116 protein-coding genes, 1 other RNA gene and 1 pseudogene (2 of these 118 cut by a window edge) are annotated in these 109,685 nt (G+C 63.4%); 75 read left to right on the top strand and 43 right to left on the bottom strand.

Going from position 1 to position 109,685, the window contains the following annotated elements:
- Both ABSY17_RS05525 and ABSY17_RS05520 read right to left on the bottom strand, forming a co-directional pair.
- Window positions 1-324 carry the 5' portion of a cell division protein ZapA gene (locus ABSY17_RS05525; protein ID WP_378947715.1) on the bottom strand. The gene continues 39 nt to the left of window position 1, outside the view, so the window shows 324 of its 363 coding nt (coding positions 1-324); it begins with the start codon at window positions 322-324; its stop codon lies off the left edge, out of view.
- Between the two features lie 7 nt (window positions 325-331).
- A complete protein-coding gene (locus tag ABSY17_RS05520; RefSeq protein WP_378947713.1) occupies window positions 332-604 on the bottom strand; it encodes a DUF4164 domain-containing protein in 273 nt (90 codons plus the stop codon).
- 262 nt (window positions 605-866) lie between these two features.
- Here ABSY17_RS05520 and tkt point away from each other — a divergent pair, with 262 nt between their 5' ends.
- The 3 genes from tkt to ABSY17_RS05505 all read left to right on the top strand — a co-directional run bounded on the left by tkt (window position 867) and on the right by ABSY17_RS05505 (window position 6,050).
- Window positions 867-2,855 carry a transketolase gene (gene tkt / locus ABSY17_RS05515; protein ID WP_378947710.1) on the top strand — a complete coding sequence of 663 codons (1,989 nt, stop codon included), beginning with the start codon at window positions 867-869 and terminating at the stop codon, window positions 2,853-2,855.
- A 22-nt stretch (window positions 2,856-2,877) separates the two neighbouring features.
- Window positions 2,878-3,888 carry a type I glyceraldehyde-3-phosphate dehydrogenase gene (gene gap / locus ABSY17_RS05510; RefSeq protein WP_378947708.1) on the top strand — a complete coding sequence of 337 codons (1,011 nt, stop codon included), beginning with the start codon at window positions 2,878-2,880 and terminating at the stop codon, window positions 3,886-3,888.
- Between the two features lie 296 nt (window positions 3,889-4,184).
- Window positions 4,185-6,050 carry a potassium/proton antiporter gene (locus ABSY17_RS05505; RefSeq protein ID WP_378947705.1) on the top strand — a complete coding sequence of 622 codons (1,866 nt, stop codon included), beginning with the start codon at window positions 4,185-4,187 and terminating at the stop codon, window positions 6,048-6,050.
- Window positions 6,051-6,150: 100 nt separating this feature from the next.
- On the opposite strand, the gene ABSY17_RS05500 is transcribed toward ABSY17_RS05505, so the two are convergent.
- Complete coding sequence (locus ABSY17_RS05500) at window positions 6,151-6,939, bottom strand: putative phage abortive infection protein (protein ID WP_378947702.1); 789 nt, start codon at window positions 6,937-6,939, stop codon at window positions 6,151-6,153.
- Between the two features lie 296 nt (window positions 6,940-7,235).
- Here ABSY17_RS05500 and ABSY17_RS05495 point away from each other — a divergent pair, with 296 nt between their 5' ends.
- Window positions 7,236-8,432 carry a phosphoglycerate kinase gene (locus ABSY17_RS05495; RefSeq protein ID WP_378947699.1) on the top strand — a complete coding sequence of 399 codons (1,197 nt, stop codon included), beginning with the start codon at window positions 7,236-7,238 and terminating at the stop codon, window positions 8,430-8,432.
- A gap of 366 nt (window positions 8,433-8,798) precedes the next feature.
- A complete protein-coding gene (locus ABSY17_RS05490; protein WP_378947696.1) occupies window positions 8,799-9,824 on the top strand; it encodes a class I fructose-bisphosphate aldolase in 1,026 nt (341 codons plus the stop codon).
- A 185-nt stretch (window positions 9,825-10,009) separates the two neighbouring features.
- On the opposite strand, the gene ABSY17_RS05485 is transcribed toward ABSY17_RS05490, so the two are convergent.
- The 4 genes from ABSY17_RS05485 to ABSY17_RS05470 all read right to left on the bottom strand — a co-directional run bounded on the left by ABSY17_RS05485 (window position 10,010) and on the right by ABSY17_RS05470 (window position 13,019).
- Window positions 10,010-10,960, bottom strand: a complete 951-nt coding sequence (locus ABSY17_RS05485) for a diguanylate cyclase domain-containing protein (RefSeq protein ID WP_378947693.1) — start codon at window positions 10,958-10,960, stop codon at window positions 10,010-10,012.
- A 280-nt stretch (window positions 10,961-11,240) separates the two neighbouring features.
- Complete coding sequence (locus ABSY17_RS05480; protein ID WP_378947690.1) at window positions 11,241-11,927, bottom strand: outer membrane protein; 687 nt, start codon at window positions 11,925-11,927, stop codon at window positions 11,241-11,243.
- 249 nt (window positions 11,928-12,176) lie between these two features.
- Window positions 12,177-12,590: a hypothetical protein gene (locus tag ABSY17_RS05475; RefSeq protein WP_378947687.1), complete on the bottom strand. Its 414-nt coding sequence runs from the start codon at window positions 12,588-12,590 to the stop codon at window positions 12,177-12,179.
- 69 nt (window positions 12,591-12,659) lie between these two features.
- Window positions 12,660-13,019 (bottom strand): DUF4189 domain-containing protein, encoded by a 360-nt coding sequence (locus ABSY17_RS05470; RefSeq protein ID WP_378947684.1) that lies wholly within the window; start codon window positions 13,017-13,019, stop codon window positions 12,660-12,662.
- Window positions 13,020-13,294: 275 nt separating this feature from the next.
- Between ABSY17_RS05470 and ABSY17_RS05465 the strand changes: the two genes are divergently transcribed.
- On the top strand, window positions 13,295-13,546 hold the full coding sequence (locus tag ABSY17_RS05465; protein WP_378947681.1) for a DUF982 domain-containing protein: 252 nt from the start codon (window positions 13,295-13,297) through the stop codon (window positions 13,544-13,546).
- Window positions 13,547-13,654: 108 nt separating this feature from the next.
- Here the strand turns inward: ABSY17_RS05465 and ABSY17_RS05460 are convergent, their stop codons facing one another.
- Window positions 13,655-13,810: a hypothetical protein gene (locus ABSY17_RS05460; protein ID WP_378947679.1), complete on the bottom strand. Its 156-nt coding sequence runs from the start codon at window positions 13,808-13,810 to the stop codon at window positions 13,655-13,657.
- A 322-nt stretch (window positions 13,811-14,132) separates the two neighbouring features.
- Window positions 14,133-14,291, bottom strand: a complete 159-nt coding sequence (locus ABSY17_RS05455; RefSeq protein ID WP_378947676.1) for a hypothetical protein — start codon at window positions 14,289-14,291, stop codon at window positions 14,133-14,135.
- A gap of 238 nt (window positions 14,292-14,529) precedes the next feature.
- Between ABSY17_RS05455 and ABSY17_RS05450 the strand changes: the two genes are divergently transcribed.
- Together ABSY17_RS05450 and ABSY17_RS05445 are read left to right on the top strand one after the other, a co-directional pair.
- Window positions 14,530-16,437 (top strand): propionyl-CoA synthetase, encoded by a 1,908-nt coding sequence (locus tag ABSY17_RS05450; RefSeq protein ID WP_378947673.1) that lies wholly within the window; start codon window positions 14,530-14,532, stop codon window positions 16,435-16,437.
- Between the two features lie 83 nt (window positions 16,438-16,520).
- A complete protein-coding gene (locus tag ABSY17_RS05445; protein ID WP_378947671.1) occupies window positions 16,521-18,191 on the top strand; it encodes an alpha/beta hydrolase in 1,671 nt (556 codons plus the stop codon).
- A gap of 119 nt (window positions 18,192-18,310) precedes the next feature.
- Here ABSY17_RS05445 and ybaK read toward each other — a convergent pair whose 3' ends face one another.
- The 3 genes from ybaK to ABSY17_RS05430 all read right to left on the bottom strand — a co-directional run bounded on the left by ybaK (window position 18,311) and on the right by ABSY17_RS05430 (window position 20,328).
- Complete coding sequence (gene ybaK, locus ABSY17_RS05440) at window positions 18,311-18,784, bottom strand: Cys-tRNA(Pro) deacylase (protein ID WP_378947668.1); 474 nt, start codon at window positions 18,782-18,784, stop codon at window positions 18,311-18,313.
- A 73-nt stretch (window positions 18,785-18,857) separates the two neighbouring features.
- Window positions 18,858-19,601, bottom strand: a complete 744-nt coding sequence (locus tag ABSY17_RS05435; RefSeq protein ID WP_378947666.1) for a DUF4118 domain-containing protein — start codon at window positions 19,599-19,601, stop codon at window positions 18,858-18,860.
- A 247-nt stretch (window positions 19,602-19,848) separates the two neighbouring features.
- Entirely contained in the window at window positions 19,849-20,328 is a 480-nt protein-coding gene (locus ABSY17_RS05430; protein WP_378947663.1) for a VOC family protein, read from the bottom strand.
- A gap of 241 nt (window positions 20,329-20,569) precedes the next feature.
- Here ABSY17_RS05430 and ABSY17_RS05425 point away from each other — a divergent pair, with 241 nt between their 5' ends.
- The 5 genes from ABSY17_RS05425 (at window position 20,570) to ABSY17_RS05405 (ending at window position 22,979) form a co-directional block, all read left to right on the top strand.
- Entirely contained in the window at window positions 20,570-20,893 is a 324-nt protein-coding gene (locus ABSY17_RS05425; RefSeq protein WP_378947661.1) for an ArsR/SmtB family transcription factor, read from the top strand.
- The gene (locus tag ABSY17_RS05420) at window positions 20,890-21,300 is read left to right on the top strand and encodes an SRPBCC domain-containing protein (protein ID WP_378947658.1); all 411 of its coding nucleotides are present in this window, start codon (window positions 20,890-20,892) and stop codon (window positions 21,298-21,300) included. The genes ABSY17_RS05425 and ABSY17_RS05420 overlap by 4 nt, the downstream gene beginning before the upstream one ends.
- A gap of 44 nt (window positions 21,301-21,344) precedes the next feature.
- Window positions 21,345-21,569 (top strand): hypothetical protein, encoded by a 225-nt coding sequence (locus tag ABSY17_RS05415; protein WP_378947655.1) that lies wholly within the window; start codon window positions 21,345-21,347, stop codon window positions 21,567-21,569.
- Complete coding sequence (locus ABSY17_RS05410) at window positions 21,569-21,991, top strand: DUF1801 domain-containing protein (protein ID WP_378947652.1); 423 nt, start codon at window positions 21,569-21,571, stop codon at window positions 21,989-21,991. The genes ABSY17_RS05415 and ABSY17_RS05410 overlap by 1 nt, the downstream gene beginning before the upstream one ends.
- Before the next feature lie 238 nt (window positions 21,992-22,229).
- On the top strand, window positions 22,230-22,979 hold the full coding sequence (locus ABSY17_RS05405) for a hypothetical protein (RefSeq protein WP_378947648.1): 750 nt from the start codon (window positions 22,230-22,232) through the stop codon (window positions 22,977-22,979).
- A 182-nt stretch (window positions 22,980-23,161) separates the two neighbouring features.
- Here the strand turns inward: ABSY17_RS05405 and ABSY17_RS05400 are convergent, their stop codons facing one another.
- Together ABSY17_RS05400 and ABSY17_RS05395 are read right to left on the bottom strand one after the other, a co-directional pair.
- Window positions 23,162-25,096 (bottom strand): autotransporter domain-containing protein, encoded by a 1,935-nt coding sequence (locus ABSY17_RS05400; RefSeq protein WP_378947646.1) that lies wholly within the window; start codon window positions 25,094-25,096, stop codon window positions 23,162-23,164.
- Between the two features lie 104 nt (window positions 25,097-25,200).
- On the bottom strand, window positions 25,201-25,458 hold the full coding sequence (locus ABSY17_RS05395; protein ID WP_378947643.1) for a hypothetical protein: 258 nt from the start codon (window positions 25,456-25,458) through the stop codon (window positions 25,201-25,203).
- A gap of 29 nt (window positions 25,459-25,487) precedes the next feature.
- On the opposite strand from ABSY17_RS05395, the gene ABSY17_RS05390 reads away from it, so the two are divergent.
- Both ABSY17_RS05390 and ABSY17_RS05385 read left to right on the top strand, forming a co-directional pair.
- On the top strand, window positions 25,488-25,829 hold the full coding sequence (locus tag ABSY17_RS05390; protein WP_378947640.1) for an ArsR/SmtB family transcription factor: 342 nt from the start codon (window positions 25,488-25,490) through the stop codon (window positions 25,827-25,829).
- Complete coding sequence (locus tag ABSY17_RS05385) at window positions 25,826-26,317, top strand: SRPBCC domain-containing protein (protein ID WP_378947638.1); 492 nt, start codon at window positions 25,826-25,828, stop codon at window positions 26,315-26,317. Before ABSY17_RS05390 ends, ABSY17_RS05385 begins: the two co-directional genes overlap by 4 nt.
- Before the next feature lie 123 nt (window positions 26,318-26,440).
- On the opposite strand, the gene dmeF is transcribed toward ABSY17_RS05385, so the two are convergent.
- Both dmeF and ABSY17_RS05375 read right to left on the bottom strand, forming a co-directional pair.
- Window positions 26,441-27,406, bottom strand: a complete 966-nt coding sequence (gene dmeF, locus ABSY17_RS05380; protein WP_378952441.1) for a CDF family Co(II)/Ni(II) efflux transporter DmeF — start codon at window positions 27,404-27,406, stop codon at window positions 26,441-26,443.
- An 11-nt stretch (window positions 27,407-27,417) separates the two neighbouring features.
- On the bottom strand, window positions 27,418-27,690 hold the full coding sequence (locus ABSY17_RS05375; protein ID WP_378947635.1) for a metal/formaldehyde-sensitive transcriptional repressor: 273 nt from the start codon (window positions 27,688-27,690) through the stop codon (window positions 27,418-27,420).
- A gap of 218 nt (window positions 27,691-27,908) precedes the next feature.
- Between ABSY17_RS05375 and ABSY17_RS05370 the strand changes: the two genes are divergently transcribed.
- The 4 genes from ABSY17_RS05370 to ABSY17_RS05355 all read left to right on the top strand — a co-directional run bounded on the left by ABSY17_RS05370 (window position 27,909) and on the right by ABSY17_RS05355 (window position 30,351).
- Window positions 27,909-28,694, top strand: coding sequence for an SDR family NAD(P)-dependent oxidoreductase (locus tag ABSY17_RS05370; protein WP_378947632.1), 786 nt, complete (start codon window positions 27,909-27,911; stop codon window positions 28,692-28,694).
- 85 nt (window positions 28,695-28,779) lie between these two features.
- Window positions 28,780-28,953: a hypothetical protein gene (locus ABSY17_RS05365; protein ID WP_378947629.1), complete on the top strand. Its 174-nt coding sequence runs from the start codon at window positions 28,780-28,782 to the stop codon at window positions 28,951-28,953.
- 137 nt (window positions 28,954-29,090) lie between these two features.
- The gene (locus tag ABSY17_RS05360; protein WP_378947626.1) at window positions 29,091-29,807 is read left to right on the top strand and encodes a helix-turn-helix transcriptional regulator; all 717 of its coding nucleotides are present in this window, start codon (window positions 29,091-29,093) and stop codon (window positions 29,805-29,807) included.
- Between the two features lie 118 nt (window positions 29,808-29,925).
- Window positions 29,926-30,351, top strand: coding sequence for a GFA family protein (locus tag ABSY17_RS05355; protein WP_378947623.1), 426 nt, complete (start codon window positions 29,926-29,928; stop codon window positions 30,349-30,351).
- A gap of 79 nt (window positions 30,352-30,430) precedes the next feature.
- Here ABSY17_RS05355 and ABSY17_RS05350 read toward each other — a convergent pair whose 3' ends face one another.
- The gene (locus tag ABSY17_RS05350) at window positions 30,431-31,123 is read right to left on the bottom strand and encodes a DUF1013 domain-containing protein (RefSeq protein ID WP_378947620.1); all 693 of its coding nucleotides are present in this window, start codon (window positions 31,121-31,123) and stop codon (window positions 30,431-30,433) included.
- Window positions 31,124-31,687: 564 nt separating this feature from the next.
- On the opposite strand from ABSY17_RS05350, the gene ABSY17_RS05345 reads away from it, so the two are divergent.
- The 6 genes from ABSY17_RS05345 (at window position 31,688) to ABSY17_RS05320 (ending at window position 36,578) form a co-directional block, all read left to right on the top strand.
- Window positions 31,688-32,212 (top strand): TIR domain-containing protein, encoded by a 525-nt coding sequence (locus tag ABSY17_RS05345; RefSeq protein WP_378947617.1) that lies wholly within the window; start codon window positions 31,688-31,690, stop codon window positions 32,210-32,212.
- Window positions 32,213-32,902 carry a hypothetical protein gene (locus ABSY17_RS05340; protein ID WP_378947614.1) on the top strand — a complete coding sequence of 230 codons (690 nt, stop codon included), beginning with the start codon at window positions 32,213-32,215 and terminating at the stop codon, window positions 32,900-32,902.
- A 2-nt stretch (window positions 32,903-32,904) separates the two neighbouring features.
- A complete protein-coding gene (locus ABSY17_RS05335) occupies window positions 32,905-33,510 on the top strand; it encodes a TIR domain-containing protein (RefSeq protein WP_378947612.1) in 606 nt (201 codons plus the stop codon).
- A 753-nt stretch (window positions 33,511-34,263) separates the two neighbouring features.
- A complete protein-coding gene (locus tag ABSY17_RS05330; protein ID WP_378947609.1) occupies window positions 34,264-34,563 on the top strand; it encodes a hypothetical protein in 300 nt (99 codons plus the stop codon).
- A 299-nt stretch (window positions 34,564-34,862) separates the two neighbouring features.
- Entirely contained in the window at window positions 34,863-35,345 is a 483-nt protein-coding gene (locus ABSY17_RS05325) for a hypothetical protein (RefSeq protein ID WP_378952438.1), read from the top strand.
- 3 nt (window positions 35,346-35,348) lie between these two features.
- Window positions 35,349-36,578: an HlyD family secretion protein gene (locus tag ABSY17_RS05320; protein ID WP_378947607.1), complete on the top strand. Its 1,230-nt coding sequence runs from the start codon at window positions 35,349-35,351 to the stop codon at window positions 36,576-36,578.
- Between the two features lie 184 nt (window positions 36,579-36,762).
- On the opposite strand, the gene ABSY17_RS05315 is transcribed toward ABSY17_RS05320, so the two are convergent.
- The gene (locus tag ABSY17_RS05315) at window positions 36,763-37,230 is read right to left on the bottom strand and encodes a histidine kinase (protein ID WP_378947604.1); all 468 of its coding nucleotides are present in this window, start codon (window positions 37,228-37,230) and stop codon (window positions 36,763-36,765) included.
- Between the two features lie 392 nt (window positions 37,231-37,622).
- Window positions 37,623-38,633, bottom strand: a complete 1,011-nt coding sequence (locus tag ABSY17_RS05310; protein WP_378947601.1) for an NAD(P)H-quinone oxidoreductase — start codon at window positions 38,631-38,633, stop codon at window positions 37,623-37,625.
- Window positions 38,634-38,747: 114 nt separating this feature from the next.
- Here ABSY17_RS05310 and ABSY17_RS05305 point away from each other — a divergent pair, with 114 nt between their 5' ends.
- The 3 genes from ABSY17_RS05305 to ABSY17_RS05295 all read left to right on the top strand — a co-directional run bounded on the left by ABSY17_RS05305 (window position 38,748) and on the right by ABSY17_RS05295 (window position 40,628).
- Entirely contained in the window at window positions 38,748-38,942 is a 195-nt protein-coding gene (locus ABSY17_RS05305) for a DUF1192 domain-containing protein (protein ID WP_378947598.1), read from the top strand.
- Window positions 38,943-39,029: 87 nt separating this feature from the next.
- Window positions 39,030-40,274 carry an MFS transporter gene (locus tag ABSY17_RS05300; protein ID WP_378947595.1) on the top strand — a complete coding sequence of 415 codons (1,245 nt, stop codon included), beginning with the start codon at window positions 39,030-39,032 and terminating at the stop codon, window positions 40,272-40,274.
- A 90-nt stretch (window positions 40,275-40,364) separates the two neighbouring features.
- Entirely contained in the window at window positions 40,365-40,628 is a 264-nt protein-coding gene (locus ABSY17_RS05295) for an ArsR/SmtB family transcription factor (RefSeq protein ID WP_378947592.1), read from the top strand.
- Between the two features lie 179 nt (window positions 40,629-40,807).
- Here the strand turns inward: ABSY17_RS05295 and ABSY17_RS05290 are convergent, their stop codons facing one another.
- On the bottom strand, window positions 40,808-40,987 hold the full coding sequence (locus tag ABSY17_RS05290) for a YdcH family protein (protein ID WP_378947589.1): 180 nt from the start codon (window positions 40,985-40,987) through the stop codon (window positions 40,808-40,810).
- A 227-nt stretch (window positions 40,988-41,214) separates the two neighbouring features.
- On the opposite strand from ABSY17_RS05290, the gene ABSY17_RS05285 reads away from it, so the two are divergent.
- The 6 genes from ABSY17_RS05285 to ABSY17_RS05260 all read left to right on the top strand — a co-directional run bounded on the left by ABSY17_RS05285 (window position 41,215) and on the right by ABSY17_RS05260 (window position 45,256).
- Window positions 41,215-41,418, top strand: coding sequence for a YdcH family protein (locus tag ABSY17_RS05285; protein ID WP_378952435.1), 204 nt, complete (start codon window positions 41,215-41,217; stop codon window positions 41,416-41,418).
- A gap of 120 nt (window positions 41,419-41,538) precedes the next feature.
- Entirely contained in the window at window positions 41,539-42,045 is a 507-nt protein-coding gene (gene purE / locus ABSY17_RS05280; protein WP_378947586.1) for a 5-(carboxyamino)imidazole ribonucleotide mutase, read from the top strand.
- A 59-nt stretch (window positions 42,046-42,104) separates the two neighbouring features.
- The gene (locus tag ABSY17_RS05275; protein ID WP_378952432.1) at window positions 42,105-43,124 is read left to right on the top strand and encodes a 5-(carboxyamino)imidazole ribonucleotide synthase; all 1,020 of its coding nucleotides are present in this window, start codon (window positions 42,105-42,107) and stop codon (window positions 43,122-43,124) included.
- Window positions 43,125-43,304: 180 nt separating this feature from the next.
- Window positions 43,305-43,430 (top strand): type B 50S ribosomal protein L36, encoded by a 126-nt coding sequence (gene ykgO / locus ABSY17_RS05270; protein ID WP_108606572.1) that lies wholly within the window; start codon window positions 43,305-43,307, stop codon window positions 43,428-43,430.
- A gap of 79 nt (window positions 43,431-43,509) precedes the next feature.
- Window positions 43,510-44,091 carry a hypothetical protein gene (locus ABSY17_RS05265; protein ID WP_378947583.1) on the top strand — a complete coding sequence of 194 codons (582 nt, stop codon included), beginning with the start codon at window positions 43,510-43,512 and terminating at the stop codon, window positions 44,089-44,091.
- Between the two features lie 139 nt (window positions 44,092-44,230).
- Window positions 44,231-45,256, top strand: coding sequence for an alpha/beta fold hydrolase (locus tag ABSY17_RS05260; RefSeq protein ID WP_378947580.1), 1,026 nt, complete (start codon window positions 44,231-44,233; stop codon window positions 45,254-45,256).
- Between the two features lie 155 nt (window positions 45,257-45,411).
- Here the strand turns inward: ABSY17_RS05260 and pyk are convergent, their stop codons facing one another.
- Together pyk and ABSY17_RS05250 are read right to left on the bottom strand one after the other, a co-directional pair.
- Complete coding sequence (gene pyk, locus ABSY17_RS05255; protein ID WP_378947577.1) at window positions 45,412-46,848, bottom strand: pyruvate kinase; 1,437 nt, start codon at window positions 46,846-46,848, stop codon at window positions 45,412-45,414.
- A complete protein-coding gene (locus tag ABSY17_RS05250) occupies window positions 46,845-47,336 on the bottom strand; it encodes a DUF1036 domain-containing protein (RefSeq protein WP_378947575.1) in 492 nt (163 codons plus the stop codon). The genes pyk and ABSY17_RS05250 overlap by 4 nt, the downstream gene beginning before the upstream one ends.
- A gap of 242 nt (window positions 47,337-47,578) precedes the next feature.
- Here ABSY17_RS05250 and ABSY17_RS05245 point away from each other — a divergent pair, with 242 nt between their 5' ends.
- The 3 genes from ABSY17_RS05245 to ABSY17_RS05235 all read left to right on the top strand — a co-directional run bounded on the left by ABSY17_RS05245 (window position 47,579) and on the right by ABSY17_RS05235 (window position 49,092).
- Window positions 47,579-48,376, top strand: a complete 798-nt coding sequence (locus ABSY17_RS05245) for an N-formylglutamate amidohydrolase (protein ID WP_378947572.1) — start codon at window positions 47,579-47,581, stop codon at window positions 48,374-48,376.
- An 11-nt stretch (window positions 48,377-48,387) separates the two neighbouring features.
- Window positions 48,388-48,696 carry a DUF1244 domain-containing protein gene (locus ABSY17_RS05240; protein ID WP_378947570.1) on the top strand — a complete coding sequence of 103 codons (309 nt, stop codon included), beginning with the start codon at window positions 48,388-48,390 and terminating at the stop codon, window positions 48,694-48,696.
- Window positions 48,697-48,831: 135 nt separating this feature from the next.
- The gene (locus tag ABSY17_RS05235; RefSeq protein WP_055974410.1) at window positions 48,832-49,092 is read left to right on the top strand and encodes a DUF2312 domain-containing protein; all 261 of its coding nucleotides are present in this window, start codon (window positions 48,832-48,834) and stop codon (window positions 49,090-49,092) included.
- Between the two features lie 124 nt (window positions 49,093-49,216).
- Here ABSY17_RS05235 and ABSY17_RS05230 read toward each other — a convergent pair whose 3' ends face one another.
- Complete coding sequence (locus ABSY17_RS05230; protein ID WP_378947567.1) at window positions 49,217-50,815, bottom strand: arylsulfatase; 1,599 nt, start codon at window positions 50,813-50,815, stop codon at window positions 49,217-49,219.
- Window positions 50,816-51,097: 282 nt separating this feature from the next.
- Window positions 51,098-52,573 carry an aminotransferase class V-fold PLP-dependent enzyme gene (locus tag ABSY17_RS05225; RefSeq protein ID WP_378947565.1) on the bottom strand — a complete coding sequence of 492 codons (1,476 nt, stop codon included), beginning with the start codon at window positions 52,571-52,573 and terminating at the stop codon, window positions 51,098-51,100.
- Between the two features lie 109 nt (window positions 52,574-52,682).
- Between ABSY17_RS05225 and ABSY17_RS05220 the strand changes: the two genes are divergently transcribed.
- The 3 genes from ABSY17_RS05220 (at window position 52,683) to ABSY17_RS05210 (ending at window position 54,584) form a co-directional block, all read left to right on the top strand.
- Entirely contained in the window at window positions 52,683-53,153 is a 471-nt protein-coding gene (locus ABSY17_RS05220) for an Lrp/AsnC family transcriptional regulator (RefSeq protein WP_378947562.1), read from the top strand.
- A 98-nt stretch (window positions 53,154-53,251) separates the two neighbouring features.
- Window positions 53,252-54,079, top strand: a complete 828-nt coding sequence (locus tag ABSY17_RS05215) for a sugar phosphate isomerase/epimerase family protein (protein WP_378947560.1) — start codon at window positions 53,252-53,254, stop codon at window positions 54,077-54,079.
- A 145-nt stretch (window positions 54,080-54,224) separates the two neighbouring features.
- Complete coding sequence (locus tag ABSY17_RS05210) at window positions 54,225-54,584, top strand: hypothetical protein (RefSeq protein ID WP_378947557.1); 360 nt, start codon at window positions 54,225-54,227, stop codon at window positions 54,582-54,584.
- Window positions 54,585-54,593: 9 nt separating this feature from the next.
- Here the strand turns inward: ABSY17_RS05210 and msrB are convergent, their stop codons facing one another.
- Complete coding sequence (gene msrB / locus ABSY17_RS05205) at window positions 54,594-54,998, bottom strand: peptide-methionine (R)-S-oxide reductase MsrB (protein WP_378947554.1); 405 nt, start codon at window positions 54,996-54,998, stop codon at window positions 54,594-54,596.
- A gap of 96 nt (window positions 54,999-55,094) precedes the next feature.
- Window positions 55,095-56,285, bottom strand: a complete 1,191-nt coding sequence (locus ABSY17_RS05200) for a VWA domain-containing protein (RefSeq protein WP_378947551.1) — start codon at window positions 56,283-56,285, stop codon at window positions 55,095-55,097.
- A 189-nt stretch (window positions 56,286-56,474) separates the two neighbouring features.
- Here ABSY17_RS05200 and ABSY17_RS05195 point away from each other — a divergent pair, with 189 nt between their 5' ends.
- Window positions 56,475-57,563 (top strand): GH25 family lysozyme, encoded by a 1,089-nt coding sequence (locus tag ABSY17_RS05195; protein WP_378947549.1) that lies wholly within the window; start codon window positions 56,475-56,477, stop codon window positions 57,561-57,563.
- 48 nt (window positions 57,564-57,611) lie between these two features.
- On the opposite strand, the gene ABSY17_RS05190 is transcribed toward ABSY17_RS05195, so the two are convergent.
- A complete protein-coding gene (locus tag ABSY17_RS05190; RefSeq protein WP_378947546.1) occupies window positions 57,612-58,058 on the bottom strand; it encodes a GNAT family N-acetyltransferase in 447 nt (148 codons plus the stop codon).
- 313 nt (window positions 58,059-58,371) lie between these two features.
- Window positions 58,372-59,211, bottom strand: coding sequence for an AAA family ATPase (locus ABSY17_RS05185; RefSeq protein ID WP_378947543.1), 840 nt, complete (start codon window positions 59,209-59,211; stop codon window positions 58,372-58,374).
- A gap of 181 nt (window positions 59,212-59,392) precedes the next feature.
- Between ABSY17_RS05185 and ssrS the strand changes: the two genes are divergently transcribed.
- The 8 genes from ssrS (at window position 59,393) to ABSY17_RS05145 (ending at window position 66,159) form a co-directional block, all read left to right on the top strand.
- Window positions 59,393-59,548, top strand: a non-coding RNA gene (ssrS, locus tag ABSY17_RS05180) — 6S RNA.
- Between the two features lie 89 nt (window positions 59,549-59,637).
- Window positions 59,638-60,225 (top strand): 5-formyltetrahydrofolate cyclo-ligase, encoded by a 588-nt coding sequence (locus tag ABSY17_RS05175; RefSeq protein ID WP_378947540.1) that lies wholly within the window; start codon window positions 59,638-59,640, stop codon window positions 60,223-60,225.
- An 8-nt stretch (window positions 60,226-60,233) separates the two neighbouring features.
- Window positions 60,234-61,058: a YmdB family metallophosphoesterase gene (locus tag ABSY17_RS05170; RefSeq protein ID WP_378947537.1), complete on the top strand. Its 825-nt coding sequence runs from the start codon at window positions 60,234-60,236 to the stop codon at window positions 61,056-61,058.
- 103 nt (window positions 61,059-61,161) lie between these two features.
- Window positions 61,162-61,932 carry a TerC family protein gene (locus ABSY17_RS05165; RefSeq protein ID WP_378947534.1) on the top strand — a complete coding sequence of 257 codons (771 nt, stop codon included), beginning with the start codon at window positions 61,162-61,164 and terminating at the stop codon, window positions 61,930-61,932.
- 192 nt (window positions 61,933-62,124) lie between these two features.
- Window positions 62,125-63,576, top strand: a complete 1,452-nt coding sequence (locus ABSY17_RS05160; RefSeq protein WP_378947531.1) for a diguanylate cyclase — start codon at window positions 62,125-62,127, stop codon at window positions 63,574-63,576.
- A gap of 147 nt (window positions 63,577-63,723) precedes the next feature.
- The gene (locus ABSY17_RS05155) at window positions 63,724-64,473 is read left to right on the top strand and encodes a YebC/PmpR family DNA-binding transcriptional regulator (RefSeq protein WP_378947528.1); all 750 of its coding nucleotides are present in this window, start codon (window positions 63,724-63,726) and stop codon (window positions 64,471-64,473) included.
- Window positions 64,474-64,688: 215 nt separating this feature from the next.
- Window positions 64,689-64,958 (top strand): SelT/SelW/SelH family protein, encoded by a 270-nt coding sequence (locus ABSY17_RS05150; RefSeq protein WP_378952429.1) that lies wholly within the window; start codon window positions 64,689-64,691, stop codon window positions 64,956-64,958.
- A gap of 121 nt (window positions 64,959-65,079) precedes the next feature.
- Window positions 65,080-66,159 (top strand): D-alanine--D-alanine ligase family protein, encoded by a 1,080-nt coding sequence (locus ABSY17_RS05145; RefSeq protein ID WP_378947525.1) that lies wholly within the window; start codon window positions 65,080-65,082, stop codon window positions 66,157-66,159.
- 110 nt (window positions 66,160-66,269) lie between these two features.
- On the opposite strand, the gene rpmE is transcribed toward ABSY17_RS05145, so the two are convergent.
- Window positions 66,270-66,491 carry a 50S ribosomal protein L31 gene (gene rpmE / locus ABSY17_RS05140; protein ID WP_108609677.1) on the bottom strand — a complete coding sequence of 74 codons (222 nt, stop codon included), beginning with the start codon at window positions 66,489-66,491 and terminating at the stop codon, window positions 66,270-66,272.
- A gap of 208 nt (window positions 66,492-66,699) precedes the next feature.
- Here rpmE and ABSY17_RS05135 point away from each other — a divergent pair, with 208 nt between their 5' ends.
- Entirely contained in the window at window positions 66,700-68,505 is a 1,806-nt protein-coding gene (locus tag ABSY17_RS05135; RefSeq protein ID WP_378947523.1) for an ABC transporter transmembrane domain-containing protein, read from the top strand.
- Window positions 68,506-68,509: 4 nt separating this feature from the next.
- Here ABSY17_RS05135 and ABSY17_RS05130 read toward each other — a convergent pair whose 3' ends face one another.
- The 11 genes from ABSY17_RS05130 to ABSY17_RS05080 form a co-directional block, all read right to left on the bottom strand.
- On the bottom strand, window positions 68,510-69,199 hold the full coding sequence (locus ABSY17_RS05130) for a nitroreductase family protein (RefSeq protein ID WP_378947520.1): 690 nt from the start codon (window positions 69,197-69,199) through the stop codon (window positions 68,510-68,512).
- 166 nt (window positions 69,200-69,365) lie between these two features.
- Window positions 69,366-72,308: an autotransporter domain-containing protein gene (locus ABSY17_RS05125; RefSeq protein WP_378947517.1), complete on the bottom strand. Its 2,943-nt coding sequence runs from the start codon at window positions 72,306-72,308 to the stop codon at window positions 69,366-69,368.
- A gap of 495 nt (window positions 72,309-72,803) precedes the next feature.
- On the bottom strand, window positions 72,804-74,288 hold the full coding sequence (locus tag ABSY17_RS05120) for a carboxypeptidase M32 (protein ID WP_378947515.1): 1,485 nt from the start codon (window positions 74,286-74,288) through the stop codon (window positions 72,804-72,806).
- A 213-nt stretch (window positions 74,289-74,501) separates the two neighbouring features.
- Entirely contained in the window at window positions 74,502-74,876 is a 375-nt protein-coding gene (locus ABSY17_RS05115) for a hypothetical protein (RefSeq protein ID WP_378947512.1), read from the bottom strand.
- Window positions 74,877-75,124: 248 nt separating this feature from the next.
- Window positions 75,125-76,156 carry a peptidoglycan -binding protein gene (locus tag ABSY17_RS05110; RefSeq protein WP_378947509.1) on the bottom strand — a complete coding sequence of 344 codons (1,032 nt, stop codon included), beginning with the start codon at window positions 76,154-76,156 and terminating at the stop codon, window positions 75,125-75,127.
- Window position 76,157: 1 nt separating this feature from the next.
- A complete protein-coding gene (locus tag ABSY17_RS05105) occupies window positions 76,158-77,177 on the bottom strand; it encodes a MotA/TolQ/ExbB proton channel family protein (protein WP_378947506.1) in 1,020 nt (339 codons plus the stop codon).
- A 116-nt stretch (window positions 77,178-77,293) separates the two neighbouring features.
- Window positions 77,294-77,983 (bottom strand): hemolysin III family protein, encoded by a 690-nt coding sequence (locus tag ABSY17_RS05100; RefSeq protein WP_378947503.1) that lies wholly within the window; start codon window positions 77,981-77,983, stop codon window positions 77,294-77,296.
- A 69-nt stretch (window positions 77,984-78,052) separates the two neighbouring features.
- Complete coding sequence (locus ABSY17_RS05095) at window positions 78,053-78,853, bottom strand: inositol monophosphatase family protein (protein ID WP_378947500.1); 801 nt, start codon at window positions 78,851-78,853, stop codon at window positions 78,053-78,055.
- Window positions 78,854-79,014: 161 nt separating this feature from the next.
- Complete coding sequence (gene efp, locus ABSY17_RS05090; RefSeq protein ID WP_018429990.1) at window positions 79,015-79,581, bottom strand: elongation factor P; 567 nt, start codon at window positions 79,579-79,581, stop codon at window positions 79,015-79,017.
- A gap of 103 nt (window positions 79,582-79,684) precedes the next feature.
- Window positions 79,685-80,806, bottom strand: coding sequence for a tetratricopeptide repeat protein (locus tag ABSY17_RS05085; RefSeq protein ID WP_378947496.1), 1,122 nt, complete (start codon window positions 80,804-80,806; stop codon window positions 79,685-79,687).
- Between the two features lie 2 nt (window positions 80,807-80,808).
- Complete coding sequence (locus ABSY17_RS05080; protein ID WP_378947493.1) at window positions 80,809-81,456, bottom strand: thiamine phosphate synthase; 648 nt, start codon at window positions 81,454-81,456, stop codon at window positions 80,809-80,811.
- Window positions 81,457-81,634: 178 nt separating this feature from the next.
- Between ABSY17_RS05080 and ABSY17_RS05075 the strand changes: the two genes are divergently transcribed.
- Together ABSY17_RS05075 and ABSY17_RS05070 are read left to right on the top strand one after the other, a co-directional pair.
- On the top strand, window positions 81,635-82,405 hold the full coding sequence (locus tag ABSY17_RS05075) for a sulfite exporter TauE/SafE family protein (RefSeq protein ID WP_378947490.1): 771 nt from the start codon (window positions 81,635-81,637) through the stop codon (window positions 82,403-82,405).
- Between the two features lie 54 nt (window positions 82,406-82,459).
- Window positions 82,460-84,094, top strand: a complete 1,635-nt coding sequence (locus tag ABSY17_RS05070; RefSeq protein ID WP_378947487.1) for an acyl-CoA synthetase — start codon at window positions 82,460-82,462, stop codon at window positions 84,092-84,094.
- A 42-nt stretch (window positions 84,095-84,136) separates the two neighbouring features.
- Here ABSY17_RS05070 and ABSY17_RS05065 read toward each other — a convergent pair whose 3' ends face one another.
- Window positions 84,137-84,688 (bottom strand): DUF2269 family protein, encoded by a 552-nt coding sequence (locus tag ABSY17_RS05065; protein WP_378947484.1) that lies wholly within the window; start codon window positions 84,686-84,688, stop codon window positions 84,137-84,139.
- 553 nt (window positions 84,689-85,241) lie between these two features.
- Between ABSY17_RS05065 and ABSY17_RS05060 the strand changes: the two genes are divergently transcribed.
- The 19 genes and pseudogenes from ABSY17_RS05060 to ftsH all read left to right on the top strand — a co-directional run bounded on the left by ABSY17_RS05060 (window position 85,242) and on the right by ftsH (window position 100,684).
- Window positions 85,242-85,622, top strand: a complete 381-nt coding sequence (locus ABSY17_RS05060) for a hypothetical protein (protein ID WP_378947481.1) — start codon at window positions 85,242-85,244, stop codon at window positions 85,620-85,622.
- A 398-nt stretch (window positions 85,623-86,020) separates the two neighbouring features.
- Window positions 86,021-86,554 (top strand): DUF1465 family protein, encoded by a 534-nt coding sequence (locus ABSY17_RS05055; protein WP_378947479.1) that lies wholly within the window; start codon window positions 86,021-86,023, stop codon window positions 86,552-86,554.
- 74 nt (window positions 86,555-86,628) lie between these two features.
- A complete protein-coding gene (ruvC, locus tag ABSY17_RS05050) occupies window positions 86,629-87,150 on the top strand; it encodes a crossover junction endodeoxyribonuclease RuvC (RefSeq protein ID WP_378947476.1) in 522 nt (173 codons plus the stop codon).
- Window positions 87,151-87,219: 69 nt separating this feature from the next.
- A complete protein-coding gene (locus ABSY17_RS05045; protein WP_378947473.1) occupies window positions 87,220-87,471 on the top strand; it encodes an AbrB/MazE/SpoVT family DNA-binding domain-containing protein in 252 nt (83 codons plus the stop codon).
- Between the two features lie 116 nt (window positions 87,472-87,587).
- Window positions 87,588-87,857 (top strand): AbrB/MazE/SpoVT family DNA-binding domain-containing protein, encoded by a 270-nt coding sequence (locus tag ABSY17_RS05040; RefSeq protein WP_378947470.1) that lies wholly within the window; start codon window positions 87,588-87,590, stop codon window positions 87,855-87,857.
- Entirely contained in the window at window positions 87,838-88,254 is a 417-nt protein-coding gene (locus ABSY17_RS05035; RefSeq protein ID WP_378947467.1) for a type II toxin-antitoxin system VapC family toxin, read from the top strand. Before ABSY17_RS05040 ends, ABSY17_RS05035 begins: the two co-directional genes overlap by 20 nt.
- A gap of 13 nt (window positions 88,255-88,267) precedes the next feature.
- Window positions 88,268-88,888, top strand: a complete 621-nt coding sequence (ruvA, locus tag ABSY17_RS05030; RefSeq protein ID WP_378947464.1) for a Holliday junction branch migration protein RuvA — start codon at window positions 88,268-88,270, stop codon at window positions 88,886-88,888.
- Window positions 88,889-88,928: 40 nt separating this feature from the next.
- Window positions 88,929-89,969, top strand: a complete 1,041-nt coding sequence (ruvB, locus tag ABSY17_RS05025) for a Holliday junction branch migration DNA helicase RuvB (RefSeq protein ID WP_378947461.1) — start codon at window positions 88,929-88,931, stop codon at window positions 89,967-89,969.
- 3 nt (window positions 89,970-89,972) lie between these two features.
- Window positions 89,973-90,464, top strand: coding sequence for a GNAT family N-acetyltransferase (locus ABSY17_RS05020; protein WP_378947458.1), 492 nt, complete (start codon window positions 89,973-89,975; stop codon window positions 90,462-90,464).
- Window positions 90,465-90,577: 113 nt separating this feature from the next.
- Window positions 90,578-90,751, top strand: a pseudogene (locus ABSY17_RS05015) (metallophosphoesterase); the annotation flags it as partial.
- A gap of 63 nt (window positions 90,752-90,814) precedes the next feature.
- Entirely contained in the window at window positions 90,815-91,282 is a 468-nt protein-coding gene (gene ybgC / locus ABSY17_RS05010; protein WP_378947455.1) for a tol-pal system-associated acyl-CoA thioesterase, read from the top strand.
- 350 nt (window positions 91,283-91,632) lie between these two features.
- A complete protein-coding gene (gene tolQ, locus ABSY17_RS05005) occupies window positions 91,633-92,349 on the top strand; it encodes a protein TolQ (RefSeq protein WP_378947453.1) in 717 nt (238 codons plus the stop codon).
- A 12-nt stretch (window positions 92,350-92,361) separates the two neighbouring features.
- Window positions 92,362-92,814, top strand: coding sequence for a protein TolR (gene tolR, locus ABSY17_RS05000; protein WP_378947450.1), 453 nt, complete (start codon window positions 92,362-92,364; stop codon window positions 92,812-92,814).
- A gap of 8 nt (window positions 92,815-92,822) precedes the next feature.
- Window positions 92,823-93,890, top strand: coding sequence for a hypothetical protein (locus tag ABSY17_RS04995; RefSeq protein WP_378947447.1), 1,068 nt, complete (start codon window positions 92,823-92,825; stop codon window positions 93,888-93,890).
- Between the two features lie 74 nt (window positions 93,891-93,964).
- Window positions 93,965-95,242, top strand: a complete 1,278-nt coding sequence (gene tolB, locus ABSY17_RS04990; RefSeq protein WP_378947445.1) for a Tol-Pal system beta propeller repeat protein TolB — start codon at window positions 93,965-93,967, stop codon at window positions 95,240-95,242.
- Between the two features lie 314 nt (window positions 95,243-95,556).
- On the top strand, window positions 95,557-96,066 hold the full coding sequence (pal, locus tag ABSY17_RS04985; protein WP_378947442.1) for a peptidoglycan-associated lipoprotein Pal: 510 nt from the start codon (window positions 95,557-95,559) through the stop codon (window positions 96,064-96,066).
- A gap of 159 nt (window positions 96,067-96,225) precedes the next feature.
- Window positions 96,226-97,296 (top strand): tol-pal system protein YbgF, encoded by a 1,071-nt coding sequence (gene ybgF, locus ABSY17_RS04980; RefSeq protein ID WP_378947439.1) that lies wholly within the window; start codon window positions 96,226-96,228, stop codon window positions 97,294-97,296.
- The gene (gene tilS / locus ABSY17_RS04975) at window positions 97,290-98,645 is read left to right on the top strand and encodes a tRNA lysidine(34) synthetase TilS (protein WP_378947436.1); all 1,356 of its coding nucleotides are present in this window, start codon (window positions 97,290-97,292) and stop codon (window positions 98,643-98,645) included. The genes ybgF and tilS overlap by 7 nt, the downstream gene beginning before the upstream one ends.
- 104 nt (window positions 98,646-98,749) lie before the next feature.
- Window positions 98,750-100,684 carry an ATP-dependent zinc metalloprotease FtsH gene (ftsH, locus tag ABSY17_RS04970; RefSeq protein WP_378947433.1) on the top strand — a complete coding sequence of 645 codons (1,935 nt, stop codon included), beginning with the start codon at window positions 98,750-98,752 and terminating at the stop codon, window positions 100,682-100,684.
- 76 nt (window positions 100,685-100,760) lie between these two features.
- Here the strand turns inward: ftsH and ABSY17_RS04965 are convergent, their stop codons facing one another.
- Window positions 100,761-101,129 (bottom strand): hypothetical protein, encoded by a 369-nt coding sequence (locus ABSY17_RS04965; protein ID WP_378947430.1) that lies wholly within the window; start codon window positions 101,127-101,129, stop codon window positions 100,761-100,763.
- 1,329 nt (window positions 101,130-102,458) lie between these two features.
- Between ABSY17_RS04965 and glmM the strand changes: the two genes are divergently transcribed.
- From glmM to ABSY17_RS04950, 3 genes are all read left to right on the top strand, one after another.
- Complete coding sequence (gene glmM, locus ABSY17_RS04960; RefSeq protein ID WP_378947428.1) at window positions 102,459-103,811, top strand: phosphoglucosamine mutase; 1,353 nt, start codon at window positions 102,459-102,461, stop codon at window positions 103,809-103,811.
- A 213-nt stretch (window positions 103,812-104,024) separates the two neighbouring features.
- Window positions 104,025-104,810, top strand: coding sequence for an outer membrane protein (locus tag ABSY17_RS04955; protein ID WP_378952426.1), 786 nt, complete (start codon window positions 104,025-104,027; stop codon window positions 104,808-104,810).
- Between the two features lie 216 nt (window positions 104,811-105,026).
- Window positions 105,027-105,872, top strand: a complete 846-nt coding sequence (locus tag ABSY17_RS04950) for an outer membrane protein (protein WP_378947425.1) — start codon at window positions 105,027-105,029, stop codon at window positions 105,870-105,872.
- Window positions 105,873-106,071: 199 nt separating this feature from the next.
- On the opposite strand, the gene ABSY17_RS04945 is transcribed toward ABSY17_RS04950, so the two are convergent.
- Window positions 106,072-109,146 (bottom strand): autotransporter domain-containing protein, encoded by a 3,075-nt coding sequence (locus ABSY17_RS04945; protein WP_378947422.1) that lies wholly within the window; start codon window positions 109,144-109,146, stop codon window positions 106,072-106,074.
- Between the two features lie 425 nt (window positions 109,147-109,571).
- Between ABSY17_RS04945 and ABSY17_RS04940 the strand changes: the two genes are divergently transcribed.
- On the top strand, window positions 109,572-109,685 hold the beginning of the coding sequence (locus tag ABSY17_RS04940; protein ID WP_378947420.1) for a phosphoserine transaminase. Its footprint extends 1,062 nt past the window's final position; only the first 114 of its 1,176 coding nucleotides appear in the window; the start codon lies at window positions 109,572-109,574; its stop codon lies beyond the right edge, outside the window.

Below are 109,685 nucleotides of genomic sequence, written 5' to 3'. Positions count from 1 at the left end.
GCGCTCGGCCAGTGCCTCGAGCGCGCCGGTCAGCGCCGCATCGTTCTTGTCGGCCTTGGTGAGCGCGTCGTCGCGCGTCTTGCGCAGCGTCTGGACCTCGCTTTCCATGCCCTTGACGCGCTTCTGCAATTCGCTGAGTTCGTCCATCACCATGATGCCGGCCATGACGGTCAGGCGCTGGTCGCCGATCTCGCCGAACGAATCCTTGAGATGCATGACATAGCGGTCGAAGCGGCTGGCGAGGTCGATCAGGTGATCTTCCTGCCCTTCGTCGCAGGCCATGCGGTATTGCTTGCCGTCGATGGTGACCGTGACCTGCGCCATCTCCACCCTACCTGTCCAGCACGGCGCGGATCGTCTCCATGGCGGTCACGAGCCGCCGCGAGACTTCCTTGTTGGCTTCTTCGAGCCGTTCCGCCCGGGCTTCCGAATTGTCGAGCTCCTGCGCCAGGCGGGCGCGGTCGGCGTTCATGCGCTGGACCTCGGCCTCGGCCTCGCCATAATCTTGCTCGTGTTCGAGGCGCGCGGCGACGGCGCCTTCCAGCGTGTCGATCGCCCTGCCGAGCCGGGCTATAACTTCCTTGAGTGTCGTTTCCCCGGTCATGGTTCCCGTATGGACCCTCGCCCATCACCGAATCGCGCCCATTTCAGAACGCGTTATGCCTGAAACATTAGGCACCGGTTGAAGGAGGCGTCAACAAAGCTGTTTCGGCTTTCCCCCGATAAGGCATCCCAGCCGTGGCCCGATGCCGCAAAGAAGGGGTGAAAACGCACCGATTTGTTGACTCAAGCCCTGCGCCTGCTATGTGTCGCGCACTTTTCCGGGGCTCCCGTCGCCCCACTTTCCAAGGGTTATGGGAGGGACGATGTCCTCGCGCGAAAAACACGACCGGATGGCCAACGCGATCCGCTTTCTGTCCATGGACGCCGTCGAAAAGGCAAATTCGGGCCACCCCGGCCTGCCGATGGGCGCGGCCGACATCGCGACCGTCCTCTACACCCGCTTCCTGAAGTACGATCCGGCCAATCCGCACTGGCACGACCGCGACCGCTTCGTGCTGTCGGCCGGCCACGGCTCGATGCTGCTCTACTCGGTGCTCTACCTCTCGGGCTACGAGGACATGACCATCGAGGAGATCAAGAATTTCCGCCAGCTCGGTTCGAAGACCGCCGGCCATCCCGAATACGGCCACGCCACCGGCATCGAGACGACCACCGGCCCGCTAGGCCAGGGTCTCGCCAACGCGGTGGGCATGGCGCTCGCCGAGCGCATCCTGAACGCCCAGTTCGGTGACGGCCTCGTCGACCACTACACCTACGTTCTCGCCGGCGACGGCTGCCTCATGGAAGGCATCTCGCAGGAGGCGCTTTCGCTTGCCGGCCACCTCAAGCTCAACAAGCTGATCGTCTTCTGGGACGACAACAACATCTCCATCGACGGCCCGATCTCGCTCGCCGACTCGACCGACCAGCGCGCCCGCTTTGCAGCGTCGGGCTGGAACACGCTTGCCATCGACGGCCATGACCCCGAGGCGATTGCCGGCGCCATCGAAGCCGCCAAGCGCTCCGACCGTCCGACCATGATCGCCGCCAAGACCACCATCGGCTTCGGCTCGCCGGCCAAGGCCGGCACCAACAAGGTCCACGGGTCACCGCTGGGTGCCGCCGAGATCGAGGCGACGCGCAAGGCGCTCGGCTGGGAATACCCGCCCTTCGAGATCCCGTCCGACATCCTCGACGCCTGGCGCCTGGCCGGCCTGAACGCAGCCAAGAAGCGCGTCGACTGGGAAAAGCGTCTCGCCGAGACCGGCACCGAGGTCCGCGCCGAGTTCGAACGCCGCATGCGCGGCGACCTGCCGGCCAATTTCGACGCCGTGATCGCCGAGTACAAGAAGAAGCTCGCCGCCGACAAGCCGAAGGTCGCTACCCGCAAGTCGTCGGAGATGGCGCTCGAGGTCATCAACGGCATCGTGCCCGAGACCATCGGCGGCTCGGCCGACCTGACCGGCTCCAACAACACCAAGACCAGCCAGACCAGCAACATCGCCCCCGGCGACTACGGCCACCGCTTCGTCCATTACGGCATCCGCGAACTCGGCATGGCGGCGGCGATGAACGGCATGGCGCTGCATGGCGGTGTCATCCCCTATTCCGGCACCTTCCTGTGCTTCTCCGACTATGCGCGGCCGGCGATGCGCCTGGCCTCGCTGATGGGCATCCGCGTCGGCTTCGTCATGACCCATGATTCCATCGGTCTCGGCGAAGACGGCCCCACCCACCAGCCGGTCGAGCACCTCGCAGCGCTCCGCGCCATTCCCAACCACATCGTCTTCCGCCCGGCGGACGCGATGGAAGCCGCCGAATGCTGGCAGCTGACGCTGGAAAACCGCAAGACGCCGTCGACGCTGGCACTCACCCGCCAGAACCTGCCCGCCGTGCGCACCGAATTCGTCGAGGAAAACCTCTGCGGCTACGGCGCCTACGAACTGGCTACCGCCGATGGCGAGGCCCAGGTCACCATCTTCGCCACCGGCTCGGAGGTCGAGATCGCGCTCAACGCCCGCAAGCTGCTGCAGGCCGCCGGCCATCCGACCCGCGTCGTCTCGGTCCCGGCCTTCGAGCTGTTCGACAAGCAGAGCGCGGAATACCGCAAGGCGCTGATCGGCAACGCCAAGGTCAAGGTCGCCATCGAGGCCGGCATCCGCATGGGCTGGGACAGCTTCATCGGCACCGACGGCATCTTCATCGGCATGCACGGCTTCGGCGCCAGCGCCCCGATCGAGGATCTGTACAAGCATTTCGGCATCACCGCCGAGGCTGCCGCCGACGCAGCCAAGGCCCGGCTTCAGGCTTAAGACGTTCCCAGGAGAACCAACCATGACCGTTAGAGTTGCCATCAATGGTTTCGGCCGCATCGGCCGCAACATCCTGCGTGCCATCTATGAATCGGGCCGCAAGGACATCCAGGTCGTTGCCGTCAACGACCTCGGCCCGGTCGAAACCAACGCCCACCTGCTGCGCTACGACAGCGTGCACGGCCGCTTCCCGCTCGAGGTCAAGGTCGACGGCGACAGCATCGTGATCGGCGGCGACAAGATCAAGGTCACCGCGGTCAAGGATCCGTCGCAGCTGCCGTGGAAAGACCTCGGCGTCGACATCGCGCTCGAATGCACCGGCATCTTCACCTCGAAGGACAAGGCCTCGGCGCATCTCGTTGCCGGCGCCAAGCGGGTCATCGTCTCGGCTCCGGCCGACGGTGCGGACCTGACCGTGGTCTATGGCGTCAACCACGACAAGATCACCAAGGACCACATCGTCATTTCGAATGCGTCCTGCACCACCAACTGCCTGGCACCGGTCGCCAAGGTCCTCAACGACGCCTTCGGCATCGAAAAGGGCTTCATGACCACCATCCACGCCTACACCGGTGACCAGCCGACGCTCGACACCATGCACAAGGACCTCTACCGCGCCCGTGCTGCGGCAATGTCGATGATCCCGACCTCGACCGGTGCTGCCAAGGCTGTCGGCCTGGTGCTGCCGGAACTGAAGGGCAAGCTCGACGGCGTGTCGATCCGCGTGCCGACCCCGAACGTCTCGGTCATCGACTTCAAGTTCGTGTCGAAGAAGCCGGTCACCGTCGAAGAGGTCAATGCTGCGCTCGTCGCTGCTGCCAACGGCCCGCTCAAGGGCATCCTCGCCTTTACCGATGAGCCGCTGGTCTCCATCGACATGAACCACAACCCGGCGTCGTCGACCTTCGCGCTCGACCAGACCAAGGTCATCGAGGGCAACCTCGTGCGCATCATGTCCTGGTACGACAACGAGTGGGGTTTCTCCAACCGCATGGCCGACACCGCCGTCGCCATGGCCAAGACCATCGCCTGATCAGGCACGCAATTCGGGCCGCTTGGGCCTGCTGACGACGCCCGGCTTAGGCCGGGCGTTTTCATTTTTTGTCGCAGTGCAAAAAAATCTTTTCAGAGCCGCGCATGTCGGCCAGGGCGTCCAAGGGACGCCGTAACAGCTTGAATTCGTGCATGATCCCTTCCGAGAAATCGGGACGATTTTTCGGGTCATGCACAAAGACAGGCGGTCAAAAAACCATTCTCGCTTGCGCATGGCCATTTCTTCGCCGCACTCTCGCACGACGCAGCAATGAACTGCTTCGCGGGCGAGTCTTTATGGAACAGGCGATTTATCTGGTCACGCTGGTGAGCACCGCTCTGGTGGTCGCCGCGGCGTTTTCGAGCCTCGTCGCCTTCCGCTTCGGCGCGCCCCTGCTGCTTTTGTTCCTCGGCATCGGCCTCGCCAGCGGCGTCGATGGCCTCGGCATCGTCTTCGACAACGCCCACCTCGCCTATTTCGTCGGCTCACTGGCGCTGGCGCTGATTCTCTTCGATTCCGGCTTCAGCACCTCGCTCGGCGTCCTGCGCCAGGCCGGCATGCCGGCGCTGACGCTGGCAACGATTGGCGTGGCGATCACGACGGTGATCTTCGGCGTCGCCGCCTACTATCTCACCGGCTTTACCTGGCTCGAATCCTTCCTGCTGGGGGCTGCCGTCGCCTCAACAGACGCTGCCGCCGTGTTCTTCCTCTTGCGCGCCGGCAACATCAATTTGCGCGAACGCGTCCGCTCGACGCTTGAAATCGAGTCCGGCACCAACGATCCGATCGCCATCTTCCTCACCATCACGCTGGTCGAGATCATCGCCATCGGCGCCAAGCCCGAGGCCGACCTTTTGCTCGTCGATCTCGTTCTCGGCTTCTTCGTCCAGATGATCCTGGGCGCCGCTATCGGCCTGCTCGGCGGCTTCCTGATCGTCAAGCTGGTCGAGCGGTTCAACCTCGACCGCGGCCTGCTACCGATCTTCGTGCTGACCCTGTCGCTGATGGTGTTCGCCACCGCTGGCGCCATCGGCGGGTCGGGCTTCCTCGCCGTCTATCTTGCCGGCCTCGTCGCCGGCAATTCCGACATCCGCGCCGTCTCGACGCTGAAGCGCTTCCAGGAAGGCATGTCCTGGCTCGCCCAGATCATCATGTTCCTGGTGCTCGGTCTGTTCGCCACGCCCTCGCAGTTCCCCGCCATCCTGGCGTCAGCGCTGCTGCTCGGCCTGTTCCTGATGTTCGTCGCCCGCCCCATCGCGGTCTGGCTGTGCCTGATCCCGTTCAAGCTGCCGCGCCAGGAAACCGCCTTCATCTCCTGGGTCGGCCTGCGCGGCGCGGTCTCCATCCTGCTCGCCATCACCCCTCTGCTCGGCGGGCTGGAAAATGGCCGCGCCATCTTCAACATCGCCTTCATCATCGTGCTCGCCTCGCTGGTGGTCCAGGGTTGGACGGTCGGCCCGCTGGCCCGCCGCCTCGGCCTGATCGTGCCACAGCGCTACGGCCCGCTCGACAAGGTCGAGCTCGAGCTGCCGGGTTCGGCCACCCACGAACTGCTCGCCTATCGCGTCGTGCCGGGCAGCCCGGTGGCGAAGGGACAGCGCGTCCCGCGCTGGGCCCGTCCGTCGCTGGTCGTGCGCGACGGCCGCTCGATGCGCTTTCAGGACATGGGCCGGCTCACCGCCGGCGACCACGTCTACATCTTCGTGCCCGACCGCTATCCCCGCCTGCTCGACCGGCTGTTTGCCAGCCGCGTCGAGGTCGAGGACGAGGACGAGGATTTCTTCGGCGCCTTCACCGTCGACCAGAGCCATCCGGCCGCCCAGCTCGCCGCCATCTATGGCGCGACGCTGAAGGACGAGGAGAAGAAGCTCACCATCGGCGACCTGATCAAGCAGCGCCTCGGTGGCCGCGTCGAATATGCCGACCGCGTAGCCCTCGGGCCGATCGACCTGATCGTCCGCGACGTCGACGAAAAGGGCCGCATCGTCGCGGTCGGCCTGTCGATCGAACCCGCCCCGCCGCCGCCGACGGTGCCGCTGTTCCTAAGCGGCAGCGAGATCGGCGACCGCATCCGGCGCTTCTTCGCCCGCAAGTCGCCCAAGGCCCCCGCCAAGCCGGACAAGCCCGCCACCAGCGCCGAAAGCGTGGCCGAAGACGCGTGAGGCTAGTGGTTGTCGTACGATCTGTTTCCAAGCACTGGGATCCCCTCACAGGGACAGGCCGGAGAGGGAAGGCTGTCATGACAAAACAGGTCAAGAAGGCCTAGTCAGGTCGATCTTCAAACGCTTGCGGGGGATAACATTTGGCCAAGTATTCACGCCCGAATTCTTCCGGAAGATACTTCAGAAGCCGAAACTCGGTGATGAGATCAGCCAAATCCTTCGACACAGGGTTGAGACCATTGAAGCCAGCCAGTGCGACCTCGTGTGAAGAGAGTTGGCTGCGAAACAGGTTTGCATAGCGACGCTTTTCCGCTGCTGTAAGGTGTTTGTCGTCCTTTATGCGGAACAGGATTGTATAGAGCAGCCGAAAGTAGGGGCCGGTCGTGCTTTCGTATCGATCGATCACTGCCTTCTCATAAACTCTCCCAACGAACGCTGGCTCGATCTTTTCCGGTGAAAGACTATTCAGCCTCCAAAGCATCTCAAAATTCGCACGGCGAATCGCTTCGAGGCCGCCTGCCAAGATGTTGCGTATCGAGTTGATATGATGGGCGTCAGCGTAACCTTCGCCATACTTGAACTGGACCGCATCGCGAGCCTCTCGAAACAGCCGCAGCACCTCAAAGTAGGTGCCCTCGAACCGTTGTATGTGCTGGTCCCGTTGCGCTTCGTCGATTTGTCGTTGTTGAAGACGCAGCGTGAAAAAGACGGCCGCAAACGCTAGCGTAGACATCAGGGCATTCAAGGCCCCGAAAGTATCTCCCCACTGACCCGCGACCTCCGGGTCCCAAGATAGCTGCATGCGCTTGCCTAGCGACGGGTGAAAGAACCAGACTAACCACAAGACAAAAGCGCCAATCGCGACGCGCCGTACAACCCGATCTTCCATTCTACTGATCCCCCGGTAATTGAGGCTTCATATCACGCATTTCACCGACGCTGTAACCATCACGGGAACGCGCCGAACCAGAGACGGATACCTGATCGCTAAGGCTAACTCAGTTCACACTAGCATCTGTTTCATACCCGTTATGAGTTCTACGATTTGAATGATGACCATGCGCATCTGCCAGTAGGACACTAACTTTTTGCCAGATTTTCCGACCGCGCACCCCGCGCAAACCTTGCATCCACGCCTGCGCTGGCTATGGTCCGCGCGATCTCTCCAAGCGAAAGGGAACCCCCATGGCCGGCTTCAGGACTCTCGACACCATCGGCAACGTCAGCGGCAAGCGGGTGCTGGTCCGCGTCGACCTCAACGTGCCCATGGCCGACGGCAAGGTTTCGGACGCCACCCGCATCGAGCGCGTCGCCCCCACCATCACCGAACTTTCCGACAAGGGCGCCAAGGTCATCCTGCTCGCCCATTTCGGCCGCCCGAAGGATGGCCCTGATCCGGCCCTGTCGCTGGCGCCGATCGCTGCCGCCACCGCCGAGGTCATCGGCCGCCCGGTCGGCTTCGCTGCCGACTGCATCGGCGACAAGGCTGCAGCGGCCGTCGCCGCCATGAACGACGGCGACATCCTGCTCCTCGAAAACACCCGCTTCTACAAGGCCGAGGAGAAGAACGACGCTGCCTTCACCGAACAGCTCGCCGCCAATGGCGACATCTTCGTCAACGACGCGTTTTCGGCCGCCCACCGGGCGCATGCCTCGACCGAGGGCCTCGCCCGCAAGCTCCCCGCCCATGCCGGCCGCACCATGCAGGCCGAGCTCGAGGCACTGGAGAAGGGTCTCGGCAACCCGGTCAAGCCGGTCGTCGCCATCGTCGGCGGCGCCAAGATCTCGACCAAGCTCGACCTCTTGATGAACCTCGTCCGCAAGGTCGACGCGCTGGTCATCGGCGGCGGCATGGCCAACACCTTCCTCGCCGCGCGCGGCACCAAGGTCGGCAAATCGCTGTGCGAGCACGATCTTGCCCAGACCGCCCGCCAGATCATGACCGAGGCCGTCGAGGCCGGCTGCGCCATCGTGCTGCCCACCGACGGCGTTGTCGCCCGCGAGTTCAAGGCGGGCGCGGCCAACGAGACGGTCGCCATCGACGCCGTGCCCGAGGACGCAATGATCCTCGACGTCGGCGACAAGACGGTGGCTACCATCAATGACTGGATCGACCGCGCGGCGACGCTCGTCTGGAACGGCCCGCTCGGCGCCTTCGAGATTGAGCCCTTCGACAAGGCGACGGTCGCCGCCGCCAAGCACGCGGCTGCCCGCACCAAGGCCGGCAAGCTCGTCTCGGTCGCCGGCGGCGGCGACACGGTCGCAGCCCTCAACCATGCCGGCGTCGCCGACGATTTTACCTATGTCTCGACCGCCGGCGGCGCTTTCCTCGAATGGATGGAAGGCAAGGAACTGCCCGGCGTCGAAGTGCTCAAGGCCTGAGCCACAGCAATTCTTTCCTGGTCCCAGCGCGGCCACGCGCTGAGATTCAGGTCAGGCCGAGTCGAAAATGGTGAGAGTCGAGAACCGGAGCGGAGCGTACTTTTACAGCGCCGCGCGCCCTTTCGGGCGCGCAAAGGACGCTGTAACACTTTGAAACGGTGCACGATCCTTTCCGAAAATCGAATCCGATTTTCGGGGTCGTGCACTACGTGAGCACAGGAAGCGCAGACACTCGCCATTTGCAGGCCGGCCTCACCTGAAGCTAAAACGATTGAAATAAATTCAATCGGTTATAGGCTTTGACCCACCATTCCGTTCCGGTAGTGCTTCTGCTATGCGCCCGGCATCAGCACAGGAGATTTTTTGATGAGCGAACGTCTCGAAGACATCGCCGCGGCGATGGTCGCCAACGGCAAGGGCATTCTGGCTGCGGATGAAAGCTCCGGCACCATCAAGAAGCGTTTCGACGTCATCGGCGTCGAGTCGACGGCCGACAGCCGCCGCGACTATCGCGAGATGATGTTCCGCACCACCGAAGCAATGACGAAGTACATCTCCGGCGTCATCCTCTATGACGAGACCATCCGCCAGAAGGCCGCCGACGGCACGCCGCTGGTCGACCTCATCAAGGCTTCGGGCGCCATTCCCGGCATCAAGGTCGACGCCGGCGCCAAGGCGATCGTCAACTTCCCCGGCGACACCATCACCGAAGGCCTCGACGGCCTGCGCGAGCGCCTTGCCGAGTACTACAAGCTCGGTGCCCGCTTCGCCAAATGGCGCGGCGTGATCGACATCGACACCACGAAGAACGTGCCTTCGAACTACACGCTCTCGGCCAACACCCACGCGCTGGCCCGCTACGCGGCGCTTTGCCAGGAAGCCGGCATCGTTCCGATCGTCGAGCCCGAAGTGCTGATGGACGGCGCCCACGACATCGACACCTGCTACGACGTCACCAAGGCGACGCTGGTCAAGCTCTATGACGAGCTCTACGCCGCGCGCGTTACCCTTGAAGGCACGATCCTGAAGCCAAACATGGTCATCGCCGGCAAGAAGTCGGGCAAGAAGAACTCGCCCGAAGAGATCGCCGAAAAGACCATCAAGCTGTTCCGCGAGACGGTTCCGGCAGCGGTTCCGGGCATCGCCTTCCTGTCGGGCGGCCAGTCCGACGAGGAGGCCACTGCCAACCTCAACGCCATCAACGCCATCGGCCCGCATCCGTGGAAGCTGACCTTCTCCTATGGCCGCGCGCTGCAGGCAGCACCGCAGAAAGCATGGTCAGGCAAGGTCGAGAACCTGGCTGCCGGCCAGGCCGCCTTCACCCACCGCGCCCACATGAATTACCTGGCCGCTCTCGGTCAGTGGAAAGCGGATCTCGAAAAGGCCGCGTAAGCCAAGCCGCTTCGCACGAACTCACAAAGCCCCGCGTCGCGCGGGGCTTTTTTTGCTTTTTGAAGTGCGCGCAGTCCCGGCAATCCGGCCGCAACCAGTTGCCCGTCGGCGCGAGACCACCAGGCCCTGAATTGCACGACAAAGCGAGTTGCTCCGGCCCCACATGGCCAGACTTCGAATCAGGACTACGCGGATCCGTTGCGGCGAGAGGCTATGGTCTCATCGGCGCTCGACAGATGATGCCCGATCAATTTTGAGCGCACATCAATGAGATTGCCGCTGGATTTTGCTGCGTACATCAGCCAGTCGGCCTGGTCCATGAGTGCATCGAACGACACGCCGGCTGATGCTTCGGCCAATCCGATCGCAGCGCCGACCTGCAGCAGATTGTCGTCGATGACGACGAGTTCCGCGACCGCCTTTGCCAGGTCGAAGAAGCGGGCCAGCGAAAATGCATCGCCAGCCTGGTACAAGGAGATGACCCCGAACTCGTCGCCGCCAAGGCGGGCCACGAAGTCCCGCCTGTCCCCCCACTCGACAAGCCTCTTGGCGACGACCTGGAGCAGCCGGTCGCCCATCGAATGCCCGAACTTGTCATTGATGCGCTTGAAGCGGTTGAGGTCGATGTAAGCGAGGAACAGCCGGGTATCCGGCGTCAGCCTGGCCAACGCACCGCGCAGATGGGTTTCGAAAGATGATCGGTTCTGGATGCCGGTCATCACATCGACCTGGGCGGCCTGCAAGATCGCCCGCTCGAACGCCTTGCGCTCGGAGTTGTCGAGAAGGATCTCGATATCGAAACTCTCGCCGGCGATTCGTCGTCGCTGCGCACTTATGAGCGTCGGTATGATGCGCCCACTGGCGTGCTGCATATCCACTTCAGCGAGTTCGTAGAAGCCCTGCGTTTCGAGCAGCCTCATCCTCTCGCAGCGTGCGGGATCGTCCATCGAATAGGGCAGATCGACCCCGATAGATTGCCCCTCGATCTCGGCCCAAGTGCGTCCGATCAGGCGCAGATAGGCCGGGTTCACCTTGATGTAGCGGGAGTTGTGGTCGGTCGTGGAAATCGAAAACGGCACCGGAGACAACTCGAACAGGTCTCTCAAGGCCGCGCCAAGAACCTCATCGGAAATCATCGCCCAACTTCCACCCACTTGCACCGAAATCGACTGACTGGTGTCGAGCCGCGTTCGTCATGGCGTAGATGGGTACTGCGTGCCTGTTAAATATAGTTGAATGCTCGGCGCCACAGAACAGCCGCGCGCCTGAACTGGCTCGCCGCACTTGGCCCGACAGGGGAGCGCAAGCTGCACCGCCTCGCACCCACTCACGAAAGCCCCGCCTCGCGCGGGGCCTCTTACATTTCGACCAAAGCAAAACCCCGGCACGAGGCCGGGGCTTGAGCTGGTTCGCCGATCAGAATTTGTAGGAGATGCCGAAGCGAACATCGTTCGTCTTCAGATCGACCTTGTTTGTCCACCAACCGTCCGGATCGGTAATGGTCTTGTTCCCAAAGTCGGTATAGCGATACTCGAAGCGGGCAATCAGATTGTCCGTTACAGCATATTCAAGACCTGCGCCGAGGGTCCAGCCGGTGTAAGTTCTGGAAGCTGAGAACCTACTATCCCAATCTGGGACCTCTCCTCCATACTTGTACTGTCCGAACGCCAAACCGCCCGCAACATAGGGAAGAAAGCGATCAGCAGAGTAGCCAACTCTTGCTCGAACGCTACCCGCCCAATTTAGCTTCGCTGTCCCGAACCCATCATCCGCTTGGGCATCGTTGTAGTAGTAAAGGCTGGTGCCTTTGATGTTGCCGCCGTAAACGTCGGCTTCAGCACCAAGAACAAAGTTGTTTGCGAGTTGCCAATTGTAACCTACGAAGACGCCACCAAACCCACCCTTGGGGTCGTACTCCATTTGATAGTCGGTATTGAAAGGCTCGACGTAGTCCGACCGACCCCAAGCATAGCCAGCCTGGATGCCAACATAGACGCCAGACCAGTTGTAAGCTGCGGCACCTTCCTGCACGACGACGTCGGCGGCGTGCGCACCGCCAAGGGTCGCGAGAAAAAACGCCGACGCAATGATATGAGATTTCACAGTAGTTGCCCCCATGAGCTGCCTGCCGAATTCCTCGACGATACAGCTCAAATTTGCAACCCAGCGTGGTGCTGTGTGGTATTCAAAATTTATGATTGTTACATAATAAGCACATGGTTTAGTTGATTGCCGACCATCGCTTCAACCAAAGGCCGAACCCTCGATAGCCTGCTGCAGGCCACCAAAAGCATCACGGGCGCCGCCTGTCGAGCGCCGCCCAAACAGGCGCAGCCAGCATCGCCAAAGGCCTCAATCCCCGTAAGTATAAGACGCGCACATGTCGTCGCTGCTTTCAGGCGGCTCATCGCCGGTGAACACCGCAACGATCGTCAGGCCGTCGCTGCCGGCCCAGTTGGCAAGGTAGGAAACATCGCCTGAGCCGCACAACCGGTTGCCGTTCTCCAGTTCGGGATCGGATGGGTTTTCGACGCTGTAGACCGAGGCATTCACCCGCCGCCCATCGACGATGAAGTGATCGCCCACAAGGGCCGAGAAAGACAAAGACTCACCATTCGCAAAGGTGATGCCGAAATCATCCATCGAAATGTCACCGGTGATGCTGACTGCGGTGTTGCTGTAGGCGGTGTAGGTGTCGCCCTCGGCGAATGCCGGTGCACCACTGGCGACCAGCAGGGCGAAAACGGTAGCCAAGATCTGTTTCATTCTTCCCTCTTGTACCAATCGCCAACGGCAGCAGCGGCCGCACGCTGTCCGCGCGGCCGCAAGTTCAGCTTATTGGCAGTCCGAAACGATGATCTTGCAGTTAGGGCAGTCTTCGAGCGCCTTGCTCTCGGCGACCTTCTTGGTCTCGCCAAAGCCGATGCCGTAGTTGACCCTGTCGCCGGCATAGGCGCCGCACTGCTCGAACCAGACCGCGACTTCGCAGCTGTCGTTGCCTGCCGCCTTGCACGTCTTCAAGGCGTTCTTCTCGGCTTCTTTCTGCGTCGAGCCCCAGCCCACGCCGTAACCGGCCTCTTCGGCGGCAACGCCCTGCCCGTCATTGACCGCAATAGCCCCGAATGCGAGCGCAGCAGTGGCCTGTAGGCCGACCACGGCAGCGACTGCCAGGCCGAGCCTGATTTTATGCAACATCGATGTTCCCCAATATCCGACGGCCCTTCATGGTCCGCCATGCCCCTGGCCTATTTGCCAAGCTCTGCCTTCTGTCACGTAAGACTGGACGCCCGCAAGACGACAGCAAATACAAACCGCCGCCACCTTGCATCCCGGATAATGAAACGTTGATGGCTGCTTGCAATCGACCGAGCCGACCGCCGCCTACCCCGGCTGCCGGCCAACATCCTCACGATACGCAACCAAGACGTTATGTTGCTCGCTTCCCTGGCTGGTATGGCGTATGAGCAGCCATGGAAAATATCAGGTTTGAAACGCCCGTCATCGTGAAGGTCGATCCGGCCGGCACCATGCCGATCTACACCGCCAAGGAAGCCTCGGCATTTCTGCTCAACAACTGGCCCGGCAAGCGCAGCCCCAAGCATCGCGCAGCCTTGCAGGCATGCTCCGACGCCATCTCGGGCGACAAGCCGGCGATGGCCGCCCGGCGGGCTTTCGTCGTGGCGGCGCGCGAGGCCAATATCTTCGTCAAGGACGAGGACTGAAATCTCCCCGGCGCATCGGCCCGAAGATCGCAATCGATTTCGGGAACACGATGCACAATTTCAAAAGTCTGGAGCGTCCTTTGTGCGTCCAAGCGGGCGCACTGTGAGCTACTCCGTTTCCGCTTCCGGGGCCGTTTCGGCCTCGTCGGCCGATTTGCCGCGTTCCCTGGCCTCGGCCTTGGCGGCCAGCTTGTCGGCCTTCTTCATCGCCTTGGCGCGATCGCGGTCCCGGCGTTCCTGGCTGTAGTTGATTGGCTTGGGCATGGATCGTCCCTTTCTGGTTCATGTCTGCCTAGGTCGATCCGAAGCGGAACACAACAAGTCGTGGCCAAAGATGTGGCCGCAGCCGAAAACGTGAAGGCAAAGCCTGACGAGCGCAGCAGCGGACGCCTGGAATGCCGCTCAAGGCGCGTCTCCTTCCGGCACAGCAAATCCTGGCACGCGCCGTGCTTGGCACCGGCTACCGGCGTCAGCCGGTCCTGATTGCCGCAAATCAGGGGTCGGCTCGCCGAGGTGGGCAGGGGTTTTGCTCCGGCGGGCGCGACCGCAACGCGGCTCAGCACTATCTTGGTACCAAGCGCGGCAGCTATCCGTGCCCGAGCAGGGCCGTCACCGAGATTGCCGCCAGCGCCAGAAGCGCCAGCTTCCAGAAGTCGCGTCTCTTCCGCAGACCCGGCAGGCCCAACGGCTTGATGATCTGGATCGCCATGATGGCGATGATGATGAGCGACAGTGCCTTCGACATGACCGTGTTTGATCAACTTCCCGCCCACCTGTCAAAGCACTGCCGAACGATGCAAAGGGCGCTACAGTCGATGAACAGCGGCCGTGCGGAAAACCGTGCAAAATATCGGACATATTCGGCCTTGCTGAAGAGCCTTGAACCAAGGTCAAATGGACGCCGCCTCGGCCAAGCCGCTAAAAGGAAAGTCGACAGGGACGCCCGCAGGGGCGGATAACAAGTCCGCAGGGAAGGAAACGCCATGCCATCTCGCTATCGTGAGGTTTATGAGGGCTGGTCTCGCGACCCCCTGGGGTTCTGGGCGGAGGCTGCGGGCGCCATCGACTGGTTCAAGCCCTGGGACAAGGTGTTCGACGCCGAGGCCGGCGTCTACGGCCAATGGTTTGCGGGCGCCGAGTGCAATACCTGCTGGAACGCGCTCGACCGCCATGTCGCGTCGGGCCGCGCCGATCAGGCAGCACTGATCCACGACAGCGCCATCACCGGCACGGTCAGGAAATTCACCTATGCCGAGATGCTGGCGGAGGTGAACGCGCTGGCCAGCGTGCTCGCCGACCAGGGCGTCGAAAAAGGCGACCGCGTCATCATCTACATGCCGATGGTGGCGGAAGCGGCGTTTGCCATGCTCGCCTGCGCAAGGCTCGGCGCCATCCATTCGGTGGTGTTCGGCGGCTTTGCTGCCAAGGAACTCGCCACCCGCATCGACGATGCCGCGCCGAAGCTGATCATCTCCGCCTCCTGCGGCCTCGAACCGGGCCGCCTCATTGCCTACAAGCCGCTGCTCGACCAGGCGATCGAGCTCTCCGCCCACAAGCCCGAACGTTGCATCATCCTGCAGCGGCCGCAGCTCGAATGCGACTTGATTGCCGGCCGCGACCTCGACTACGCCGCAACGGTGGGCGCGGCCAAGGCCGCCGGGCGCACGGTCGCGTGCGTGCCGGTGCTGGCTACCGACCCGCTCTATGTGCTCTACACCTCCGGCACCACCGGCCAGCCCAAGGGCGTCGTCCGCGACAATGGCGGCCACATGGTGGCGTTGCACTGGTCGATGGAAAACGAGTTCGGCGTCAGCCCCGGCGAGGTGTTCTGGGCAGCTTCCGACGTCGGCTGGGTGGTCGGCCATTCCTACATCGTCTACGCACCGCTGCTGGCCGGCTGCACCACCATCCTGTTCGAGGGCAAGCCGGTCGGCACGCCCGATGCCGGCACCTTCTGGCGCGTCATTTCGGAGCATGGCGTCGTTGCCCTCTTCACCGCCCCCACCGCCTTCCGCGCCATCAAGAAGGAAGACCCGCAGGGGCTTTTTGTCCCGCAATATGATCTCAGCACGTTCCGCACCCTGTTCCTCGCCGGCGAGCGCGCCGATCCCGAGACGATCAAATGGGCCGAGCAGAGGCTGAAGGTGCCTGTCATCGACCACTGGTGGCAGACTGAGACCGGCCATCCGATCAGCCACAACCCGGTCGGGCTCGGGCTTCTGCCGGTCAAATACGGCTCGCCCTGCGTGCCGATGCCGGGCTTCGACGTGCGCGTGCTCGACGATGCCGGCCATGAGGTGGAAGCCGGCACGCTCGGCAATGTCGTGGTCAAGCTGCCCCTGCCGCCCGGCTGCCTGCCGACCCTGTGGAACGCCGATGAGCGCTTCTTCAACGCCTATCTCGCCGAGTTCCCCGGCTACTACAAGACGGCTGATGCCGGCTACATCGACGGCGACGGCTACCTGTTCATCATGGCGCGCACCGACGACATCATCAACGTCGCCGGCCACCGCCTGTCGACGGGGGGCATGGAGGAGGTGGTGGCCGAGCACCCCGACGTCGCCGAATGCGCCGTCATCGGCATCGCGGATGCCATGAAGGGCCAGATCCCTTGCGGCTTCATCGTCTTGAACTCCGGCGTTGTCCGCGACACCGGAGCCATCGAGCAGGAAGTCGTCGCCCTGGTCCGCGACCGCATCGGCCCGGTTGCCGCCTTCAAGATGGTGGTCACCATCAAGCGGCTGCCCAAGACGCGCTCGGGCAAGATCCTGCGCGGCACCATGCAGAAGATCGCCGACCGCGAAGACTGGAAAATGCCCGCCACCATCGATGACCCGACCATACTCGACGAGATATTGGAGGCGCTTAAACTGAGAGGCATCGGCATATAAGTCTGGGATAGACCGCCCCGGTATTGCGCTGCGCAATGCAAAGTGCAACTTGTCCTGGAATGCGCATGCCGGGGAACTATCTTATGCTTCGCAACTCTATCGTCAGGTTCTGGTACTCCTTTTCCGTGACAGGCCTTTTGATCGGGACGCTGTTCTTTGCGGCATCGCTGACGCCGACGCTGATCCCGCGCAACTACCTCACCCAGGGCGTGCTGTCGGGCTTTTCGGCAGCTGCCGGCTATGGCGTCGGCTTCTGCCTGCGATGGCTCTGGGAGTATCTCGAACTGCCCGACCTGCAGAGCCGCGCGCTGCGCGTCACCAAGCTGGTCGCGGCCATCGTCTGCGGCATCGTCGGCATCACTTTCCTCTGGCGCGCCGCCGAATGGCAGAACTCCATTCGCGAACTGATGAAGATGCCGCCGGTGGACACCGCCCACCCGCTCGAGGTCGGCGTAATCGCACTGATCACCTTCGTCGTGCTCATTGGGCTCGCCCGGCTGTTCAAGCTGACGCTTTACGCCGTCTCCGGCTGGCTCAGCCGCTATGTGCCCAAGCGCGTTTCCTATGTCATCGGCAGCACCATCGCGATTCTGCTGTTCTGGTCGGCCGCCGACGGCATCATCTTCCGCTATGGCCTGCGCGTGATGGACAGTTCGTTCCAGCGGCTCGACGCGCTGATGCCGGCCGACACCAAACAGCCCACCGATCCGGCCAAGACCGGCAGCGCCGCCTCACTGGTCAACTGGCAGGAACTGGGCCGCATGGGCCGCTCCTACATCGCCACCGGCCCGACCAGCACCGACATCGGCACTTTTACCGGCAAGCCGGCGCTCGAGCCTATCCGCGTCTATGTCGGGCTGCAGTCCGACCCCTCGCCGCAGCAGCGCGCGCGGCTTGCCCTCGAGGAGCTCAAGCGCGCCGGCGGCTTCGACCGTTCCGCGCTCGTCATCATCACGCCGACCGGCACCGGCTGGGTCGACGAGCAGGCCATCGACCCGATCGAGTTCCTGCACAATGGCGATGTCGCCAGTGTCGCTGCCCAATATTCCTATCTCGCCAGCTGGCTGTCGCTGCTGGTCGAGCCGGGCTATGGCGCAGAGCAGTCGCGCGCCCTGTTCACCGAGGTCTATGGCTACTGGCGCACGCTGCCCAAGGACAAGCGGCCGAAACTCTATCTCTTCGGTCTCAGCCTCGGCTCGCTCAGCGCCGAACTCTCCAACGAGCTGTTCGAGGTGCTCGGCGATCCCTATCAGGGTGCGCTGCTGAGCGGCCCGCCCTTCGCCAGCCGCATCTGGCGGTCGATCACCGACGATCGCAATCCCGGCTCGCCCGAATGGCTGCCGCAGTTCCGCGACGGCTCCTATGTCCGCTTCACCGCCCAGAAGAACGCGCTCGACATCCCGGGCGCACAGTGGGGCCCGCTCAGGGTCGTCTACCTGCAATATGCCAGCGACCCGATCACCTTCTACGAAACCGCAGCGCTGTATCGCGAGCCGGCCTGGATGAAGACGCCGCGCGGGCCAGACGTGTCGCCCGAGTTGCGCTGGTATCCGGTCGTCACCTTCCTGCAGCTCGGTCTCGACCTCGCCATGGCCACCACCTCGCCGATGGGCTACGGCCACGTCTATGCCGCCGAGCATTACATCGACGCGTGGATGCAGGTGGCCGACATCCAGGGCTGGACGCCCGAGAATGTGGCGCGGCTCAAGCAGCATTTCATCGACGCGCGAAAGGCCAGCGAGGACGTCAAGTGACAGGCAGGACTGTTACAGCGCCGCGCGTCCCTTCGGACGCACAAAGGACGCTGTAACATTTTGACTTTGTGCATGATCCTTTCCGAAAATCGTTTCCGATCTTCGGAAAGGATCATGCACTAGCGGATAAGGTCGGCGGCCCTGGCGCCAAGTGCCCGGACGAGATCGTCCGGGCGCATGCGGATCTGCAGGCCCCTCTGGCCGCCGTTGAGGTAGACCTCGTCCTCCAGCGTCGCCATTTCCTCGACAGCGGTCGGCACCTGCTTGCGCTGGCCAAAGGGACTGATGCCGCCGACCTTGTAGCCGGTTAGCCGCTCTGCGTCGGCGGGCTTCATCATCTGCGCCGACTTGGCGCCGAAGGCAGCCGCGACCTTCTTCATGTTGACCTGCTGGTCGGAGGGCACCACCACGCAGGCCGGCTTGCCGTCGACCTCGACCATCAGCGTCTTGAGCACGATATCAGGCGAAACCCCCATCGCCTCCGCCGCCTGCAGCCCGACCCGCTCGGCACCGGCATCGTAGTCGTAGGTCGCGAGCGCAAACGGGACTCCGCTTCGGGAAAGGGCGAGCGTGGCGGGCGTGGTCTTGGACATGCCCTGTTCTGCAACAGGGACACGGCATCTCGCAAGAGCGGCTACCAATGGCTTGAGGATCGCGCTCTCGCGTTCAGCGCTCAACCAACCGGCGCTCGAGCGCCAGCCCCAAAACACTCCTGACGACATCGACCGACATGTCAGGCGTCGAAGGGCGTTCGTCGGGATCGAACGCCAGTCCAATGACGGCAGACGGACCCGTCGCCGTCGCCGCCGGCCAAAAGTCGAAGCGCGAGGCCACGGCCGGATATATTCCGGCACGCACGACAGTCCCCGCCGCCAATGACGACAGCGCCGCCTCGATCTCAGCCTGCTGCAGTTCTGCTCCGATGGCTGTCTTCCTGACCGAAACCAGTTTCCCCTCCGCAACGAGCAACACCACCGCAGGAACATGAAAGAGCGCAGCCAGAGCTTTGGAGGTAAGCGAGACGACCGTCTCCGTGTCGTCGGCCGCCACGACGTCGCGGCTGTAGTCTTGCAGCACCATCGCCTGCCGTCTCAGCAGCGCCGCCTCGGCCGCCCGCCGCCCGGATGTATAGGCAACGCCGCTCGTGATAAGGCCCACCAGGAAAAGCAGCCCGATCGCCCAGATGTTTGCCGGATCCTTGACCTCGAGCGAGTAGCGAGGCTCGGTCAGGAAGAAATTGTAGGCCAAGGCGCCAAGTACGGCCGCGCAGAGCGAAGGACCCAGGCCGAAGGCAACGCCGGCAATGACCACTGGCACCACAAACATCAGCGAGAGGTTTGGAACCTTCACCCCGAAGTCGACGCTGACGGCAAGGGCCGTTGCAACGGCCACCAATGCAAACGCGGCCAAGTAGCCTGCAGCCGGAGAATATGATGCTGCCGAGCCTGAAGGCCCATCGACTGGCAGCGGCGGCATGCTGTCCCGTCGAAGCTTCGATCTGGCATCGGCCATTGGTTCAACTCCTGCCCGGCAACATGCGGAGGCAGCGTAAGACCGACCAACTATACACTACTTCCAGTCCTGCGTGAGCTACCGCGGGCTCGTGCCGCCCGCCCCCATGCGATATCCGCCTGGGGGCCACAAGTCCGTGGGGCCGTCAGCCGCGCCGGGCCGCCTCGATCGCGGCGACGTCGATTTTCTTCATATCCATCATTGCCTCGAACGCGCGTTTCGCTTCATCGCCGCCGGCGGCCAGCGCCTCGGTCAGCACGCGCGGCGTGATCTGCCAGGAGATGCCCCATTTGTCTTTGCACCAGCCGCAGGCGCTTTCCTGGCCGCCATTGCGGACGATGGCGTCCCAGTAGCGGTCGGTCTCTTGCTGGTCGTCAGTGGCGATCTGGAACGAAAAGGCCTCGGAATGCTTGAACATCGGCCCGCCATTGAGGCCGAGACAGGGGATGCCGGCAACGGTGAATTCGACCGTCAGCACGTCGCCCGCCTTGCCGGACGGGTAGTCGCCGGGAGCACGATGGACCGCACTCACGGTGCTATCAGGAAAAGTCTCGGCGTAGAAGCGGGCCGCAGCCTCGGCGTCCTTGTCGTACCATAGGCAGATCGTGTTCTTGGCGGTTGTCATCGCTTGTCCTCTCGCGTTCAAAACCCATTCCGTCCCGGTTTTCGTCGCACTCGAAGGCGGCTCGGTGGTGCGATCATGGAATGCGCTTGCACCACCTGACGTTCCGCCAGCAATGCCTGAAAGGTTACAGCGGCGTCAGGGCTGGGTCGAGAGCAGGCGCCATCAGTCGCGCACCTCTTCGCATTGACAATTCAATACCCAATTGGCTATGTGTCATTACATAGTCAAATGGGTATGAGTTATGTCTGATCTTCAGGACGCAGTTTTCAGGGCACTTTCCGACCCCACGCGCCGAGGGCTCTTCGAGCGCCTCTGCCGGAAGGGGGATACATCAGTCGTGGGCTTGTTGGCCGAGGCCGGCGTCTCGCAGCCGGTGGTCTCCAAACATCTCAAGATCCTGAAGGCCGCGGGGCTTGTGCGCGACCGGCACGAAGGCCGCTACACCTACTACAGCGCTGAGCGCGAAGCCCTTGCGCCGCTGATCGACTGGACAAGCCAGATGACCGGTTTCTGGCACGACCGCTTCGACGATCTCGACAATCTGCTCAAGAGGATGGACCAATGACCGAAACGACTGAAGCAACACGCGCCGTCGTGGTCGAGCGCGATTTTCCCTATCCGCCAAGCAAGATCTGGCGCGCGCTCACCCAACCGCATCTGATTGCCGAATGGCTGATGAGCAACAACTTCAGCCCGGAGGCCGGCCACCGGTTCACCCTTTCCGCCGATTGGGGAAAGGTCGATTGCGAGGTTCAAACGGTCGAGACCAACCGCTCGCTCTCCTACCGCTGGGACACCAAGGACTTGCGCAGCATCGTCACCTGGACGCTCGCCCCCACCGCTACCGGCACCAGCCTGCGCATGGAGCAGCGCGGTTTTACCACGGAGCAGAAGTCCTATTTCCAGGGCGCAACCGTCGGCTGGCCGCGCTTCATCGCCCAGCTGGGCGAAGTCGCCTCGAGACTGGACTGACGCCAGGTCGCCCGCGGCCATCGATCGAATAACGGAGTGTTGGAATGACCTCGTTGATCCGGACCATCCACCGCTGGACGTCCCTCGCCTTCAGCCTGGCCGTTGCCTCGATCTTTGCCGGCATGGCCATCACCACCCTGCCCGAATGGTTCTACTATCTGCCCCTGCCTCCGCTCGCCGTGCTTTTGCCGACCGGGATCTACATGTTCTTCCTGCCCTATCTGCGCGGGCAGCGGGTCGGAGCGACGGCCCCAAAGGGCCACGTATAATGGCCCCCAAGGATCTTGCGGCGCCCAAACTCCTGGCCGGCGGCAACCCGCAGATCGCCAAGGGCTATGGCGATGCCGTCGTGCAGGCCTATATCGACGCCATGCCGGGCTGGAAATCTGGCGTCGGACGCCGCATCGACGCTCTCGTCTCCGAAGCGGTGCCTGATGTGGCCAAGGCCGTGAAGTGGAACTCGCCGCTGTACGGCCTCCAGGAGGGAACCTGGTTCCTTGGGTTCCATTGCCTCACCAGATACGTCAAGGTCGCGTTCTTTCGCGGCGCGTCGCTGTCCCCGCTCCCGCCAGGCACCTCGAAGCAGGCGGAGGTGCGCTATCTCGACATCTTCGAGGATCATCCACTAGACGAGCGGCAATTCTCCTGTTGGGTCGAGCAGGCCAGCGCCTTGCCCGGCGTGAGGATGTGAACCGGTCCGTCTCGGACATGCCCCCCGCATTTCGCAGGCGCGGATAGATGAACGACCGCAACCGGCGGCCCGAAGTCTTGTCCCCTGGTGGACTGCACCTGTGATTTCGGCCACACTTGCCCGCGAGCGTCGCCGCGCTAGGGCGATGATAGTCTGCGACTTCCGGACTCAAGCAGTTCTTTGGCCAGATTGCACCATGGAATTCCTGTACGGGCTGGGGTTTTTAACGCTGTTTAGCTTGAGCGCGATCGGCGGAACGATCCTGCGCACCCATCTCCATGAGGACCATCTTTCGAAAGAGAACATGGAGGCGGTTGGGCTCGTGACGGGACTTCTCGTCACCTTTGCCGCCCTGGTCCTCGGGCTGCAATTGTCTACGGCAAGGGCCGGCTTCGACGCAGCCGACAAGGATCGCTCGGTCTATGCCGCCAAGCTGGCGCGTCTCGACCAGTGCCTGCGAGACTTTGGCCCGGCGATGGAGCCGGCACGCAGCAGGCTGCGGCAATACACGGCCGCCGTGATCGCCAGCACATGGCCGCGCGAGCCTTTGCCTGAAGTCGCCGGCATGCCCGATACCAGCAACATGGCGCTCCGCGGCGAAGACGCCACGTTGGGCGCACTGATGAATGATGTCGGCCTGATGATCGACACCGCAGCGCCGAGCGATGCATCGCATGCGAACATCGCTGCAAGATGCCGAGCCGATTATGCCCTGGTGCAGGAAAGCCGCTGGGCGGTCATCGAGGACGCAATCGGAAGCTCGCCTGGCTGGTTCAGCGGAATTTTAAGCTTTTGGCTGGTGCTCGTCTTCTTCAGCTTCGGGCTTCAGATCCAGCAGCGCCTGCTGGGCGCCATTGTCTTGGGCATCGGGGTCGTCGCCATCTCCAGCGTGATGTTCGCCATCGTCGACCTCGACACGCCCTACGGCGGCGTGTTCGGCATCACCAGCACCGCCATGCGCGACGCCCTGGCCGACATGAACAGGTAGCTGCCGGGCGCGGCTTCAAAATGGATGAGGAATGGCGGCAATGGGTGGTCTCCGGTCAGCCCGCTTCTGCCAGCCGGAGGCGGAATGTGACCCTGCCGTAAAGAGCAGCGCTGACGTCTTCCTTGCCCGTCGCCTGGGCCCTTGACGAACGGCCGGCGCCGCGTTGGCGCCTGCCGAAAAATCTAGAAGCGCATGCCAATGCCGCCCTGGATGCTGGCGGAAAGGACGCCTGCCGTGCTGTAGCCGACTTCGCCCTTGGTGGAGAAGTCATATCCGCCTCGGGTAAAGCCAAAATCCATGCCGACAAAACCGCGCGCTTCCGTGGATGTGGAACCGGCGAGGTTCAGCGCGCTGCCGAGCAGCGATGCGCTCGTTGCACTGCCATCGGTGAGCGTGCCTTCCGCGCCCAGCCTGACACTACCACTCCAGCCACCGGCCATTTCGTCAAGCTTGAGCGTGCCGAGTTCGATTTCGCCACGCGCAGTGAACACATGCGTGGTCTGGGATTCGAGCGTCAGATTGGCGGTCGAGCCGGTCTCGGTGTAACCGTTCTGATAAATGCCCGCATAAAGAAGCGATATGCTTGGCGTCAGTCGGGCAGTTCCCAGATCATGATCGAGACCGACGGTCACGGACGGGCTGATGAAGATCCCGCCGTAATCGCCATCTGCCGTCTCCAGGCCACCGGCCACAACGTTGTTGACGATCTTGCGGTTGCTCTTGTTGAACGTGGCGCCAATGGCGGCATTGACGTCCACGAAGCCCGGTCCGAAACCGAACGAGCCGTAGCCGCCGCCGACGAGCGTCGTGGTCTCGACTTTGGAGCCATTGTCCGCGCGCACGACGCCATGGCCAAGGCCGCCAAACAGCCCCACCAGCCGCTCTTCGGAAAGGCGTGCATCGAAGCCGAAAAGCCCGCCGCCCTGACCTGTCCGCACGCCGGCCTTGCCTCCCCTGGGGGAGGAAACCGCGCCATAGGCGCTGGTCCACATGCTGAAATCGTCGCTCGGTGCAAATTCAGGGAAATCCGGTGCGGCGGGTGTCGGAGCATAGCCGAGGGGCGCGGCGCCGCCGCCAGACTGGCCCTGGCGGCTCCGGCTGATATGGCTGCGAAGCGCACTGGCAACTGCATCGCTCGTTACCGCGGCAGCCGTACCGCCTGCGCGGTTCGCCTCGGACGAGACCACCGTCAGGACATTGCCATCGAGCACATAGGCTTGCCCATTGGTGTCGATGGTATCAGGAATTCCGTCGAGAGTGAGCCTTGCGTCCAGCCCCCGGCCGATGTTGAGCGTCGCCGATCCGGCTTGATCGAACCGAATGCCCCCTTCGATGACAGAGCCCGCCAACAGCGTCAGCATCTGGTCCGCTTGCCCCATGTAAAAGGCTTCAGCGTGCCGGCTTGCCACCCTGCCGCTATTGATCACGGTCATGCCGGTGGCATTGGCATAGATCGCCTGCGAGCCTGTTCCGGTCGTGCGGATCGTCCCGGTATTGGTTAGTACGTTCTGGCTGTTTTCGGCGAAGTCGTGCCAGGCGTAGATGCCGATCGCGTTCGCGCCACTTGTCGTCAGCGTGCCGTTATTGGTGATGCGCGCGTGCGAGCCCCAGAGCGTAATGCCGTTGGCCGTATCGCCAATGGTGTCTATCAGGCCGTTGTTGGTGATGGCCGCATGGTCGGCATATTCGACATAAATGCCATACGACCCCGCATTGCCACGGGTCGAAATGGTGCCATTGTTGATAATGGCGAAATAGTCGGCCACGGAATAGATGCCGTAAGCGCAATCGGCATAGGTGATGATGCCACTGAAATTGGCCACTTCGGCGTTGATTGCGGTTGAATGCACCCCATAGGCGGATGTGCCATCGGTATCGATCGTGCCGCGGTTGGTGAGCGTCTGATTGGCCGCATCCATCACCACCGCGCCGCCATTTGTGGAAACCGCGCCCCCGGCCTCGATGGACAGCGTGTCACCGAATCCCGTCAGAGTTTGCGTCGCGGTTTCGGTCTGCCCGTCCGCAACGGTGCGATCGATCGCCTGCGCCATGTTCGGATGTGCAGCCACGGCAATGGCCACGATCGTCGGCAGAGCCGCGAACCGCTTCGTCTTCATCTATTTCCCCCGGGAGTATTGCGCAGGCGCTTTATCTCAAACGAATCAAAGTATTACTAAACGGCAACTATCTATTAACCTCTAACAGCTCTGGAAATTTCGCGTCAAGCCGGCTTTAACTGGCCGGCATTGCCGGGTGCTGGCGATCGCCGGGCCAGACGCGCAGAAGCCCCGTGCGAACAGCCAACATGGAGCGCACGGCCGTCCATGTTGGAAAGCAACTGCCCCGCGCCTCCGGCCACCAGCGCAAAATCCTGCGCCGGCCGCACCTCGATGGTCACATGCAACAGGTCGTGGATGTGGGCGAGCTTCGACTTGCAGGCCTCGGGCGCCTGTCGCCCCCCCCCTGCGGCTCTTGACATTAGGTGCACCTACATGCATATACACTATCATGCATATAGACACGTTCCAGACTCTTGCTGATCCGACCCGTCGCCGGGTGCTCGATGCGCTGAGGCGCGGCGAGCGGCAGGTGAACGATCTTGTCGAGGAGGTGGGAATTCATCAGTCGGGCGTGTCCCGACATCTTCGTATCCTGCACGAGGCCGGCTTTGTGACGATGCGGCCCGACGGCCAGCGACGCCTGTATTCCCTGGTACCGACCCCTTTTCGGGAGCTTGACGAATGGCTCACCCAATATCGCGGACTTTGGGAGGAGCGGCTCGATCGCTTCGGCGAAGCCCTGGAGGCCCGACAGAAACAACGCAATGAAAAGAGGAGTGAGGAAGAATGATGGATCAGATTCAGTCGAGCATCGTGATCGAACGCAAGTACAGGGCTGATCCGCGGGAACTCTGGGAACTATGGACGACCAAGGATGGCTTCGAATCCTGGTGGGGGCCGGTAGGGTTCCGGGCCGATGTAGTCAGGATCGAGGCCCGTCTTGGTGGAGCGCTGCATTATGCCATGGTCGCCGACACTCCGGAGATGGTGGCCAGGATGAAGCAAATGGGCCAACCCACATCCACGGAATGCAGGGGCAGCTTTTCGGAATTTCGCCCCCATGAGCGGTTCGTCCTGACACAGGCGATCGACTTCCTGCCGGGCGTGAAACCCTATGACAGCAGGATGGTGGTGGATTTCATTCCTGCCGGCGATGGAAATGTCCGCATGATCGTCACGCTGAGCCCGATGCATGATGCCCAGACCACGGAGATGCAGAAGGCGGGCTTCACGAGCCAGCTTTCCAAGCTGGATCGGCGCTACGGATGGACGGGCTGACAATCCTGTTCGCGAGACCGGAGGCTGCCGCATGCGGCAGCCTCTTTCCGATCCAGCTGCCAGGCTCACCATAGCTGGCAGCAATGGTCGAAAGCAGACGCCATCAGCCAAATCGGCAAAACCCTACGCCGGCTGCACCTCGATGGTCACATGCGACAAGTCGTGGAGATGGGCGAGCTTCGACTTGTAGGCCTCGGGCGTCGCCGGTGCGCTCGACTTCAGCGCCACGATCGCCGCGTGGTGGCCCGGGCCCACCTGCCAGACATGCAGGTCGGTGATGACGTCCCTGTCGGTCTCCACCGCCTCGCGGATTTCCGCCGGAAGGTCCTCGCCCACAGGCACATAGTCGACCAGCACCCGGCCGGCGTCGCGGATCAGCGTCCATGACCAGCGCGCGATCACCACCGCGCCGACGATGCCCATCACTGGGTCGAGCCACAGCCAGCCATAGACCGCACCCATGAACAGCGCCGAGATGGCAAGCACTGACGTCAGCGCGTCGGCCAGCACATGCGTATAGGCGGCGCGCAGATTGTTGTCGTGCCCGCCATGGCCGTGATGGTGGCCGTGCGCGTGTCCGTGGTCATGGCCGTCGCCGCCGTCGCGCAGCAGCCAGGCGCTGGCGAGGTTCACCGCAAGGCCCGCCACCGCGATGATGATCGCCTCCGGGAAATTGATATGCACCGGGCTCAAGAGCCGGCCAAAGCTCTCCCAGCCGATGAAAACGGCCACGATCGCCAGGATCACGGCGCTGGCGAAGGCGGCGAGGTCGCCGACCTTGCCGGTGCCGAAGGTGAAGCGCGGATTGTGCGCCTGACGCCGCGCGAACACATAGGCGCTCGCTGCGATTGCCATCGCCGTCGCATGGGTCGACATGTGCCAGCCATCGGCCACCAGCGCCATCGAGCCATAGATCGTGCCGGCAACGATCTCCACCACCATCATCGCCGCAGTCAGCGCGATCACGAACATCGTCCGCCGGGCGTTGCGGTCATGGCCCTCGCCGAGGAAGACGTGGCCGTGCGCGGCCGCGACGGGTTCTTGCGGATGGTCATGATGGTGGTCATGACCGTGGGAATGGGGATGCATATGGGTGTGGGTCATTTCAGATAGGTCCTGATGACGTCGAGCAGTTCCTCGCCGCCGCGCCGGCGGTCCGCCGGGTCGAGCGGGTCGAGCACGTGGTTGCGGACATGGTCTTCCATCAATTCCGCCGTCAGTCCGCCAACTGCCCCGCGCACCGACGCCACCAGCTGCAGCACGTCGGCACAGCCGAGCTCGGCCTCCAGCGCCCGCTCGATCGCCTCGACCTGGCCCTTGATCCGCCGCACGCGGGCCAGCAGCTTCGACTTTTCCTTGACGGTATGGGACATGGCGGCCTCACATAGGATAGGGGGGTATTCTATACATCGGTGTGATCGCCGGCAAGGGCGCAGCGTGCTCGCCATCACTTTCCCTTTCGGGCAGGCCATTGTTTCGAGTGGTTTGGCTGGCCTCATACCCCCACCCCTCCGCAGCCCGTTGACCGCGCCGCCCCTCGCGCCCACTCTTCAGACGAGACTCGTCCATGCACCCATCACGGGAGCGGAACATGAAGCTCGACGGCAGGACGGCGATCGTCACGGGCGGCGCCACCGGCATCGGCTACGCCATCGCCGAGCGCTTTGTCCGCGAGGGCGCTCGCGTCGCCATCGCCGACATCAATCAGGAACAGGGCATTGTCGCAGAAGCCGAACTTGCCAAGCTCGGCGAGGTGCGCTTCGTGCGCACCAATGTCGCCGGGCGCCTCGACGTGCACAATCTCGTCGCCGCCGCCATCGAAAGCTTCGGCGAAGTCGATATCCTGGTCAACAACGCCGGCATCGACCACAAGGCCGATTTCCTCGATCTCGCCGAGGACGATTTCGACCGGGTCCTTGGTGTCAATCTCAAGGGCGCGTTTCTAACCAGTCAGGCTGTGGCGCGCTTCATGGTCGAGCGGGTCAAGGCCGGCGGCGCCCCCGGCGCCATCGTCAACATGTCGTCGGTCAATGCGGTGGTCGCGATTGCCGACCAGGTGCCCTATTCGGTCTCGAAAGGCGGTGTCGCCCAACTGACCACAGTCATGGCGCTGGCGCTCGCGCCCTTTGGCATCCGCGTCAACGCCATCGGTCCGGGCTCGATCACCACCGACAGGCTGTCGCGCGTCAATGCCGATCCGGCAGCGAAAAACCGGATCCTGTCGCGCACCCCGCTCGGCCGCCTCGGCCGGCCGGAGGAGATCGCCGCGATCGCCACCTTCCTCGCCTCCGACGACGCCAGCTACATCACCGGCCAGACCATTTTCGCCGATGGCGGGCGCCTTGCGCTCAATCACACGGTGCCGGTCAAGCCCTGACGCAAACAATGCACCCACTCCTGACAGAGGGCTGTCAGCAGGGCTGTGCGATAGTCCTCCCGACAAAAGATCTGGAGGATTCACCATGACCACGTTCCGGCCCGGCATCTTTCGCGCCATCCGGCACTATGCCGGCAAGGTCAGGACCATGCACAACGAGGTCCGCACCATCCGCTTCATGGACTCACTGCCGACTGACATCCGCAAGGACATCGGCTGGCCCGACCGCTTCATCGGCCGCCGCGCCGGCGGCAACTGACACGCCTGCCCGCCATGTTCGCGCGCGAGCATGGCGACCACTCCTGACAGGATGCTGTCAGGAGCCCCGTGCGATGGTATGATGACCGGGACGCTGCAGGGCGGGCAGCGCGCCGGAGGAAGCATCGAGGGTTACCTATGAGACGAGCCGACAGGCTGTTCCAGATCGTGCAGCATCTTCGCGGCGGCCGCCTGGTCACCGCGCAGAAGCTCAGTGCCTGGCTCGAGGTGTCCGAACGCACGATCTACCGCGACATCGCCGACCTGCAGTCGACGGGTGTGCCGATCGATGGCGAGGCCGGGGTGGGCTATCTGATGAGGGAGGGTTTCGACCTTCCGCCGCTGATGTTCACACGCGATGAAATCGTTGCCCTCGTCGCCGGCGCCCGCATGGTCCGCGCCTTCGGCGGGGCGGCCATGGCGCGCGCCGCCGACGAGGCGCTGGTCAAGATCGGCGCAGTGCTGCCCGAGCAGGAACGGGAGCGCATCGCCCGCACCGAGATCCACACGCCGATGTGGGTGGTCTCCGACGCCGACCGCGAGGCGATCGACCTGATCGAGCGCGCCACAGAGAAACGCCAGGTGCTCAGCCTCGACTACAATGACGAGGCCGGCCGCGGCTCGGCACGCGACGTGCGCCCGCTCGGCCTGTGGTTCTGGGGCAAGGTCTGGACGCTGATCGCCTGGTGCGAGATGCGCAACGATTTCCGCGCCTTCCGCATCGACCGCATCGCTTCCGTCACCGCGGCCGGCCGCAGCTTCAAGCCCGAACGCGGCAAGCTTCTCGTCGACTACTACCGCTCCGTCGAGCGCGGCGAAAATTTCAGCGCCCCCGACCTCTCCTCGCGCGGCTGATCTTTTTTCCCCCGTCCCTGGCACAAGCAGCAGTCGTCGGCAAAACCTTGCCGGAGGCCGCCGACTCTGGCTCAGCTACTCCGAGCTTCCCAACGACAGCCGGCAAGGACCAGCACGCATGAACATGGATATCAAGGAAATCGATGGCGCCTGCCATTGCGGCACGGTGCGCCTGCGCGTCAGGCTTTCCGAGGGCCTGCGCTCGGCGCGCCGCTGCACCTGCTCCTACTGCCGCATGAAGGGCGCGGTCGCGCTGTCGGCCGATCTCGGCGGCATCGATGTCGTCTCGGGCACTGAGGCGCTCACCACCTACCAGTTCAACACCATGGCGGCGAAACACTATTTCTGCTCGAAATGCGGCATCTACACCCACCACCAGCGCCGCTCCAACCAGAACCAGTACGGCGTCAACGCCGCCATCCTCGAAGGTGTCAGCCCCTTCGACTTCACCGAGATCCCGGTCATGGACGGCGTCAACCACCCTTCCGACCACCCCGGTGGCCCGCGCATCGCCGGCATACTGAAGTTCGTCGCGAGCGAATAACCCCATAACTATGCCAACAAAAAACCCGGCCAGAAGCCGGGTTTTTTCGTTTCGTCTCTCCGACGAGCCGGGGAAAAAACTATTCCTCGTCTTCGTCCAGGTCTTCCTTCTTGGCGCGCAGCGCGGTCAGCTTGGCAAACACCGCGTTGGCGTCGAGTTCCTTGTCCTCGTCCTTCTCCACCACAGGTGTCAGCCGCTCGGTCAGCGCGGCCGGCAGCAGCGTATCGCCGGTCGGAGCCGGGGCTTCGCGGCCGCGCGAGGCGCGCTGCACTTCGATGTCGAGGTCGATCTGCGAGCACAGGCCAAGCGCCACCGGGTCGAGCGGCGTCAAGGTCGCCATGTTCCAGTGCTTGCGCTCGCGGATCTGCTCGATCGTCGCCTTGGTGGTGCCGACGAGGCGCGAGATCTGCGCGTCCTTGAGCTCGGGATGGTTCTTGACCAGCCAGTAGATGGCGTTGGGGCGATCCTGGCGCTTGGACAGCGGCGTGTAGCGCGGGCCCTTGCGCTTGGTCTCGGGCACGCGAACCTTGGGGTCCGACAGCTTGAGGCGGTGGTTGATGTCGGCCTCGCCCTTGGCGATCTCGGCGCGCGTCAGCTGGCCGGTCATGATCGGGTCCATGCCCTTGATGCCCTGGGCCGATTCGCCGTCGGCGATGGCCTTGACCTCGAGCGGATGCAGCGAGCAGAACTGCGCGATCTGGTCGAACGACAGAGCGGTATTGTCGACCAGCCAGACGGCGGTCGCCTTGGGCATAAGCAGCGTATTGGCCATGCGATATATCCTCTTCGCTCGCCCGCGTCCCTCACGCGGGCGGTGGATCAAGACCACCAAAAATGGGAAATTCGGCCCGTATATAAACGCATTTTCAGGCCACCGCAATGATCTTGGGAAGCGGCGAAAGACGGGTGGCGGAGGGGGTTTGGGGGCGCGGGGTGGAGTGCAAGGCGGCGCGGGCGCTAGGCAGCGCCGCCAGATGACGACCAAGCGCCGGCTTCATTGAAAAGTCCGCTAGCGTTACTTAGCCCGACACGGACTGAATTGAGTTTCCGAGATCGACGTACCCCACGCTCAATGCAAGCACAATCCGCAGGGGCGGTCATCCAAGCGTGCACTGAGAAGCGACTGCTCTGGGCCGATAGCGGCCTACCTGCTGAAGAAGCGCGGCCGTGTCTTTCAGGAAATCAAGACACTTGCGCGTTAGATAATGTTGTTGACAACACCATTATAGTGATAGCCTCCCTGTTCAAGCCGACGATTGTGATCATGTATATTATAGCTTGGTTATTTGTATGATTCCCCATAAGTTCAGCCATATCTCGATGACGCAGGACGGAAATGCCAAGACACAAGTGCTTCATTTCTTATCATCATGCCGACGATCACGCGGTCAGAAATTTCGTAGACACCTTCGATCACGCTCATGACGTGTTCATCGTGCGGCGATTGGGCGAAATGCCAGACGATATCATCAATAGCAGCAACACCGACTACGTAATGTCCTGCATCCGAGAGAACTACATACGCGACTCTACTGTCACGATTGTAATGGCTGGCCAGTGCACTTGGGCACGCAGGTATGTCGATTGGGAAATCCAGGCATCCTTAAGGTCTGGCGAGACCATCACTCCGAACGGGCTGCTCGGCATCAAGCTGCCGACTTTCACCAAGTTTCCAGAGCGGTTCGAGAGAAATTTAGAGCAACCTAGTCAGGCCGGCAGTTATGCGGGATGGATCGACTACCCGCAAACACTGAATCAGCTCGAGTCCGCGATTGAGTGGGCGTTTGCTCAACGGAATACGCATCGGCAGTACATCCGAAACCCACGCGAACGCTTCGGCTACAATCAACAGTGCCTCTGAATGAACACGGCCGAGCTACCACCAACTCCGCCGTCTGTGCCCAGCCCCCTCCTCACGTTAGCCTGGGACCAAGCAGCGTGGACGTTTACGCTAACGGTCAGTATCTGGCTGATCCTGGGGCTGATGCTGGTCGCGGTCACCTTCTTGTTTTGGAAATGGTGGTCGGGAGGATTCACGTTCCGAAGCTTCGAAATTGATCAGGCAGAGATCGGTGTCGGAAACAACAAATTCCGTTTCAAACCGAACCTTACCGACAAGCAAATAGCCTACGCGATTTGGGTCGAACTCAGCACGAGGAAGATCGGATTGCCGATCGACTTCGAGCACGACGTGATCGCCGAGATCTATGACTCGTGGTTCACGTTCTTCTCGGTCACGCGGGATCTCGTGAAAGGTGTCCCAGTCAACCAAGTTAAGCGCACAAGCACGCAGGCGATTATTAGGCTCTCGATCGAAGTGCTGAACGAGGGCCTGCGACCGCACCTGACGCGGTGGCAGGCTCGCTTTCGTTATTGGCATGAGCGCGAGCTAAAGAAGTACGATGGGGACGAAGGCAGCATTGTCTTCGATCCGCAGCAGATACAGTCAAACTTTCCGCAGTATGTGGAACTGAAGGAAGACATGGAGCGGGTCAACCAGGCACTGATCCGCTACCGGCGCAAGATGTACCAGCTTGTTCTGAAGGATTGACCATGGGGCTCTTCACTGAGACGGAGTTGCGCAATGTCGCACGCTCAAGGATGACCGCCCGCGCAAGAAGCGCCGGGGCGATCCTGAAGGAGGACGTCTCGAACGCCTCGACGACTCAGAACTTCGATGTGTTCCTATCCCATTCAAGCAAGGACTCGGAGGTCATCCTCGGCGTCAAGGTCATTTTGGAGGGGCAAGGTCTTTCGGTTTACGTTGACTGGATTGAGGACCCGCATCTGGATCGGGAGAACGTCACGCCAGAGACAGCTGAGCGACTTCGAACGCGCATGAAACAGTCGAAGTCACTTATCTACGCGCATTCGAACAACTCGCCCGATTCGAAGTGGATGCCTTGGGAGCTCGGCTACTTCGACGGGATTAAGGGCACGATTGCTGTATTTCCCATCGCCCGAACGGCCGACGAAACGTTCAAGGGGCAAGAGTTCCTTGGTCTCTATCCCTACGTTGATAACATCAGCACTTCGAGCCTTTATGTGAATCGGGGCAAGGCACCACGTAGCTCGCTCGGCCAAGTCGAGGCGGGCAAGACCTACCGCGCATTCAAGGATTGGATGCGCGGACGGGCTGGCGTCCGGTTTTCCGGATAAATTGGCGGGAAGCTGCCCTCAACAGGCCAGCTTCAACGTCTCCTATGGATCGATTGTGTTGAGAAAGCCGAACGGCTCGCCAGAGCGCGCGATCTACATGACAGCGCATAGGGCGCCCCTCTAACAATTACTTAGGAATTGTATTTGCATCAAGCGCAGAGAACTTGCGTCGGTCTCGGAAATTCATTTCATTATGCATCTATCCAAGTAATTCTCTCGGACATTTTTCATAAAAAAGTTCGATTGTTGCATATGCTGCAAGACCCAGCGTGGATAGATTCTTCCAGATCGAGCTGAAAGAGCCCCACCTTTAAACACGCATCTTCGCCGCATCCATCTGAAAACGCTGCCTTTTCCGAAAAGCCCGCGACCTCTCCGCCCGCGCTGCAAAAATTTCTTTTTCCACACCCCTTCCACCCTGAGCGATAATCCCCCCATCGCCCTCAGGGAACCCGGGTCATGAACCGGATGCCTGGGGAGGGCGACGGCGTCCGGGCTGGCGGGGGAGACGGTGCCCCTGCTGGGTGATGAGCCCCCAAGCCCGGGCCTTGCGGCGGCTGGCGGCGGAAATGCCGAGGCGACTGAGCGGGGCAAGAGCGCTGGCGGACGCATGGCTGCGCGTCACGCACTCACATCAGACAGACGCAAGGCCATGCGTCCGCTTCCCCCCGACAAAACCCGGCCCTTTCAGGCGCGGGCGCGATTTCGCTTGGCGTTTTTTCCCCTTCACGTCGACCGGCAAAGGACTTTTGCATGAGCAGGAAAAGCAAACGCGACGAACAAAAACCGCTCGAGGAGATCGAGCTCACCGGCTACGGCCAGCTGCCGCTCTCGTTCCACAACGCGCTGGTGCTCGGCGTCAGCATCGCCGCCACCATGGAGGGCGCGCATCATCGCTGCCAGCGGCGCGACTGCCGCAATTTCGGGCGCTGCCGCGCCTCGCCGACCACGGGCCGCGCCAGCTACTGCCAGGTGCCGCTCGGCCCCGAGGCCGCGCCCCGCGTCAAGGGTATGATGCTGTTTGCCCTGCAGCTCGCCAATGGCTGGCGGTGACGGTGGCGGTTTTTCTTCTCCCCCACGGGGAGAAGGTGGCCGCGCAGCGGCCGGATGAGGGGGCAATTCCCTCCCCCTTGTGGGGAGGGACAAAGGGTGCTTCCGGCACCGCCTTCCCCACGCGGGCGCGGGATCGAGACCACCAGGAAATTGAAAAGATCGGCACGCCTGCGCCGACGCGGCGGTTCCTTGTTCCGCGGCCCCGTCGCCCTAGTTGTTGCTTGCAGCTTCTGGAAGAAGCATGGCACGTCAGGCGTTCCCTGATCAGGTGCTTGCCCGTTTCTGGTGGAGAAAAGAGCATGGCAGCGGCAGTGCATCCTGCGGCAACCGATCATCTGCCGATATTCATCACCCCCCCGGGGCAGACGGATGTTCTCTTCGTCGTGATGGTCGCGTTCCTCATCCTGATGATCTTCCTGATCGGCCTGCTTTACCTCAGGCTGCACGCCCTTCCCGAACACTTGGCGCACGGGGCCAGCAAGACCCAGTTGCAATTGGTGGGGGTGCTGGCGCTGATCGCGCTGTTCACGCACAATCACCTGTTCTGGATTGCAGCCCTGTTGCTGGCACTGGTTCAGTTTCCGGATTTCGCCAGCCCGATGAATTCGATCGCGCATTCGCTACGCCGAATGGCCGGCGGGGCTGAAGGGCCGGCCGAGGCTGCACCAGTGGAATCCCAGGAGCCACCGCCAAAACCCCATCCGGTCCAGGCCGAACCGGATTCGACCCCGGTCGAGTCGACCCCTGCGCGCGAAATCGACCTTTCGGAGAGGAGGGCATGAGCCATGCTGGAATTCATGATCTGCTCGATGCTGACGATCTTTCCGGACTATCTGTTCCGCCGTTATGGCCAGGGCAAGAGGATCGGCCGTGAGATCAATCTCTATTCGATGTGGTACGAACTGCGCTGGGGCATCACAGCCTGCGTGATGCTCACGCTCTCCTTGATCACGCTGATCTTCTACTTCCACCCTTCCGCCGACAACGCCTCGGCGGTGTTCCGCTCCGTCACGATCCTGCCGGAAACGAACGGGCGCGTGGCCGAGGTCTATGTCGGCCTCAATCAAAAGGTGGCCGCTGGCGCGCCGCTGTTTAAGCTGGACGACAAGGAGGAGAGGGCCGCACTCGAAACGGCCCGCCGGCGCGTCGCTGAGGTCGACGCAGAGACAGAGGTGACGCAAACCCAACTGGCGGAGGCCGATGGTTTGATCACCCAGGCCCAGGGCGCCTACCAGCAGGCCATAGACGAATACGAAACGCAAGCCGAGCTCATGCGGCGCAACTCGAATGCGGTGTCAAAGCGTGAAGTCGAGCGGCGCCAGGTGGCAATGCAAGCCAAGGAGGGCGGATTGGCCGCCGCCGTTTCGAACAAGCAGACCTTGCAGACGAAAATCGCCTCGCTGCTGCCGGCGCAGAAAGCGAGTGCCGAGGCGGCTCTCACCGAAGCCCAGGTGGATCTGGACAAGACCCTGGTTCGGGCAGGCACTGCCGGAACGGTCCAGCAGTTCGGGCTCAGGCCCGGGGACATCGTCAATCCGCTGATCCGCTCTGCCGGCGTTCTGATACCCGACGATCGTCGTGTCGCGCTGGTGGCAGGCTTCGGCCAGATCGAGGCCCAGGTCCTCAGGAAAGGGATGATTGCCGAAGCGACCTGCATCGGCAAACCGTTCACCATTATCCCGATGGTCGTGACAGAGGTACAGAACGTGATTGCCTCAGGCCAGGTTCGCCCGACGGATCAACTCGTCGAAGTGGAGCAAATAGCTCGGACGGGAACCCTGACCACTTATCTTGAGCCCCTCTATAAAGGGCAACTTGACGGAATCCCCCCCGGCAGCAGTTGCATCGCCAATGCCTACACGAGCAATCACGACGAGCTGGCGCAAGGCAATCTCAGTACGTTGCGCTGGTTCTACCTGCATATGATAGACACTGTCGGGTTGGTGCACGCCATGATCTTGCGGCTGCAAGCGATCCTGCTGCCGGTGCAGACGCTGGTGTTGACAGGGCATTGACCGCCACGCGCCGCGCGGAGCACGACCGTGCTCCATGGCGAATTTCTGTCTGAAACCTCCGATGGGCTTGCTTGGCAGCGGCCGCCTCGGATTCGGCTCGATGACTTCGCCGGTATCGCAGACGCGCCTGACGCCGCCGCCGCTCACACAGCGCGCTGGCCGCGTCGAGTTCGCGCCGATTCCTTCACTCCATGTCGGAGGGTGCCCAGTTCAGGAACAGTCCAACGTCGCCAGGGACACCGCCGGGGAAATTGATGATCATCGCCTTCAGCTTGTATCCTTGCGGCTTGCCGAAACGCTGATAGCGCTCGAAGAACTCTTTCGCCTTTCCTTGAAGGGTCTGCGGCCAGTCCTTGTCGCCGCTGTTGATTGCCCGGCCACTATCCGTACACAAGTCCGATGGAAAGCTGTAGACCATCGCCTCGTACTTGCCATTGCGCACCGCGTTCTCGACAAGGTTGCGGACCATCGCGATTTCCTCGGGGGTCACGTGCTTGTGTATGAACTCGTCGGTAAACTTCATCAGCTCCTGTTTTTTCAGATCTTGAAGTTTACGCTCCTTCTCCATTTCTTGCAGTTGCTGCTCGAGAAGCAGCACTCGCAATTCCTTGGCGCTGACAGGCGGTGCATCTGGATCGGTCTTGTCTGACATGTCCTCGCTCCACTTCTGGGTGAGATTGACTGCACCTCTCCAGCAACCAAGTGCGAAGCTTGCGGCCGCCGAGGGCAGTAGGTTCCTTGCCTTGGATGACGGAGTGCCGCCTCATGCTGGAGCCGGATTCGAATACAAGGGGTTCCCAGTAATCTCAGGTCCGAGCCAGGTTGGCATCGCCGGCTCATCGCATTGGTTGCGGAGTTCGATCTCCGCCGTAACAAGGTGGTGGTGCGCACTAGTATGGGTATCAATTTGCCACCGATCCCCACGGAAATCCAGCGCGTAGCGCGAACCGGCCGGCCTCGACGGTGGTGACGCGTGGGTTCCTCGGCCGCCTTTGGGGAGAGAGTCGGAGGGGTGCCTTCAGGCACGCCCTCCAATGAAAGAAATCACCCGACGTCGAGCACGATCTTGCCGATATGTTCGCCCTCTTCCATGCGCTCATGCGCGCGCCAGGCTTCCTTGAGCGGGAAGATCATGTCCATCACGGGGGCGATGCGGCGCACGGCGAGCAGCGGCCACACCTGGGCTTCGAGTGCGGCCGCGATCTGGCCCTTGAACTCGGTGGTACGCGGCCTCAGCGTCGAGCCGGTATGGGTCAGCCGCTTGACCATCAGCTTGGAAAAATCGGCACTCGCCACCGCGCCCGCCTGGGTCGCGATCTGGACGATGCGGCCGTCGACGGCGGCAGCGCTGTAATTGCGGCCGACATAGTCGCCGCCGACCATGTCGAGGATGACATTAGCGCCCTTGCCGTCAGTGGCTTCCTTCACCGCGGCGACGAAATCTTCCGACTTGTAGTTGATGGCGCGGTCGGCCCCGAGCTTCAGGCAGGCGGCACACTTTTCCTCCGAGCCTGCGGTGGCGATCACATAGGCCCCAAAAGCCGAGGCGAGCTGGATCGCGGTGGTGCCGATGCCCGACGAGCCGCCATGCACCAGAAGCGTTTCGCCGCTCTTCAGCGCGCCACGCTCGAACACGTTGTGCCAGACGGTGAAGAAGGTCTCCGGCAATGCGGCGGCTTCCGTGAAGGTGAAGCCGGCCGGGATCGGCAGCGCGTTGGACTCGTGTACCCTGGCGTATTCGGCATAGCCGCCGCCTGGCGTCAGCGCGCAGACGGCATCGCCGACGCGCCAGCGCGTCACCCCTTCGCCGAGTGCCGCCACCTCGCCTGACACTTCGAGCCCAGGCAGGTCGGAGGCACCTGGTGGCGCGGGATAGGCCCCCTTGCGCTGCTGCACGTCGGGCCGGTTGACGCCCGCCGCATGCACCCTGATCAGGATCTCGCCGGCACCGGGCACCGGCAGGTCGCGCTTTTCCGCCTTGAGGGTGCGCGGGCCGCCCGGCTGCGTGATCGCCACGGCGAGCATCTTTTCGGGAAGTTGGGCTGCGTTGGCCATGTCTTTTTGTTCTCCGTTGCGGCCGGCTTTCACCGGCAATTGCGTCCCGCTGGCTGCACTATGTATTCTGATTGGCAAATCAGGCAAACGCCTGTCTGTGACGGAGATATTGACATGGCGCTGTTCGACGACGAGCCGAAGAAGAAGAAAACCATCCACGAGATCGGCCAGGACCTGTCGCTGCTGTCGGTCGCCGAACTGAGCGAACGCATCGCCGCCCTGCGCGCCGAGATCGTCCGGCTCGAGGCCGAGGTCGTTGCCAAGAGCGCCACCAAATCGGCCGCCGAAGCACTGTTCAAGCGCGACTGATTATCTCCCGTCCGCCTGCCGCCGAAAAGCCCGAATGCGGCTATCATCACGGCTGAGCGCTTCATTGATTCGCGGCGGGACAGATCCATGCTTGCAGCCTACCGGCCCATTCTTTCGCTGCTTCGCGGCACAGCCTTCCTGCTTGCCGCCTCGGGCCTGCACGGTCTGTTGCTCCCCTTGCGCGGCCAGGAGGAAGGCTTTTCCACCGCAGCGCTCGGCCTGATGGGCTCGGCCTGGGCGGGCGGCTTCGTCGCCGGCTGCTTCTTTGCCCCGCGCGTCGTCCGCCGCGCCGGCCACGTCCGCGCCTTCGGCACCTTCGCCGCGTCCGCCGCCATCATCGCGCTGCTCACCGGCCTGATCGTCGACGCCTATGTCTGGATCGTGCTGCGCGCTTTCACCGGCTTCGTCATGGCCGGTGCCTTCATGGTCATCGAAAGCTGGCTCAACGAACGCGCCACCAACGAGAACCGCGGCACCGTCTTCGGCCTCTACATGATGGTCACCTATGCCTCGATCATGGCCGGCCAGATGATGGTCGCCGGCGGCGACGTCAAAAGCGACTCGCTGTTCATGGTCACCGGCATCCTGTTCTGCCTGTCGCTGATCCCGACCGCTGTCTCGAGTGCCGCCCACCCGAAGCCGCTGCAGGACGTCTCGCTCGACATCAAGGGGCTCTACGCCAATTCGCCGGTCGCCTCGGTCGCCTGTTTCCTGATCGGCGTCGCCAATGGCGACTGGGGCACGCTGGGAGCCGTCTATGGCGCGCGCATCGGCATTTCCACGCCCGAGATCGCGCTGATGATGAGCCTGGTGGTGGTGGCTGGCGCGGCATCTCAGATCCCCGTCGGCCGGATCTCCGACAAAATGGACCGGCGCTACGTGCTGATCGGCGCATCGCTTGCGTCCGCCGTGGCCGCGGTGCTGATCTTCCTCGTGGCTCCCCGCTCGGGCGCCCTCGTGCTCTTCATGGCGGCCTGCTACGGCGCGTTCGCCTATACGCTCTATTCGCTGGCGGTGGCGCACGCCAACGACCACGCCAAACCCGAGGACTTCGTCAAGGTTTCGGGAGGCCTGCTTCTGCTCTACGGCTTCGGCACCATGGTCGGGCCGCTGCTGGGCGCGGCACTGATGGACGTGATGCGGCCGGAGGCGCTGTTCCTCGCCACGGCCGGCGCCCATTTCGCCCTCGCCGGCTACACGGCACTGCGCATCCGCCGCCGCGCAGCGGTCCCCATCGACGAGCGCGAGGCCTTCATGACGCTGCCCGCCGACCGCGCCGCCACCCCCGAATCGCTGCGGCTCGATCCGCGCCAGAAGGCCGACGAGGATTGACGCGAGTGCGGTCGGCGACGGTCGGGGCCGCACTGAGGGCGACTGCGACTCACAGTTGAGCTTTCGTGCCCGTTGCGGCACAAAGATGCCATGACGATCGAAGACTCGTTCCTGGCCATCGCCGACGCGAATCGGCGCCATCTGCTGGAGGAATTGCGCCGCGGCCCCAAGACCGTCGGCGAGCTCGCGGCCGGACTTCCGGTCTCGCGGCCGGCGGTATCGCAGCATCTCAAGGTTCTGCTCGACGCCGGCCTGGTAAATGCCCGCGCCGAAGGAACACGCCGCATCTATGCGGTCAGTTCAACCGGCTTCATGAAGCTCAACATCTGGCTGGATCAGTTCTGGGACGCCTGACCGCCCGGGCGCTCTGCGGCGTGCGGTGCGATGGCGCGAATTTCCAGTACGCCCAACGCTCCGTACCTTGAGTATTGGCGGCAACCAAAAACCGATTCCGGCGGCAGCACGCACCGCCGCCGGCAGACAGGTCCCCATTACGTTCATGCGGACCCTATGAGGAGACGTTCTTCGCGACCTTAATGTTGAGTCGGCCTCGCTTTCAGTTTCTCAATCTCGTCCTTGAGCGCCAGCTTGCGACGCTTCAGCATGACGATCTGCATGTCGTCGACGGAAGGATGGTTCATCGCTTCGTCGAGTTCGCGTGCCAGGTCGCTATGTTTCCGCTGAAGCTCTTCAAGATGGGAAGCAAGAGACATGATTGGTTCTCCCTTTCATGGTTTCCTCGATTGCTCCGCACACCAGACATGCCCACCGCAGACAGCGCCTGTGACGGAACGATGACAGTCTGCCACCCGCCTCCGCGGATGTCGAATATACCGTGGTAGCATTTCCTGACGGCGTGAAATGTGATAAGGGCTTCGCGCCGGGGACAACAGTTGCCGGCCGCGCTTTGGGTGCGCCAGCGAGTTTGCAGACGGTAGACATGTCGGAACAGGAACAGGCCGAGATTCGTCTCGAGTTTGCACGCTTGAAACAGGAACACGCAGATTTCGACGCCGCGATAAACGCGATGATCGCGACTGGCTGTGATCCCTTGCAGATCCAGCGGATGAAGAAGAAGAAGCTGGTCCTCAAGGACAAGATCGCGCAGATCGAAGACCGGATCATACCCGACATCATCGCCTGAGCCTGGCGCCAAGCCCCCAGATGCGGCCGGTTGTCGCTGCAAGGCATCAGCGGCCTGTGAAGCGCATAGTTCGTTGCGATACGCGCGCATTTCCGCTAAGCGCAGGCCTTGCAAGCAGGGATGCCGCGCGTGAGCAAAGACAAAGTCGACGTCGCCATCATCATGGGCAGCCAGTCGGACTGGGCCACGATGCGCCACGCCGCCGAGCTACTCGAAGTGCTCGGCATTTCGCATGAGGCGCGCATCGTTTCCGCCCACCGCACGCCCGACCGCCTCTACGACTTCGCCAAGGGCGCGAAAGCCGCGGGCTTCCGTGTCATCATCGCAGGCGCAGGCGGCGCGGCCCACCTTCCCGGCATGACCGCGGCGATGACCTCGCTTCCGGTGTTCGGCGTACCGGTCGAATCAAAGGCGCTGTCGGGCCAGGATTCGCTGCTTTCCATCGTCCAGATGCCGGCAGGCATTCCCGTCGGAACGCTAGCCATCGGCAAGGCTGGTGCGGCGAACGCCGCCCTGCTCGCAGCTGCGGTGCTTGCGCTTTACGATGAAGCACTCGCGACCCGCCTGGAAGACTGGCGCGCGGCCCAGACCGCAAAGGTCGCCGAACAACCGACGGACGACGCGTGACCGCCCCCCTCCCCCTCGGCTCGACCATCGGCATCATCGGCGGCGGCCAGCTTGGCCGGATGTTGGCCATGGCCGCGGCCCGCCTCGGCTACCAGACGGTGGTGCTGGAGCCACAAGCAGATTGCCCGGCAGCGCAGGTTGCCAATCGCCAGATCGTCGCCGCCTATGACGACCCGGCCGCACTCGACGAACTGGCCCGCTCCTGCGCCGTCGTCACCTACGAATTCGAGAACGTGCCCGTGGCTGCCGCCGGACACCTCGCCCAAAGCGTGGCAGTTTACCCGCCGGCGCGGGCGCTCGAGGTGGCCCAGGATCGCCTCGCCGAAAAGAGCTTCCTCAACGACATCGGCATTGCGACGGCCCAGTTTCTGCCGATCGAAAACGACAGCGAACTCGCTGCGGGCCTCCAGGCCTTCGGCGGCAGCGGCATCCTGAAAACCCGGCGGATGGGTTATGACGGCAAAGGCCAGCGGGTCTTTCGCAACGTCGCATCAGGCGGTTTCGACGGTGCCTGCGCCTCGCTGGGCAATGTGCCGCTGATTCTCGAATCCTTCGTCGAATTCGAGCGCGAGATGTCGGTCATTGCGGCACGCGGGACCGACGGCAGCCTCGCCGTCTACGATCCCGCCGAGAACGTCCATCGCAGCGGCATCCTGCACAGCTCGACCGTGCCGGCCGCAATCAGCGCGTTGACTGCCGATGCCGCCCGCAAGGCTGCACGCAAGATCCTGTCGGCGCTCGACTATGTCGGCGTGATCGGCATCGAGTTCTTCGTCCTGCCCGACGGCGCCCTGATCGCCAACGAGATGGCGCCGCGCGTCCACAATTCCGGCCATTGGACCGAGGCGGCCTGCGTAGTCTCGCAATTCGAACAGCATATCCGCGCCGTTGCCGGCCTGTCGCTGGGCGATGCCAACCGGCACTCGGACTGCGTGATGGAAAACCTGATCGGCGATGACATCGCAAGGGTGCCGGCGTTGCTCGCCGAGCCCGATGTCGCCGTCCATCTCTACGGCAAGGCGGAGGCGCGCCCGGGCCGCAAGATGGGCCATTTCACGCGCATCGCACGGCGCGGCTGATCACCAGTCGGCCCATGGCCCGCGGCTTGCGTCATGCCGCACGAAACCGCACGGGAATGCCGCCCCCGCGGTTGACTGGCAGAGACTCCTCGTCTAAGAGGCTGTCACACAAATTGGCGCGCTTTCTGGCGCGTTTTTAATGTCGGCCCGGTGATGGGCCCCATCCGACGGGTCAGTAAAATGAAGATCAAGAATTCGCTCAAGGCGCTCAAGGCTCGCCACCGTGATTGCCAGCTGGTCCGTCGCAAGGGCCGCATCTACATCATCAACAAGACCGCTCCGCGCTACAAGGCCCGCCAGGGCTGATGCGTTGCCGGCTGTGCGTGGCCGGCGCATCACAGCAAATTCAGTTTGACGTTCCCATGCGGAGGCCTAGATTTTCCGCATGCGGAACGTTTTTGCCTTTTTCGCCCTCGCCATTGCCCTGACGTGCCAGCCACAGACGGCGGGCGCGGAAACGTCGGGCAATACGGCCACCGCCAAGGACGCAGGCCAACTCGACACGCTTTTCGCTGACCTCAAGCGTGAGCGCAACGAAAAGGCGGCCGAACGAATCGCCACCCGGATCCGGGAGGAATGGGTCAAGTCCGGCAGTTCGTCGGTGGACCTGTTGATGCTGTGGGCACAGCAGGCGATCGAGGCCAAGAAATACGACGTCGCGCTCGACTTCCTCGACCAGATCATCACGCTGCAGCCTAAATACGCCGAGGGCTGGAATCAGCGCGCCACCGTTCATTTCATGATGCGGAACTATCGCAAGTCGATGTCGGACATCGAACACACGCTGGAAATCGAACCACGCCATTTCGGCGCGCTCTCCGGCATGGCCCAGATCATGGCAGCCAGCGGCCGCAAGGAGATGGCGCTCAGGGCCTGGCAGCGCGTGCTCGACGTCTATCCGATGCTGCGCACCGCCCAGGGCGAGGTATCGCGACTGTCCGAAGAACTCGCCGGCGAAGCCATTTGATCTACAGCGCCGCGCGTTCTCTTGGACACGCTCTGGACGCTGTAGCACTTTGAATTTGGGCATGATCCTTTCCGAAAATCGGTTCCGATTTTTGGGGTCATGCACTAGCTATTCTCGGACCGCACCGCGAACACCCTGAATGCACCTCATGACCGCCGCCGCCGTCATCCTGCTTGCAATGCTGCTGGCGCTTTTCGGCGTCACGCGTGTGGCGTCATGGCTTATCGAATGGCGGAACCCGCCCGTGGGCAGCTTCGCTGACATCGAGGGCGCTCGCATCCACCATGTGCATGTGCCGCCGCCCGCCGCGCCCGAACTGCCGCCGCTGATCTTCATCCACGGCGCAAGCGCCAATCTCAAGGACCAGATGCTGCCGCTCAGGCGGATGTTCGAGGGGCGCGCCGAAATGCTGTTCTTCGACCGGCCCGGCCATGGCTGGTCGACACGCGGCTCCAACGCCAGCCCAACCGACCAGGCCGCGACCATCGCAGCGCTGATGGAGCGCCTGGGCATCGGCGAAGCGATCATCATCGGACACTCCTTCGGCGGGGCGATTGCAGCAACATTGGCCATAGAGCACCCGGAACGCACGCGAGGACTGCTGTTCCTGTCGGCCGCCACCCATCCATGGCCGGGCGGAGACACGTCCTGGTACTATCGTGTCACGGCCCTGCCGGTGCTCGGCTCGCTCTTTGCCGGCACGATATCCAACCCCGCAGGACTGCTCCGCATCGGCGCGGTCGCAGCCAGCGTGTTCTCGCCCAACAAGGTGCCGGACGACTATGTCGGGAGGGCTTCCATCGCGCTGGTGCTGAGGCCACAGGCCTTCCGCGCCAATGCGATCGACGTCGAAGGGCTTTACCGCCACGTCCTGGCCAAAGCCCCAAGCTATGGCAGCATCACCACGCCAACGGTGGTGATCTCCGGCGACAGCGATAGCGTCGTACTGGAAGAGGTCCACTCGGTCGGGCTGGTGCGCGACATCGCAGGCGCGGAAATGGTGTGGGTGAAGAATCTCGGCCACAAGCCGGACTGGGTGGCGCCCGAGCTGGTGGCAGCGGCGGTCGACAGGCTTGCCGGCAAGGACAGCGACCTGGCGGCGGTCGCTGCGAAGATAGAAGCCCGGATTGCCGGAGACGGCGCTAAGGTAGCGAGTAGCGAGTAGCGAGTAGCGAGTAGCGAGTAGCGAGTAGCGAGTAGCGAGTAGCGAGTAGCGAGTAGCGAGTAGTTCGAAGGCCTGCCGGGACAGCAAATGCAACTATTCCCTATTCCCTATTCCCTATTCCCTATTCGCTATTCACTACTCACTATTCCCTCTTCTTACCTGCCGCCCTTGCCCTCGGGCCCGACATAAGCGATGCGCAGCATGTTGGTCGAACCGGGCGTCCTCAGCGGCACGCCGGCCGTGATGATGACGCGGTCGCCCTCGGCGGCAAAACCCTCATTGAAGGCGACGCGGCAGGCGCGCTCGACCATGTCGTCGAGATTGGCGGCATCGGGCGAAACCACGCAATGGGTGCCCCACAGCAGCGACAGGCGGCGGGCCGTGTCCAGGATCGGCGACAGCGCGATGATCGGCACCCGCGGCCGCTCGCGTGCGGCGCGCAGTCCGGTGGCGCCAGACGCGGTGTAGGTGACGATGGCCGCCAGCTTGAGCGTCTCGGCAATCTCACGCGCCGCAAGCGAAATGGCATCAGCACCAGTCGCCTCGGGCTCGGAGCGCTGGGCGTTGATGATGCCGGGATAGGTCGGATCCTTTTCGACACGCATCGCGATGCGGTCCATCGTCGCCACCGACTCGACCGGATACTGGCCGGCAGCCGATTCGGCCGACAGCATGATGGCGTCGGCACCCTCGAACACCGCGGTCGCGACGTCGGACACTTCGGCGCGGGTCGGCACCGGTGCGGTGATCATCGATTCGAGCATCTGGGTGGCGACGACCACCGGCTTGCCGGCACGGCGCGCGGCACGGGTGATCTGCTTCTGGATGCCGGGAACTGCCTCTATCGGCATCTCGACGCCGAGATCGCCACGGGCGACCATCAGCGCGTCGGAAAGCTCGATGATCTCGGCGAGGCGGGCGACCGCCTGCGGCTTCTCAATCTTGGACAGAAGCAGGGCGCGGCCCTGCGCGATCTTGCGCGCCTCGGCGAGGTCCTCGGGACGCTGGATGAAGGACAGCGCCACCCAGTCGACGCCGGTTTCGAGCACGGCGTCGAGGTCGCGGCGGTCCTTCTCGGTCAGCGCGCCGACCGGCAGGTCGGTGTCGGGCAGGCTGACGCCCTTCTTGTCGGAGATCTTGTTGCCGGCGACAACCGTGCAGACGATCGACTTACCGTCGGTCTTGACCGCCTTGAGCTCGAGCTTGCCGTCGTCGATCAGCAGGCGATGGCCTTCCTGGACCGACTTGAGGATTTCGGGATGCGGCAAGTGGACCCGGCTCGACGTGCCGAGTTCGGGATTGTCGTCGAGCGTGAAGGTCTGGCCGACGGTCAGCTCTTCCTTGCCGTTGGCGAACTTGCCGACGCGGAGCTTGGGCCCCTGCAGGTCGGCAAGGATGCCGATCGGGCGGCCGACCGCCTCTTCAACCTTGCGGATGCGGCCGACCAGCGCCCGCATCGATTCGTGGTCGGTATGGCTCATGTTGATGCGGAAGACGTCGGCCCCCGCCTCGAAGAGCTTGCGGATCATCGCCTCGTCGGAAGAGGCGGGACCAAGTGTTGCGAGTATCTTGACCTTACGGCTACGTCTCATTGACCATTCGTTCCCGAGGCGGCAGCAGCGCCGCCGCCCGTTGCGGGCTCATCGGTGAGCTGGACCATCCAGTTCGCCTGTTCGCCCGTATCGTATTCCTGGAAGCCGGCGCGCTGGAACCCGCGCGCGACGCAGTCGGTGACGCCGGCAATCTTGAACTCTTTTTCAGCCACGCACATGGTGACCGGGCCGTCCCAGCGACCGCCACGCTCGGCGTCTTCTGCATAGAGATAATAAAACCTCGATGACAGCGGCCCCTCGATCAGCGTCTTGCAGGTCGAGCCCTCGATGTGCCACCAGCCTTCAGTGATCCAGCCCGCCTTGGCGCGGTAGCCGATGCCGACGCCGACCAGGCTCTGGGTCGCGTTGCAGACGCGGAAATCGGCCCGCGCAGACGTTGCCGTGACGGTGGTGAGCAACGGAGCGGACAGGATGAGCAGCAGCGTTGCGAAGGCTAAGCGCAGGCGCGGCCCCCCGACGAGTCCCATTCCAATGCCCCTCTTTGACGTGTTCTGCATTCTCAGGTGCCCCTTTTCGGCAATGTCCGTGCGCATGTCAACGCGCGGCAATGCGCTTATCCAATCGATTTAGATGCGCATGACCGCGGTGATTTGCTGCCCCATCTGGCATATTCGAAAAAAGGTTGGCAAAACAACGACGTTAGCACATATCCCCACTTCAGGAACGGTTTCGGAAACCTCCTAGAACCGACAATGGACAAATCGTGCCGATGACGCGAACCGCCCTTTTTGCCCCTTTCGAGGTCATCGAAGGCGACCGCCGGAGCGGCATGGTGCTGCTGTGCGACCATGCCCGCCGCGACCTGCCCGAGGAATACGGCGACCTCGGCCTGCCCAAAGAGGAGTTCGAGCGCCACATCGCCTATGACATTGGCGCCGAGCAGGTGACGCGCAAGCTCGCCGCGCTCCTGGGCGCGCCGGCGGTTCTGGCGAATTTTTCGCGCCTGCTGATCGACCCTAACCGCGGCGAGGACGACCCGACGCTGATCCGCCAACTTTATGACGGCTCGGTGATCTCGGGCAACTACCCGATGTCGGAGGAAGAGCGCGAGCGCCGACTCGATGGCTTCTACCGGCCCTATCATGACGCGGTCGGATCGGTGGTCGCCTCGGTTCACAAAATGACAGGCAGCGCCCCGTTCATCCTGTCGGTGCACTCCTTCACGCCGGTGATGCAGGGCCGCGCCCGGCCCTGGCATGCGGGCGTGCTGTGGGACATGGACCACCGCGCCGCCTGGCCGCTGATCGAGATGCTGGCCGAGGATCCGGCACTGGTGGTCGGCGACAACGAGCCCTATGACGGCGCGCTGCGCGGCGACACCATGTACCGCCACGCCATCGTCAACGGCTTCGCCCATGCGCTGATCGAAATCCGCCAGGACCTGATCGGCGACGAAGCGGGGGCTGCGGCCTGGGCCGAACGGCTGGCACCGATCGTTGACGCCATCAACCGGCGACCCGATATACACGAAGTCAAACAATTCGGCTCGCGCACCGGGCCGCTGTGATGGAGGGAAAGATGGCCGAACTCAGCGAGGACCAGAAGCGCGATCTCGAGGCCGCCGCCTTCCGCCGGCTGCTCGAGCACCTGCGCGAGCGTAGCGACGTGCAGAACATCGACCTGATGAACCTCGCCGGTTTCTGCCGCAACTGCCTGTCGAACTGGTACCGCGACGCGGCCGGCGAAGCCGGCGTCGAACTCTCCAAGGAAGCGTCGCGCGAGATCGTCTACGGCATGCCCTATGCCGAGTGGCAGGCCAAGCACCAGCGCGAGGCGACCGAGGCCCAGAAGGCGGCCTTCGAGACCAACCGACCCAAGGATCATTGAACGCGCTTCCGCCGCGCAGTATCAGCTGCGCGGCTGCGTCCCCTTGACCCTCCCCGCGTCATCGGGCATCGAACCGACCGAAATTCCCTCGGCGCGCGAGTCGCGCTTTCCCCAGTCACAATTGCGGAGTGCCATATGGCCGACGATATCACCGAGACCAGCCAGACCGTTGCCGCCGGCCAGTTGCGCGCCTTCATCGAGCGCATCGAGCGTCTCGAGGAAGAAAAGAAGACGATCTCCGACGACATCAAGGACGTCTATGCCGAGGCCAAGGGCACCGGTTTCGACACCAAGGCGGTCCGCACGCTGATCCGCCTGCGCAAGCAGGACCAGGCCGAGCGCGACGAAGCCGAAGCGATCCTCGACCTGTACAAGGCCGCCCTCGGCATGGTCTGAGGCGGCGCACCAGCCGATTTTGACGAAAACCACGGTCGCAGCCCGATGCCGGTTGCGACCGCCCGGTCGTGCAGCTGATGTTGACGCGACTTTTGCTCCGGCGTGCCTGACGTAGAGCTCGCTGCTACTTGCCAGTCGATTCCTGCAACTTCCCAAAGACCTCATCGAGATTGAAGCTGGCCGCCTTCTGGCGAGGCGGATACTCGCCGAACGTCGTCAGGAACTGGCCGACATAGTCTTGCGCGGGAACGACCAGGAAAGCGTGATCGAACAGCCAATCGTAATAGGTGTTCGAGGTGATGTCGGCGCGTTCGTAGGGATCGGTTCTGAGGTTGAAGATCTTCGGGAGCCGCAGGTTGGTGAACGGCTCCGACCAGATGCGCAGGGTCCCCGGCGCACGCTGCTCCATGAACACCAGTTTCCAGTTGTCGTAGCGTAGGCCGGTCAACTGCTGGTCGTCGTTGATGTAGAAAAAGGATTCCCGTGGGCTCTTCTTGGCTTGCCCGCTCAGATAAGGCACGAGGTTGTCGCCATCGAGATGGACCTTGTAGGTCATGTCGCCGGCCTTGAAGCCCTTGAGCAACTGGTCCTTGACCTCGGAGTTGCCGGCAATCGCGACAATGGTCGGCAGCAAGTCCAGATGCGAGACAACCTCGTTGCTCACCTGGCCCGGCTTGATCTGGCCCGGCCAGCGGAGCATGGCCGGCACCCGGTAAGCGCCTTCCCAATTCGAGTTTTTTTCGTTGCGGAACGGCGTCATCGCACCATCCGGCCAGGTGTTCATGTGCGGGCCGTTGTCGGTCGAGTACATGACGAAGGTGTTATTGGCGATGCCGGCATCGTCCAGCGCCTTGAGGATCGTGCCGACATTCCTGTCATGATCAATCATGGTGTCGTGGTAGGGGCTCTGCCACCGCCCCGCCTGGCCGATGCTCTCCGGTTTGGTGTGAGTGCGAGCATGCATGTGGGTGAAATTCACCCAGACGAAGAACGGCTTGTCGGCGCTCTTCTGGCGCGGGATGAAATCCACCGCCCGGCTGGCGATGTCGTCGTCGATCGTGACCATGCGCTCCTTGGTGAGCGGGCCAGTATCCTTGCAGACCTGCTTGCCGACCCTGCCGAAGCGCGGATCGACCGTCTCGTCATCCTTGTCGGAGGCCTTGCAGTCCAGCACGCCGCGCGGCCCATACTTGGCCCGGAACGCCGGATCCTTGGGATAGTCCGGCAGCTGCGGCTCTTCCTCGGCGTTCAGATGATAAAGGTTGCCGTAGAACTCGTCGAAACCATGCACGGTTGGCAGGAACTCGTTGCGGTCGCCAAGATGGTTCTTGCCGAACTGGCCGGTTGCATAGCCGAGCGGCTTGACCAGCTCGGCGATGGTGGGATCTTCCTTCTGCAGCCCGAGCGTTGCGCCCGGCAGGCCAACCTTGGTCAGCCCAGTGCGCAGGCCCGACTGGCCGGTGATGAACGAAGCCCGACCGGCAGTGCAACTCTGTTCGCCATAATAGTCGGTGAACATCACACCTTCACTGGCGAGCCGGTCGATGTTGGGCGTCTGGTAACCCATCAGGCCGCGCGAGTATGCGCTGACATTCGACTGCCCGATGTCGTCGCCCCAGATGATGACGATGTTGGGAGGCTGCTGTTGGGCGGTGGCCGGCGCGTCCAAAGCCGCTGTCGAGACCATCAGGGTCGCAAGGCCGATCCAAAAGTTTGCCGACATGCGCATGATCATTCACCTCCCTGTTGGACGCCGTGGGCGGGCCAGCGGGCACGCGCTTGGCGGCCGCGGGGAATTCATGAAACTTGTGTCGCAAACTGCTTAGTTGGAGCCGCGCCAAAACGGCTCGGGCGGCCATTCAGGCTGCCTGAAAGGGTGAGAAAGCGCATTGACGTCGGTCAAAAATCAGGCCGCCAGACAAGAGCCCAAGCGGCCAAAATTGCCGCCGCCTGACGGCGACGACAGACATGGCAACAGGTGGCTAGGTGCGCTGCAAGCCCAGGCCTACGCGGCCTGGACGTTGCGCGGAAAGAAGATCGCCCGGCTAGCGTCGAAATCGTAGTGCCGTTCGTGTTCGACGGCATCGCCGGCAAGTGTCGCGACCGCCTCGAGAATGAACTGCACCTTCTCGTCGGGCAAAAGCACGCTGAAATTGAGCCGCGTGAAGCCGGGCTTTTCCATTTCATGCCCGCTCAGGATGGCCTCGCGCATGCGCTGCGACTGCTCTGCGTCGATGGCAAGCAACCGGTGGACATAGGGCCCGGCACAGGCACAGCCGCCGCGCGCCTGGATGCCGAAGCGGTCACTCAGCATGCGGGTGACGAGCTGCTGGTGGACATGCCCGCCCTTGCCGTTTCTCACGCGGAACGAAAAGATCGGTAGCCGCTGCGGCTCGCACGCACCCAACAGTTCCAGGCGCTCGATACCCTGCCAGGCAGCGATTGCGCGTCGCGTCAGCTCAGCGTTCCGCGCCTGCATCGCCTCTGCTCCAAGCGCATCCTTGACCAGGAAGGCAAGGGCCGCGCGGATGTCGCCGACGACGTTCGGCGTACCCGCCTCTTCCCGCGCTTCCAGGCTCTGGCTGTAGTCATGGCCGGTCGGCGAGACGAACCTGACGGTGCCTCCGCCGGGCCAGGAAGGCTTGGTCGCAACCACCGCATCGCGGCGCACGATCAGCACGCCGGAGGCGCCGGGGCCACCGAGGAACTTGTGCGGCGAGACAACCAAGGCATCGATCTCGGCGCCAGCTTCAGGCGACATGGCGATCGGCAGGTAGGGACCTGCGCCGGCATAGTCCCAGACCATTTTCGCGCCTGCCGCCTTCACCTTGCGGGTGACGGCAGCGACATCGGTGACGATGCCGGTGACGTTGGAGGCTGCCGAGAAGGCACAAACGGTGAGATCGGCCGTGTCCTGAAGGGCGGCGTCGAGTGCCGCAAGATCCGGCCCGCCGCAGGCATCCTCTGATATCTCGACCACCTCGGCCCCGCTCTCGCGCCACGGCAGGATGTTGGAATGATGCTCGTAGGGACCGATGAGGATGCGGACCCGCCTGCCTGAGGCAACGGCTTCGGTGACGCCGAGGAGCTTGACCAGGCGATTGATGCCGGCGGTCGCGCCCGAACCGGCGAAGATGACGGCGTACTCCGGGCCCGCCCCGCAGCAATCGGCGATCGCCGCGCGCGCCTCGCGGCGCAGGCGGGTCATGAAGCCGCCGCAGAACGAAGCCTCGGTGTGGCTGTTGGCGTAGTAGGGCAGCACCTCTTCCAGGACGAAGCGCTCCACCTGCATCAGCGCCCGGCCCGAGGCGACATAATCGGCATAGACGAGATCCCTGGTGCCGAACGGCCCTTCGACTTTGGCGCTCTTGCCGACCAGCCCCGCCTGCAACGCCGAGACCACGTCGCCTACAGCAAGCTCGTGCCTGAACTGCTGCAACAGGCCAGCGGAACTCGACTTGTCCGAGCGCTCAATTTCCATCGAATCTCTCCAGGGAATGGATCGATGGCGACTCTAATTGGCCAGAAGCCCAAAAACTTAATCATTTTCACGCGACTTTGCGGCCAGTTTGGGTCATATGATCGTTGATATGGAAAAGATCGACGAATTTGACCTCAAGATCCTGTCATGCCTGCAAAAGGACGGCGCAATTTCGCAACGCGACCTGGCCGAGCGGGTCGGGCTGTCGCAGAACGCCTGCTGGCGCCGCCTGCAGCGGCTGAAAACCAGCGGGCTGATCCGCGGCACGCATGCCGACATCGATCTGTCGGCGCTTGGCTACGACCTCACGGTGTTTGTCATGATCCGCACCCGCCACCACTCCAAGGAATGGGCGGACAGTTTCCGCAAGCATGTCGAGCGCCTGCCCGAGGTGATCGACTTCTACCGCATCGGCGGCGACTGGGACTATCTGATCAAGGTGGTGACCCGGCGCATGTCGGGCTACGACGCCTTCTATCAGAAGCTGATCACCAACTTCGATCTGGCGACGGTGACCGGCTTCTTCTCCATGGAAGCCATCATCGACAATCGCGCGGCGGATCTGAGCCGACTGAGGTGAAGCATGGGGGGACCTAGGCGCGAAGCCGCCGTGGACTTGCCGCCGAGCGCGCCGCACCCGACGATCCGACCCGCGTCACCGCAGACAGGAATGCCCAAATGAGACGCTTCTCGATGTCGTATCTGACCGCTCCGGTCGCTTCGCCTCTGGAATCGATCCGGATCGCTGCTGATGTCGGCTACGATCATCTCGGTCTCAGGATTCACCCGACAGCCGCCGCGGACGCCCCGTCACCGCTGTTTGGCAACAAGGCACTGCTCGCCGATTGCAGGAAGATGCTCGACGACACCGGGCTGAGCGTGACCGAGGTCGAAAGCTGGATGATCCGCCGGGATTTCGACCTGTCGCACAGTGCCCTGGCGATGGAGGCCGCAGCAAGCCTGGGGACGCCCAGGCTGATCGCCGTTGCCGACCTCCGGGGCGCGATCGAACAAGCGGAAATCGAAGAGCGCTTCGCTCGGTTCGCGGAGATGGCGGCAGGCTTCGGGCTGGGCGTCGACTTCGAGCCCATAGCCCACCGCGCGGCGGGCACGCTCGACGAGGCGCTTGCGGTGGTTGCGGCAGGCGCTGCGCATGGCGCGGGGCTGATCCTCGATATGCTGCACATCGACCGCATGGGCATTGCAGCGGACAGGCTTGCCAAAATCGACCGCTCGCTGCTCCACAACATCCACCTTTGCGATGCACCATCGGCGCCGCAGGACATGGAGACGATGATCCGCCACTCAGCCTTCGACCGCGATCTGCCAGGCGAAGGCGCGCTGCCGCTCAGCACCTATCTTGGTGCCCTGCCCAAGGACAGACCGCTCAGCATCGAGATCCCGATGGCCCGTCTGGCCGAGACGGTGCCATCAGAGGAACGCGCCCGCCGCTGCCTGGTGGCCTCGCAGCGATTGATGCAGGAGATCGACGCGGCAGGAATTTGAGCCGGTGTCGGAACCGAAGCGCCCCAACGACCGTTCGCCTTGTCCGAGGACGCTACTTGTGGCGAGATTGCCAATGCGGCACTGGTGATGCCCTATCTGGACGACAGGTTCTCACAATCCCAACAATGGCGCGAGGTCAGGAACGATGACGGAGACCGGGCGACTTCATCCTTCGAGCAACGCCGGCACTGGGGGTGGACAAGGCCGCCTCGCCGCGTTCTTCTCGCGGCGCTGGAACGGCGAGGTGCCGCTCAACCAGCTGTTCTGGCGCGACATGATCGCCATAGGCAGCGTGATCAACGTCGTCACCACCGTGCTTGCGCTGCTGATCCTCGCGGCGAAACTGCCCGCACCGCTGGCGGTCGCCGTGCACGTGATCCCGCTGCCCTACAACCTCTTCCTGTATGGCAGCGTGCTACGCACGACCGACATGACCGAGACCTACAATGCCAGCACGTTCAAACTCGGCGCGACGGCCTGGATCATCCTCGCCAGCCTGCTCTGAGAGGCAGATTCAGCTCGCCGGCTCGAAGTTCAGCGCGACACCGTTGATACAGTAGCGCAGGCCGGTTGGCGGCGGGCCGTCGGGAAAGACGTGGCCGAGATGGCTGCCGCAATTGGCGCAATGCACCTCGGTGCGGACCATGCCATAGGTGCGATCGACGGTCGTTTCGACCGCCCCCTCGACGGGATCGTTGAAGCTCGGCCAGCCGGTGCCGCTCTCAAACTTGAGCTTCGCTTCGAACAAGGGTTGGTCGCAGCCGGCACAAGCGAAGGTGCCGGCGCGCTTTTCATGCAGCAGCGCGCAGCTGCCCGGTCGTTCGGTGCCGTGCTGGCGCATCACCTGGTACTGCTCGGGCGTCAAAAGGGCGCGCCATTCGGCGTCGGTACGGGTGACGGGATAGGTCTTGGTGTCCATGTTCATGGTCTCCCAGGCTTGGTCTTTTCTTCGCACAGATAGTTACGGGCGGCCCGGCCTGACAGTGCATCACTTATTGGTGTAGCCGCCGATCCGTCAGTGCTTGCGCGACAATTGCTTTGTTGCAGCCTCGAGGCCGGCGAGCGTCAGCGGGTACATGCGGTTGGAGAATATCTCACTGACCATCTTGATCGAGCTCGTATAGCCCCAATGCTTTTCCTGCGTCGGGTTGAGCCAGACGGCATTGGGCCATTGCTCGAGCACGCGGCGCAGCCACACGGCCCCCGGTTCCGGGTTCCAGTGCTCGACCGAGCCGCCGGCATAGGCGATTTCGTAGGGGCTCATCGCGGCGTCGCCGACGAAGATGACCTTGTAGTCGTGGCCGTACTTGTGGAGCACGTCGAGCGTCGGAATGACCTCCGAATGGCGGCGGCGGTTGTCCTTCCAGACGCCCTCGTAGAGGCAGTTGTGGAAGTAGAAATATTCGAGCTGGCGGAACTCGACGCGCGCCGCCGAAAACAGTTCCTCCACGACTTTGATGTGATCGTCCATCGAGCCGCCGACGTCGAAGAACATCAGCAGCTTCACCGCGTTGCGCCGCTCGGGCCGCGTCTTGACGTCGAGATAGCCGTGATCGGCGGTGGCGTGGATGGTGCCGGGCAGGTCGAGCTCCTCGTCCGCCCCCTCGCGCACCCAGCGGCGGAGGCGCTTGAGCGCCACCTTGATGTTGCGGGTGCCGAGCTCGACCGAATCGTCGAAATTTTTGAACTCGCGCTTGTCCCAGACTTTTACCGCGCGGCGGTGGCGACTCTCGTGCTGACCGATGCGCACGCCCTCGGGATTGTAGCCATAGGCGCCAAAGGGCGAGGTTCCCGCGGTGCCGATCCATTTCGAGCCACCCTGGTGGCGGCCCTTCTGCTCCTCAAGCCGCTGCTTCAGCGTCTCCATCAGCTTTTCGAAGCCGCCGAGCGCCTCGACCAGTTTTTTCTCTTCCTCGCTGAGGGTCTTTTCGGCGAGCCGGCGCAGCCATTCCTCGGGAATATTGGCGACATCGACCGCACCCTCGCCGGCAATCGCCTCGACGCCCTTGAAGTAGTGCGAAAAAACCTGATCGAAACGGTCGATGTGGCGCTCGTCCTTCACCAGGGCCGCGCGGGCGAGGTAGTAAAAACCCTCGACGTCATAGGTGACAAGGTCGGCATCCAGCGCCTCGAGCAGCGCCAGATATTCCCTGAGCGACACCGGAACCTTGGCCGCCTTGAGTTCGAGAAAGAAGGGTATGAACATGGCGGCACTTTGCTTCGGCTCGTGCCGGCAGGCAAGCCCGCCGTCGGCAGATCACAGCTGCTTTGCTGCCACACCAGAGTTAAAATTCGGATTCAGTCTTTTTTGGTAATTTCCCGTTAGCATTTCCCGTCAGTTGGATTCGGCAGCCTGTGTTGCCGTCGGTCCGAGTTGTTTTGCGTACGGGTACCTATGCGTTTTTCAGCAGCTTCAGCGATCATTCTCATCAGCATGGCTCTGACCGGCTGCAGCTCCAGCATGGGCCTCAGCGACCTCATGCCTTCGATGACGTCGAGGGAGACGACCGCCTCGGTCGTGCGTCCGGCAAGTCCTGTTCCGCAGGCTGAGATTACCGCTGCAACGCCCGTCGTGCCCGTGCAGGCCGCCATGGCCGCGCCCATGCCGCAGCCCAACGTACTGGTCGCACCACCGCCCGTGCCAGCGGCGATCGTTACCGAAGAGCCGGTGCAGTTGGCGATGGCCGCGCCGATGGCCGATCTCGGCAGCATTCCCACGCCTGACGCCAAGCCGATCGCGCTGGTGGCGCCGTCCAACCCGATGCGCGCCACCCCCTTCGCCCCCGGCAAGGTCTACGGCCGCCGCTTCGGTGACGCCAAGCCGATCAATTTCGGCCGCACCATGTCGCCCAAGAACTTTGCCGTCCACGGCGTGGACGTGTCGCGCTGGCAAGGCGAAATCGACTGGCCGAAGCTGCGCACGCAGGGCGCCAACTTCGCCTACATCAAGGCCACCGACGGCGGCGACCATCTCGACCCGATGTTCCGGAAGAACTGGCGCGCGGCGGACGCGGCCGGCCTGAAGCGCGGCGCCTATCACTTCTTCTACTGGTGCCGCACCGCAGGCGAACAGGCCGACTGGTTCATCCGCAACGTGCCCAAGGTGCCCGGCGCGCTGCCGCCGGTCATTGACGTCGAATACAATGGCGAATCGAGCTGCAAGCGGCGCCACAGCCCCGAGAAGATCCGCGAAAAGATGCAGGTCTTCATGGACAAGCTGGAGCGCCATTACGGCCAGCGTCCGGTCATCTACACCGCGCCCGATTTCTACCGCGACAACCTCCGCGGCCATTTCCAGGACTATCCGTTCTGGCTGCGCGCCGTGGCCGAGCCGCCGTCCAAGGTCTATCCGGGCCGCAACTGGGTGTTCTGGCAGTATTCGGGTTCGGGCCTGTCGCACGGCGTCGACGGCAAGATCGACCTCAACGCCTTCCGCGGCAGCGAGGCCCAGTGGCATCAATGGGTGGCCAAGACTTCGGGCTGAGAACTGGGCGGTCGCAGGCCAGCGACCACCCGCTCATGTACACGAGCCCTACAGCAGATCGTATTCGATGAAGCCGGTGCGGCGTGCCACGCGGTCGTAGAGCTTGCGCGCAGTGGCGTTGGTCTCGTGGGTCATCCAGTAGACGTTCTTGACGCCGGCGCTGGTCGCCTGCTCCTTGACCGCCTTGATGAGCGCTGCGCCAACGCCCTTGCCGCGCACGGCCGGGTCGGCGAACAAATCCTGCAGGTAGCAGTTGTTGGCCTCGGACCAGCCCGAGCGGTGGTAGAGGTAGTGCGTCAGGCCGACCGCCTTGCCGTCAAGGATGGCTATGAAGCCCTTGGGCTCGAACTCGCCTTCGATGAACAGACGCTTCCAGGTGAGCTGGTAGGTCTCCTCCGGCAGGACGGTTTCGTAGAACTCAAGATAGGCGGTCCAGAGACGGCGCCAGTCGTCATGGTCGGCGAGTTGCAGCGGTCGGATGGTGATGGCGGTCATCGGCTTTTGTTTCCGTGATTGCGTCGATTGAGCGGGAAACTGCCCGAACGGTGCCCCGCAGCCAACGGTCCACAGCGGGGAAAGCGCTGGCCGGGGTTGTCGCCCCCCTCACCCTGCCTCCGCTACGCTCGGCAGACCTCTCCCCGTTGGGGAGAGGAGGTTTGAAACGCTACCGCCCTCTTCTCCCCGACGCGGAGAAGAGGGCCCGAAGGGCCGGATGTGGGGGCAAGGCCCTGCCCTCCGCCATGGCTCCGGGCGTTCGTCGCTCGAAAAGCCAAATCGTTGGCTTTTCGTCCGCTGCGCGGACCGCTCCTCACCCCTGCCTTCTGGCGATGAAAGCCAGCCGCTCGAACAAATGCACGTCCTGCTCGTTCTTGAGCAGCGCGCCATGCAGCTTGGGCAGGGCGTTCTTGGGGTCGGCGCGCAGGTCTTCGGGCGACACGTCGTCGGCGACCAACAGGCGGATCCAGTCGAGCGCTTCTGAAGTCGACGGCTTCTTCTTGAGGCCGGGAACCTCCCGGATCTCGTAGAACTGGGTCAGCGCCGCGCGGACAAGGTTCTGCTTGATGCCGGGATAGTGGACCTCGACGATCTTGTGCAGCGTGTCGACGTCGGGGAAGCGGATGTAGTGGAAGAAGCAGCGGCGCAGGAAGGCGTCGGGCAGTTCCTTTTCGTTGTTCGAGGTGATGATGACGATGGGGCGCACGTCGGCGCGGATCGTCTCGCCGGTCTCGTAGACGAAGAACTCCATGCGATCGAGTTCCTGCAACAGGTCATTGGGGAACTCGATGTCGGCCTTGTCGATCTCGTCGATCAGCAGAACCACCTTCCTGCCGGCGGCGAAGGCTTCCCACAGCTTGCCGCGCTTGATGTAGTTCTTGATGTCGTTGAAGCGCTCGTCACCGAGTTGGCTGTCGCGCAGGCGCGAGACGGCGTCATACTCATAGAGGCCCTGCTGCGCCTTGGTGGTGGACTTGACGTTCCACTCGATCATCTCGAGGCCGAGGCCGGCGGCGACCTGGCGGGCAAGCTCGGTCTTGCCGGTGCCGGGCTCGCCCTTGACCAGCAGCGGCCGCTCCAGCGCGATTGCCGCATTGACCGCCACCATCAGATCCTTGTCGGCGACATATGCCGACGTACCTTCAAAACGCATGCGAAACTCCAAATTCTCGTCGCAGGCGACAGTAGGGAGGTGCGGGCTATGGGGCAAGCGCGGGCCATTTTTTCTTGCCCTGTGGAAAGGCCCCTGTGCTGCCTGCCGCGCCCCACAAATATCGTGGCGCGACGGCACTATCGCCATGGCGCATTGCGTCTCAAGCGCCTATATTGGTCATGACGGTCTGCGCCTCGCGGCAGGAGAGCATTTTCCCCGGGGCCTTAACGATCCTTAGGGAGCTGTCCCTGGGAAGACCCGTGGGTTTTTCCATACGGCGCCCACCTACTTTGTAGGTCTCCGGGATCGACTTCTTCACCGGTTGCGTGGATCGTCGCTTTCCCTCCGGACCGGAACCGCCGCGCTTGCCGCCGCTGTCGCCAATATGCGAAACACGGGCAACGAAACGAACCGGCTGCTGTCCGCATGACCTCCCACCGCGAGATCAAGAAGCACTTGCGCAAGGAAGCGCTGGGGCGCCGCGACGCGCTCGACCAGTTCTGGCGCATCGAGGCGTCGCTGGAGATGGCCGAGACCGCGCGCGACAACATTTCCGTCGAACCCGGCATGATCGTCTCCGGCTTCTGGCCGATGCGCTCGGAGGTCGACGTGCGGCCGATGATGTTTGCCCTGCGCGAACACGGCGCGCGGCTCTGCCTGCCGGCGATCCTCGACAAGCACACCATCGTCTTCCGCGAACTGGTGCGCGGCGCACCACTTGTCGACATGGGATTCGGCACGGTCGGCCCGCATGAGGAAGCCGAGGTGCTCGACCCCGATGTCATGCTGGTGCCGCTGGCCGCATTCGACGGGCGCGGCCACCGTATCGGCTACGGCGCCGGTTACTACGACCGAGCGATCGCCAGATTGCACGACGCCGGCAAGCATCCCAAGCTGATCGGCATCGCCTTCGACTGCCAGGAGGTCGAGCGCGTGCCCGACGAGAACCACGACGTCATCATCCCCGAAATACTGACCGAAAGCGGGTTGCGCCGCTTCGCTCCCGAATTGTAGATGAATTCATGAGATTACTTTTTCTTGGCGACATGGTGGGCAAGGCCGGACGCACTGCGGTGTGGAACCAACTGCCCGGCCTGATTTCGGATTTCCGGCTCGATTTCGTCATCGTCAATGGCGAGAACGCCGCCGGCGGTTTCGGCATCACCGAAGAGATTTTTCGCGAGACGCTCAATGCGGGTGCTGACGTGGTGACCACCGGCAACCACGTCTGGGATCAGCGCGAGGCGCTGGCCTTCGCCCCACGCGAGGACCGTTTCCTCAGGCCGGCAAATTTCCCGAAAGGTACGCCCGGCCGCGGCTCCGGCCTTTACATCGCGAAAAACGGCGCACGCGTGCTGGTGTCCAACATCATGGGCCGGGTGTTCATGCATCCCGAACTGGACGATCCGTTCCAGGCCGGCGAGCGCGAGTTGGCCGCCTGCCCGCTCGGCGAACAGGCGGATGCTGTGGTGATTGACTTCCACGCCGAGGCGACGAGCGAAAAGATGTGCTTTGCGCATTTCGTCGATGGCCGCGCCAGCCTGGTCGTCGGCACGCATACGCACCAGCCGACCGCCGACCACCAGATCCTCAATGGTGGCACGGCCTACCTGACCGACGCCGGCATGTGCGGCGACTATGATTCCTCGCTCGGCATGGACAAGGAGGAACCGCTCAACCGCTTCCTGTCGAAGGTGCCGAAGGGCCGCTTCGAGGCGGCCAACGGGCCGGCAACGATCTGCGGCGTCGGCGTCGACATCTCCGACCGCACCGGCCTCGCCGAACGCATCGCGCCATTGCGTCGCGGCCCCCGGCTCGAAGAAACTTTCCCTTCCTTCTGGTCCTGACATTGACGAGGGGCCAGTGGATACCTACTTGCCCGCGACACGTCAGCAATTGTTAGAGCGGCCCACCGGCCGCTCGATTGCCATTTAGAAGGACAAAGGGGACATGCCGATCATCGAATTCCTGACGCCGTATCTTAGCTTCATCAACGATCCAGCGGCGTGGATCGCCCTGCTGACGCTGATCGCGCTCGAGGTCGTGCTCGGCATCGACAACCTGATCTTCATCTCGATCCTGACCAACAAGCTGCCGAAGGAGCAGCAGGTCCCGGCTCGCAGGCTGGGCATCGGCGCAGCACTGATCATGCGCCTGCTGCTGCTTGCCACCATCTCCTTCATCGTCGCGCTCAAGGAACCGATCTTTTCGGCCTTCGGCCACGGCTTCTCCTGGCGTGACCTGATCCTGATCGCCGGCGGCCTGTTCCTGGTCTGGAAGGCGACCAAGGAAATCCACCATTCGGTCGATCCCGAAGACCACAAGGACGAGATCGTATCGCGCACGCTGCAGCTGTCGCTCGGCGGCGCGATCTTCCAGATCCTGCTGCTCGACCTGGTGTTTTCGGTCGACTCGATCATCACTGCCGTCGGCATGACCGACGAGATCGGCATCATGTACATCGCCGTGATCGTGGCGGTTTCGGTGATGCTGCTGGCGGCGACGCCGCTTGCCAACTTCATCGAGAAGAACCCGACCATCGTCATGCTGGCGCTGGGCTTCCTGTTGATGATCGGCATGACGCTGATTGCCGACGGCTTCGGCTTCCATGTGCCCAAGGGCTACATCTATGCCGCCATGGGCTTCTCGGCGCTGGTCGAAAGCCTCAACATGCTGCAGCGGAAGCGGCATGCCAAGCGTGAAGGCTCGAACGGGCACTGACCCCGAACAAGGCCGGCGGCGGGGCAGCACCCCGCCGCCGGACCCGTTTCGGCGGCAAGCCGAAAACTGCGGCGTTGAACCGCAGCACATCATGCGGAAAACTCCAATCGGCGCTGCCCCATTAAGGTGGGGTGAACTGTTTTGACCGATGGTCCGGCTCAAGGGGGGCTTGACGGGACCAGAAGGAAGAAAGTGCGCAGCGCCATTGAACGTTATCCCGACCAAGTCAGTCTTGCCCGAAAGCTAGTTTTCGCACTGATCGTCGCAGGCGCGGTATTCGCCGCCTCGCTGCTCGGCATCCTGACCAGGCCGATAGGCTTCCTGGCGGCCGTATGGCCGGCAAATGCCGTCCTGCTGGGCTTGATGGTGCGCAATCCGGCCTACGCCACGACCTTGGGCTGGCTGGGCGCCTTTGCCGGCTTTTTTGTCGCCGACTTCGTGACGGGTAGCGACATGCCCACGACCATCTGGCTGACAGCCGCCAACATCGCAGGCGCTGCGACGGGCTATGTGCTGTTCAGGCTCATGCCCGAACAAGACCGCCGGTTGCGCCGTCCGGTTTCGGTGCTTTATCTCTTCGCTGCCGCTTGCGGCGCATCGATGGCCTCAGCAGTCGTCGGCAGAGCCGCATCGCACCTGCTGTTCGGCAAGGACTTCTTCGATGGCCTTGCCTTCTGGTCCGTCAGCGAACTGGTCAACCACCTGATCGTGCTGCCCATGGTGTTGACCTTTCCCGGAGTGAAGGCGCTGCTGCGGCAAGGCAAGGTGCAGGCCGGCGTCGGACTGGCCGGTATGTTGCATCTTGCGCCCGCTTTGGCGCTTCTGGCCTCGGTCGGCGTCGGCATCGTCGTCGGCGGTCCCGGCGTACTCGCATTTCCGATCCCCGCCCTGTTATGGTGCGCGCTGACCTACAGCCTGTTCACCACCACCGTACTGACCATGGCGCTGTCCACCTGGCTGCTGATCTCGCTGCCGGCGCAAATGATCCCCTTGTCCTACCTGCCGAATCCAATCCGGCTGCTCGACTCGATCCGGCTCGGCGTGGCCCTGATGGCGCTCGGGCCGCTGACGGTGGCGAGCACGAACACCGCGCGCAAGGAACTGATCGACAAGCTGTCCCACCAGGCAAACCACGATTCGCTCACCGGCGCGCTGTCGCGCGGCGCTTTCATGCGACGCGGAGAGGCCAAGCTCAGGCAGTTATCGCGCACGTCTCGCAACGCGGCGCTGCTGATGCTCGACATCGACCATTTCAAGCGCATCAACGACCGCCTGGGGCATGCCGCCGGCGACAAGGCATTGCAGGAATTCTTCCGCGTCGTGTCGTCGGTGCTGCGCGAAGACGATTTGTTCGGTCGGACCGGTGGCGAGGAATTCGCGGCACTGCTGCCAAGGACGGATCCGATCGAGGCAGCAGCCATCGCCGAGCGGATACGCCTTGCCGTCGAGACCGCCAGGATCACCGTGGCTTCCGGCGAGCGGCTGCGCCTCACCGTCAGCATCGGGGTGGCAGCACAGGCGGCGGCCAAGGTCGCACATTTCGACGACCTGCTGCTGGCCGCAGACAGGGCGCTCTACGAGGCCAAGGCCGCAGGCCGCAATACCGTGCGCATCGGTGCCCAGCAGCTTCAGGACGCCGCCTAAGACAGCAGCGCAGCACCCATGATGGCATGCGCGGTCGCGGCATGTCCTAGCTCACTGCTGGAAGCCCAGCAGTCTGGACGAATTGAGCCGATTTATCTATAAGGCCGACCATTCCAATATTGCCAAAGCGACAGAGACAGGGGTCCCATGGCCGGCCATTCACAGTTCAAGAACATCATGCACCGCAAGGGCCGCCAGGACGCGGTGCGGTCCAAGATGTTCTCAAAACTAGCGCGCGAAATCACCGTTGCGGCAAAGACCGGCGTGCCCGACCCCTCGATGAATCCGCGCCTGCGCCTGGCCGTGCAGAACGCCAAGGCGGTGTCGATGCCCAAGGACAACATCGCGCGCGCCATTTCCAAGGCCTCGATGGGCGACGCCGAGAACTACGAGGAAGTGCGCTACGAAGGCTACGGCCCCGGTGGCATCGCGCTGATCGTCGAAGCGCTCACCGACAACCGCAACCGTACCGCTTCCAACGTGCGCGCCGCCTTCACCAAATCAGGCGGTGCGATGGGCGAAACCGGCTCGGTGTCGTTCATGTGGGATCGCGTCGGCGAAATCCTCTATGCTGCCAAGGCCGGCAGCGCCGACAAGGTGATGGATGCGGCCATAGAGGCCGGCGCCGACGATGTGCAGTCGGACGAGGACGGCCACACCATCACCTGCGCCTTCGAAAGCCTCAGCGATGTCTCCAAGGCGCTGGAAAGCGCGCTCGGCGAAGCCGAGTCGGTGAAGATCGTCTGGAAGCCGCAGAACAACGTTCCGGTCGACGAGGAACGCGCCCAGTCGCTGATGAAGCTGGTCGGCACGCTCGAAGACGACGACGACGTGCAGAACGTCTACGCCAATTTCGAGGTCGACGAAGCGACGCTGGCCAAGCTCAGCGCAGAGTAAGCAATCGCCCCGGCAAGTCCGGGGCGTTTTCTTTTGGTGGGTCCTTCGAGGCCCGCTTCGCGGGCACCTCAGGATGAGGACTTTCAGCGCCAACCTCCCTCATCCTGAGGTGCGAGCCCGTAGGGCGAGCCTTGAAGGACCCACAACTCCCACTAGAGCAGCCCTTGACCGCCACGCCCCTCCCCCAGATCCGCATCACCTATTGCACCCAGTGCATGTGGCTGCTGCGTGCCGGCTGGATGGCGCAGGAACTGCTTTCCACATTCGGTACCGAACTCGGCGAAGTCACGCTGGTGCCAAGCACCGGGGGCGTCTTCACCATCACCTGCAACGATGAGCTGATCTGGGACCGCAAGCGCGATGGCGGCTTTCCCGATGCCGCCCAGCTCAAGCAGCTGGTGCGCGACGTGATTGATCCGGGCCGCGATCTCGGCCACTCCGACCACAAGGGCCACAAGGGCCACAAGGCCAAAGACAAGACCTGAGGCGGGGCTCGCGACAGAACTTGTCGCAGCCGCCACAGATATGATCGATTTGCTGCGCAATCAGGACGTCGAATCGCACCTGGAACTGGCGCGGTCGCAGAGGGACAAGGCGGACGGGATCATGGCAAGCAAGCTACGCATCGCAGTTCTTTTCGGCGGGCGCTCCGCCGAGCACGACGTTTCCATCATGTCCGCAAGCAACGTCGTCAAGGCGATCGACCCTGCGAAATATGAAATCGTGCCGATCGGCATCGCCCGCGACGGCCGCTGGCTGCTCGCCGAACTCGGGCCTGAGGGCGCCCTGCCTGCTGGCGTTCCAGAGCGCGGCAGCGAAGTGAGCCTGCTGCCCGGCGGCAAGGGCCGGCTGGTTGCCCTTCCCGAAGACGGTGTGCCACATGAGCTGCCCCGAATCGACGTGCTGTTTCCGGTGCTGCACGGGCCGTTCGGCGAGGACGGCACGGTGCAGGGCCTGGCAGAGGTGGCTGATGTTCCTTACGTCGGTTGCGGCGTGCTCGGCTCGGCCAACGCCATGGACAAGGATGTCGCCAAGCGGCTGATGAAGGAAGCCGGGCTGCCGGTTGCCCGCGCCGTCACAGTGCATGCCGGCGAGCGGCCCTCCTTTGCGGCAGTCGAGGCCGCGCTCGGCCTGCCCGTCTTCGTTAAGCCGGCGCGCCAGGGCTCTTCTGTGGGCGTGAGCAAGGCCGAGACCGCCGAACAGCTGGAGACGGCGCTTGCCGGGGCGTTCCGGCACGACCGCAAAGTGCTGATCGAAGAGTTCGTCGCCGGGCGCGAGGTCGAATTCGCCGTGCTCGAACAGCCCGACGGCACGCTGTTCGTGTCGGTCCCGGGTGAGATCGCACCCGCCGCGAGCCACGGCTTCTACACCTACGAGGCCAAATATATCGACGCCGACGGAGCCGCGCTGCGCATCCCGGCGGAGTTGCCGGAACAGGCGACCAAAACGCTGCAGGAAATCGCCAGCAAGGCCTTCCTGTCGCTCGGTTGCGAGGCTATGGCGCGCGTCGACTTCTTTGTCCGCGCCGACGGTTCAGCCCTCGTCAACGAGGTCAACACCATCCCCGGCTTCACCAATATCAGCATGTATCCGAAGACCATGGCCGCCTCGGGCGTCGCCTATCCCGACCTGGTCGGCCGGCTGATCGAGCATGCGGTGGCGCGCCAACAGCGACAGGCCGGGTAGGGTCGCGCCGCGGGCCGGCGAGCCCCCCCTGCCTAAATGGCAAAAAGCCCCGTGAACAAAAAAAACCCGCCACGAAGGCGGGTTTTTCGTATTCTGCGGAACAGGACGGCTTAGATGCCGAGGCCTTCGTAGCGCTTCTTGAACTTCGACAGACGGCCGCCGCGGTCGAGCAGGTTGTGCTGACCACCGGTCCAGGCCGGGTGCGTGGTCGGGTCGATATCGAGGTTCATCGTATCGCCTTCCTTACCCCAGGTGGAGCGGGTCATGTATTCGGTGCCATTGGTCATGACGATCTTGATGGCGTGGTAGTCGGGATGGATATCGGCTTTCATCGCTCTGTTCCTGCTGTCGCGGCGCGGCTGGCGCAGGTATCCTGCGGCGATGCGCCTCTTTCGAAAATTCGAAGCCACGTCTAGATAGACCACGGCTTCAGAAACGGTCGGCGTGCCTATACAACAGCCGAAATTGAATCACAAGGCCGCGCTGCCGGGCAAATGAACTACAATCCCCGGCAACACAGGCGGCTGAGAGGGAAATAGCATGGCGAACACGACCTTGGACGCTAAAGAAGAGCGTCGGCGTTCGCTGCGCCCGTTGCGTCGGCTTTCTCCCTATCTCTATCGCTACCCCACACTGGTGGTCGGCGCCATCATTTCACTGGTCGCCGCAGCCATCACCACGCTGACCCTGCCGATCGCCGTGCGCCGCATGATCGACCACGGCTTTTCCTCTGCCGATTCGACCTTCATCGCCAAATATTTCGCCATGCTGGTGGCGATCGCCGGCCTGCTCGCGCTCGCCTCGGCGTGCCGCTACTACTTCGTCATCACCCTCGGCGAGCGCGTCGTTTCCGACATCCGCCGCGATGTCTTCAGCCACGTCACCAGCCTGTCGCCGGCCTTCTTCGACACGGCGATGTCGGGCGAGATCGTCTCGCGGCTGACCGCCGACACCACCCAGATCAAGTCGGCCGTCGGCGCCACCGCATCCGTGGCGCTGCGCAACGTCATCCTGGGCCTCGGCGCACTGACGATGATGGTGATCACCAGCCCGAAACTGTCGGGCCTGGTAATCGGCGCCATTCCGCTGATCGTGCTGCCCCTGGTCGCCTTCGGCCGCTCGGTTCGCCGCAAATCGCGCCTGGCACAGGACACGCTGGCCGACGCCACCGCATTCGCCAGCGAGCAGATCGGTGCCATCCGCACGCTTCAGGCTTTCACCAACGAAGGGCTGGTGACGAAGCGATTCGCCGCTGCGGTCGAGACCGCCTTCAACGCTGCCCGCGCCTCGGTGCTGGCGCGCGCGGTGCTGACGTTCTTTGCCATCTTCACCATCTTCGCCTCCGTCGTGGCGGTGCTGTGGTTCGGGTCGCGCGACGTTCTGGAGGGCACGATCTCGCCGGGAACGCTCGGCCAGTTCCTGCTCTATTCGGTGTTTGCCGCCGGCGCGCTGGGCGCCCTGTCGGAAGTGTGGGGCGAACTGAGTGCTGCCGCCGGTGCCGCCGAGCGCATCACCGAGATCCTGGCCGAAAAGCCGACCGTCGCGGCACCCGCCTCGCCCGTCGCGCTGCCCGCCAAGAGCAGCGGCGCGATCGAGTTCCGCGACGTGACCTTTTCCTACCCAGTCCGCCCGGATCGCGCCGCCGTCCACGGGCTGAGCTTCAAGGTGAAGCCCGGCGAGACCGTGGCTATTGTCGGGCCGTCAGGCGCGGGCAAGAGCACCGTCTTTTCGCTGCTGCTGCGCTTCTATGACCCCGAAAAGGGCGCTGTCATCATCGACGGCGTCGACCTGCAGAAGGCCGATCCCGAAGACGTGCGTGCGCGTATCGCCATCGTGCCACAGGACGTGACCATCTTCGCCAGCACCGCGGCCGAAAACATCGGCTTTGGCCGGCCCGGCGCATCGCAGGGCGAGATCGAGCAGGCGGCCAAGGCGGCCCTTGCCAACGGCTTCATCGGCAAGCTGCAGGATGGCTATGCGACACAGGTCGGCGAACGCGGCGTGACGCTCTCCGGTGGCCAGCGCCAGCGTATCGCCATCGCGCGTGCCATCCTGCGCGACGCGCCGATCCTGCTGCTCGACGAGGCGACCTCCGCACTCGACGCCGAAAGCGAAAAGCAGGTCCAGACAGCGCTCGAGCATCTGATGCAGGGCCGCACGACCATCGTCATCGCCCACCGCCTGGCAACCGTGCTGAAGGCCGACCGTATCCTGGTGATGGATGGCGGGCGCATCGTCGAGGAAGGCACGCACCAAAGCCTGGTCGCCAAGGGCGGCGTCTATGCCGGGCTGGCAAAGCTGCAGTTCGACACCGGCGCCGGCGCCTTCCAGGGCGCGGCGGGGTAGCGCCTCACAGAAACGTCGCGATCTCCGACAGCGGCCGCTTTTCCATGGCATGCACCGGGATCGTCGCGCCCTCCTTGGGATAGCCCACCACCATCAGGATGTAGGGCTTGTCGTGCGGGTCGCGGCCGCAGATCTGGTTGAGGAAGCTCATCGGGTTGGGCGTATGGGTGAGCGTCGCGAGACCTGCGCGATGCAGTGCGGCGATCAAAAAACCGGTGGCGATGCTGACCGATTCGGGCACGTAGTAGTTCTTGCGCGACACACCGTCGGCCGAGCGGCTCTTGCGCTCGCCGAAGATGCAGATCAGCCACGGCGCTTCCTCCAGGAACGGCTTGGAGGCATCGGTGCCGAGCGGCGCCAAGGCCTTCAGCCACTCCTCGCCGGCGCGGCCCTCGTAGAAGGCGCGCTCCTCGATCTCTGCCGCCTCGCGGATCTGGCGCTTGATCTCGGCATCGCCGATGACGGCGAAATGCCAGGGCTGGTGATTGGCGCCGTTGGGTGCTGTGCCGGCCGCCATGATGCAGGTCTCGATGATATCGCGCGGCACAGGCCGGCTCGAGAAATCGCGCACCGTGTGGCGCGTGCGGATCTCGTCGTAGAATGACTGCGCGCCAGCACGCATTTCTTCCACCGGGATCTCCTGGTAGTCGGGCAGCGGAACGGTGCGGTACTGCTGGGCAACGGGGATATTCATCGAGGAACTCACGTCGAGTGTTACGGACGAGATCGGCCGCCGATACTCAGCAAAATCTCGCATAGCGTCAATCGTCGGGACGATGCACTTCGCAGACAAATGCAAACGCCCCGCGTCGGCAAGGACGCGGGGCGCGCTTTGGGTATCGACGGATCGGCCAGCCGGCTTAGAACATCACGCCGAAGCTTGCCTTGACGCCATGGTCGCGGGCGCCGCTTGCGACCTGCCCGGTGTAGCCCAGGCCGAAATTGGCCTTGGGCGAGATCGCAAAATCGAGCCCGGCTTCGACGAGCAAGGCATCGCGGGCGATCGGGCTGCCATAGACGGTGAAGTCGTCGCCACCGATAAAGGCAACCGTGGAAGTCGGCGCGACGTCGCCGAAGGCATGGCGCCAGCCCAACCCACCGCGCGCCGTGGCCTGAGCCTGACCGAGGCTGAAGTCGGTAGCGGCGCGCAGGCCGAGCGTCGTGGTCGTGCTGTCGAAGGTGGAAGCCTTGCTCGAAAGCGCTGCTGCACCGCCGGTCTCGGTGAAGGCGTCGGTCGAGGTGCTGACGTAAGCGAGGCCTGCGAACGGCTCGAAAGCAACCCGGCCCATTTCTGTCCGGTAGCCCGTCTCGACGAAGGCCTGGGCGGTGTTGGCGGCGTAGTCGGCCTTCAGCATCTGGTTCAGGCCAGGGAACGACACTGTGCGCGTCGTGTCGATGGCATGCCTGGTGTAGGCGGCACCGGCGCGCAGGGCGACCGCACCGAAGTGGCGTCCGCCATAGACGCCCAAGTGGAAGTTATCGCTGTCGCCGGACGAGGCACCATCGTCGGTGTCAAAGCTGGTGCGGCTGTAGCCGGCCAGCAGGCCGAGCCGCCAGCCGTCGCCGACGATGGTGTCGCCACCGGCAACCAGGCCGCCGCTCGAATAGTCAAAACCATCGACGTTGCCGTCGCCATCCGCGGAGCCCCAATTGCCGAGCGCCTGACCCCAGACGACGAAACGATCGGTATCGGCCGCGACCAGCTCGATGCCGTCGTCGCCATAGGCCATGACAGGCAGCGCAGGCGCAGCCACGTCGCCGAAGGCCGAGCGGACGCGGTCGGTTGCGAACTCGCCCAGGAACGAACTCGTCTGGGTCGAAGCGCCGCTCGCCGATGCATGGACGTCGCCGGAGAGCTGGTCGAGCGCATCGCGGGCCTGGTCTTCGCCGCTCGACATCAAAAGCGCAGCCGCAACGGGATTGGACGTCGGAAGGGCTGCGACCGCACCGGCTATTGCGGACTGATTTGGCGCTCGGGCGATATCAATCAGCCCGACATTGTTGCGGCTTAGCGTCAGGGTCACGTCGTTGCCGTCGACGCCGCCGGCGTAGTTGATGAGATGGTCAAGGAAGACGAGATTGTTGAGATTGCCGACCGAAGCGAAGGTGCCGATGACGGCATCGGTGCCGTCGTTGTCGATGATCGTGAACGGACCGTTCTGCGGCAGCCAGGGGCCGGAATTGATCGGTGTCAGCAGCAGGTTGAGCGTTGCGCCCGTGATGTCCACTGTGCCATTGACCGTCAGCTTGTCGGCGGATGTCGGTGACGCCTCGACCTCGAAGATGCCGTGGTTGACGTAATTGCCAGTGATCGTCTGGGTTTGGACAAGGCCCGCCACAGGGGTAACCGGCACGGTGTCGCCAACGCGATGCGTCGCGCCAGCAGCAATTGTCACGTTGCCGATCACCGTGCCGCTGCCGCCGAACCGAGCGCCGGAGTCAACGGAGATGGGCCCAGCCAGCGTGCCGATGCCCTTGTAACCGACATTGAGCATGCCGGCGTTCACGAAGGTTTTGCCGGCGAATGCGGAACTGTCACCTCTCAGAGTGATTGTGCCCGATCCCTGCTTGAAGAACTGCCCCGCACCGGCGAGCTTAACGTTCTGCGGCAGGTAACCCAGGCCATTGGACATATTGGAAATCAGCTTGCTGCCAGCGTCGATGGTGATCTTGCCATCGGTCCCACCCAGCCAACCGCTCGCCCCGCCATCGCCGAACTGAAGCGTACTGTTGTTGGAGATCAGCACGCTGCCCGTGCCGCTGGCGCTGTTGCCAACGCCCGTAAGGGTCAACTTGCCGCCACCGATGTGCTGGAATGATCCAGCACTATTGATTTGGCCAGTAAAGGTAAGATCGTCGGAGCGATTGAAGATGACTGTGCCAAAATTGCCTATCGCACCAGCAATAGAACCTGTCGTGCCACCATCTCCCAACTGCAACGTCGCGCCGCTGAAGACGCTGGCACTTCCGGTGAAGGTGTTATTGCCGGTGAAAATCTGTGTCCCAGCAGCGATGCTGATGCCGGCGCTACCGGAGATAACGCCAGAGAAGGTACCGCTGGCAGCCGTGATGGTAAGAGGCTTGTCGGCGAGCTTGACTAAGCCACTGCCCGTCAACGCCTTGATGCTGCCAGCGCCTGCGCGCGAAATGTCGAGCGTGCCATCAACGGTCAGGCCACTCGACGCACTGATCGTGCTATTGCTGCCGATCAACTGGAGAGTGGCTCCAGTGCCGATGGTGGTTGCGCCGGTATAGGTATTCGCCCAATCTTTGAACTGGAGCACGCCGTCGCCAGTGACAGTGAGCCCGGCCGAGCCTTCCACGATCGTTCCGATCTCGGTAGTGACGCTATTGCCCACTACTATCGTTGCGGCTGTCCCGCCGCCCGTGGGTGACAGGACGAGCGTGTCGGTGGGGGCACCCGTAAGTCTGTAACCGCTGGTCATGAAGCGTAGCGTATCGAAGTGCTGATTTCCTCTGACGCCGACCTCACCTGCGGTGCCACCGAATACCGCCGTGCCGCCGCTGACCCAAGCGGCACTGCCCGCTCCCGCCATATCGGTCCAATTTGTGAGAGTGCCATCCCAGGTGCCGGCACCACCATCGACTGCGCCTGATGCGTTGTTGCCATCCCAATACTGATCCGCCGCGAGTGCAGGCGTTGCCGCGCCCAGCACAACCGCCACGGCCGCGAGCGTCACCAGCGCCATGCCGGCCCGCAAGATGCCGACGCGGTCGACGAGACCCAGAAAAGGACTGGGTGGTACTTCGGCCGCTCGTGACGATTCAACGCGAGTTTTCATCGCAACCTTACGGCCAAATGTATGCACCATGTCCCTGCCTATCTTCCGGACGCCCACTACGGGCGAGTATGCGCAAGTGATCAAAAATCTGCCTGCGTGCAATCGTAAGTCATTCGCTAATACAATTGCGCCATCAACTTCAAATTAAAACTTTCGAAATAAGCGGTCCAATTTTGGGTAGATCGGAAATGACGACAGCCTGAGATGCCACCGCAGGCACCTATACACCAATATATTGCATGCATACTCAATATGATACGCGCAATAGTTGTAATCGTCCGCGACACTCGCGCTCGACCCCACCACCAATGGGGCAAGACATCGCCTTGCAGTGCAGGTCGCAGGCGTGTTCCAGGTCAGGACGTTGAGGCGGACCGCAATCGGCTAGCCGTTGGCGGAATCGAGGAAGCGCCGAGCCGCCCCCTCCCTGCGATACAGGAAGAGGTGGTCCTGAGCTTGTTGAAAGGGTGAAGCGGCAGCCGGACGAGGGAAGAACTACGCCCCGTAGCGCTTCTTCAGATGGTTGGTGAAATACTGCGCATTCAGCTTTTCGCCGGTGGCGCGTTCGAGCAGGTCCGGCGTGGACCAGCGGGAGCCCTGCGACCAGATCCTTTCACGCCGCCAGTCGTTGACCGTGTCGAAACGGCCGCGCGCGATTTCGTCGTCCACGGAAGGGTGCGCCTTGGAAAGTGCCGCCCATTGCTGCGCCGCCATCATCGCGCCCAGCGTATAGGACGGGAAATAACCGAAGGCACCGCTCGGCCAATGCACGTCCTGCATCGGCCCGTCGGCGGGGTTGTCGATGGTCGACAGGCCGAGATAGTCGCGCATCTTGGCGTCCCACGCCTCGGGCAGGTCCGACACCGACAGGCGGCCAGATACGAGTTCCTGCTCGAGTTCGTAGCGCAGGATGACATGCAGCGGATAAGTGACCTCGTCGGCGGCGACGCGGATCAGGCCGCGCTCGACATGATGGACATACGGCAGGATCTCGTCGATCGACCAGCGCTCGCCGAGATGCTGGTCGATCTGCGCCAGCGCCCAGCGCCAGAAGGCCGGATTGCGGCCGAGTTGCTTTTCGACAAACAGGCTCTGGCTCTCATGCACGGCCATGCCGCGCGCCTTGCCGAGCGGCCAATGCGACCATGCCTCGGGCAGGTTCTGCTCGTAGAGCGCATGACCGGTCTCGTGCAGCACACCCATCAGCGCCGAGAGGAAATCGCCGGTCTTGTAGCGCGTGGTGATGCGCACATCGGTCGGAACCCCGCCGCAGAACGGATGGTGCGACACCGACAAGCTGCCCCGGGTGAGGTCGAAGCCGACCGCGCCCATCATGGCGAGCCCAAGCTCGCGCTGGCGCTCGATGGCGTAGACGCCCGACAGCGGACGCAGCGGATTTTTTGCCCTGCGCTCCTCCTGCACGGCCAGTGCCTCGGGCACGAAGCCCTTCAGGAAGGCCTTGAGGTCGGCGAAGACGGGCGTGATGTCGGCGGCGCGATTGCCGGGATCGTATTGCTCCATCAGCGCGTCGTAGGGGTCGAGCCCAAGCGCTTCGGATCTGAGCGCGGCTTCCTCGCGGACGAGCGCGACGATGCCTTCCAGCGCCGGCTCGAAGCCGGTCCAGTCATTCTTGGCGCGCAGGTCGCGCCAGAGCTGCTCGCAGCGCATCCGCGCCGCAGTCTGCCGCTCGACGAATTCGGACGGCAGGCAAGTCATGTTGGTGTATTGCCGGCGGAACTCATGCAGCGCAGCGACTTGTTCCGCGTTCAGCGCTTCTTGCTCGGCAGCGCCGATCCAGTCGCCGATCTCGGGCGCGGTGGCCTGGCGATGGTGCATGCCGGCGAGTGCCGACATCGCCTCGGCACGCTTGGCGCCGCCGCCCACGGCCATGTGGGTCGCCTCGTCAGCGCCCAGAATGGCGAGCGCATGTTCGAGCGCCTCGAGCTTGCGGCCGAGTTGGTCGAGCTTTGCGAAGGACATGGTTTCTCCTCAGGTCTGAATCAGGGCGAGAGGATACCAATCCGCAGCCGATCGCAAGGCCAGGGAGGTTATCGAATTGGACTGATGGGACGATGGGGTTTCATGGCGTTGGCGTAACCGGGGGGTCACCAGCACTGGACAGAAAGTCCGATCCAAAATGGAGACGGTCGCCTCCAGCCTTGCTGAGGGCGACCGTATGTAGTGCCGAGCGGATCAACGATAACCAGCGTATCCCTGCGGCGGTATGCAGGTCCAGGTCGTCCTGTAGGGCGAGCAGGTCGGCGGGGTCTTTCCATAGGTCAGCGCCTCGGAACCCGTGATATCGCCGTCAGTGAACCCCTTCGAGCCGGCAATAGCCAAGGCGTTCTTGTTGACACGGCCCTGGATATGGTCCGGGCCGCGGTCACGGTCACGGTCATGATGGCCATGGTCCTTGCCGCCATGATCCTTGCCACGGTCACTGTCATGATGGCCTCCGCCACCATGATCGTTGCCACGGTCGCGGTCGCGGCCACCAGCGGATGCCATCGATAGCGGAAGTGAAACAACTATGGCCGCAAGCGCGGCCGTCAGTGCCATAGAGCGCATGATTGCGTCTCCCGAAAACTGCCGGCCGGCGAACCGCCCCCGGCACTTGCCGTCCGTCAAGACACGTCGCGTCGCGGTGGGAGGCCATCGCCGGCGTTTCCCGGACTGCACCTGGAATCTACGGCTTGCGACACGGGAAGCATAATTAAGAAAAAATAATGTTGGCTCGCGCCATACGAGCCGCGTTGGCGCTGGAAACGTTGCCCATGCGCCCTACATAGTCCGGCCAAATAGCTCGAATTATTTAGTTAGCGTTCGGTGAGCTTGAGTTCGATACGCCTGTTCTTGGAGCGAGCCTCTTCCGTGCCGCTTTCGTCGAGAGGCTGGAACTCGCCGAAACCTGCAGCGACCAGCCGGTTGGCCGGGACGCCGTTCTCGATCAGGAATTTCACCACCGAAGTCGCGCGGGCCGAAGAAAGCTCCCAGTTGTCGCGATAACGGCCGGTGCCCGACAGCGGAATGTTGTCGGTGTGGCCATCGACGCGCAGCACCCAATTGATCTCCGGCGGGATTTCCTTCTGCAATTCGATTATGGCGCCGGCGAGTTTCTTCATCTCGACCTTGCCGGCGTCGTTGATCTGTTCCGATCCGATCGGAAACAGCACTTCCGACTGGAAGACGAAGCGGTCGCCGACAATGCGGATGTTTTCGCGGTCGGAAAGTATCTCGCGCAAGCGGCCAAAGAAGTCAGAGCGATAACGGTTGAGCTCCTGGACGCGCTGGGCGAGCGCCACGTTCAGCCGCCGGCCGAGGTCGGCGATCTTGGTGTTGGATTCACGGTCGCGCGCCTCCGAGGCGTTGAGTGCCTCCTCGAGAGCGCCGATCTGCTTGCGCAGCGCGGCGATTTGCTGGTTGAGCAGTTCGACCTGGCTGAGCGCACGCTGGCTGACCTGGCGCTCATTGTCGAGCTCGCCGGACAGCGCACCGATGCGGGCGGTGGCCGCCGCTCCTGCGCCCGTTCCCTGCGACAGAAGCTGTTCGAGCCGGCTCTTCTCCGCTTCGGCGACAGACAGCGACGCCTGCAGATTGGCAAGCGAATCCTCGACGTCCTGGGTGTTGGAGCGTTCGAGCGCCAATAGCTGCGTCAGCTCGTTGATCTGCGAGTTCAGCCGGGTGAGCACCTCGTCCTTGCCGGAGATCTCGCGGCTGAGCAGGAATTGCGCCAGCACGAAGACGGAGAGCAGGAACATGATGGCAAGCAGCAGCGTCGACAGGGCGTCGACGAAACCCGGCCAATAGTCGATACGGCGGTCGCTCCGCCGCCCCCGCGCCAATGCCACCTTAGTGCACCCCTTCCTTCTTCAGGGCGTCGGCGAGCTTTTCGAGCGTGTTGCGCATCGCCTTCTGTTCGTCGGACTGCGCCTCGACCCAGTCGCGCATGATCTGCTGTTCGGCGCGCATGTTCTTGACGAGGCCGGAAATACCGTCGGCGAGATTGGCCATGGAGGCGGCGACACGCGGGTTGGAGCCACCCTGCTCCTGCAGATTGCGCAAACGCTCGCTGAGCGCGCGGACCTCGTCGGACGAGCCGTTCTTGGCATCTGCGCCGACGATGTCGGACGACAGGTCGGTGACCGAGGAGAGCCAGTTTTCCAGCTCGGTGTAAAAGCGCGTCTGCGCGCGCCCCGCCTGGAGGTCGAGGAAGCCGAGCACGAGCGAGCCGGCCAGGCCGAACAGCGACGAGGAGAACGCCGTGCCCATGCCCTGCAGCGGCGCGGCAAGCCCTGCCTTCAGCGCCTCGAGCACGGCTGCGGCGTCGCCGGAACCCGGGTCGAGCGACTGGATGGTGTCGCCAATCGAGCCGATGGTCTGCAGCAGGCCCCAAAAGGTGCCGAGCAGGCCGAGGAAGACGAGCAGGCCGACCAGATAGCGCGACGTGTCGCGGCTTTCGTCGAGGCGGGTGGCGATGGAATCGAGCATGGTGCGCATCGAACTGGTCGAAAACGCCATGGAAGACGAACGACTTAGCATCGCCTTCATCGGCGCGAGCAGCACCGGCTGGGTGACCTCGGAGCCGGCACGGAAGGAATTGACCCAGCGCACCTCACGGAACAGCCGCCCGACCTGGACAAAGGCCAGACCGATGCCGACCACCAGCACGCCCAGGATCAACCCGTTGAGCCCGGGGTTGGTGCCGAAGGCGTGGCTGATCTGCCTGGTCAGGATCGCCGCGATAAAGGCGACGATCGCCAAAAAGATGATCATCGTCAGCAAGAAAACCTGCGGAGAGGACAGGCGATGCGGGTCGTAGCTGAGGACATCCGAGCCCCGGCCCACCCCAAGTGATTTCAACAATGCCATCGATGCCCCGGTTTCAAATTCCGCATGATTGTCATCCACGACTGTAAGCGGAAATGTGACGAAAATGAAAGGCGCTTGCACATCGCCCGCTCTGGGGCGGCCCTGCCAGAGCAATGCTAGAGGCGGGCCACGACCATAAGGTCGATCATCGCGGCCACATGAAGGCCGGCGCCGGTGACGACGAAGCCGTGCCACAGCGCACTCTGGAAACGCAGCCGGTGCCAGACATGGAAGACGACGCCGCAGGAGTAGACAACGCCGCCTGAAAACAACAGCCACAGCGTCGCCGATGGCAGCGTGGCGATCAGCGGGCGCAGGATGACGACGCCGCTCCAACCCATGGCGAGATAGAAGGCCACCGCCAGCCGGTCGAGACGACCGGGCAGCAAGAGCTTGATCGTCATCCCGGCGATTGCCGCCGACCAGACGATGCCGGCCATCCAGGCAGCGGTCGAGCGATCCTCGATCTGGGCCAGGAACGGCGTGTAGGTCGCGGCAATCAGGAGGTAGATGCCGGCATGGTCGAAGCGGCGCAGCACCCATTTGGCCGGCGAGATCGGCCAGAGATTGTAAGCGAGCGACACCGACAGCACGGTAAGCAGCGCCACCACGAAGACCACGGCGGCAAGGTATTCGCCGCTGGCGGTACGGGAGGCAGAGATTGAAAGCAGAGCGGAGCCTGCGGTCACGGCGAGCAGGATGCCGATGGCATGGACCACGCCGTCGGCGATCAGTTCGGCGCGCGAATGGCTGTAGCGCCCGACATAGGGCACGGATATCTCACGCTTGCGGGTATCGTCCGTCATCGTTCGTCCCTGCGCCGTTCCAAATATGGGCGGGCGCGGGGACGAAGCAAGTGCGAACTACGCAGCCGATCAGCGCGGAGTTACGGGTTTCTGCAGCGTCTTGAGCAGCGCGCGGTGGATGGTCTCGTTGCCGACGACGATCGAGCCGCCTTCGAGCATGTCCTGGCCGCCCTTGCCGTCGGAGATGAAACCGCCGGCCTCGCGCACCATCAGGATGCCGGCAGCGACATCCCAAGGCGACAGCGCGGTCTCCCAGAACCCGTCCATGCGGCCGGCGGCGACATAGGCGAGGTCGAGTGCGGCAGAGCCGAGACGGCGGACGCCGGCGACTTCGCCCATGACATTGCGCAGCTCGAGCAGGAAGTGGCCGTGGTGGCCGCGGCCGAGATGCGGCACGCCGCAGCCGATGACCGCATCCGAAAGCTTGGTGCGGCCGGAAACGCGCAGACGGCGATCATTCAGGAAGGCGCCGCCGCCGCGTTCGGCAGTATAGAGTTCGTCCATCGCGGGGTTGTAGATGACTGCCGCGACGATCTGGCCCTGCCGTTCCAGCGCGATCGAGATCGAAAAGATCGGAATGCCGTGGAGGAAGTTGGTGGTGCCGTCGAGCGGATCGACGATCCAGCGATGCTGGTTGTCTTCACCCTCGACCGCGCCGCGCTCTTCCATCAGGAAGCCGTAGCCGGGACGCGCCTTCGACAGTTCGGCGAAGATGATGTCCTCGGCCTTGCGGTCGGCCTGGCTGACATAGTCGCCGGGGCCCTTCAGCGAGACTTGCAGATTCTGCACCTCGCCGAAGTCGCGTGCCAGCGACCGGCCGGCCTTCATGGCGGTCTGCACCATGACATTGATGATCGCTGAACGCGCCATTTTGTTAGCCTTTCAAACCTGTCTGCGAGAACAATCGCAATCCGGATCGGCCGTCCTGAGCTGACGCCCCCTCTCAGCCTCGCTACGCGCGCCACCTCTCCCCTTGAGGGAGGGTGGCCCGAGGGGCCGATGAGGGGACCTGAACGGCCGACCCGCAACTATCAATCCGCGCGGCGGACGTAAGTGATCTCGTTGGTGTCGACGATGATGCGCTCTCCGGACGAGATGAACGGCGGCACCAGCACGCGGACGCCATTTTCCAGCACCGCCGGCTTGTAGGACGAAGCAGCCGTCTGACCCTTCACCACCGGGTCGGCTTCGGTGATCGTCAGCGTGACCTGGTCGGGAAGCGCGATGCCAATCGGACGCTCGTCATAGAGCTCGACGGTGACCATCATGCCATCCTGCAGGAACGCGGCGCGATCGCCGACGAAATCCTTGAGAAGTTCGAGCTGCTCGTAGCTCGCGGTATCCATGAACACCAGTGCGTCGCCCTGCTCGTAGAGGAACGAGAAGTCCTTCTGCTCGAGGCGGACCTTCTCGACAGTCTCGGCCGAACGGAAACGTTCGTTGAGCTTGGTGCCGTTGATGAGGTTCTTGAGTTCGACCTGGTTGTAGGCGCCGCCCTTGCCGGGCTTGACGTGATTGGTTCGGACCGCCACCCAGAGGCCGCCGTCATGCTCGATGACATTGCCTGGACGGATTTCGTTGCCGTTGATCTTGGCCATGTTTGGATTCCGGAAGAGAGGTTTGCGCCGGAATGGGCGCCATCGGCGCTCCCAAGACCACAAAATGCCTTTTTAGGCAAGAGAGCAGCGATTTCCGTCGATATCAGCGGATACGATTGGCCCGCTCCAGCGCCTTCTTCATCTCCTCCTCCGTCAGGCCGCGCAGGAAGTCGTCCATCTCCGGATCGTGGAGCCCGGCGCGGCGGGCATTGATGTACCAGGCGCCGGCAAGGATGGGGTCGGGATCGACGCCGATGCCGCCCATGTAGAACTTGGCGAGCCGGTTCTGCGCAGCGACGTTACCGCCATCGGCGGCGAGCTTCATCCAGCCGAAGGCCGACTTGATGTCACGGTCGCCGCCACGCCCGTCAACCATCCACAGCGACAGGTCGAATTGTGCAGTATCATAGTTCTGCCGCGCCGCCTGGACGAGCAGCAGGCGCGCCTTGCGGTCGTCGCGCAGTTTTCCGCCGATGCCGTTGGCATAAATCTGGGCCATGGCGTACTGGGCGTCGGCAACTCCCGTGGCGGCGGCACGCTCATAATAGGGCACCGCCTTTTCAAGACCCTTGTGGCCCGGTTCGCGCTGCACCAGCATCTGCGCGTAGTTGAACTGGGCAAGCCGGTTGCCAGCCTCTGCGGCCGCCTGCATCAAGGCGAAGGCGGCCTGCTGGTCGCGGGTGACATAGCGGCCATCGAGCAGCAACAGGGCATATTGGAACTGCGCCTCGGCCACGCCCTGTTCGGCGGCGCGCTGGTACCATTTGGCAGCCTCGGCATCATTGCGCGCAACGCCCAGCCCTCGCGAAAGGATTTCGGCCACCAGCGTCTGCGCCGCCGCATCACCGGCCTCGGCCCTGGGCAGCGCCAGGTTGTAGGCCGTCATGTAGAGGCCGCGCTGGAAGGCACCGTAGGCTTCATCTGATGGCTTGCCGCCGAAACGGTTGGGATCGATGCCGTCGGGCGCCTTCGCCGCCGGATTTGCACCCAGGTCCGGCGAACCGGCAGGTGCAGCGGCCGGCTCTTTCGCAGGTGCCGCTTCTGTCGCGGACGCCTTGTCAAGCGGCGCCGACATCGGGCCGAAACGGCTCGGATCGACGGTGTCAGCCGGCTTGCCGAGCGAAGGCACGGCACCAGCGCCAGCAGGCGCCTTCTCTACGGCAAGCGCGGGCTCGATGCCGAAGCCCAGGCACAGCAATCCGGCAAGAAGGCGCGAACGATCCATGACTAGTCCTCGAAGCGTGGCGCGGTCTCGTCGAGCAGGGCATTGGCGCGGGCCACCGCCTCGCGCGGGTCGACGCCCTCACCGAACACCGCAGCCGACAGGGCGACGAACTCGGCACCGGTCGCACCGACCGCCTCGACGGAAGCGATGTCGGAACCGGCCATGACGATGCAGGGGATTTCGATCATTTCGGCCCACCATTGGCCGAGCGACAGATTGCGCGAATGCGGCTCCGGCTTGTTGTCGTAGCCGAAGCGGCCGAAGAAGATGTAGTCGGGCCGCTCCTCGCCTAGTTCGAGCGCATCGTCGCGCGTCTTGGCACCACCGACGCCCACCATCATGCGTTCCTGGTAGCGCTCGACAGCTTCGCCGAGTTCGGCCTTGTTGCCCTCGATGTGGATTCCGTCGGCATGGATGCGACCGGCGACGCGGGTGTCGCCGGCGACGACCACCGCCACCCCGGCTGCGCGGGCCGCCGACGCGACCTTTTCGGCAAAGACCTGGAAGGAGGTCTCGTCGGTGCCTTCGGCGGGCAGGATGAGCGAGGCGACGTCGCCGCCTGCGAGTGCGGCCTCGACCTTGCTCGGCTCGACCGAGGGTGGCGCGATCAGCACGATACGGCAGCGATTGGGCGGCGTGTTTGCGGTCATCTTCCTCGATCCGGGTGCTAGTCGCCTATGCAGGGCGATCATGTTTGCATTGGGGCATAGAACAAAGTGCCGCCGTTGAACAGGACGCGCAATCAAGCGCAACCACATGAAAAGACTGGCACGGCTATCGCCAACACACCGCCGCCCAGCTATGCCATGGCGAAAGGCGGGGCTCTCCATGACAGCGCTTCTTCTCGACCCGTGGTTCTATGCGGTGGCAATTCCGGCGGTGATTCTCGTCGGCCTGTCGAAAGGCGGCTTCGGCGGGGCCGTCGGCTTCGTCGGCGTACCGCTGATGGCGCTGGTGATCTCGCCGGTGCAGGCGGCCGCCATCCTGCTGCCGATCCTCATCCTCATGGACGTCGTGTCGCTGTGGACCTGGCGCGGCGTCTACGACCGCTCGATCCTGTGGCAGATGCTGCCGGGGTCGGTCCTCGGCATCGGCGTCGGCTGGCTGACGGCGTCGCTGGTGACGGTCGACATGGTGCGCTTCATCGTCGGCGCCATCGCCTTCGCGTTCGTGGCCCGCTGGATCTATACGAGCCTGCGCCACGGCGCCAAGCATGCCGCCAAGCCAAACCGCATCGCCGCCGCTTTCTGGGGCTCGGTCGCAGGCTTCACCAGCTTCGTCGCCCATGTCGGCGGCCCGCCATTCCAGATCTATACGCTGCCGCTCAGGCTGGACCCCAAGCTGCTGACCGGCACGAGCGCCATCTTCTTTGCCGTCACCAACGCCATCAAGCTCATCCCCTATTTCGCGCTCGGCCAGTTCGACGCCGCCAACCTGACGGCCTCGCTGGTGCTGATGCCGATCGCGCCGCTGGCGACGCTGGCCGGCGCCTGGCTGGTCAGGCGGATGCGGCCGGAAATCTTCTACCCCTTCACCTACGCCACCGTGGCGCTGGTTGCGATGAAGCTGCTTTACGATGGGGCACGCGACTTTATGTGAAGATGACCACGCAGCTCCGCTGAATTAGGTTCGCCGCGACAAGGGAGAAATGCCATGGGCAAATACGAGGAAAACCTCGACAGGAACCCCGCCAACCACCAGCCGCTGACGCCGCTGAGCTTCCTCGAACGCGCGGCCAAGACCTTTCCCTACCACGTCGCGGTCATCCACGGCGATCAGCGCCTGACCTATCGCGAGCTGTGGCAGCGCTCGCTGAAGCTGGCCTCGGCGCTGGCGGACAAGGGCATCGGCAAGGGCGACACGGTGACGGTGATGCTGTCCAACACGCCGCCGATGCTGGAAGCGCATTTCGGCGTGCCGATGACCAAGGCCGTGCTGCATTCGCTGAACACCAGGCTGGACGCCGCGATCATCGCCTTCCAGCTCGACCATGCCGAGACGAAAGTGCTGATCGTCGACCGCGAGTTCTCCGGCGTGGTCGGGCAAGCGCTGGCGCTCGCCAAGGTGAAGCCGCTCGTCATCGACTATGACGACCTCGAATACGCCGACGACGCCCCCCATCCCAAGGGCGAGCGCATCGGCACGCTCGACTACGAGGATTTCGTGGCATCCGGCGACGAGGCCTTTGCCTGGTCGATGCCCGACGACGAATGGGACGCGATCTCGCTCAACTACACCTCGGGCACCACCGGCAACCCGAAGGGCGTGGTCTACCACCATCGCGGTGCTGCGCTGATGGCCTACAACAACACCATCCACGCCGGCATGGGCAAACACGCCGTCTATTTGTGGACGCTGCCGATGTTCCATTGCAACGGCTGGTGCTTCCCATGGACGCTGGCCATGCAGGCGGGCACCCATGTGTGCCTGCGCTGGGTGCGCGCCAAGCCTGTCTACGACGCCATCGCCGATCATGGCGTAACCCATCTGTGCGGCGCGCCGATCGTCATGTCGCTGCTGATCAATGCAGCCGACGACGACAAGCGCGAGTTTCCGCAAGTCGTGACCTTCAACACCGCCGCCGCCCCGCCGCCGGAAGCGGTGCTGTCGGGTATGGCCGATGCCGGCTTCGCTGTCACCCATCTCTATGGCCTGACCGAGACCTACGGCCCTGCCGTGGTCAACGAATGGCATGGCGAATGGGACGGCCTCGACAAGGATGCCCGCACCGCAAGGAAGGCGCGGCAAGGCGTGCGCTACGCAGCACTCGAGGACCTGACGGTGATGGATCCCGAGACGTTGCAGAAGACACCGGCCGACGGCACGACCATCGGCGAGGTGATGTTCCGCGGCAATATCGTCATGAAGGGCTATCTCAAGAACAAGGCCGCGACCGACGAGGTCTTCGCCGGCGGCTGGTTCCATTCGGGCGACCTCGGCGTGATGCATCCCGACGGCTACATCCAGCTCAAGGACCGCTCCAAGGACATCATCATTTCGGGCGGCGAGAACATTTCGTCCATCGAGGTCGAGGATGCGCTATTCAAGCACCCGGCGGTGGCTTCCTGCGCGGTGGTGGCCAGGCCGGACGACAAATGGGGTGAGGTGCCGGTCGCCTATGTCGAACTGAAGCCGGGCAAGGCCGCGACCGAAGCCGAGATCATCGAGCATTGCCGCTCGTTGCTCGCCCGCTTCAAGGTGCCCAAGGCAATCGTCTTTTCCGAAATCCCCAAGACCTCGACCGGCAAGATCCAGAAGTTCAGGCTGCGCGATCAGGCGAAATCATAGGGTCAACAAGGCGGCGCTCCCGTGGGAGCGCCGCCTCTTGCATCAGGCTGCCGACGCTACCGCCTGGCGCTGGTTGCCGAAGGCGGCCCAGGCTCCGGCCGCAATCACCACGGCCATCGCCGCCAGCACCGACACGTCCGACAATGTCGGCTTGAACACCATGTCGGCAATGATGACCAGCATGACGGCATAGTCGAAGCGCGCCACCTTGAGGATGCGGCGGCCCTGCTCGAGGGCTGCGGGCGTGACACCGTCGCGGGCGATCATTTCGGCCATGCGATCGCCGGTAGGCTGGAAGATGCGCACGCCGATCAGGAAGGTCGTCGCATAGCCGGCCAGTCCGATCATGATCCAGAGATCGCGGAACCCAACCCAGAACCAGCACATGATGAGGCCGAGCACGAGCGTGACCAGCGACATCGGCGCAAACAGCCTGTTGCCGAGTTCGCCGATCGAACGCAAAGCCTGCAGCATGCCGTCGATGTTGCCTGCGCGCTCGGCGCGAACGGCAAGCAGCATGAGCACAAAACCGCCACCGGCCCAGAGCACCGAGGCGACGATGTGCAGGAACTTGACGAGAGAATAGAAGTCCATTTTCCGAACCTTTCACATCAGGTTTCCCGAAACGGCGAGAGTTTCGGTCATCGCTTGCTTTCAGTGGCGGCAAATAGAACCCGCTTCGTATCCGCATTGTGCCGGTGAATTTGGGGGGATGTTTCAGATAGTCTTGAAGTTCGGCGACGGTGCCGGACGGTGACGTCAGGCATAGACGCCCCCTCACAGGGCCACCATCGGCCCCGCATGGCGGCGACCGGAAAGCGACCACAGTCGCCCGGAAAACTCTGGAAATTCCGGCCACAGGCAATGGTGGTGACCATCCGACGACCCTAACAGCAGGTTGAAAACGTGGTATCGTCGGTCGCGCCATGGAGGTGATGGCGCGCATCGCAGGCTGGTCGGGGGGAGACAAGCTGCCAGATGGTCGATCGTTCACTGTAACAATTCCGGAAGCATGGCGCCCAATCGTGCGGCATGCGGCGGAAACAATGCCGGTGCTAACGCATCGCCATCGGCCGCTTTCCTCGGCCTGCCCAGTCCTCAGTCAACAACCAATTCCCTGCGGGGGGAAAGCAATCGGAGCAAGGATATGCAAGGGGTAGCACGGAATTTCTTCACACTCGCCATCATCTATGCGCTAGCCGGCATGGCGCTCGGCCTGCACATGTCGATCAGCCAGAACCACCTCCAGACGCCTGTTCATGCCCACACCATGGTGGCGGGCTGGCTGATGTCGGCGGTGTTCGCGTTCTTCTATCACCTGTTCCCGATCGCCCGGGAACGGACGCTGGCCACGGTTCATTTCTGGCTGACGGCCATCAGCGGCATCGGCCTGCTCGCCGGGCTGTTCTTCCTGCTCGGCGGCAACCCCGCGGTCGAGCCGGTCGTGGCGATCTCCTCGATGGGCTTCTACGCCGCGATGTTCCTGTTCATCTTCATCGCGCTGCCGGTGGTCTGGAAGCGTCACTAAGCCAAAGCATGGCGGCATCGCCGTGCCACTGTGCCGAGTCGATACAGTCAAATGACGATCCGACGACGGCTTAATCCTTCATTAAGCATTTTCGGTGTTTATTGGGGGTATCCAGTGATCTGGATTCTTACCGAGTGGTTGGAGCCACTTTGTTTGACGCCTCCCTGTTAAACTCCTGAGAGCCGCGCATTTTCCGCGGCTCTTTTTTTTCGCGCCAATTCGGGACTGCCTTTTGAAAAGCGTCCCAATGCGGCACGTTAACCCTTTGTTAAACATGCGCTTGCGTTCAGCCATCTGGAAGCGCATTTTCGCGGGGCTTAGCGTATAGGAGCGGGCGCGTTGAGAATCCGTCGGCAAGACGGGCACGACGCAGGTCAGGGATGTGCAGGGTACCGATGATGAACGAGCCTTCGAGGGAAAGCGCGAACACGATCAAGCTCGCCGAAAGGCGGGTGTTTTCGCCGTCCTTCAAGCCGCTCTACAATGAGGGCATGGGGCTCGTCGAACAGGCGGCCGAGTATCTCGACGGTGCTGGCCGCGCGGAAGCCAAGAAGCTGTCGCGCCTGGCCGCGACGCTTTATGCGGCCGAATCGATGCGGCTCACCACACGCCTGATGCAGATCGCTTCCTGGCTGCTGTTGCAGCGGGCCGCCAATTCCGGCGAGATGACCCGCGACCAGGTCGCCTCGGAAAAGGCCAAGGTCAGGCTCGATACCGCCTCCGCCCATGACGACGCCGCCGGCTGGAATGAACTTCCCGCCGAGTTCGTCGACCTCGTTCGCCGCTCGCTCAGGCTTCAGGCACTGGTGCGTCGCATGGACGAGGAAATCTACGGCTCGGGCGCGACCGTGCTGCCGGTGCAATCGATGCGCCGCAGCAATCCCGTGTTCGACCAGATCAGCCTTCTCAACACGGCCTTCGCCCGCAACTGATCGCACGCCGGATTTCGTTTCTGGTTTGTTCACATTTCTCTGGCGTCCTGCATCCGCAACGGTAAGGTTGGTGGATGAAAGACGCGATTCGCATTGTGGGTATCGATCCGGGGCTTCGGCGCACCGGCTGGGGGGTCATCGAGAGCCTCGGCAACTCACTGCGCTTCGTCGCCGCGGGCACCGTGCGCTCCGACGACAAGGCCCCACTCGCCACGCGCCTTTGCCAATTGCATGACGGTCTCGCCGATGTGCTTCATCGCGAGATGCCGCATGAGGCCGCGGTCGAGGCGACCTTCGTCAACAAGGATGCATCGGCGACGCTGAAACTCGGCCAGGCGCGCGGCATCGCCATGCTGGTTCCGGCGCGCGCCGGCCTGGTGGTCGCCGAATATTCGCCCAACGCGGTGAAGAAGGCCGTCATCGGCGTCGGCCACGGCGACAAGAAGCAGATCGCCATGATGGTCAAGGTGCTGATGCCCAAGGCCAGCTTCGACACCGCTGATTCTGCCGACGCGCTCGCCATCGCAATCTGCCACGCCCATCACCGGCAGAGCCCGGCCTATCGGCTGGCCCAATTGGCCGCCGCCCAGGCCTGATGTTCTTGACTTGTTCTCACCCCTGAACCATTCCTTGCCGGCAAGATCGGGCAACACAAGGATGATTCCATGCGCGTGACCAGCAAGGGCCAAGTGACGATTCCGCGTGACCTGCGCGAGACCTTCGGGATCGCCGCGAACACCGAAGTGATCTTCGGCATCGAAGGCGGCAAGATCACCATCGTGCCCAAGGACGAGATTGGCCGGATCGCCGACCGCGACCGGCTGGATCGATTCCTGGCGATACTGGACCGCCTGGAAGGTGCGGCGGACCATGTGATCAGCCCCGACGAACAGGCGGCGCCGGCCAGGGACCGGTAAGCGCCGCTTGGGACGGGCTGAGATCCGAAGCGGTGGCGTCGGCCGCGTCGCTGGGCAATGCCATGTTCTTGACTTGTTCTCCTTGGAGCGATAGGTAATACCTCAGAGGTAATACCATGCGCGTAACCACAAAGGGTCAGGTGACCATCCCGAAGGAGATCCGCGACAAGCTTGGCATCGAAGCCGGCTCGGAGGTGGATTTCGTCGAAAGGGCGGACGGCGCGGTGGAACTGGTTCGCGGAACCGAGACCGACATGAGGGAGAAGGCGCTCGACCGCAGCCTGGATGATTGGTTCCGGCTGGTCGAAGGGACCGGCGACAGCGATTTGACCGCCGACGACATCATGGCCATGACCCGGGATCGTGATGTCCGCGACAATCATTGACTCCAACGTCATCATCGACATCGTCGAACCTGGCTCCGATTGGGCCGCCTGGTCCAAGCAGCAAATTCGCGAGGCGCGCCGTCACGGCGAGCTTGTTTTCAATGTCGTTATCGCCAGCGAAGTGGCACACGAATTTGTCACGGCGGAACGCTACAATTCGGTGTTTGTCTCAGCGCTTTGGACCTTCGAAGACATCCCTTTCGATGCCGCGCTGGTGGCCGGATGGGCCCACCGCGAGTACCGGCTGCGCGGCGGCAGACGTGAGCAGACCTTGCCGGACTTCCTGATCGGCGCGCATGCTTCCATCGCCGGGCACAAACTCATCACCCGGGATCCCAGGCGCTTCCGCACCTATTTTCCCGAACTCGAAATCATCGCTCCCGACACCCATCCATGACGAGGCTCAAAGAATGATCGGCAAGTTGAAGGGCACCGTCGACGAAATCGGCGACGATTTCTGCATCCTCGACGTCCATGGCGTCGGCTACGTCGCCTATTGCTCGGCGCGCACGCTAGCTGCCCTGCCCGGTACAGGTGAGGCAGCGGTGCTGTTCATCGAGACCTATGTGCGCGAGGACATGATCCGGCTCTATGGCTTCAAGTCGGAGCTCGAGCGCGAGTGGTTCAAGCTGCTGCAGAACAATGTCCAGGGCGTCGGCGCCAAGGTCGCGCTCGCAGTGCTTTCCACGCTCGCCCCCGCCGATCTCGCCAATGCGATCGCGCTGCGCGATATCGCCATGGTCTCCAGAGCGCCCGGCGTCGGCAAGAAGGTTGCCGAGCGCATCGTCACCGAGCTCAAGAACAAGGCCCCGGCCTTTGCCGGCGAAGCCTCGGGTACCATCGGGCTGAAGCAGGAACTCGGCGAGGGCGTGGCCCCTGCCCCAATTGCCGACGCGGTGTCGGCGCTGGTCAACCTCGGCTACTCGCGCGATATCGCCGCCAATGCCGTGGCGGCTGCGATGAAGAGCGCCGGCGAGGACGCGGACTCCTCGAAGTTGATCCGCTTCGGCCTGAAGGAGCTGGCGCGGTGATTGCCTTGCCTGGCGCGAATGTCCGTGCGAGGACGGGCGCATGACCACGCCCAATCGCCTCATTTCCCCCGACAAGCGCGGCGAGGACGCCGATGCCAGCCTGCGGCCGCAGACGCTCGACGATTTCGTCGGCCAGGCGGCGGCACGCGCCAACCTGAAGATCTTCATCGAGGCCGCCAAGCAGCGCGGCGAAGCGCTCGACCATGTGCTGTTCGTCGGCCCCCCCGGCTTGGGCAAGACGACGTTGGCCCAGATCATGGCGCGCGAGCTCGGCGTCAATTTCCGCTCGACATCGGGCCCGGTCATCGCCAAGGCCGGCGACCTCGCAGCGCTGCTGACCAATCTCGAAGAGCGCGACGTGCTGTTCATCGACGAGATCCACCGGTTGAGCCCGGCGGTCGAGGAAATCCTCTATCCGGCGATGGAGGACTACCAGCTCGACCTGATCATCGGCGAAGGTCCGGCCGCCCGCTCGGTCAAGATCGACCTGGCGAAATTCACGCTGGTCGCCGCCACCACCCGGCTTGGGCTTCTGACCAATCCGCTGCGCGACCGCTTCGGCATTCCGACGCGGCTGAACTTCTATACCGTAGAGGAACTGGAACTGATCGTGCGCCGCGGCGCGCGCATCCTCGGCATGCCGCTCGCCGACGACGGCGCCATCGAGATCGCGCGCCGCGCCCGTGGCACGCCACGCATCGCCGGCCGCCTGCTCCGGCGCGTGCGCGACTTTGCCTCCGTCGCCGATTCCGGTCCGGTAAATCGTCGTATCGCCGACGAGGCGCTGTCGCGGCTGGAGGTCGATTCACTCGGCCTCGACCAGCTCGACCGGCGTTATTTGTCGATGATCGCGATGAATTTCGGCGGCGGCCCGGTCGGCATCGAGACCATCGCTGCAGGCCTCTCCGAACCGCGCGACGCCATCGAGGACATCATCGAGCCCTATCTGATCCAGCAAGGCTTTATCCAGCGCACGCCGCGCGGCCGCATGCTGACGGCCAACGCCTGGAAGCATCTGGGCCTGGAAGCACCTCGTGAAGTCGCCCAGCAACAGATCAACCTGTTCCAAGAGGAAGACTGACAGATGATCGGCTATCGCCCCGGACTGATAGCCGACATCGTCAAGCTGCACGCCGAATACTACGCACGCGACTGGGGCTTCGGGCTTCCCTTCGAGGCCAAGGTTGCCGCAGAGCTTGCAGCCTTCCTGCGCGCCTTCCGGCCTGGGCTCGATTTCTTCGCGGCCGAGTATGACGACCATGGCGCATTGCTCGGCACGATTAGCCTAGAAGCGCCGACGGAGGCCGAGCCGCTGGCGCATCTACGCTGGTTCATCACCAGCGATCACGCGCGGGGCACAGGGCTCGGGCGCTCGCTGATGAACGTGACAATCGCTCACGTTGATGCGAGCAGCTTCCCGGGCGCCTATCTCACGACCTTCGCCGGGCTGAGCCCCGCCCGTCATCTCTATGAATCCTTCGGCTTCGCACTGGTGGCCGAGAATGAACGCGACCAGTGGTCGGGCGGCGTACGCGAACAGCGCTTCGAGCGCCACAGCCGGGGTGCCAGAGCCTGATCACCCGCCCCGGTTTCTCGGCGGCTCGATCGTGGCAGCCGCTGCATTCGGCACCTATGCCATCGGCATCGGACCGGGGCTGCTGACCGGGTCAAGCGTCATGGGCTGCCCCCCTGTGCGGCTGTTCGCCCGTCGTTCCGTCGCGCTTCGGCAACCGCTACGCCTACGGCCACGTGGTCGAGGACGCGCGCAACCTGATCGTCTCGGACAGGCTGGGTTTCAGCATCCTTCCGGTACGGTTTGGTGCCCGCCCCGAGATTCCCAGCGTGCTTTCACACGGCTCTTGATCATCGCCGCCATTGCTGCCATCGGTTTGGGCCGAGCCACGAGACCGGAACGAAGAAAGCGCCATGGCCGATCAAGCTGAAACGGACGCACTTGCCACTGGGCTGTCGGGCGCGCTGACCTCGTTCGGACATCGGCTGATGGCGCGGGTCTACTATGCCGATACCGACTTCTCCGGCGTCGTCTACCATGCCCGCTATCTCGAGTTCTTCGAACGCGGCCGCTCGGATTTCCTGCGCCTCGCCGGCGTCCACCATACCGAACTGGCCGACGGCAAGCATGGCGAGAAGATCGTCTGGATCGTCCGACGCATGGAGATCGATTTCCGCAGCCCCGCCAAGATCGACGACATCCTCACCATAGACACCCGCACCGAGAACATTTCCGGGGCGCGGATCACCATGGCCCAGCAGTTGAAGCGCGGCGGCGAAGTGTTGGTCGAAGCGCGCGTCGAGGCTGCGATCATCGGCGAGAACGGCCGCCCCCGGCGTTTCCCGAAGGAGTGGATCGAAGCCTTCATCCCGCGTGGCTGAAGCCGAATCGAAACGCTGCCGCGGGAGTTGACCGAGAGTCAACCGCCACACCCCACATCCTAACCCATCCTTAACCATAACGGTCCATTAAGGGCCGAGTGAAAGTCGTGAGGTTTGCGAACGGCCTTCCTTTCACCAAATTTCACCCCGAAAAGGCCGAGAAAGGCGCATTTTTGGGGCACTTCCGGAAGCTTAGCGCGAACGGACCACATGGGATGATGCGCATGGGCTAGCCATGAGCCTGTTTTGAACTTGGGATAGCGAAGACCGAGACCGGCCGCCGCACGGCCCTATCCGAAGTTCAAAGCAGGCTCCGTAGCCAGGCCCGGAAATCTAAGGACTGTTTCAAGATGGAAAATCTACCTCTCGCCCATGCCGGCGCAGAATTGTCGATCTGGGCGCTGTTCTGGCAGGCCGGCTGGGTCGTCAAGCTGGTGATGCTGGGCCTGATCGGCGCCTCGGTCTGGACCTGGGCCATCGTCGTCGACAAGGTGATCGCCTACAACCGCATGCGTTCGGCCCTGAACCGCTTCGAACAGATCTTCTGGTCGGGCCAGTCGCTGGAAGAACTCTATCGCAACCTGTCCGACCGCAAGACGACTGGCATGAGCGCGATCTTCGTCGCCGCCATGCGCGAATGGAAGAAGAGCTTCGAGAAGGGTGCGAAGTCGCCGCTTGGTCTGCAGACCCGCATCGACAAGGCGATGGATCTTGCGCTGACCCGTGAAATGGAACGGCTCGAGGGCCGGCTCGGCTTCCTCGCCACCATCGGCTCGGCTGCTCCCTTCATCGGCCTGTTCGGCACGGTCGTCGGCATCATGACCTCGTTCCAGGCGATCGCGGGCTCGAAGTCGACCAACCTCGCAGTCGTGGCCCCCGGCATCGCGGAAGCGCTGCTGGCGACGGCCATCGGCCTGCTCGCCGCTATCCCGGCCGTCATCGCCTACAACAAGCTGTCGTCCGACGCCGGCAAGCTGGCGGGCCGGATGGAGGGCTTCGCCGACGAGTTCTCCGCCATACTGTCGCGCCAAATCGATGAAAAAGTCGCGCAGCAGCGGGCGGCTTGAGGGGAGCTAACCATGGGAATGTCAGTTGGCGCAGGCGGCGGGGGCCGCGGCGGACGCGGGCGGCGGGGACGCCGCAACACGCTCGTTTCCGAAATCAACGTCACGCCGCTCGTCGACGTCATGCTGGTGCTGCTCATCATCTTCATGGTGGCGGCCCCGATGATGACCGTCGGCGTGCCGATCGACCTGCCGGAAACGCAGGCCAAGGCGCTCAATTCCGATACCCAGCCGATCACCGTCTCGGTCAACCAGGGCGGCCAGATCTTCCTGCAGGAAACCGAGATCCCGATCGAGGAGGTCGTCGCCAAGCTCGAGGCCATAGCCAAGACCGGCTATGAGGAGCGCATCTATGTGCGCGGCGACAAGACCGCCGACTATGGCACGGTGATGCAGGTCATGGCGCGCATTTCTGCCGCCGGCTTCCGCAACATCGGCCTCGTCACACTGCAGGAACAGGATCAGTAGTCCACGACATGAAAGCCGGCCTCACGACATCTGTGGTCTTGCATGCGGCGATGCTGGGTTTCGGCCTGTTTTCGCTGTCGGCGCCGCGCGCCTTCGAAGTCACCGACGTCGAAGCGATGCCGGTCGACATCGTGCCGGTGGAATCGATCACCCAGATCCAGAAGGGCGACAAGAAGGCCCCGGCCAAGGAAAAGCCGGCGCCGACGCCCACGACGCGCCCCGACATCGTGCCCGACGCGCAGAATGTCGGCGACAGCAAGATCGACAGCGACAAGCCGCCGACGCCCGAGCCGACGGAGAAGCAGGTGGACGTGGCAGCAGCCCCGCCCCCCTCGCCCAAGCCCGAGCCGAAACCGACCCCCGTGGAGCAGCCCAAGCCAGAGCCGGCAAAGCCGGCCGAGCAGAAGCCGACGCCCGTTCCGGCGACCGAGGTGACGCCGCAGCCGCAGCCCAAGCAGGAGGTCAAGCCCGACCCGGTGGCCGAGACGATCGTCTCCGACCAGGCCGAGGCGGAAGCCGTCAAGCTACCCGAAAACGCGCCCGCGCCCGACGCCAAGCCGCAGCCGCCGCAGGCTCAGACGGCCAAGACGCCCGAGCGCAAGCAGGACGACAAGCAATCCCAGCAAGCCTCGTCCAAGCCGAAGTCCGAAGAGAAGGAATTCAATGCCGACGAGGTGGCGGCCCTTCTCAACAAGCAGAAGCCTTCGGGCGGCGGCGCCAAACGCTCGACCGAACAGGCCTCGCTCGGCGGCAAGAAGGACACCGGCGGCTCGAAACTCAGCCAGAGCGAGATGGATGCCTTGCGCGGCCAGATCCAGCGCTGCTGGAACATTCCGGCCGGCGCCATGGACGGCGGCAGCCTCAAGGTTTCCGTCCAGTTCAAGCTGACCCAGACCGGCGAGATCGAGGGCCGGCCGGAGATCATCTCCGGCGGTGGCTCGGCCGGCATCGAGCGTGCGGCAGCTGAATCGGCCCGCCGCGCCGTCATGCAATGCGCCCCCTACAACCTGCCCGCCGACAAATACGAAGCCTGGGCGGATGTCATCGTCAATTTCGACCCGAGCGAGATGTTCTGAGCGCCCGCCGCTCACCCGGAACAAAGAGGCCTGTAATGAAGCATTTAGTCAAAGCGATCTTATTGATTGGCGCCATGGCGAGCGGAATGACCGCCTTTGCCACCTTGCCGGCACGCGCGCTGGTCGAGATCAACGTCAACAAGGGCAATGTCGAGCCGCTGCCGATCGCCATCACCGACTTCCTGTCGGCTGACGGCATTGGCGCCGAGATCGCCGGCATCGTTGCCGCCGACCTCAAGCGCTCCGGCCTGTTCGCGCCGATCGACAAGGGCGCCTTCATCGAGAAGATTTCCAATCCCGACGTTGCACCGCGCTTCGAGGACTGGAAGGTGATCAACGCCCAGGCACTGGTCACCGGCCGCGTCAGCAAGGAGGCCGACGGCAGGCTGAAGGCCGAGTTCCGGCTGTGGGACACCTTTGCCGGCCAGCAGCTTGCCGGCGAGCAGTTCTTCGCCAACAAGGCCAATTCGCGCCGCATCGCCCACATCATTGCCGATGCCATCTATGAGCGCTTGACCGGCGAAAAGGGCTACTTCGACACCCGCGTGGTGTTCATCGACGAGACCGGCGCCAAGACCGACCGCAAGAAGCGGCTCGCCATCATGGACCAGGACGGCGCCAATGTGCGCTACCTCTCCGACGGCCGGTCGATTGCCATGACGCCGCGCTTCTCGCCGACGCGTCAGGAAATCACCTACATGTCCTATGAGAGCGGCCAGCCGCAGGTCTACCTGCTGCAGATCGAAACCGGTCAGCGCGAACTCGTCGGCAACTTCCCCGGCATGACCTTTGCGCCGCGCTTCTCGCCTGATGGCCAGAAGGTGATCATGAGCCTGATGCGCGACGACGGCAACTCGAACATCTTCTCGCTGGACCTGCGCAGCCGCACCACCACGCGCCTGACCAATTCCAGCGCCATCGACACCTCGCCGTCCTATTCGCCCGATGGCTCGAAAGTCGTCTTCACCTCGGACCGTGGCGGCCAGCCGCAGATCTACGTCATGGGCGCCGACGGTTCGGGCCAGACCCGCATCTCCTTCGGCGGTGGCAGCTACTCGACCCCGGTCTGGTCGCCGCGCGGCGATCTTATCGCCTTCACCAAGCAGTCCGGAGGCCAGTTCCAGATCGGCGTGATGAAGACCGACGGCTCGGGCGAGCGCATCCTGTCGACCGGCTTCCAGCAGGAAGGCCCGACTTGGGCGCCGAACGGCCGCGTGCTGATGTTCTTCCGCGACGCCCCCGGCGGCGGCGGCCCCAAGCTCTATTCGATCGACCTGACCGGCCGCAACGAACAGGCGATCCCGACCACGGGCTTTGCCTCCGATCCGGCCTGGTCGCCGCTGCTCGACTAGCAAATCGCCCATGTGCAATTGGAGCGCCGCGCGTCCGACCGGACGCGCGGCGCTTGCATGTTCGGGCCTACCCAACATGCCGGAGCGTCAGGCGCGACCAATCGAACCAGGCAGCATCATTTGCCCAATGATGCCGCCTTTCCGCCGTATTTCCGCCTAGGGTGCGCAGCGAAATCGAAAGTGGACGGGCGCCGCATTGCAGGGACGCATGGCGAGCGGCAACTAAGTTTTAACCATGTTTCTTGAACGCCGGTTAACCGCGACGTGGTTACTGGATGATCAACGAAATCACTCGAATGCGAAGGAGAGGCGGCATGCGCCGTATCGCAAAATTTGCAACTAATCCTGTTGTGGTAGCGCTGGTCGCCTCGCTGGCGATCGCCGGCTGTGCCTCGAAGAAGGGCCCCAACAGCGCGGCCGATCTCGGCCTTGGCTCTGGCGCCGGTGCGGCGACCCCCGGCTCGGCCCAGGACTTCACCGTCAATGTCGGCGACCGCATCTTCTTCGACACCGACTCCTCGTCGATCCGCGCCGACGCGCAGGGAATCCTCTCCCGCCAGGCACAGTGGCTGAACAAGTACCGCCAGTACGGCGTCGTTGTCGAAGGCCATGCCGACGAGCGCGGCACCCGCGAATACAACCTGGCGCTCGGCGCTCGCCGCGCTGCCGCCGCCCGCGACTATCTGATCTCGCAGGGCGTCGCCGCCAACCGCCTCAAGACCATTTCCTACGGCAAGGAACGCCCGGTCGCCGTCTGCGACGACATTTCCTGCTGGTCGCAGAACCGCCGCGCCGTCACGACGCTGTCGGGCGCCGGTAGCTGATCGGCAAAACTGCAACACTGAATTTCAAAAGGCGGTCCTCGGGCCGCCTTTTGTCTATCTGCATGGCCCAAACAAAATTTGGCCGAAGTCGCGCGTCCTGATAAATGACAACAGCGCATCGGCGCAAAGCAACCAATTCCGTTTTACGGCGAGAGGCTAATGCATCTTCGATCAATCCTGAGTGGCACGCTTGCCATCTTCCTTCTGTCCGGGGCCGCAGCGCACGCGCGCGACAGCGTCGGGCTCGACATCCCCTTCCCAAAGGTCGGCCTGCCGGGCGTGTTCGGCAGCAAGGGCAATTCCGATAGCAGCGACGGCATGATCCAGCTCGCCCAGGCGGGCGATCCGCGCGTCACGGCCCTCGAAGAGCAGATCCGCAAGCTCAACGGCAGCATCGAGGAGCTGAACTTCCAGATCCTGCAGATGCAGGAGCAGATGCGGAAAATGCAGGAAGACAACGAGTTCCGCTTCCAGGAACTTGAAGGCGGCACACAGAAAAAGTCCGACGCCTCGGGCAATTCCAACAGCTCCATCGTTGAGGCGCCAGCGGCGCCTCAACCTGACACCACCCACCAGACTGCCGCGACAGGTACCTCCGCGCCCGCCGGCGGCGGCCAGAGCGTCGAGGAAGTGATCGTCGAATCGGGCACTGGCGAGCCCGGCCAGGCGGCGCCTGACGGCACGGGTACACCGCCCACGACCTTTGGAACCATCACCGTCGATGCCAACGGCAATGTGATTTCCACCACCACCGACGAACACGCCTCGAGCGATCAGACGGCTCAGCCTGCGGCACCCGCTGCAAGCGGCTCGAATGGCGCCGTCGTCGCCTCGCTGCCCTCGACCGACGATCCCGACGAACTCTACCGCAATTCCTACCAGTTCGTGCTTTCGGGCGACTACACCACCGCCGAACAGGGCTTCCGCGACCACATCGCCCGCTTCCCGGCCGACCCCAAGACGGCGGACGCACGCTTCTGGCTCGGCGAGTCGCTGCTTGGGCAAAAGAGATTTCGCGACGCCGCCGAAATCTTCCTCTCCTCCTCCAAGGAATATCCGAAGTCCAAGAAGGCGCCCGAAATGATGCTGAAGCTCGGCGTCTCGCTGGTCAACCTCAAGCAGCGCGAAGTCGCCTGCGCCACCTTCGGCGAAATCGGTAAGCGCTACCCAGACATTTCCGGCGCGCTCAAGGAGCGGGTCAAGCAGGAACGGGCTCTCGCCGCGTGCTGACGCAGCCGATCGACGCCCACCTTGTCACGAGCTTCTGCGAGTTCGACCTCGCTTCGCAACAGACCATCGTCGCCGCGGTTTCCGGCGGCAGCGATTCAACCGCCCTTCTTGTTCTTCTCAAATCCCATCTCGACCGGCACGCGCCTTCGACGCGCCTGCTCGCCGTCACCGTCGACCACGGGCTCAGACCCGGTTCGGGCGCGGAGGCCGACCAGGTCGCGGAGCTTTGCGCGCTCCACGGCATCGCCCATCGCACCATGCGCTGGAGCGGCGACAAGCCCTCGTCAGGCGTGCCGGCTGCGGCGCGCGACGCGCGCTACGACCTTTTAGCCCATGCTGCGCGCGACGCGGGCGCGACCATCGTCGTCACCGGCCACACCGCCGACGATCAGGTCGAGACGGTCTTGATGCGCAATGCGCGTGGCACCGGGCGCGGCAGCGCCGGCATGGCGCCGGCGACCTTGTTCGACGGCGACATCTGGATCATCCGCCCCCTGCTCGACGTGCGGCGCGAATGGCTCCGCGACGCGCTGCGGGGGCGCTGCGTTGGCTGGCTGGAAGACCCCACCAACGTCAACCAGGACTATGAGCGGCCGCGCCTGAGGCTGGCGCTACGCGGCGATGGCGAGGCACGCATCGCAGAAACGCTCGCCGATGCGCGGCAGGCGGCGCAGGCGCGCACCGCGCTGGGCGAACGCGCCGCCAGGCTGATCGATGCCCATGCAAACCGGCCAGCACCTGGCCTGATGCGCCTCGACCCGGCATTGGCCAACGCGCCGGACACGGACGCTGCATGCTATGCGCTGCGCATCCTGATCGCGGTTGCCGGCGGCGCAGCACATCTGCCCGACGAGACGCGCGCCCGCGAGCTGCTGCAGCACCTCGCCGGCGCCCCGACCGCGAAAAGGCCGATCCGCGCCACATTGTCGCGCACATTGGTCGACGCACGCCGCAGCGGCATCTTCCTGCTGCGCGAAAGCCGCGGCCTGCCGGCGCCTGCGCCAGTTCGCCACTCCATCTGGGATGGCCGATACAGATTGCGCATGAAGCAAGATGCGCCAGAATTGGCCGTAGCAGCGCTGGGTTTCGGCGCAGCAAAGATGCTGCATACCCAAGCAAATGTCCCGGAAAGTCTTGGGCATACTGCCCTTGCGGCGGAACCAGCCTTGTGGCGGGGCGAAACTTTGGTCGGCGCTCTGTCCGCGCCGGATGCGTTGCCCTTGGCCGCACCATGGGCGCGCTTCCTGCCCGCCTTCGACCTCGCTCCGGCCCGCGCAGTGGCCGGACTGATCGGCGCACAGGCAATTCCCGCCTCGCCATGCCGTAGCCACATTGGCGTCGGAGCTTAACCGAGACTTAGGGACGTGCTTGGCAATGTAGGGAGGCGTCCCTATGTTAGGGACAAGCCAACTCTCACCATGCGCGTTCCCATTGAGCGCCAACGGGATACTCGATGAATCCGAACTATCGCAACTTCGCGCTGTGGGCGATCATAGCCGTTCTGCTCATTGCCCTGTTCAACCTGTTCCAGACCCCGCAGACTCGCGGCGCGTCGAGCGAAGTGGCCTATTCGCAGTTCCTCCAGGACCTGAACTCCGGCCGCATCAAGTCGGTGACGATTGCCGGTGACCGCATCAGCGGCAACTACATCGACACTCCGAACGGCTTCCAGACCTACTCGCCGGGCGACTCGACGCTGGTGTCGCGGCTTGAGCAGAAGAACGTCACCATCAACGCACGTCCCGAAAACGACGGCTCCGGCTCGATCTTCTCCGTGCTGATCTCCTGGCTGCCGATGATCCTGATCCTCGGCGTGTGGATCTTCTTCATGCGCCAGATGCAGTCGGGCTCCGGCCGCGCCATGGGCTTCGGCAAGTCCAAGGCCAAGCTTTTGACCGAGGCGCATGGCCGCGTCACCTTCGGCGACGTCGCCGGCGTCGACGAAGCCAAGGAAGACCTCGAGGAGATCGTCGAGTTCCTGCGTGATCCGCAGAAGTTCCAGCGCCTCGGCGGCAAGATTCCGCGCGGCGTGCTGCTCGTTGGCCCTCCCGGCACCGGCAAGACGCTGCTGGCCCGCTCGGTGGCAGGCGAAGCCAACGTGCCCTTCTTCACCATCTCCGGTTCTGACTTCGTCGAAATGTTCGTCGGCGTGGGTGCTTCGCGTGTCCGTGACATGTTCGAGCAGGCCAAGAAGAACGCGCCCTGCATCATCTTCATCGACGAAATCGATGCGGTCGGCCGTCATCGCGGCGCCGGCCTCGGCGGCGGCAATGACGAGCGCGAACAGACGCTGAACCAGCTGCTGGTCGAGATGGACGGCTTCGAGGCCAATGAAAGCATCATCCTGATCGCCGCGACCAACCGTCCCGACGTTCTCGACCCCGCGCTGCTGCGTCCGGGCCGCTTCGACCGTCAGGTCGTGGTGCCGAACCCCGACATCGTCGGCCGCGAGAAGATCCTCAAGGTCCATGTCCGCAACGTGCCGCTGGCGCCCAATGTCGACCTCAAGACGGTCGCGCGCGGCACCCCCGGCTTCTCCGGCGCCGACCTGATGAACCTCGTCAACGAGGCTGCCCTGATGGCGGCGCGCCGCAACAAGCGTCTCGTCACCATGCAGGAGTTCGAGGACGCCAAGGACAAGATCATGATGGGCGCCGAGCGCCGCTCCTCGGCCATGACCCAGGCCGAGAAGGAGCTGACCGCCTATCACGAGTCCGGCCATGCCATCCTGGCGCTCAACGTGCCGGCGGCCGACCCGCTGCACAAGGCGACCATCATCCCGCGCGGCCGCGCGCTCGGCATGGTCATGCAGCTGCCGGAAGGCGACCGCTACTCGATGAGCTACAAGTACATGGTCTCGCGCCTCGCCATCATGATGGGCGGCCGCGTCGCCGAGGAGATCAAGTTCGGCAAGGAAAACATCACCTCGGGCGCCTCCTCCGACATCGAGCAGGCGACCAAGCTCGCCCGCGCCATGGTCACCCGCTGGGGCTTCTCCGACAAGCTCGGCCAGGTCGCCTATGGCGAGAACCAGGAAGAGGTGTTCCTCGGCCATTCGGTGGCGCGCACCCAGAACGTCTCGGAAGAGACCGCGCAGATCATCGACGCCGAAGTGCGCCGCCTGATCGACGATGCCTACACCACGGCACGCACCATCCTGACCAAGAAGAAGAAGGACTGGATCGCGCTCGCCGAAGGCCTGCTCGAATACGAGACGCTGTCGGGCGAGGAGATCAAGCAGCTGATCGCCGGCAACAAGCCCTCGCGCGACATGGGCGACGACACGCCGACCTCGCGCGGCTCGGCCGTGCCCAAGGCAGGTTCCACCCGCGGCAAGAAGAAGGGCTCCGAGCCCGAAGGCGGCATGGAGCCCCAGCCGTCGAACTGAGGGTTTTGGCCGGATGGAATGAAGGCGCCGCGGGGGAAACTCCGCGGCGTTTTTCATAGTGGAACGATATGACTTGTCAGCGAACTATCGCGTAGATGATCGCGGTATCGCGATAACCATCGGTCCAAATCTCCAATGTCGTCGACACAGTTGGAACATCCAGTTCAGCGATCCTTCGACGAGGCACGAGTTCGATCGCGAGCCGCCGACTAGGGGTTTCGAGCCGTACCGTGGCAAGAAACTTCAGATCCCCTGGCGGTAGGCCGCCGCTGGTCAGGACAATTTCGGTCTCGCCGTCACAATCAGGTAGGCACCCGACTGCGACGCAGCTGTCGGTTTTCCAGTAAGCCCCAATACCGTCTACATCCGGGCAGTCGAACCGCTTGAAATCCAGGATGAAAACGAGCGAGTTGAGAACAGGCACGCTGCGGCGAACTTCGTCCATGGCTTCCTCGTGCCTGCCCCGGCCGCTCTGCCGATCATCTATCCCCAACCGACAAGTATCTTCCGCGGCCATTCCGGCTCGCTCCGCCAGATTCTGACCCGCGTGGCAGTCGTCGGTACTTTGGTTTCCAGAATCGACTCTCCGTCTACAGTCGAAATGACAAGGTCCCTACAGGAAGTGTCCATAATCTGATCAAAGGCTGCAGGTACTCCGGGATCCACCTCATCCGCTCGACCAAGGACAATCTCGGTCTTGCCGTCGATCTCGGGATAACAAGCGATGGAGACACATGAGGCAGTAGCCAGGATTTGAGCACCCCGAACCGGAGTGGGAGCCTCGCCGCCGCTCGTGTCAGAGATGAACACCAACGAATTGACCGACGCAATTTTTGCTATCTGCCTCATTGCTGCCTTCGATACTTGAGTTGGCGCGCCCATCCACCTTGGATGTAGCTACAATTCAGACAATGGGGGTAAAGGCTTTGCCTAGCCGCTGACCTGTTCAGAGCCGTAGGCGATTGGTGGTCGGGAACGAAATTGCCCGTTGGCCCTCCTGCATTCCTAGTGCCGCATGTATGGCAGCCTGTTGCGCGCCCGATCCTATTGATCTCCATTCTCTCCCACTTCGTAAAGTTACGGCTGGAATCTCTTGCTGGCAAACTTTCCGCAGCGTATCGGCCTACGCCAATTCCAACATCACGCAATCTGTCGAGACGAGCTTGCGCTTCGCGCATCGTCACCAAATTTGCTGAAATGTGCCCTTCGATGGTCTCATAGGCCTGAGGGCTTGGCCGCCACCCGGGATCGAGGCGGCCGACTTGCTGAAGAGCAGCCTGCATTTGGGAATGACTGACCTCAAGCCGTGTCAACTGCCCCAAGGAGGCGTTCGGCCAGCGGGCACCAACTCGATTGCCACCGCTGCCAGCCCGGCCCCGACTGGACACACGAGATACTGTGCTGCCGCCATCAGTCCACTGCCCGCCGTCAGCGTTGCCCGCAGGTACACGCGGCTGATCGGGACGAAATCCTGCCTTCAGCATCAAATGTAGTCGAAGGAGCAGAGCTTCAGTTCGAAGCAGATGAATGCCTCCGATTAGCCTGCTCAAATCTCCATCTGATAGCTGAACATCTAACATCCAATCTTGCCTCCTATATCCAAGTACCTACGATATAGGACAATATTCCTATACTCAAATATGCGAAGCTGGGCACCCCAATCCCCCAACCCTTTTCTAAGGTTTTGTGACATAAAATCACCAAATGTGATGCGTTGATCGCCCTGGGTTGTGGCAAAGCAATCGCGGGTGGACACCACGGGGACTGAACAAACATGGCTGGACGCTATTTCGGCACTGACGGCATTCGCGGACGGGCCAACAAATTTCCGATGACGGCGGAAGTCGCCATGAAGGTCGGCATGGCCGCCGGCTTGTCGTTCCAGCGCGGCAACCACCGCCATCGCGTCGTGGTCGGCAAGGACACCAGGCTGTCGGGCTACATGATCGAGAACGCGCTAGTCGCTGGCCTGTGTGCTGCCGGCATGGACGTGTTCCTGCTCGGCCCGATCCCCACCCCTGCGGTCGCCATGCTGGTGCGCTCGCTGCGCGCCGACATCGGCGTGATGATCTCGGCCTCGCACAACCCCTACCACGACAACGGCATCAAGCTGTTCGGCCCCGACAGCTACAAGCTTTCCGACGAGATCGAGCAGAACATCGAGGCGATGCTCGACGAGGACGTCACCGCCATGCTCGCCGATTCCGACGGGCTCGGCCGCGCCAAGCGCGTCGACGGCGTGCATGACCGCTACATCGAATTCGCCAAGCGCACCCTGCCCCGCTCGATGTCGCTGTCGGGCCTGCGCATCGTCGTCGACTGCGCCAACGGTGCGGCCTACAAGGTGGCCCCCGCGGTGCTGTGGGAGCTCGGCGCCGAGGTGATTGCGATCAATGTCGAGCCCAACGGCTTCAACATCAATGCCGAATGCGGCTCGACCCATCCGGCTGGCCTGCAGAAGAAGATCCACGAAGTCCGCGCCGACATCGGCATCGCCCTCGACGGCGACGCCGACCGCGTCGTCATCGTCGACGAGAACGGCACCATCGTCGACGGCGACCAGATCATGGGCCTCATCGCCCAGTCGTGGCAGCAGAACGGCCGCCTGGCCGGTGGCGGCGTGGTGGCGACAGTTATGTCCAATCTCGGCCTCGAGCGCTTCCTCGGCGATCTCAAGCTCGAACTGCACCGCACCAAGGTCGGCGACCGCTACGTTGTCGAGCACATGCGCGCGCATGGCCTCAATATCGGCGGCGAGCAGTCGGGCCACATCGTTTTGTCCGACTTCTCCACCACCGGCGACGGCCTGGTGGCAGCACTCCAGGTGCTGGCCTGCATCAAGCGCTCCAACAAGCCGATGAGCGAACTCAGCCGCACCTTCGAGCCGGTGCCGCAACTGCTCAAGAACGTGCGCTTCTCCGGCGGCAAGCCGCTCGAGGAAGCCCCGGTCAAGGCAGCAATCGAGGAAGGCCGCAACCGTCTCGGCAAGACCGGCCGCCTGGTCATCCGCCCCTCCGGCACCGAGCCGCTGATCCGGGTCATGGCCGAGGGCGACGACCCGCAACTGGTCGAAGCCGTGGTCAACGACATCGTCGGCGTCATTGCCGAAAGCCGCACGGCCGCCTGAGCGCCAATCAATTTGCCAGACCGAAGAAAGCCCGCTTAAAACGGGCTTTTTTTTGCGTTCCAGCAACGCGCTTCATCTTGGTCGAAGCCGTCGCGCCAAAGAATTCATGGTTAATCGGCAGGGTTAAGTGCACCTTAACCTATACCAAGCATTATCCACGTCGATTAGTCATGGTCGGGCCCATTACGGGTCCGTTGGTATGGGGTTTTCATGATGCGCAATTTTGGAAGGAATGCATTCATCGCCACGCTCCTCGTCGGCGCGAGCGCACCAGCATATGCGGCTGATATGCCCGAGCCGGTGATCGAGGAGGTGGCCGTGCCCGTCAATGGCGGCTGGTATCTGCGCGGCCATCTCGGCATGAGCAACCAGCGGCTCGACCGGCTGCAATCCGCGGCCTTCCAGGATCCCGGCATCATGGAGCATGTCTGGCTCGACAAGGGCAACTTCTCGTCGGCCCCGATCATGGGGGTGGGAGTCGGCTACAAGTTCAACGACTACCTGCGCGGCGACATCGGCGTGGAGTATCGCGGCGCGGCCGATTTCAATGCGCTTGACCGGGTGACGTGGCAGCCTGGCGGCCCCGCCAACACCTACACCAACGACTACAGCGGCAAAAAGTCGGAGTGGCTGCTGCTGGCCAACGCCTACGCAGACGTAGGCACCTTCTATGGTGTGACGCCCTATCTCGGCGCCGGCATCGGCGCTTCGCGCAACACGATCTCGAATTTCCGCGACGCCAACCAAATCAACGGTGGCGGCGGCTACGCCAACACGACGTCGAAGTGGAACTTTGCCTGGGCCCTGCACGCCGGCGTCGGCATCCAGGCCACCGAGCGCATGACCGTCGACCTGGGCTACAGCTACGTCAACCTCGGCGACGCGGCGACCGGTACCCTCTACAACTTCGACCCGGCGCTAGCCCCACTATCGGGCATCACGTTCAAGGACATCACCTCGCACGACCTCAAGCTCGGCGTCCGCTACTCGCTGAACTAGGCAAGACGACGCGCCGCAAGGGCGTGGCCCCATGAAGTCGAAAGAAGCCGCCCGGTGCCACCGCCGGGCGGTTTTTTGCCATCGGCCAAGACGCACGCCGGCCGCCGCTAACAAAACATTAGCCTTAACCGCACCTTAACCAGCATGGTTAACAATGCTCCGAACGGCTGCTGGATTCTCGGGCAACACCCGGCGCCATTTCGGGAGAATGCGATCATGATTCTCAAATCTCGCGCAGCACTGGCGCTGGCCGCGACCATGCTCTGGCCGCTGGCGGCACAGGCCGCCGACTACGAACCGCCTGTCGTCATCGAAGAGGCGCCGGAATATGTCCCCGTCGAGGTCGGCTCCGGCTGGTACCTGCGCGGCGATGTCGGCTACGCCCTGTCGACCAGCACCGGAACGGCAAGCTTCCGCACCTTCGACGACGGCCCCCCGATCGTCTATGGCCAGGATAATTTCACCTCGCAGGACATCGACAACAACTTCACCTGGGGCGGCGGCGTCGGCTATCGCTTCACCGACTACCTGCGCGCCGACGCGACCGTCGACGGCTTCCGCACCGATTTCTCGGGCACGACCGCCAGCGTAGCCCCGTGCGATCCGGCTGACGTCGGCACCTCCTGCCGCACCGAGGGCGGCGCCGAGATGTCGGCGATCAGCGTCATGGCCAACGGCTATCTCGATCTCGGCACCTATATCGGCCTGACGCCCTATGTGGGCGGCGGCGTCGGCTGGTCCTATGTCAGCTGGTCGAACCTCAACAACCGCTTCTTCTGCGTCGACGACGTCAACACCTGCACAGTCGGCCTTGTCGGCACCGACTCGCATGGCGGCGTCAGCGACTGGCGCTTCACCTATGCGCTGATGGCCGGCCTCGCCTACGACCTGACCGACAATCTGAAGGTCGATCTCGGCTACAAATATCGCCACATCGACGGCGGCGACATGTTCAAATGGAACTCCTCCCAAGCCGCTGCCGGCGCCACCGGCATCCAGGGCAAGGATGGCGGCCTGTCGCAGCACGAGATCAGGGTCGGCCTGCGCTACGAAATCTGGTGAGCGCGATCACCCACGACATCTGACAGCGGCGGGCCTCGGCCCGCCGTTTTAGCATTTGGAGAGCTCTTCTTGCTGCGAACCGGCAGCGCGGCTGCCGGGCATTTCGCCGGCCATCAACAGCCAGGTGAGCAGGCCTGCGCGTCCAAGGCTGGGCCGGCATCCCGCGAACAGGCAACGACGCCGGCATATCTGCCCGCCCTCAGAACCTGATGCTGAGATCGAGCTTCGCGCCGTTGTCGGACACACCGGAGCCGAACTGGCCGGTGTAGGAAACGCCGAGTTTCGCCTTGGGCGCGATGTCGAAGTCGAGGCCGGCCTCGAGCACAGCCGCATCCCTGGCGATCGGTGCGCCCGCGACGGTGAAGGCGTCGCCGTTGGCAAAGGCCAGGGTCGAGAACGGCGTGACGTCGCCGAAGGCATGACGCCAGCCGACCATGCCGCGCGCGGTGGCGTTGACGGTGCCGAGCGCGAAGTCGCCCGAGGCGCGGATGCCGAGTGTGGTGAAGGTCGCATCGGTGTTGGAACTGGCCTGCGACAGTGCCGCCGTCCCGCCCGTCTCGGTGAACGCGTCGGTGTGCACATTGACATAGGCGAGATTTGCGAAGGGCTCGAAGGACGCCGCTGCCGTGTCTATGCGGTAGGCTGCCTCGCCGAAGATCTGCGCCGTGCCGGCATCGTAGTCGGCCGACAGCACCTCGGACAGGCCGGGGAAGCTGACCGCGCGGCGGGTGTCGATGCTGTTCCAGCTGTAGGCAGCACCCGTGCGCAGCGACGCGGCACCCCATTGGCCGCCGCCATAGGCACCGAGGTAGTAGCTGGTGGCGTCGCCGGACGCATTGCGGTCGTCGACATCGAAGGACGAGTGGCTGAGGCCGGTCATCAGGCCGACGCGCCAGGCATCACCAACAAGTGTATCGCCGCCCATCAGAACTCCGCCGATCGAGCGGTCGAAGGCAGCAGTGTTGCCGTTGCCATCGTTGTTGCCCCAGGAGCCGAAGGCATTGCCCCAGACGGCGAAACGGTCGGTGTCGGCGCCGACCAGTTCGGCCCCGCCTTCGCCATAGGCGAGGACAGGCAGGGACGTCGCTGTCGGTTGGCCAAACGCCGAACGGAGCCGGTCGTTGGCGGCATCGCGGACAAAGCCGCTGTCCTGCAGCAGCATGCCCGTGGTCGAGGCGTGCATGTCCCCCGAAAGCTGGTCGAAGGCGGCGCGGGCCACCTCCGCGTCGGTCAGGTTGACGATGGCGCTGAAGAGCGCGCTCGGCGCCGAGGACTGCACCGCCTGTGACGCGGCGCACTGGTTGGCCGTCGAGCCGGCTAGGCAGAACGAAACATCGGTGAGCCGGCTAGTCAGATAGACGTTCTTTCCGTCGTAGCTGTCGACGAAATCGAGAAACAGGTAATCGTCGAGCAGCGTGCCGAAACTGCCGTCAATCCGGTCGGTCGAAGTGATGATCGTGTATTTGAGGCCGGGGTCGTAGAATTCACCGGTATCGGTGCCGTTTACCGGCCTGACCCGCAGAACGGCCCCAGCATCGATGGTCACCAGCCCGCTCGCAACAGTCAGGTCGTTGTGGGTTCCAGCCGCGTTGCCGCCATCGGCGAGTTCGACCTCATGGATGGCACCGGCCTCATAAGTCAGCACTCCAGTGTGCAGCGTGCCGATCGAATTGCCCGGCGCGAGAATGCCGCCGGACTGGATAACTGTTTCACCGACGGTGCCCGACCCGCCGAGAATGCCGCCGGACTGAACCGTCATGGACCCTCCGAGCGCGCCCGTTCCACCGGCGCCGACGAGCAACTTGCCGCCCGATACCGTGGAGGTGCCGGTGAAGCCGGAATTATCCCCGGTAAGCGTCACCACGCCTGCGCCGCTCTTGCGCAGTGCCCCGTTCCCCGCCAGCACCATCGAGACGGTGCCGGCCTGCAGATCGAAAACTCCGTTGCTGCTCAGCGTACCGTTGCGCAATTCCCCGCCGGTGAGCGAAAACACGCTCGCGGTCTGGCTATTGCCACCAAGATCGAGAACGCCGCCGGTGACCGAAAAGGCCATGGTCGCGCCCGGTGTGCCGGAGATAGTCCAGGTGCCGCTGCCGGACTTTTCCAAAATGCCGAAGCCCTGATACTCGGAACCCGAACCCACTGCGCCCAGTTGCGAAAGATCGAACGTGCCGTTCGCCGCTCCGCCAAGCGCAAAGGTGTCGGCGGCACTGAAGGCTGAGACCTTGCCATTGATCGCCGACCCCGCCCGAACCTCCAGGCGATTTGTCCCGCCGGTGAAGGCGATTGCCTTGGCGCGGGTGACACCATCACCCGACAGCCCGCCCGAGATCGTGCCATCGTTGATGACGATCAAGTCAGAGCCAACGATGCCTGCGCCTCCGAGGCCGGCAGTGCCGTCAGCCCCCTGCTGTCCGGGATTGAGACCCGATCCGCCTTGACCGGCAGTACCGCCACGGCCGCCTGCGATGGTGCCCTGATTGACAATACGTCCCCCGCTACCGAGTTCCGCGCCAACGCCGCCAACACCACCGTCACCACCGTAACCGCCAAAATTAAATCCAGGATCGGTCGATATGCCGCCGGCGCCACCATTTCCGCCATCACCACCCTGGATGACTATGCCGTACGAGACCCCGAGAACTAGATTTGAATTTGCGACGAGGCCGCCACCGCCGTCGCCTCCGTCGCCTCCGCCGCCGCTATTTGCGCTGGTCTTTGCGCTGCCGCCGATACCACCGGCGCCGCCGCTGCCTCCGCGCAATGAACCATTCAGCAGCAGTGCATTGCCCTGAAACAGCGCGCCGTATCCGCCCGCGCCGCCGCCGCCGCCGCCGCCCCAATATCTGCTGCCATCAGACCCGACAGGCCCACCGCCATTGCCACCTTGCCCGCCGTTACCTCCGAATGTATCGGACAAAGCCGCTGCCGATCCGGTGTAGCCGTCGGCACCACCGCCGCCACCGCCGCCACCGCCGCCACTGTCCGGACTTTTTTGGCCGGCAGAGCCATTGGCCCCGCTCGCTCCGGGACTTACGCCTCCCGCGCCTCCGGCTCCGGGCGAACTGTTGAACCCGTTTCCTCCGGCGCCGCCATTGGCACCGCGACCACCGCCGCCGCCGCCAGCGCCATCGCCCGTGGAACTGTTTGAACCCGTTCCCCCAGCAACGCCGACACCAGCCCCCCCCAAGCCTCCCGGCGCGTCAATGCCGTTGACCCCGCCCGCGCCACCATTACCGCCGCCCGCAACTGCCGGCACAGTCGCCAGCGCCATCACAAGCGCTCCCGTTGCCAGGACCTTAGGCAAAGATGCTACTGAAGAGTTGTACGGAAATGTGTCTTTGGTGACAGCGGTCAACCCGCCAGACTTCTTCGTCGATGCCATATGTACGCCCCCCAGCTACAATCTGAACCGGCCGTAGGCGATTCGATCATTGTACTTACTTATTCTATCTTTAAGATTAATTATAAATTCATTTTAGCACTCTCTGCAAGAATGAAAACTACGCCGCAACTTTAGAATAATTCATCTCAGCGATGAGCTGCCTTTGGTAGCAGTATCCCCGCACCACCCCCGCGAACCGGCAAGATCGTCGCACCGTCCTTTTGCCCTTGCGGTTTTTCCGACGTTTCTATATTTCCGCCCGTGGGCTACCCCTCCCCAACGAGGGGCCAACTATCTGGAAGGATAGAACCACGATGACGATCGTCGCCAAGCCCGGACTCCGTCCGGCGAACCCCAATTTCTCCTCAGGTCCCTGCGCAAAACGTCCCGGCTGGTCGCTTGCAGCGCTCGCCGACGCGCCGCTCGGC

Source organism: Mesorhizobium sp. ANAO-SY3R2 (genome assembly GCF_042466635.1).
Lineage (GTDB): Bacteria > Pseudomonadota > Alphaproteobacteria > Rhizobiales > Rhizobiaceae > Aminobacter.
Note: the sequence above shows the minus strand (reverse complement) of the source record. Positions and strands in the feature narration are given on the sequence as shown.

Coding starts and splice junctions, on each gene's coding strand:
- ABSY17_RS05120 (WP_378947515.1), bottom strand. CDS start 74,288: ATGTCCTTCGCAAAGCTCGACCAACTCGGCCGCAAGCTCGAGGCGCTC.
- ABSY17_RS05335 (WP_378947612.1), top strand. CDS start 32,905: ATGGGGCTCTTCACTGAGACGGAGTTGCGCAATGTCGCACGCTCAAGG.
- ABSY17_RS05105 (WP_378947506.1), bottom strand. CDS start 77,177: ATGGCATTGTTGAAATCACTTGGGGTGGGCCGGGGCTCGGATGTCCTC.
- ruvB (WP_378947461.1), top strand. CDS start 88,929: ATGACCACGCCCAATCGCCTCATTTCCCCCGACAAGCGCGGCGAGGAC.
- ABSY17_RS05325 (WP_378952438.1), top strand. CDS start 34,863: ATGGCAGCGGCAGTGCATCCTGCGGCAACCGATCATCTGCCGATATTC.
- ABSY17_RS05075 (WP_378947490.1), top strand. CDS start 81,635: ATGACAGCGCTTCTTCTCGACCCGTGGTTCTATGCGGTGGCAATTCCG.
- ABSY17_RS05375 (WP_378947635.1), bottom strand. CDS start 27,690: ATGTCCCATACCGTCAAGGAAAAGTCGAAGCTGCTGGCCCGCGTGCGG.
- ABSY17_RS05470 (WP_378947684.1), bottom strand. CDS start 13,019: ATGTTGCATAAAATCAGGCTCGGCCTGGCAGTCGCTGCCGTGGTCGGC.
- ABSY17_RS05305 (WP_378947598.1), top strand. CDS start 38,748: ATGGCGCTGTTCGACGACGAGCCGAAGAAGAAGAAAACCATCCACGAG.
- ABSY17_RS04950 (WP_378947425.1), top strand. CDS start 105,027: ATGATTCTCAAATCTCGCGCAGCACTGGCGCTGGCCGCGACCATGCTC.
- ABSY17_RS05370 (WP_378947632.1), top strand. CDS start 27,909: ATGAAGCTCGACGGCAGGACGGCGATCGTCACGGGCGGCGCCACCGGC.
- ABSY17_RS05350 (WP_378947620.1), bottom strand. CDS start 31,123: ATGGCCAATACGCTGCTTATGCCCAAGGCGACCGCCGTCTGGCTGGTC.
- ABSY17_RS05020 (WP_378947458.1), top strand. CDS start 89,973: ATGATCGGCTATCGCCCCGGACTGATAGCCGACATCGTCAAGCTGCAC.
- ABSY17_RS05235 (WP_055974410.1), top strand. CDS start 48,832: ATGGCCGACGATATCACCGAGACCAGCCAGACCGTTGCCGCCGGCCAG.
- ABSY17_RS05170 (WP_378947537.1), top strand. CDS start 60,234: ATGAGATTACTTTTTCTTGGCGACATGGTGGGCAAGGCCGGACGCACT.
- ftsH (WP_378947433.1), top strand. CDS start 98,750: ATGAATCCGAACTATCGCAACTTCGCGCTGTGGGCGATCATAGCCGTT.
- ABSY17_RS05200 (WP_378947551.1), bottom strand. CDS start 56,285: ATGTTCATACCCTTCTTTCTCGAACTCAAGGCGGCCAAGGTTCCGGTG.
- ybaK (WP_378947668.1), bottom strand. CDS start 18,784: ATGTCCAAGACCACGCCCGCCACGCTCGCCCTTTCCCGAAGCGGAGTC.
- ABSY17_RS05445 (WP_378947671.1), top strand. CDS start 16,521: ATGCTTCGCAACTCTATCGTCAGGTTCTGGTACTCCTTTTCCGTGACA.
- ABSY17_RS04995 (WP_378947447.1), top strand. CDS start 92,823: ATGAAAGCCGGCCTCACGACATCTGTGGTCTTGCATGCGGCGATGCTG.
- ABSY17_RS05485 (WP_378947693.1), bottom strand. CDS start 10,960: ATGATTTCCGATGAGGTTCTTGGCGCGGCCTTGAGAGACCTGTTCGAG.
- ABSY17_RS05225 (WP_378947565.1), bottom strand. CDS start 52,573: ATGGAAATTGAGCGCTCGGACAAGTCGAGTTCCGCTGGCCTGTTGCAG.
- ABSY17_RS05230 (WP_378947567.1), bottom strand. CDS start 50,815: ATGTCGGCAAACTTTTGGATCGGCCTTGCGACCCTGATGGTCTCGACA.
- purE (WP_378947586.1), top strand. CDS start 41,539: ATGCCGCGCGTGAGCAAAGACAAAGTCGACGTCGCCATCATCATGGGC.
- ABSY17_RS05055 (WP_378947479.1), top strand. CDS start 86,021: ATGAACGAGCCTTCGAGGGAAAGCGCGAACACGATCAAGCTCGCCGAA.
- ybgF (WP_378947439.1), top strand. CDS start 96,226: ATGCATCTTCGATCAATCCTGAGTGGCACGCTTGCCATCTTCCTTCTG.
- ABSY17_RS05310 (WP_378947601.1), bottom strand. CDS start 38,633: ATGGCCAACGCAGCCCAACTTCCCGAAAAGATGCTCGCCGTGGCGATC.
- ABSY17_RS05390 (WP_378947640.1), top strand. CDS start 25,488: ATGCATATAGACACGTTCCAGACTCTTGCTGATCCGACCCGTCGCCGG.
- ABSY17_RS05190 (WP_378947546.1), bottom strand. CDS start 58,058: ATGACCGCCATCACCATCCGACCGCTGCAACTCGCCGACCATGACGAC.
- ABSY17_RS05320 (WP_378947607.1), top strand. CDS start 35,349: ATGCTGGAATTCATGATCTGCTCGATGCTGACGATCTTTCCGGACTAT.
- ykgO (WP_108606572.1), top strand. CDS start 43,305: ATGAAGATCAAGAATTCGCTCAAGGCGCTCAAGGCTCGCCACCGTGAT.
- msrB (WP_378947554.1), bottom strand. CDS start 54,998: ATGGACACCAAGACCTATCCCGTCACCCGTACCGACGCCGAATGGCGC.
- ABSY17_RS05135 (WP_378947523.1), top strand. CDS start 66,700: ATGGCGAACACGACCTTGGACGCTAAAGAAGAGCGTCGGCGTTCGCTG.
- ABSY17_RS05265 (WP_378947583.1), top strand. CDS start 43,510: ATGCGGAACGTTTTTGCCTTTTTCGCCCTCGCCATTGCCCTGACGTGC.
- ABSY17_RS05185 (WP_378947543.1), bottom strand. CDS start 59,211: ATGCGTTTTGAAGGTACGTCGGCATATGTCGCCGACAAGGATCTGATG.
- ABSY17_RS05410 (WP_378947652.1), top strand. CDS start 21,569: ATGGCCCCCAAGGATCTTGCGGCGCCCAAACTCCTGGCCGGCGGCAAC.
- ABSY17_RS05260 (WP_378947580.1), top strand. CDS start 44,231: ATGCACCTCATGACCGCCGCCGCCGTCATCCTGCTTGCAATGCTGCTG.
- ABSY17_RS04955 (WP_378952426.1), top strand. CDS start 104,025: ATGCGCAATTTTGGAAGGAATGCATTCATCGCCACGCTCCTCGTCGGC.
- tolQ (WP_378947453.1), top strand. CDS start 91,633: ATGGAAAATCTACCTCTCGCCCATGCCGGCGCAGAATTGTCGATCTGG.
- ruvC (WP_378947476.1), top strand. CDS start 86,629: ATGAAAGACGCGATTCGCATTGTGGGTATCGATCCGGGGCTTCGGCGC.
- ABSY17_RS05215 (WP_378947560.1), top strand. CDS start 53,252: ATGAGACGCTTCTCGATGTCGTATCTGACCGCTCCGGTCGCTTCGCCT.
- efp (WP_018429990.1), bottom strand. CDS start 79,581: ATGGCCAAGATCAACGGCAACGAAATCCGTCCAGGCAATGTCATCGAG.
- ABSY17_RS05460 (WP_378947679.1), bottom strand. CDS start 13,810: ATGCCCAAGCCAATCAACTACAGCCAGGAACGCCGGGACCGCGATCGC.
- ABSY17_RS05290 (WP_378947589.1), bottom strand. CDS start 40,987: ATGTCTCTTGCTTCCCATCTTGAAGAGCTTCAGCGGAAACATAGCGAC.
- pal (WP_378947442.1), top strand. CDS start 95,557: ATGCGCCGTATCGCAAAATTTGCAACTAATCCTGTTGTGGTAGCGCTG.
- ABSY17_RS05130 (WP_378947520.1), bottom strand. CDS start 69,199: ATGAATATCCCCGTTGCCCAGCAGTACCGCACCGTTCCGCTGCCCGAC.
- ABSY17_RS05210 (WP_378947557.1), top strand. CDS start 54,225: ATGACGGAGACCGGGCGACTTCATCCTTCGAGCAACGCCGGCACTGGG.
- ABSY17_RS05295 (WP_378947592.1), top strand. CDS start 40,365: ATGACGATCGAAGACTCGTTCCTGGCCATCGCCGACGCGAATCGGCGC.
- ABSY17_RS05425 (WP_378947661.1), top strand. CDS start 20,570: ATGTCTGATCTTCAGGACGCAGTTTTCAGGGCACTTTCCGACCCCACG.
- ABSY17_RS05315 (WP_378947604.1), bottom strand. CDS start 37,230: ATGTCAGACAAGACCGATCCAGATGCACCGCCTGTCAGCGCCAAGGAA.
- ABSY17_RS05490 (WP_378947696.1), top strand. CDS start 8,799: ATGAGCGAACGTCTCGAAGACATCGCCGCGGCGATGGTCGCCAACGGC.
- ABSY17_RS05065 (WP_378947484.1), bottom strand. CDS start 84,688: ATGGACTTCTATTCTCTCGTCAAGTTCCTGCACATCGTCGCCTCGGTG.
- dmeF (WP_378952441.1), bottom strand. CDS start 27,406: ATGCATCCCCATTCCCACGGTCATGACCACCATCATGACCATCCGCAA.
- ABSY17_RS05250 (WP_378947575.1), bottom strand. CDS start 47,336: ATGGGACTCGTCGGGGGGCCGCGCCTGCGCTTAGCCTTCGCAACGCTG.
- ABSY17_RS05155 (WP_378947528.1), top strand. CDS start 63,724: ATGGCCGGCCATTCACAGTTCAAGAACATCATGCACCGCAAGGGCCGC.
- ABSY17_RS05220 (WP_378947562.1), top strand. CDS start 52,683: ATGGAAAAGATCGACGAATTTGACCTCAAGATCCTGTCATGCCTGCAA.
- ABSY17_RS05045 (WP_378947473.1), top strand. CDS start 87,220: ATGCGCGTGACCAGCAAGGGCCAAGTGACGATTCCGCGTGACCTGCGC.
- tkt (WP_378947710.1), top strand. CDS start 867: ATGTCCTCGCGCGAAAAACACGACCGGATGGCCAACGCGATCCGCTTT.
- ABSY17_RS05360 (WP_378947626.1), top strand. CDS start 29,091: ATGAGACGAGCCGACAGGCTGTTCCAGATCGTGCAGCATCTTCGCGGC.
- ABSY17_RS05240 (WP_378947570.1), top strand. CDS start 48,388: ATGGCCGAACTCAGCGAGGACCAGAAGCGCGATCTCGAGGCCGCCGCC.
- ABSY17_RS05355 (WP_378947623.1), top strand. CDS start 29,926: ATGAACATGGATATCAAGGAAATCGATGGCGCCTGCCATTGCGGCACG.
- ABSY17_RS05175 (WP_378947540.1), top strand. CDS start 59,638: ATGACCTCCCACCGCGAGATCAAGAAGCACTTGCGCAAGGAAGCGCTG.
- rpmE (WP_108609677.1), bottom strand. CDS start 66,491: ATGAAAGCCGATATCCATCCCGACTACCACGCCATCAAGATCGTCATG.
- ABSY17_RS05150 (WP_378952429.1), top strand. CDS start 64,689: ATGTGGCTGCTGCGTGCCGGCTGGATGGCGCAGGAACTGCTTTCCACA.
- ABSY17_RS05455 (WP_378947676.1), bottom strand. CDS start 14,291: ATGTCGAAGGCACTGTCGCTCATCATCATCGCCATCATGGCGATCCAG.
- ABSY17_RS05505 (WP_378947705.1), top strand. CDS start 4,185: ATGGAACAGGCGATTTATCTGGTCACGCTGGTGAGCACCGCTCTGGTG.
- ABSY17_RS05040 (WP_378947470.1), top strand. CDS start 87,588: ATGCGCGTAACCACAAAGGGTCAGGTGACCATCCCGAAGGAGATCCGC.
- ABSY17_RS04945 (WP_378947422.1), bottom strand. CDS start 109,146: ATGGCGCTGGCGACTGTGCCGGCAGTTGCGGGCGGCGGTAATGGTGGC.
- gap (WP_378947708.1), top strand. CDS start 2,878: ATGACCGTTAGAGTTGCCATCAATGGTTTCGGCCGCATCGGCCGCAAC.
- ABSY17_RS05245 (WP_378947572.1), top strand. CDS start 47,579: ATGACGCGAACCGCCCTTTTTGCCCCTTTCGAGGTCATCGAAGGCGAC.
- ABSY17_RS05450 (WP_378947673.1), top strand. CDS start 14,530: ATGCCATCTCGCTATCGTGAGGTTTATGAGGGCTGGTCTCGCGACCCC.
- ABSY17_RS05365 (WP_378947629.1), top strand. CDS start 28,780: ATGACCACGTTCCGGCCCGGCATCTTTCGCGCCATCCGGCACTATGCC.
- ybgC (WP_378947455.1), top strand. CDS start 90,815: ATGGCCGATCAAGCTGAAACGGACGCACTTGCCACTGGGCTGTCGGGC.
- ABSY17_RS05080 (WP_378947493.1), bottom strand. CDS start 81,456: ATGACCGCAAACACGCCGCCCAATCGCTGCCGTATCGTGCTGATCGCG.
- glmM (WP_378947428.1), top strand. CDS start 102,459: ATGGCTGGACGCTATTTCGGCACTGACGGCATTCGCGGACGGGCCAAC.
- ABSY17_RS05060 (WP_378947481.1), top strand. CDS start 85,242: ATGCAAGGGGTAGCACGGAATTTCTTCACACTCGCCATCATCTATGCG.
- ABSY17_RS05430 (WP_378947663.1), bottom strand. CDS start 20,328: ATGACAACCGCCAAGAACACGATCTGCCTATGGTACGACAAGGACGCC.
- ABSY17_RS05520 (WP_378947713.1), bottom strand. CDS start 604: ATGACCGGGGAAACGACACTCAAGGAAGTTATAGCCCGGCTCGGCAGG.
- pyk (WP_378947577.1), bottom strand. CDS start 46,848: ATGAGACGTAGCCGTAAGGTCAAGATACTCGCAACACTTGGTCCCGCC.
- ABSY17_RS05400 (WP_378947646.1), bottom strand. CDS start 25,096: ATGAAGACGAAGCGGTTCGCGGCTCTGCCGACGATCGTGGCCATTGCC.
- ABSY17_RS05495 (WP_378947699.1), top strand. CDS start 7,236: ATGGCCGGCTTCAGGACTCTCGACACCATCGGCAACGTCAGCGGCAAG.
- ABSY17_RS05275 (WP_378952432.1), top strand. CDS start 42,105: ATGTTGGCCATGGCCGCGGCCCGCCTCGGCTACCAGACGGTGGTGCTG.
- ABSY17_RS05035 (WP_378947467.1), top strand. CDS start 87,838: ATGTCCGCGACAATCATTGACTCCAACGTCATCATCGACATCGTCGAA.
- ABSY17_RS05070 (WP_378947487.1), top strand. CDS start 82,460: ATGGGCAAATACGAGGAAAACCTCGACAGGAACCCCGCCAACCACCAG.
- ABSY17_RS04965 (WP_378947430.1), bottom strand. CDS start 101,129: ATGGACGAAGTTCGCCGCAGCGTGCCTGTTCTCAACTCGCTCGTTTTC.
- ruvA (WP_378947464.1), top strand. CDS start 88,268: ATGATCGGCAAGTTGAAGGGCACCGTCGACGAAATCGGCGACGATTTC.
- ABSY17_RS05415 (WP_378947655.1), top strand. CDS start 21,345: ATGACCTCGTTGATCCGGACCATCCACCGCTGGACGTCCCTCGCCTTC.
- ABSY17_RS05095 (WP_378947500.1), bottom strand. CDS start 78,853: ATGGCGCGTTCAGCGATCATCAATGTCATGGTGCAGACCGCCATGAAG.
- ABSY17_RS05420 (WP_378947658.1), top strand. CDS start 20,890: ATGACCGAAACGACTGAAGCAACACGCGCCGTCGTGGTCGAGCGCGAT.
- ABSY17_RS05345 (WP_378947617.1), top strand. CDS start 31,688: ATGCCAAGACACAAGTGCTTCATTTCTTATCATCATGCCGACGATCAC.
- tolR (WP_378947450.1), top strand. CDS start 92,362: ATGGGAATGTCAGTTGGCGCAGGCGGCGGGGGCCGCGGCGGACGCGGG.
- tolB (WP_378947445.1), top strand. CDS start 93,965: ATGGCGAGCGGAATGACCGCCTTTGCCACCTTGCCGGCACGCGCGCTG.
- ABSY17_RS05195 (WP_378947549.1), top strand. CDS start 56,475: ATGCGTTTTTCAGCAGCTTCAGCGATCATTCTCATCAGCATGGCTCTG.
- ABSY17_RS05285 (WP_378952435.1), top strand. CDS start 41,215: ATGTCGGAACAGGAACAGGCCGAGATTCGTCTCGAGTTTGCACGCTTG.
- ABSY17_RS05165 (WP_378947534.1), top strand. CDS start 61,162: ATGCCGATCATCGAATTCCTGACGCCGTATCTTAGCTTCATCAACGAT.
- ABSY17_RS05475 (WP_378947687.1), bottom strand. CDS start 12,590: ATGAAACAGATCTTGGCTACCGTTTTCGCCCTGCTGGTCGCCAGTGGT.
- ABSY17_RS05395 (WP_378947643.1), bottom strand. CDS start 25,458: ATGTCAAGAGCCGCAGGGGGGGGGCGACAGGCGCCCGAGGCCTGCAAG.
- ABSY17_RS05145 (WP_378947525.1), top strand. CDS start 65,080: ATGGCAAGCAAGCTACGCATCGCAGTTCTTTTCGGCGGGCGCTCCGCC.
- ABSY17_RS05500 (WP_378947702.1), bottom strand. CDS start 6,939: ATGGAAGATCGGGTTGTACGGCGCGTCGCGATTGGCGCTTTTGTCTTG.
- ABSY17_RS05385 (WP_378947638.1), top strand. CDS start 25,826: ATGATGGATCAGATTCAGTCGAGCATCGTGATCGAACGCAAGTACAGG.
- ABSY17_RS05085 (WP_378947496.1), bottom strand. CDS start 80,806: ATGGATCGTTCGCGCCTTCTTGCCGGATTGCTGTGCCTGGGCTTCGGC.
- ABSY17_RS05300 (WP_378947595.1), top strand. CDS start 39,030: ATGCTTGCAGCCTACCGGCCCATTCTTTCGCTGCTTCGCGGCACAGCC.
- ABSY17_RS05115 (WP_378947512.1), bottom strand. CDS start 74,876: ATGCGCTCTATGGCACTGACGGCCGCGCTTGCGGCCATAGTTGTTTCA.
- ABSY17_RS05100 (WP_378947503.1), bottom strand. CDS start 77,983: ATGACGGACGATACCCGCAAGCGTGAGATATCCGTGCCCTATGTCGGG.
- ABSY17_RS05330 (WP_378947609.1), top strand. CDS start 34,264: ATGAGCAGGAAAAGCAAACGCGACGAACAAAAACCGCTCGAGGAGATC.
- ABSY17_RS05340 (WP_378947614.1), top strand. CDS start 32,213: ATGAACACGGCCGAGCTACCACCAACTCCGCCGTCTGTGCCCAGCCCC.
- ABSY17_RS05465 (WP_378947681.1), top strand. CDS start 13,295: ATGGAAAATATCAGGTTTGAAACGCCCGTCATCGTGAAGGTCGATCCG.
- ABSY17_RS05125 (WP_378947517.1), bottom strand. CDS start 72,308: ATGAAAACTCGCGTTGAATCGTCACGAGCGGCCGAAGTACCACCCAGT.